Source organism: Flavobacterium maritimum (assembly GCF_040049085.1).
In the GTDB taxonomy this organism is placed as follows: domain Bacteria; phylum Bacteroidota; class Bacteroidia; order Flavobacteriales; family Flavobacteriaceae; genus Flavobacterium; species Flavobacterium maritimum.
The window spans coordinates 57,672-173,014 of record NZ_JBDLZY010000006.1; the positions used below are offsets into that span (position 1 = coordinate 57,672).

The 115,343-nt window shown below is 34.7% G+C and carries 110 protein-coding genes and 2 riboswitches (2 of these 112 cut by a window edge); of the genes, 41 read left to right on the forward strand and 69 right to left on the reverse strand.

Annotated elements, in window-relative coordinates:
• The 6 genes from ABEB23_RS13540 to pyrH all read right to left on the reverse strand — a co-directional run.
• A protein-coding gene (locus ABEB23_RS13540; protein WP_348813143.1) for a DUF5686 family protein crosses the window boundary here: on the reverse strand, positions 1-2,094 show its 5' portion. Its footprint begins 405 nt before the window's first position; the window shows 2,094 of its 2,499 coding nt (coding positions 1-2,094); the start codon lies at positions 2,092-2,094; its stop codon lies beyond the left edge, outside the window.
• Positions 2,095-2,246: 152 nt separating this feature from the next.
• The gene (locus ABEB23_RS13545; RefSeq protein WP_348813144.1) at positions 2,247-3,134 is read right to left on the reverse strand and encodes a DUF8428 domain-containing protein; all 888 of its coding nucleotides are present in this window, start codon (positions 3,132-3,134) and stop codon (positions 2,247-2,249) included.
• Positions 3,135-3,176: 42 nt separating this feature from the next.
• On the reverse strand, positions 3,177-4,433 hold the full coding sequence (locus ABEB23_RS13550; protein WP_348813145.1) for an MDR family MFS transporter: 1,257 nt from the start codon (positions 4,431-4,433) through the stop codon (positions 3,177-3,179).
• Positions 4,434-4,515: 82 nt separating this feature from the next.
• Positions 4,516-5,592: a Ppx/GppA phosphatase family protein gene (locus ABEB23_RS13555; protein ID WP_348813146.1), complete on the reverse strand. Its 1,077-nt coding sequence runs from the start codon at positions 5,590-5,592 to the stop codon at positions 4,516-4,518.
• A 153-nt stretch (positions 5,593-5,745) separates the two neighbouring features.
• A complete protein-coding gene (frr, locus tag ABEB23_RS13560) occupies positions 5,746-6,309 on the reverse strand; it encodes a ribosome recycling factor (RefSeq protein WP_348813147.1) in 564 nt (187 codons plus the stop codon).
• A 70-nt stretch (positions 6,310-6,379) separates the two neighbouring features.
• Positions 6,380-7,087: a UMP kinase gene (gene pyrH, locus ABEB23_RS13565; RefSeq protein WP_348813148.1), complete on the reverse strand. Its 708-nt coding sequence runs from the start codon at positions 7,085-7,087 to the stop codon at positions 6,380-6,382.
• A 213-nt stretch (positions 7,088-7,300) separates the two neighbouring features.
• Here pyrH and ABEB23_RS13570 point away from each other — a divergent pair, with 213 nt between their 5' ends.
• Entirely contained in the window at positions 7,301-7,909 is a 609-nt protein-coding gene (locus ABEB23_RS13570) for a thioredoxin family protein (RefSeq protein ID WP_348813149.1), read from the forward strand.
• Here ABEB23_RS13570 and ABEB23_RS13575 read toward each other — a convergent pair.
• From ABEB23_RS13575 to ABEB23_RS13595, 5 genes are all read right to left on the reverse strand, one after another.
• A complete protein-coding gene (locus tag ABEB23_RS13575) occupies positions 7,878-8,429 on the reverse strand; it encodes a hypothetical protein (RefSeq protein ID WP_348813150.1) in 552 nt (183 codons plus the stop codon). The genes ABEB23_RS13570 and ABEB23_RS13575 overlap by 32 nt on opposite strands.
• A 577-nt stretch (positions 8,430-9,006) precedes the next feature.
• Positions 9,007-9,705 carry a tRNA pseudouridine(55) synthase TruB gene (gene truB, locus ABEB23_RS13580; RefSeq protein WP_348813151.1) on the reverse strand — a complete coding sequence of 233 codons (699 nt, stop codon included), beginning with the start codon at positions 9,703-9,705 and terminating at the stop codon, positions 9,007-9,009.
• A gap of 6 nt (positions 9,706-9,711) precedes the next feature.
• Entirely contained in the window at positions 9,712-10,521 is an 810-nt protein-coding gene (locus tag ABEB23_RS13585; RefSeq protein WP_348813152.1) for an undecaprenyl-diphosphate phosphatase, read from the reverse strand.
• 61 nt (positions 10,522-10,582) lie between these two features.
• The gene (locus ABEB23_RS13590) at positions 10,583-10,825 is read right to left on the reverse strand and encodes a DUF3098 domain-containing protein (RefSeq protein ID WP_348813153.1); all 243 of its coding nucleotides are present in this window, start codon (positions 10,823-10,825) and stop codon (positions 10,583-10,585) included.
• Positions 10,826-10,898: 73 nt separating this feature from the next.
• Entirely contained in the window at positions 10,899-11,774 is an 876-nt protein-coding gene (locus ABEB23_RS13595; protein ID WP_348813154.1) for a cell division protein FtsX, read from the reverse strand.
• 164 nt (positions 11,775-11,938) lie between these two features.
• Here ABEB23_RS13595 and leuS point away from each other — a divergent pair, with 164 nt between their 5' ends.
• From leuS to ABEB23_RS13610, 3 genes are all read left to right on the forward strand, one after another.
• The gene (gene leuS / locus ABEB23_RS13600) at positions 11,939-14,803 is read left to right on the forward strand and encodes a leucine--tRNA ligase (protein WP_348813155.1); all 2,865 of its coding nucleotides are present in this window, start codon (positions 11,939-11,941) and stop codon (positions 14,801-14,803) included.
• 162 nt (positions 14,804-14,965) lie between these two features.
• Positions 14,966-15,151 (forward strand): hypothetical protein, encoded by a 186-nt coding sequence (locus ABEB23_RS13605; protein WP_348813156.1) that lies wholly within the window; start codon positions 14,966-14,968, stop codon positions 15,149-15,151.
• 85 nt (positions 15,152-15,236) lie between these two features.
• Complete coding sequence (locus ABEB23_RS13610; RefSeq protein WP_348813157.1) at positions 15,237-15,926, forward strand: zinc metallopeptidase; 690 nt, start codon at positions 15,237-15,239, stop codon at positions 15,924-15,926.
• Between the two features lie 115 nt (positions 15,927-16,041).
• Here the strand turns inward: ABEB23_RS13610 and ABEB23_RS13615 are convergent, their stop codons facing one another.
• The 3 genes from ABEB23_RS13615 to ABEB23_RS13625 all read right to left on the reverse strand — a co-directional run bounded on the left by ABEB23_RS13615 (position 16,042) and on the right by ABEB23_RS13625 (position 18,177).
• Complete coding sequence (locus tag ABEB23_RS13615) at positions 16,042-16,512, reverse strand: Lrp/AsnC family transcriptional regulator (protein ID WP_348813158.1); 471 nt, start codon at positions 16,510-16,512, stop codon at positions 16,042-16,044.
• Positions 16,513-16,743: 231 nt separating this feature from the next.
• Positions 16,744-17,493, reverse strand: coding sequence for a uroporphyrinogen-III synthase (locus tag ABEB23_RS13620; protein WP_348813159.1), 750 nt, complete (start codon positions 17,491-17,493; stop codon positions 16,744-16,746).
• 12 nt (positions 17,494-17,505) lie between these two features.
• A complete protein-coding gene (locus tag ABEB23_RS13625; RefSeq protein WP_348813160.1) occupies positions 17,506-18,177 on the reverse strand; it encodes a DUF4271 domain-containing protein in 672 nt (223 codons plus the stop codon).
• 104 nt (positions 18,178-18,281) lie between these two features.
• Here ABEB23_RS13625 and ABEB23_RS13630 point away from each other — a divergent pair, with 104 nt between their 5' ends.
• Genes ABEB23_RS13630 through ABEB23_RS13640 form a run of 3 tightly spaced genes read left to right on the forward strand, consistent with a single transcriptional unit; the run spans position 18,282 to position 20,804 of the window.
• Positions 18,282-19,007 (forward strand): polyprenol monophosphomannose synthase, encoded by a 726-nt coding sequence (locus tag ABEB23_RS13630; protein ID WP_348813161.1) that lies wholly within the window; start codon positions 18,282-18,284, stop codon positions 19,005-19,007.
• A 12-nt stretch (positions 19,008-19,019) separates the two neighbouring features.
• Complete coding sequence (locus tag ABEB23_RS13635; RefSeq protein ID WP_348813162.1) at positions 19,020-20,360, forward strand: dihydroorotase; 1,341 nt, start codon at positions 19,020-19,022, stop codon at positions 20,358-20,360.
• A gap of 9 nt (positions 20,361-20,369) precedes the next feature.
• Entirely contained in the window at positions 20,370-20,804 is a 435-nt protein-coding gene (locus ABEB23_RS13640; protein WP_348813163.1) for a DUF4296 domain-containing protein, read from the forward strand.
• Here ABEB23_RS13640 and ABEB23_RS13645 read toward each other — a convergent pair whose 3' ends face one another.
• A complete protein-coding gene (locus ABEB23_RS13645) occupies positions 20,805-21,794 on the reverse strand; it encodes an NAD-dependent epimerase/dehydratase family protein (RefSeq protein WP_348813164.1) in 990 nt (329 codons plus the stop codon).
• Positions 21,795-21,883: 89 nt separating this feature from the next.
• Here ABEB23_RS13645 and tyrS point away from each other — a divergent pair, with 89 nt between their 5' ends.
• The gene (gene tyrS / locus ABEB23_RS13650; protein WP_348813165.1) at positions 21,884-23,176 is read left to right on the forward strand and encodes a tyrosine--tRNA ligase; all 1,293 of its coding nucleotides are present in this window, start codon (positions 21,884-21,886) and stop codon (positions 23,174-23,176) included.
• Positions 23,177-23,261: 85 nt separating this feature from the next.
• Here tyrS and ABEB23_RS13655 read toward each other — a convergent pair whose 3' ends face one another.
• From ABEB23_RS13655 to ABEB23_RS13670, 4 genes are all read right to left on the reverse strand, one after another.
• Entirely contained in the window at positions 23,262-24,608 is a 1,347-nt protein-coding gene (locus ABEB23_RS13655) for a deoxyguanosinetriphosphate triphosphohydrolase (RefSeq protein ID WP_348813166.1), read from the reverse strand.
• A 135-nt stretch (positions 24,609-24,743) separates the two neighbouring features.
• Positions 24,744-25,214: an RDD family protein gene (locus ABEB23_RS13660; protein ID WP_348813167.1), complete on the reverse strand. Its 471-nt coding sequence runs from the start codon at positions 25,212-25,214 to the stop codon at positions 24,744-24,746.
• 228 nt (positions 25,215-25,442) lie between these two features.
• Positions 25,443-25,820 carry a DUF3127 domain-containing protein gene (locus tag ABEB23_RS13665; protein WP_348813168.1) on the reverse strand — a complete coding sequence of 126 codons (378 nt, stop codon included), beginning with the start codon at positions 25,818-25,820 and terminating at the stop codon, positions 25,443-25,445.
• Positions 25,821-25,849: 29 nt separating this feature from the next.
• Positions 25,850-26,728, reverse strand: coding sequence for a flavin reductase family protein (locus ABEB23_RS13670; RefSeq protein ID WP_348813169.1), 879 nt, complete (start codon positions 26,726-26,728; stop codon positions 25,850-25,852).
• Between the two features lie 187 nt (positions 26,729-26,915).
• Here ABEB23_RS13670 and ABEB23_RS13675 point away from each other — a divergent pair, with 187 nt between their 5' ends.
• On the forward strand, positions 26,916-28,064 hold the full coding sequence (locus ABEB23_RS13675) for a sensor histidine kinase (RefSeq protein ID WP_348813170.1): 1,149 nt from the start codon (positions 26,916-26,918) through the stop codon (positions 28,062-28,064).
• Here the strand turns inward: ABEB23_RS13675 and ABEB23_RS13680 are convergent.
• From ABEB23_RS13680 to greA, 3 genes are all read right to left on the reverse strand, one after another.
• Positions 28,061-29,233, reverse strand: coding sequence for a transglutaminase domain-containing protein (locus tag ABEB23_RS13680; RefSeq protein WP_348813171.1), 1,173 nt, complete (start codon positions 29,231-29,233; stop codon positions 28,061-28,063). The two genes, ABEB23_RS13675 and ABEB23_RS13680, sit on opposite strands and share 4 nt — an antisense overlap.
• Positions 29,234-29,310: 77 nt before the next feature.
• Positions 29,311-29,700: an HIT family protein gene (locus tag ABEB23_RS13685; protein WP_348813172.1), complete on the reverse strand. Its 390-nt coding sequence runs from the start codon at positions 29,698-29,700 to the stop codon at positions 29,311-29,313.
• 71 nt (positions 29,701-29,771) lie between these two features.
• Positions 29,772-30,248: a transcription elongation factor GreA gene (greA, locus tag ABEB23_RS13690; RefSeq protein WP_348813173.1), complete on the reverse strand. Its 477-nt coding sequence runs from the start codon at positions 30,246-30,248 to the stop codon at positions 29,772-29,774.
• Positions 30,249-30,410: 162 nt separating this feature from the next.
• Between greA and ABEB23_RS13695 the strand changes: the two genes are divergently transcribed.
• Positions 30,411-30,827 (forward strand): Rieske (2Fe-2S) protein, encoded by a 417-nt coding sequence (locus ABEB23_RS13695; protein WP_348813174.1) that lies wholly within the window; start codon positions 30,411-30,413, stop codon positions 30,825-30,827.
• A 59-nt stretch (positions 30,828-30,886) separates the two neighbouring features.
• Here ABEB23_RS13695 and ABEB23_RS13700 read toward each other — a convergent pair whose 3' ends face one another.
• The 5 genes from ABEB23_RS13700 to ABEB23_RS13720 all read right to left on the reverse strand — a co-directional run bounded on the left by ABEB23_RS13700 (position 30,887) and on the right by ABEB23_RS13720 (position 37,179).
• The gene (locus tag ABEB23_RS13700; protein WP_348813175.1) at positions 30,887-33,052 is read right to left on the reverse strand and encodes a TonB-dependent receptor; all 2,166 of its coding nucleotides are present in this window, start codon (positions 33,050-33,052) and stop codon (positions 30,887-30,889) included.
• A gap of 239 nt (positions 33,053-33,291) precedes the next feature.
• Entirely contained in the window at positions 33,292-33,696 is a 405-nt protein-coding gene (gene arfB / locus ABEB23_RS13705) for an alternative ribosome rescue aminoacyl-tRNA hydrolase ArfB (RefSeq protein ID WP_348813176.1), read from the reverse strand.
• A 22-nt stretch (positions 33,697-33,718) separates the two neighbouring features.
• Positions 33,719-35,845: a DUF4301 family protein gene (locus ABEB23_RS13710; RefSeq protein ID WP_348813177.1), complete on the reverse strand. Its 2,127-nt coding sequence runs from the start codon at positions 35,843-35,845 to the stop codon at positions 33,719-33,721.
• Positions 35,794-36,429 carry a nicotinamide riboside transporter PnuC gene (pnuC, locus tag ABEB23_RS13715; protein ID WP_348813178.1) on the reverse strand — a complete coding sequence of 212 codons (636 nt, stop codon included), beginning with the start codon at positions 36,427-36,429 and terminating at the stop codon, positions 35,794-35,796. The genes ABEB23_RS13710 and pnuC overlap by 52 nt, the downstream gene beginning before the upstream one ends.
• A gap of 30 nt (positions 36,430-36,459) precedes the next feature.
• On the reverse strand, positions 36,460-37,179 hold the full coding sequence (locus ABEB23_RS13720) for a phosphoglycerol geranylgeranyltransferase (protein ID WP_348813179.1): 720 nt from the start codon (positions 37,177-37,179) through the stop codon (positions 36,460-36,462).
• 101 nt (positions 37,180-37,280) lie between these two features.
• Here ABEB23_RS13720 and ABEB23_RS13725 point away from each other — a divergent pair, with 101 nt between their 5' ends.
• Positions 37,281-37,670, forward strand: coding sequence for a group III truncated hemoglobin (locus tag ABEB23_RS13725; RefSeq protein ID WP_348813180.1), 390 nt, complete (start codon positions 37,281-37,283; stop codon positions 37,668-37,670).
• A 57-nt stretch (positions 37,671-37,727) separates the two neighbouring features.
• On the opposite strand, the gene ABEB23_RS13730 is transcribed toward ABEB23_RS13725, so the two are convergent.
• Positions 37,728-38,402: a 4'-phosphopantetheinyl transferase family protein gene (locus ABEB23_RS13730; protein ID WP_348813181.1), complete on the reverse strand. Its 675-nt coding sequence runs from the start codon at positions 38,400-38,402 to the stop codon at positions 37,728-37,730.
• A 231-nt stretch (positions 38,403-38,633) separates the two neighbouring features.
• On the opposite strand from ABEB23_RS13730, the gene ahcY reads away from it, so the two are divergent.
• The 3 genes from ahcY to ABEB23_RS13745 all read left to right on the forward strand — a co-directional run bounded on the left by ahcY (position 38,634) and on the right by ABEB23_RS13745 (position 43,487).
• Entirely contained in the window at positions 38,634-39,950 is a 1,317-nt protein-coding gene (ahcY, locus tag ABEB23_RS13735) for an adenosylhomocysteinase (protein ID WP_348813182.1), read from the forward strand.
• A gap of 336 nt (positions 39,951-40,286) precedes the next feature.
• Positions 40,287-42,623, forward strand: coding sequence for a patatin-like phospholipase family protein (locus tag ABEB23_RS13740; RefSeq protein ID WP_348813183.1), 2,337 nt, complete (start codon positions 40,287-40,289; stop codon positions 42,621-42,623).
• 207 nt (positions 42,624-42,830) lie between these two features.
• Positions 42,831-43,487: a sterol desaturase family protein gene (locus tag ABEB23_RS13745; RefSeq protein WP_348813184.1), complete on the forward strand. Its 657-nt coding sequence runs from the start codon at positions 42,831-42,833 to the stop codon at positions 43,485-43,487.
• A gap of 222 nt (positions 43,488-43,709) precedes the next feature.
• On the opposite strand, the gene rpmA is transcribed toward ABEB23_RS13745, so the two are convergent.
• Together rpmA and rplU are read right to left on the reverse strand one after the other, a co-directional pair.
• Entirely contained in the window at positions 43,710-43,970 is a 261-nt protein-coding gene (rpmA, locus tag ABEB23_RS13750) for a 50S ribosomal protein L27 (RefSeq protein ID WP_025539465.1), read from the reverse strand.
• Positions 43,971-43,993: 23 nt separating this feature from the next.
• Positions 43,994-44,422, reverse strand: coding sequence for a 50S ribosomal protein L21 (rplU, locus tag ABEB23_RS13755; RefSeq protein WP_348813185.1), 429 nt, complete (start codon positions 44,420-44,422; stop codon positions 43,994-43,996).
• Between the two features lie 266 nt (positions 44,423-44,688).
• Here rplU and ABEB23_RS13760 point away from each other — a divergent pair, with 266 nt between their 5' ends.
• Complete coding sequence (locus tag ABEB23_RS13760; RefSeq protein ID WP_348813186.1) at positions 44,689-46,011, forward strand: M16 family metallopeptidase; 1,323 nt, start codon at positions 44,689-44,691, stop codon at positions 46,009-46,011.
• Positions 46,012-46,024: 13 nt separating this feature from the next.
• Positions 46,025-47,440 (forward strand): M16 family metallopeptidase, encoded by a 1,416-nt coding sequence (locus ABEB23_RS13765; RefSeq protein WP_348813187.1) that lies wholly within the window; start codon positions 46,025-46,027, stop codon positions 47,438-47,440.
• Between the two features lie 95 nt (positions 47,441-47,535).
• Here the strand turns inward: ABEB23_RS13765 and ABEB23_RS13770 are convergent, their stop codons facing one another.
• Positions 47,536-48,405: a DMT family transporter gene (locus tag ABEB23_RS13770; RefSeq protein WP_348813188.1), complete on the reverse strand. Its 870-nt coding sequence runs from the start codon at positions 48,403-48,405 to the stop codon at positions 47,536-47,538.
• Positions 48,406-48,511: 106 nt separating this feature from the next.
• Here ABEB23_RS13770 and ABEB23_RS13775 point away from each other — a divergent pair, with 106 nt between their 5' ends.
• The gene (locus tag ABEB23_RS13775) at positions 48,512-48,889 is read left to right on the forward strand and encodes a heavy-metal-associated domain-containing protein (RefSeq protein WP_348813189.1); all 378 of its coding nucleotides are present in this window, start codon (positions 48,512-48,514) and stop codon (positions 48,887-48,889) included.
• 184 nt (positions 48,890-49,073) lie between these two features.
• Here the strand turns inward: ABEB23_RS13775 and gldD are convergent, their stop codons facing one another.
• Genes gldD through mutY form a run of 4 tightly spaced genes read right to left on the reverse strand, consistent with a single transcriptional unit; the run spans position 49,074 to position 52,481 of the window.
• On the reverse strand, positions 49,074-49,637 hold the full coding sequence (gene gldD / locus ABEB23_RS13780; protein ID WP_348813190.1) for a gliding motility lipoprotein GldD: 564 nt from the start codon (positions 49,635-49,637) through the stop codon (positions 49,074-49,076).
• 1 nt (position 49,638) lies between these two features.
• The gene (locus ABEB23_RS13785; protein ID WP_348813191.1) at positions 49,639-50,934 is read right to left on the reverse strand and encodes a gliding motility-associated protein GldE; all 1,296 of its coding nucleotides are present in this window, start codon (positions 50,932-50,934) and stop codon (positions 49,639-49,641) included.
• A gap of 23 nt (positions 50,935-50,957) precedes the next feature.
• Positions 50,958-51,395 (reverse strand): single-stranded DNA-binding protein, encoded by a 438-nt coding sequence (locus ABEB23_RS13790; RefSeq protein ID WP_348813192.1) that lies wholly within the window; start codon positions 51,393-51,395, stop codon positions 50,958-50,960.
• 51 nt (positions 51,396-51,446) lie between these two features.
• Positions 51,447-52,481, reverse strand: coding sequence for an A/G-specific adenine glycosylase (mutY, locus tag ABEB23_RS13795; RefSeq protein ID WP_348813193.1), 1,035 nt, complete (start codon positions 52,479-52,481; stop codon positions 51,447-51,449).
• Between the two features lie 132 nt (positions 52,482-52,613).
• Between mutY and ABEB23_RS13800 the strand changes: the two genes are divergently transcribed.
• Together ABEB23_RS13800 and ABEB23_RS13805 are read left to right on the forward strand one after the other, a co-directional pair.
• On the forward strand, positions 52,614-52,904 hold the full coding sequence (locus tag ABEB23_RS13800; protein WP_039112429.1) for an HU family DNA-binding protein: 291 nt from the start codon (positions 52,614-52,616) through the stop codon (positions 52,902-52,904).
• Between the two features lie 386 nt (positions 52,905-53,290).
• A complete protein-coding gene (locus ABEB23_RS13805; protein ID WP_348813194.1) occupies positions 53,291-54,835 on the forward strand; it encodes an Rne/Rng family ribonuclease in 1,545 nt (514 codons plus the stop codon).
• A gap of 267 nt (positions 54,836-55,102) precedes the next feature.
• Here ABEB23_RS13805 and ABEB23_RS13810 read toward each other — a convergent pair whose 3' ends face one another.
• Both ABEB23_RS13810 and ABEB23_RS13815 read right to left on the reverse strand, forming a co-directional pair.
• Positions 55,103-55,864, reverse strand: coding sequence for an SIMPL domain-containing protein (locus ABEB23_RS13810; RefSeq protein WP_348813195.1), 762 nt, complete (start codon positions 55,862-55,864; stop codon positions 55,103-55,105).
• Between the two features lie 61 nt (positions 55,865-55,925).
• Positions 55,926-56,369 carry a nucleoside deaminase gene (locus tag ABEB23_RS13815; RefSeq protein WP_348813196.1) on the reverse strand — a complete coding sequence of 148 codons (444 nt, stop codon included), beginning with the start codon at positions 56,367-56,369 and terminating at the stop codon, positions 55,926-55,928.
• 38 nt (positions 56,370-56,407) lie between these two features.
• Between ABEB23_RS13815 and ABEB23_RS13820 the strand changes: the two genes are divergently transcribed.
• Positions 56,408-58,225 (forward strand): 1-deoxy-D-xylulose-5-phosphate synthase, encoded by a 1,818-nt coding sequence (locus ABEB23_RS13820; protein ID WP_348813197.1) that lies wholly within the window; start codon positions 56,408-56,410, stop codon positions 58,223-58,225.
• Positions 58,226-58,229: 4 nt separating this feature from the next.
• Complete coding sequence (locus tag ABEB23_RS13825) at positions 58,230-59,201, forward strand: DUF3078 domain-containing protein (protein WP_348813198.1); 972 nt, start codon at positions 58,230-58,232, stop codon at positions 59,199-59,201.
• Between the two features lie 11 nt (positions 59,202-59,212).
• Here the strand turns inward: ABEB23_RS13825 and ABEB23_RS13830 are convergent, their stop codons facing one another.
• From ABEB23_RS13830 to ABEB23_RS13845, 4 genes are all read right to left on the reverse strand, one after another.
• Positions 59,213-60,193, reverse strand: coding sequence for a LuxE/PaaK family acyltransferase (locus ABEB23_RS13830; protein ID WP_348813199.1), 981 nt, complete (start codon positions 60,191-60,193; stop codon positions 59,213-59,215).
• A 142-nt stretch (positions 60,194-60,335) separates the two neighbouring features.
• Positions 60,336-60,674: a T9SS type A sorting domain-containing protein gene (locus ABEB23_RS13835; RefSeq protein ID WP_348813200.1), complete on the reverse strand. Its 339-nt coding sequence runs from the start codon at positions 60,672-60,674 to the stop codon at positions 60,336-60,338.
• 108 nt (positions 60,675-60,782) lie between these two features.
• Complete coding sequence (locus ABEB23_RS13840) at positions 60,783-61,961, reverse strand: beta-helix domain-containing protein (protein ID WP_348813201.1); 1,179 nt, start codon at positions 61,959-61,961, stop codon at positions 60,783-60,785.
• A 180-nt stretch (positions 61,962-62,141) separates the two neighbouring features.
• Positions 62,142-64,892 carry a TonB-dependent receptor gene (locus tag ABEB23_RS13845; protein WP_348813202.1) on the reverse strand — a complete coding sequence of 917 codons (2,751 nt, stop codon included), beginning with the start codon at positions 64,890-64,892 and terminating at the stop codon, positions 62,142-62,144.
• 231 nt (positions 64,893-65,123) lie between these two features.
• Here ABEB23_RS13845 and ABEB23_RS13850 point away from each other — a divergent pair, with 231 nt between their 5' ends.
• From ABEB23_RS13850 to phoU, 8 genes are all read left to right on the forward strand, one after another.
• Entirely contained in the window at positions 65,124-65,807 is a 684-nt protein-coding gene (locus tag ABEB23_RS13850) for a response regulator transcription factor (protein WP_348813203.1), read from the forward strand.
• 68 nt (positions 65,808-65,875) lie between these two features.
• A complete protein-coding gene (locus tag ABEB23_RS13855; protein ID WP_348813204.1) occupies positions 65,876-66,955 on the forward strand; it encodes a sensor histidine kinase in 1,080 nt (359 codons plus the stop codon).
• A 245-nt stretch (positions 66,956-67,200) separates the two neighbouring features.
• Positions 67,201-68,496: a porin gene (locus ABEB23_RS13860; RefSeq protein ID WP_348813205.1), complete on the forward strand. Its 1,296-nt coding sequence runs from the start codon at positions 67,201-67,203 to the stop codon at positions 68,494-68,496.
• Positions 68,497-68,649: 153 nt separating this feature from the next.
• Positions 68,650-69,483 (forward strand): PstS family phosphate ABC transporter substrate-binding protein, encoded by an 834-nt coding sequence (locus ABEB23_RS13865; protein WP_348813206.1) that lies wholly within the window; start codon positions 68,650-68,652, stop codon positions 69,481-69,483.
• 167 nt (positions 69,484-69,650) lie between these two features.
• The gene (gene pstC, locus ABEB23_RS13870; protein ID WP_348813207.1) at positions 69,651-70,886 is read left to right on the forward strand and encodes a phosphate ABC transporter permease subunit PstC; all 1,236 of its coding nucleotides are present in this window, start codon (positions 69,651-69,653) and stop codon (positions 70,884-70,886) included.
• Positions 70,887-70,888: 2 nt separating this feature from the next.
• On the forward strand, positions 70,889-71,833 hold the full coding sequence (pstA, locus tag ABEB23_RS13875) for a phosphate ABC transporter permease PstA (RefSeq protein ID WP_348813208.1): 945 nt from the start codon (positions 70,889-70,891) through the stop codon (positions 71,831-71,833).
• Between the two features lie 27 nt (positions 71,834-71,860).
• Complete coding sequence (gene pstB / locus ABEB23_RS13880; RefSeq protein WP_348813209.1) at positions 71,861-72,619, forward strand: phosphate ABC transporter ATP-binding protein PstB; 759 nt, start codon at positions 71,861-71,863, stop codon at positions 72,617-72,619.
• A 102-nt stretch (positions 72,620-72,721) separates the two neighbouring features.
• A complete protein-coding gene (gene phoU, locus ABEB23_RS13885) occupies positions 72,722-73,396 on the forward strand; it encodes a phosphate signaling complex protein PhoU (RefSeq protein ID WP_348813210.1) in 675 nt (224 codons plus the stop codon).
• Positions 73,397-73,601: 205 nt separating this feature from the next.
• On the opposite strand, the gene ABEB23_RS13890 is transcribed toward phoU, so the two are convergent.
• The 6 genes from ABEB23_RS13890 to ABEB23_RS13915 form a co-directional block, all read right to left on the reverse strand.
• Complete coding sequence (locus ABEB23_RS13890; RefSeq protein WP_348813211.1) at positions 73,602-74,402, reverse strand: DUF2490 domain-containing protein; 801 nt, start codon at positions 74,400-74,402, stop codon at positions 73,602-73,604.
• A gap of 193 nt (positions 74,403-74,595) precedes the next feature.
• Complete coding sequence (locus ABEB23_RS13895) at positions 74,596-75,663, reverse strand: glycosyltransferase (protein ID WP_348813212.1); 1,068 nt, start codon at positions 75,661-75,663, stop codon at positions 74,596-74,598.
• A gap of 176 nt (positions 75,664-75,839) precedes the next feature.
• Positions 75,840-76,430, reverse strand: a complete 591-nt coding sequence (locus ABEB23_RS13900) for a hypothetical protein (protein ID WP_348813213.1) — start codon at positions 76,428-76,430, stop codon at positions 75,840-75,842.
• Positions 76,431-76,514: 84 nt separating this feature from the next.
• Positions 76,515-79,946, reverse strand: coding sequence for a DUF8818 domain-containing protein (locus tag ABEB23_RS13905; protein WP_348813214.1), 3,432 nt, complete (start codon positions 79,944-79,946; stop codon positions 76,515-76,517).
• Between the two features lie 167 nt (positions 79,947-80,113).
• Positions 80,114-81,367: an aspartate kinase gene (locus ABEB23_RS13910; RefSeq protein WP_348813215.1), complete on the reverse strand. Its 1,254-nt coding sequence runs from the start codon at positions 81,365-81,367 to the stop codon at positions 80,114-80,116.
• A gap of 31 nt (positions 81,368-81,398) precedes the next feature.
• The gene (locus ABEB23_RS13915; protein ID WP_348813216.1) at positions 81,399-81,905 is read right to left on the reverse strand and encodes a GNAT family N-acetyltransferase; all 507 of its coding nucleotides are present in this window, start codon (positions 81,903-81,905) and stop codon (positions 81,399-81,401) included.
• A 166-nt stretch (positions 81,906-82,071) separates the two neighbouring features.
• Between ABEB23_RS13915 and fbp the strand changes: the two genes are divergently transcribed.
• Positions 82,072-83,091 (forward strand): class 1 fructose-bisphosphatase, encoded by a 1,020-nt coding sequence (gene fbp, locus ABEB23_RS13920; protein WP_348813217.1) that lies wholly within the window; start codon positions 82,072-82,074, stop codon positions 83,089-83,091.
• Between the two features lie 82 nt (positions 83,092-83,173).
• On the opposite strand, the gene ABEB23_RS13925 is transcribed toward fbp, so the two are convergent.
• Positions 83,174-83,605, reverse strand: coding sequence for a tellurite resistance TerB family protein (locus ABEB23_RS13925; protein ID WP_348813218.1), 432 nt, complete (start codon positions 83,603-83,605; stop codon positions 83,174-83,176).
• Between the two features lie 180 nt (positions 83,606-83,785).
• Here ABEB23_RS13925 and ABEB23_RS13930 point away from each other — a divergent pair, with 180 nt between their 5' ends.
• Genes ABEB23_RS13930 through ABEB23_RS13940 form a run of 3 tightly spaced genes read left to right on the forward strand, consistent with a single transcriptional unit; the run spans position 83,786 to position 86,402 of the window.
• A complete protein-coding gene (locus ABEB23_RS13930) occupies positions 83,786-84,379 on the forward strand; it encodes a HupE/UreJ family protein (protein ID WP_348813219.1) in 594 nt (197 codons plus the stop codon).
• Positions 84,380-84,384: 5 nt separating this feature from the next.
• Complete coding sequence (locus tag ABEB23_RS13935; RefSeq protein ID WP_348813220.1) at positions 84,385-84,816, forward strand: deoxycytidylate deaminase; 432 nt, start codon at positions 84,385-84,387, stop codon at positions 84,814-84,816.
• Complete coding sequence (locus ABEB23_RS13940) at positions 84,816-86,402, forward strand: S41 family peptidase (RefSeq protein WP_348813221.1); 1,587 nt, start codon at positions 84,816-84,818, stop codon at positions 86,400-86,402. Before ABEB23_RS13935 ends, ABEB23_RS13940 begins: the two co-directional genes overlap by 1 nt.
• 28 nt (positions 86,403-86,430) lie before the next feature.
• Here ABEB23_RS13940 and ABEB23_RS13945 read toward each other — a convergent pair whose 3' ends face one another.
• From ABEB23_RS13945 to ABEB23_RS13955, 3 genes are all read right to left on the reverse strand, one after another.
• Positions 86,431-87,036, reverse strand: a complete 606-nt coding sequence (locus ABEB23_RS13945; RefSeq protein WP_348813222.1) for an FAD-dependent oxidoreductase — start codon at positions 87,034-87,036, stop codon at positions 86,431-86,433.
• Positions 87,037-87,038: 2 nt separating this feature from the next.
• On the reverse strand, positions 87,039-87,242 hold the full coding sequence (locus tag ABEB23_RS13950) for a hypothetical protein (RefSeq protein ID WP_348813223.1): 204 nt from the start codon (positions 87,240-87,242) through the stop codon (positions 87,039-87,041).
• A 127-nt stretch (positions 87,243-87,369) separates the two neighbouring features.
• Complete coding sequence (locus ABEB23_RS13955; protein WP_348813224.1) at positions 87,370-87,948, reverse strand: MarC family protein; 579 nt, start codon at positions 87,946-87,948, stop codon at positions 87,370-87,372.
• A 266-nt stretch (positions 87,949-88,214) separates the two neighbouring features.
• Between ABEB23_RS13955 and ABEB23_RS13960 the strand changes: the two genes are divergently transcribed.
• The 4 genes from ABEB23_RS13960 (at position 88,215) to ABEB23_RS13975 (ending at position 93,415) form a co-directional block, all read left to right on the forward strand.
• Positions 88,215-88,784 (forward strand): DUF3109 family protein, encoded by a 570-nt coding sequence (locus ABEB23_RS13960; RefSeq protein WP_348813225.1) that lies wholly within the window; start codon positions 88,215-88,217, stop codon positions 88,782-88,784.
• 342 nt (positions 88,785-89,126) lie between these two features.
• Positions 89,127-90,104, forward strand: a complete 978-nt coding sequence (locus ABEB23_RS13965) for a ribonucleotide-diphosphate reductase subunit beta (protein ID WP_348813226.1) — start codon at positions 89,127-89,129, stop codon at positions 90,102-90,104.
• Positions 90,105-90,354: 250 nt separating this feature from the next.
• Entirely contained in the window at positions 90,355-92,778 is a 2,424-nt protein-coding gene (locus tag ABEB23_RS13970; RefSeq protein WP_348813227.1) for a ribonucleoside-diphosphate reductase subunit alpha, read from the forward strand.
• 133 nt (positions 92,779-92,911) lie between these two features.
• Complete coding sequence (locus tag ABEB23_RS13975) at positions 92,912-93,415, forward strand: RDD family protein (protein WP_348813228.1); 504 nt, start codon at positions 92,912-92,914, stop codon at positions 93,413-93,415.
• 113 nt (positions 93,416-93,528) lie between these two features.
• Here ABEB23_RS13975 and metE read toward each other — a convergent pair whose 3' ends face one another.
• A complete protein-coding gene (gene metE / locus ABEB23_RS13980; protein ID WP_348813229.1) occupies positions 93,529-95,853 on the reverse strand; it encodes a 5-methyltetrahydropteroyltriglutamate--homocysteine S-methyltransferase in 2,325 nt (774 codons plus the stop codon).
• 185 nt (positions 95,854-96,038) lie between these two features.
• A riboswitch (cobalamin riboswitch) is annotated at positions 96,039-96,231 on the reverse strand.
• Positions 96,232-96,495: 264 nt separating this feature from the next.
• Between metE and aat the strand changes: the two genes are divergently transcribed.
• On the forward strand, positions 96,496-97,131 hold the full coding sequence (aat, locus tag ABEB23_RS13985) for a leucyl/phenylalanyl-tRNA--protein transferase (protein WP_348813230.1): 636 nt from the start codon (positions 96,496-96,498) through the stop codon (positions 97,129-97,131).
• Positions 97,132-97,236: 105 nt separating this feature from the next.
• Here the strand turns inward: aat and ABEB23_RS13990 are convergent, their stop codons facing one another.
• The 15 genes from ABEB23_RS13990 to rplM all read right to left on the reverse strand — a co-directional run bounded on the left by ABEB23_RS13990 (position 97,237) and on the right by rplM (position 109,702).
• Entirely contained in the window at positions 97,237-97,947 is a 711-nt protein-coding gene (locus ABEB23_RS13990; protein WP_348813231.1) for a HesA/MoeB/ThiF family protein, read from the reverse strand.
• 19 nt (positions 97,948-97,966) lie between these two features.
• The gene (thiH, locus tag ABEB23_RS13995; RefSeq protein WP_348813232.1) at positions 97,967-99,088 is read right to left on the reverse strand and encodes a 2-iminoacetate synthase ThiH; all 1,122 of its coding nucleotides are present in this window, start codon (positions 99,086-99,088) and stop codon (positions 97,967-97,969) included.
• 135 nt (positions 99,089-99,223) lie between these two features.
• Positions 99,224-100,000, reverse strand: coding sequence for a thiazole synthase (locus ABEB23_RS14000; RefSeq protein WP_348813233.1), 777 nt, complete (start codon positions 99,998-100,000; stop codon positions 99,224-99,226).
• Positions 99,981-100,619 carry a thiamine phosphate synthase gene (locus ABEB23_RS14005; RefSeq protein ID WP_348813234.1) on the reverse strand — a complete coding sequence of 213 codons (639 nt, stop codon included), beginning with the start codon at positions 100,617-100,619 and terminating at the stop codon, positions 99,981-99,983. Before ABEB23_RS14005 ends, ABEB23_RS14000 begins: the two co-directional genes overlap by 20 nt.
• A complete protein-coding gene (locus ABEB23_RS14010) occupies positions 100,612-101,367 on the reverse strand; it encodes a hydroxymethylpyrimidine/phosphomethylpyrimidine kinase (protein ID WP_348813235.1) in 756 nt (251 codons plus the stop codon). The genes ABEB23_RS14005 and ABEB23_RS14010 overlap by 8 nt, the downstream gene beginning before the upstream one ends.
• Positions 101,343-101,969, reverse strand: coding sequence for a thiamine phosphate synthase (locus tag ABEB23_RS14015; RefSeq protein WP_348813236.1), 627 nt, complete (start codon positions 101,967-101,969; stop codon positions 101,343-101,345). Before ABEB23_RS14015 ends, ABEB23_RS14010 begins: the two co-directional genes overlap by 25 nt.
• Before the next feature lies 1 nt (position 101,970).
• Positions 101,971-103,794 (reverse strand): phosphomethylpyrimidine synthase ThiC, encoded by a 1,824-nt coding sequence (gene thiC / locus ABEB23_RS14020; RefSeq protein WP_348813237.1) that lies wholly within the window; start codon positions 103,792-103,794, stop codon positions 101,971-101,973.
• A gap of 226 nt (positions 103,795-104,020) precedes the next feature.
• The gene (thiS, locus tag ABEB23_RS14025; RefSeq protein WP_348813238.1) at positions 104,021-104,227 is read right to left on the reverse strand and encodes a sulfur carrier protein ThiS; all 207 of its coding nucleotides are present in this window, start codon (positions 104,225-104,227) and stop codon (positions 104,021-104,023) included.
• A gap of 85 nt (positions 104,228-104,312) precedes the next feature.
• Positions 104,313-104,410, reverse strand: a riboswitch (TPP riboswitch).
• 112 nt (positions 104,411-104,522) lie between these two features.
• Complete coding sequence (locus ABEB23_RS14030; RefSeq protein WP_348813239.1) at positions 104,523-105,092, reverse strand: DNA-3-methyladenine glycosylase I; 570 nt, start codon at positions 105,090-105,092, stop codon at positions 104,523-104,525.
• The gene (locus tag ABEB23_RS14035) at positions 105,092-105,781 is read right to left on the reverse strand and encodes a hypothetical protein (RefSeq protein ID WP_348813240.1); all 690 of its coding nucleotides are present in this window, start codon (positions 105,779-105,781) and stop codon (positions 105,092-105,094) included. The genes ABEB23_RS14030 and ABEB23_RS14035 overlap by 1 nt, the downstream gene beginning before the upstream one ends.
• Before the next feature lie 150 nt (positions 105,782-105,931).
• Positions 105,932-106,576 (reverse strand): queuosine precursor transporter, encoded by a 645-nt coding sequence (locus tag ABEB23_RS14040; protein WP_348813468.1) that lies wholly within the window; start codon positions 106,574-106,576, stop codon positions 105,932-105,934.
• 181 nt (positions 106,577-106,757) lie between these two features.
• A complete protein-coding gene (gene tsf / locus ABEB23_RS14045) occupies positions 106,758-107,726 on the reverse strand; it encodes a translation elongation factor Ts (protein ID WP_348813241.1) in 969 nt (322 codons plus the stop codon).
• Positions 107,727-107,863: 137 nt separating this feature from the next.
• Positions 107,864-108,631 carry a 30S ribosomal protein S2 gene (gene rpsB, locus ABEB23_RS14050; protein ID WP_348813242.1) on the reverse strand — a complete coding sequence of 256 codons (768 nt, stop codon included), beginning with the start codon at positions 108,629-108,631 and terminating at the stop codon, positions 107,864-107,866.
• Between the two features lie 229 nt (positions 108,632-108,860).
• A complete protein-coding gene (rpsI, locus tag ABEB23_RS14055) occupies positions 108,861-109,247 on the reverse strand; it encodes a 30S ribosomal protein S9 (protein ID WP_229317674.1) in 387 nt (128 codons plus the stop codon).
• Positions 109,247-109,702, reverse strand: a complete 456-nt coding sequence (rplM, locus tag ABEB23_RS14060) for a 50S ribosomal protein L13 (protein WP_348813243.1) — start codon at positions 109,700-109,702, stop codon at positions 109,247-109,249. The genes rpsI and rplM overlap by 1 nt, the downstream gene beginning before the upstream one ends.
• 349 nt (positions 109,703-110,051) lie before the next feature.
• Here rplM and ABEB23_RS14065 point away from each other — a divergent pair, with 349 nt between their 5' ends.
• The gene (locus ABEB23_RS14065; RefSeq protein ID WP_348813244.1) at positions 110,052-111,077 is read left to right on the forward strand and encodes a LacI family DNA-binding transcriptional regulator; all 1,026 of its coding nucleotides are present in this window, start codon (positions 110,052-110,054) and stop codon (positions 111,075-111,077) included.
• A gap of 128 nt (positions 111,078-111,205) precedes the next feature.
• Here ABEB23_RS14065 and ABEB23_RS14070 read toward each other — a convergent pair whose 3' ends face one another.
• The gene (locus tag ABEB23_RS14070; RefSeq protein ID WP_348813245.1) at positions 111,206-111,934 is read right to left on the reverse strand and encodes a LytR/AlgR family response regulator transcription factor; all 729 of its coding nucleotides are present in this window, start codon (positions 111,932-111,934) and stop codon (positions 111,206-111,208) included.
• Positions 111,921-112,994: a sensor histidine kinase gene (locus ABEB23_RS14075; RefSeq protein ID WP_348813246.1), complete on the reverse strand. Its 1,074-nt coding sequence runs from the start codon at positions 112,992-112,994 to the stop codon at positions 111,921-111,923. The genes ABEB23_RS14070 and ABEB23_RS14075 overlap by 14 nt, the downstream gene beginning before the upstream one ends.
• A 209-nt stretch (positions 112,995-113,203) precedes the next feature.
• Between ABEB23_RS14075 and ABEB23_RS14080 the strand changes: the two genes are divergently transcribed.
• On the forward strand, positions 113,204-115,057 hold the full coding sequence (locus ABEB23_RS14080) for an alpha-amylase family glycosyl hydrolase (RefSeq protein WP_348813247.1): 1,854 nt from the start codon (positions 113,204-113,206) through the stop codon (positions 115,055-115,057).
• Between the two features lie 26 nt (positions 115,058-115,083).
• Positions 115,084-115,343, forward strand: the beginning of a protein-coding gene (locus ABEB23_RS14085) for a beta-alanine-activating enzyme beta-propeller domain-containing protein (RefSeq protein WP_348813248.1). Its footprint extends 1,084 nt past the window's final position; the window shows 260 of its 1,344 coding nt (coding positions 1-260); its start codon is at positions 115,084-115,086; the stop codon falls past the right edge of the window.

Here is a 115,343-nt window from a genome sequence, read left to right on the forward strand (position 1 = left end):
GTAGAGATGGGTTAATGGGACATCTCCAATTGCATAACCAGCTTCAAAAAGAAGGCTTGTTTTTTGTCCGTTTAAAAAATTCTTTTCATATTCTGTTCGGAAATCTATTTTACTGAAATCGAAATCGTTTTGCCAGATATTGGGTAATGATTGGGTGTATTGAAGTGTGAATTTAGGGAAACGTTTTTCTACTTCTAGTCGTCCGGTTGGGGTTTGCATGTAATCGCTGAATGGATTCCATCTCAAGGAAATCATTGCGGTTGTCATATTATAGCTGTAGTACAACTTTTCATTTATGTTAAAGGCATAACTAAATTTAGGTTCAACATAAGTCTGAGAAAGTTCAAAAATGCTCTCTGTTTTAGGTATTATTTTGGTTTCTACAAATGTTTTCCAGCTCAAATAATTGTAAAAAGTACTTATGTTTATGGGTCTCGGGTCATAGATTTTAAAAGCTCTTTTGTCAATTGCAAAAACGGTACTTGCAATTTCCCGAACATCGTCGGTATAGGAAACACCAATCCATGAATTGGTAAATTTATCGAGTCGGGTTCCTGCTCCTAGGCTGTATTTATAGGCCTTGTCTCTCGTTCCGTAAGCAGCGTAACCTTCTATTTTGTATTTTTTGGCAAAATTTTCATTGGTAATTCCTCCAACTCCCAATCGGAGTCCTTCGTAATTGTTGTAGCTAATTATTTTACGCAGGTCTAAATCGAAAAATCCCAATGGTAAGTAACCATTTATGACTTTGCGTCCAATACTTATCTTACTTTCAATTCTTTTTTTTATAGAGAGGCTGTCTAAGACCAAATAGGTTTTTTGACTGCGAATATCCAAACTGTCTTTTCTGTATTTGTTCCAAAAGTCTTCTGGTTTGTTGACTGCCTCATCTTTAATTTCGATATAAATAGAGGGTTTTTTTATTTGTAGTGGAATATTGTATTTTAAGTCGAAATTGTTGCTTTCCGAAAGCAAATAAGTGTAGTCAGAAGCTTCTTTTTTTCTTGGTTTGAAATTTTTTTCTACGTCTCCTTCAAATTGAATGGTTCCCCCAAGGATTTTTATATCATCATCATTTTTACCTTTTACAATTTTAAATGTTTTAGTTGAAGGAAACCATATTTTTTCTTCGGGAATATATCTAAAATCGTGAATTCCGCTGATGTCGAGAACGCCTTTGATACGCATAACCGCTTTGGCAATCGCAAAACTCTCTTGGTCGACATAAAGTACACCTTCTAAGCCTGATGCTTTTCTTTTCTTTCTGTTTTTGAAATAAATCATATAGGTATTTCTGCCATCTACAACAACCGAGTCTAGAAGTTTGTAATTATAGTCTTTTAGGGCGTCGGGAGCAAATGGACTATTGTATTTGGTTTCAAAAAGTTCGTAATTATTGTCGTAGATAGAAAAGGACTGCAGGTTGAAGGCGATGATTTCATAGACGGGCTGTTTGAAACCAGCCATTTTTGTTCCTAATATGGTTTCTTTAAGTTGGTTATCACTAAATTGATATTGTGAAACTTTCTCTGTTTGAAACAAATGTTGTTGGCGTACAATTTCTTTGAATTTATAATTGGCGGAATCAATTTTAATAAATTGAGATCCATAAGATTTTTGAACAAAGACAGAATCGATCTTTCCGCTTATCGAGTCAGGATTGGCTGAGACAATTAGTCTATTGTAGGATTTGAATTCAAAACTGTTTAATTTTTTTTGAGGATCATTAGCGTCTTTGGCCTCTATTGTTTTTTTGATAATTGCTAAAGCAGGATTTTCTCTTGAAATGACAATCTCGTTCAAATTATTTGTGTTTTGCAAGAGCAGTACTACATAATAATTTTTGTTGTTTTCAATTCTAACGATAGCTTTTGTGTAGCCAATGTAAGAAACATCAAAAGTGCTTATGTTTTTTTTGGATATAATGCTAAATTTTCCGTCAACATCGGAGATAGTATTAGTCCCATCATCACTGGTTATAGTGGCAAAAGGAAGGGGTTTGTTGGTAGAGGTGTCTTTAACAATTCCGTTTATTTGAAATTGCGCCTGAAGCGAGAATGAAAAAAAGAACATCAGTAAACAGAAGTGCTTCATAAAAAAGACTATTAGGGCTAAACGGATGAAATCACATTTTGTTATGGCAAAAATAAGAATAAAAAAATCCGTTCACCTAAGCGAACGGATTTTTTAATATCTATTGATTTGTTAAAAGTTAATATACTTTTTCAGGTTTCGTGAAGATATGTTTAGTTTAAAGTAAAAGTTGATTTTAGGACTAACTTGGAATCATCAAAAATATTAACATAAAAAAGGCCTTCTTCTAAGTTGCTTACAGGTATTTCACCTTCAACTTTTACGGTTTTATTTTCATATTTTAATTTTAAAGAAGTACTGTAACTTAAGATTTGATTCCCGAATTTCTCAACTTTCTTAGTTCCTAAAACATTGTTTTTACTGTCGATAATTTGAATAAAAAATTCTTTAGTGGTAGATTTAACTAAATCACTTTCAGCAATCATAAAACTGATTTTCAGTAAATCAACTTTGTTCGCATTATTTGTTTCAGTTTCTTTTCCCGAGCTTTTTATTTTAAATGAAGCTGTTTGTAAATCGTAAAAATAGAGTTTTGCTGCGGCCGTAATTTTTTTAACTAATTTTCTGTTGGAAACGGTTAATGTGTCATTCTTTGATTTTTCTTTTTTTAGAACAATTTTGGTGTTATGTAAAATATTGTTGGTGCTGTCTATTTTCTTTTTATATAAATTTATTTCCGCAAGTAGTAATTTGAGTCTGTCATCTATGTCATTTGCACTTTTTTTATAAACCACAATGGTTTTCTCATTAATTCTTTTTTTCTTTAAATCAAGAATGAGTTTTTTTATTTTAACTTGTTCTAGAGTTAATTTTTTTGACAATGATTTGTTTGAAGTTAACACATGGTCTAGGAATAATTGAGATTTTTCTAGGTCATTCAGGATGTTTGATTTTTGCTCTCTAAGCGAAATAATCATGTCTTTTGATCTATCAGACATTTTATAGATATAGTAAAAACTGCCAATTATTGTAAGGGTTAACAAAATAATTACAATCTTTAAACTATTGGTGTTGTGTTTTTGTTCAACTTTTTTTGACATAATTTTAAGCTATTTGTCTAGCAAGTATATATTTTTAGGATATTAATTAAAGTTTGATTGCTGCAAATCTTTTGACATGTTTTCATATTTAATGTTTTTGTCCAATTTATAATATAAAAATATTCCTATTAACCCTATGGCTGCCATTAATAACCAGTTTGAAAAATAACTAAAACTTTCAATAATGCTAAAGCCAACCTTGGGACTTAATATTTGTGCAGCACTAAAACTCATCGCATAAAAGGCCATGTATTTTCCTTCCTGGCCATTAACAGCTCTGGCAAAGGCAAAAGTATTAGAAAATGAAAATAATAATATTTGGCCTAAGGTGATGAAAAAAATGCTAATTACTAATATGAAAATTGATTTTGAAAAAAGTAGAAAAAAGAATCCTAAAGTCATAAATACTGAACCTTGCAATATAATCTTTGTTGTTTCAAAATTCTTTTTTTCCAGAAAACCTATTAAAGGCATTTCAAAAAGAAATATCAATAGCCCATTTAAGGCTAAAAGCAATCCAATGCTCAATTCGCTAAGTTTTAATTTCTCAGAGTTGTACATTGGTATAGTTGTGAATAATTGAAAAAATAAAATGGCAGTCGAAAAACTGGCAAACAAGAAAATGATAAAGTTTTTATCCTGTATTAGATTACTATTACCGACACTTTTAATTTTTTTATTTCTTTGAATTTTCTTCCTGGCCTTATAAATCTTACTCTCGTCGATTAACAGCATGAAAATTGAAATTGCAAATACACAGGTTAAGCCGTCTATCCAGAACAACATATCATAGTTGTCTTTTTGTATTATTAAACCAGCTATAACAGGTCCGGAAACAATACCCAGATTCACTGCTAATCTAACTAAAGTTAATGCTCTTGTCCGGTTTTCTTTGTTGGTGAAGTTCGATACGGCGACATACATGGCAGGTTTATACATATCTGCGATTACTGTGACTAAAAATAAACCGATACATATTTCTGCAAAATCGTACAAAAACATTAAGGAAATAATGCCAAAGCCTGTTAGGAACAGGCTTGACAGCATAACTGTATAAAAACCAAGTCGGTCAGTAAGTTTTCCTCCAACCCAGGCGCCAACCAAAGCGCCAATACCAATGCAAACTAACATCCAGCCTATTTCCGTAAGACTAAAAAACATACTCTCATGCAAATATTTAGTCAAAAAGAGCATAACCATGGCTCCTGCCCGATTGATATAGGTTATTAATGTTAAGACCCATATTTCTCTTGAAAAACCTTTAAAGTTATCAAAGTAGGTGTTTAAATAACTTTTCATTTTATTTAATGTTTAAATCAATAAGGATAGTATTGGGGATATACCATTATTGATAAGTTCAGTTTTCTATCAAATAAAATTATTAGTAGATCTTTTTAACTTTTTTAGATCTGTCTGCTATATAAGAAACCAGCCATGCAATTTGCCCTTCTTTGGCAAAGTATAGTTTTTTATCATTTATTTCTGGTATAGCTTCAAGACAAACTAGAAATATATTACTGGCTGAAATTAGATATTTTTGTGAATATGTTTTTAGTACACGTTCGACATCTTTGTCTGTTTTGGCTAATTCTTCGAATTTTCTAAAGTTGTTTTTTAAAACTGCATCGTAATTAAGAACGTCTTCTAAATTAAATTTGTTAAACGTTTCTTTAGCAGCGCCATAATAGAGTGTGTAAAAAGCCCAAACAGCTCCGCCTGACATGAATACTTTTTCTTTTTCTAAAGCAACCGGACTTGAGCCGTACATGGCGTCTACTTGCTTTCTTAATGTAGGTAAAAACCCAAATGCTTTCTCATTATATTCTGAAATGTCATCTTTTTTAGTTTTTTTATTGATGGCTTCAGTTAATGTTATTGTTCCATAATTAACGCTTAGAGGGAAAAATACAAAAGTATCATTGTTTCTTACATCAATGTATCCACCTTTTGTGTTTCCGCCACCAATATCTAAAACCATAGAATCTTGATAGTCAACAGGGGGAACGCAGCCTTTTAAAAGCATTCTTCCTTCTGTTTGGGCATCAATGAATTCTACGTCCTTGTTTGTTGCTAATTTGATTTTGTCAATTAAATCCTTTGTGTTTTTTGCCATTGCAACTCCAGAGGATCCAACTATGAAAATATTATCTTCGGGTACTTTTATCTCGTTTTTTATTTTGATGTAATTGGACAAGACAACAGTTACTGCCTTTTCAATATCTTCTTGAGCTAAATTACCATCAATTGCTATTCCTTTTGCAATTCCGACATTTTCAGACCAATATGATTTGATATCAAAGCTTCCTCTTTTAATATTGGTAACCTCTATAACAGACATTTTTATTCCTTTACTGCCTATTTCAATTCCGGCAAATATGCCTGAGTCTTGTGCAAGTAAGTGATTTTGAAAAAATAGTAATAGAAAAACCGAAGCAAGTAGTGTTTTTTTAATTTTCATTATTAATAATGGTTAAGTTAATAAATAGATTTGATTCTAAGGGGGTCTCAAATATATTAAATATTATAGTGGATAAAGTTATTTTTGGCGTAAAAAAAATCCGACTTGATTAAATTAACAAGTCGGATTTAGTGTGTTTTTAAACGAAAATTACTATACTTTCATTATTTCGGCATCTTTTTGTACTAGAAGTTCGTCAATCTTTTTGATAAAACTATTGGTTAAGTTTTGTACCTCTTCTTCCGCACTTTTACAAATGTCTTCTGAAGTTCCTTCTTTTTCCAATTTTTTAATATCAGTATTAGCGTCTTTACGAGCATTTCGAATACCAACTTTTGCATCTTCTGCTTCTGCCTTAGCTTGTTTGGCAAGTTCACGTCTTCTTTCTTCTGTCAATGGCGGAACGCTTATGATAACAACATCTCCATTATTCATTGGATTGAAGCCTATATTAGCAATCATAATTGCTTTTTCTATCGCATGAAGCATGTTTTTTTCGAAAGGCTGAAGTGTAATGGTTCTTGCATCAGGAACACTGATTTTTGATACTTGCGAAAGCGGGGTTGCGGATCCGTAATAATCTACAAAAACACTTCCTAACATGGCAGGTGATGCTTTCCCGGCACGGATATTCAAGAATGATTTTTCTAAATGTGCAATAGTACCAGTCATTGATTCTTTGGTACTATCTAATATAAATTCAATTTCTTCAGTCATATTTTTAAGTTTTCAGTCGCAGTCGCAGTTTACAGGTCACATGACTGTGACTATAAACTGTGACACAAGATTATATGTTTACTACAGTTCCTATGTTTTCTCCTGTGCAGATTTTTAATAAATTGCCCACTTTATTCATATCAAAAACAACGATTGGAAGTTTGTTTTCTTGACTTAAAGTGAATGCAGTAGTGTCCATTACGTTTAATCCTTTTTTCAAAACATCATCAAAAGAGATAAAATCGAATTTTACTGCAGAAGCGTTTTTTTCAGGATCCGAATCATATACACCGTCCACGCGAGTTCCTTTCAAGATTACATCGGCATTAATTTCTATACCACGTAAAACGGCAGCTGTGTCTGTTGTGAAATAAGGATTTCCAGTTCCGGCTCCAAAAATTACTATTCTGCCTTTTTCAAGGTGACGATCAGCTCTTCTTTTGATATATGGCTCAGCTATTGATTCCATTTTTAAGGCAGTCTGCAAACGTGTTTTCATGCCTTTGTCTTCAAGCGCACCTTGTAATGCCATTCCGTTAATAACAGTGGCTAACATTCCCATATAATCTCCTTGAACTCTATCCATTCCTGAACTTACTCCCGAAACACCTCTGAAAATATTTCCACCACCTATTACAATGGCTATTTCAACTCCTTTGGCATGAATCTGCTTAATTTCATCGGCATATTCAGCTAATCTTTTCGGGTCAATTCCGTATTGCAAATCGCCCATTAAAGCTTCGCCACTTAATTTCAGAAGAATTCTTTTGTATTTCATGTGTGTTGAGTTATTTGGTGCAAATATAGGGATATTCTAATTTTTTGAAATAGTGTTTTAAAAAATAATTTTACGGTTTTATTTTAAAAATAACTTTGCAAGTTATGCTGTGATTTTTTTTTGAATTTTATTTTCATTAAGTAATAAATGTCACCTTTTGTCTTTTTTTTTAACTCTAATTTTATCCCGTTAAAAAAATAAAATAATAAAAATATGAAAGCCTCAGTTGTCAAAGCCTTATTTAATAGTTACACGTATTCCGAATATAAAAAAGTAGTTTCAGATTTGTTGGAAGTTGGAAAATCAACAGGAATGAGACAATCCGAAGAATTAACCCATTACACTTTGTTGAATGAAACGAGATTGCGTCGATTGGATAAGACGATTAAAATATCAGAAGAGAATGTTTCAAAATTACACGCGTTAAAAAAACAATACATTTGGTTGGTCATTGCTGAGGGTTGGTGCGCTGATGGTGCGCAATCACTTCCTGTTTTTGATAAAATGGCATTAGAAACAGATGGAAAGATTGATCTGAAAATTGTTTTACGGGATGATAATGATGATGTGATGAACGATTTTTTGACAAATGGTGCCAGAGCAATTCCTAAATTGATTGTTATTGATAAGGCAACAGGAAATGTTGTAGGTGATTGGGGGCCAAGGCCTGCAGGAGCGGTGGAACTAATACAAAACTACAAGAAAGAACATGGTGTTGTTGATGAAACGGCTAAAGCCGATTTGCAAATGTGGTATTTTCATGATAAAGGATTGAGTACACAAAACGAAATTATGGAACTGATGCAGGGGCTGGATTCCTAATTGGTTTTGTGAAGTAGGTAAAAGAAATTCCAAAACTTATACTCCAAATTTTTTCTGGGCTGTACAGCGAAAATCCATATTGGGTGAATTCTGTAAACAGCCCTAAACCTTCTATGTCTTCCAGACCCAATCCTATTTTAGTATAATCGCCAGTCAAACTTCCTCTTCCGATGGCAATCGATTTTCCGTAGCCACCCTGAAGAAACAGGAACATTTCCGGGTCGATTTTCGTGCTTAACTTCAGATTTCCAAAGACAGGGACTACAACCAGTTTTTCAGTGGCAATCCAATCAATACCAGTGTTTATTCCAATAGCCAGTCGTTTACTGTAATGTAAGCCGCCTCCAAATTTTACATTTAAACCGTCGGGTAAAAATAAATAGTCTGAGTCGTCGTCACTGTCCCAGGTTCCTCTTAAAGGAGTTGAAAAATTTAATTGCAAATAAGAACTTCTTTTGTTTTGTGCAAAAAAAGTAAAAGCGAAAAATAACGTAAATAAAAAAGTAGCTAAGATTTTCATATACTGATTTTTTAAGTTATCGATATACAGTGGCTATGATTTTATCTTTGATTTTAAAAATTTTAAGTTACGAAAATTTAGTGATTATTATAAATTTGAGGTTAAATTGTCTTCGAGTAAAATAGTGTTCATGCCGTTTTGTAGTGGTATAATTACATGCTAAAGGTTGATGAATCGCGAAGTTTTTTGCTTCAATGTAAAAAGCAGTTATAGTTATAAGTAGCTTTTTGTTAATAAGTTAACTTTATTTTAGCTGTAATTTTAATTTTTTTATGAAAAAAATATGTAATTTAGTGACTGCCAACCAGGTCTATTATTTTGATTTACTTTTTTTATGGGTGTTTAGATATTGTTTAACAATTTTAAAAAAACATCGCTATGAAAAAGCTATTTGAAAGGGTTTATGATTATTTGTCGTTTTTACTATTTGGAGGTGAAAACATAACTCATTATTAAATCATGGCATAGCCAAGTAGACAAAAAGAGTAGAGTATGGATTAAAACATTACTTTAAATTCTAAAAGGAAGACACATCGCAAATTCAATTCTGTATTTGTCATGTGTTTTTGTTTTTTGATTATAATTCAGAGGTTAGGCTTTGTTCAAATAAGGTCACATCCATAGCCTCAGTCACATCATAATCCCCAATTTTTGTTCGGCGTAAAACGGTCAGATGTGAACCGGAATTCATAACGCGTCCAAAATCGTAGGCTAAAGAACGGATATAGGTTCCTTTGCTGCAAACTACTCTGAAATCGATTTCAGGAAGTGCAATTCGGGTAATTTCAAATTCGTGAATGGTTGTTTTTCTGCTTGCAATTTCTACAGTCTCACCTGCACGTGCGTGTTCATACAAGCGAATGCCATCTTTTTTAATAGCCGAAAAAATAGGTGGTTTTTGATCAATCTCACCCAAAAATTGTTTTACCGTTTCGTGAATTAAAGCTTCATCGATATGTGCAGTAGGGAATGTTTGGTCTACTTCAGTTTCTAAATCATAGGAAGGTGTGGTCGCTCCAATAAAAAAGGTTCCTGTGTATTCTTTGGCTTGACCTTGAAGTTCTGTAATTTTTTTTGTGAATTTTCCAGTGCAAACTAACAACAGTCCACTTGCCAAAGGATCTAATGTTCCTGCATGGCCAATTTTTATTTTCTTTAAACCCAGTTTGCTTTTCAACGCCCATTTCATTTTGTTAACCGCCTGAAAAGAGGTCCAATGCAATGGTTTGTCAATTAATAATACCTGTCCGTTTTGGAAATCTTCAGCAGTCTTCAAAGGAAATTATTTTAAGTATGAAAAGTAAATCAGTAAAAAGATTCCCATGATAATCCGGTACCAACCCCAAGGTTTGAAGCCGTATTTTTTAATAATTTCAATGAAGAATTTTATAGCTAAAACCGCAACGATAAAAGCAACAACATTTCCAATCAGGAATAGTTTTATGTTTTCATCTGATTTTAAAATAAGTTCATAACCCTTCATCTGGGATGTTTCATAGGTTTTTAAAAACACAGAATAACAAGTGACTGCCAACATGGTTGGAACGGCCAAAAAGAATGAAAACTCGGCAGCTACGTGACGGGTTAATCCTTGTTGCATGCCGCCAATAATAGATGCTGCCGAACGGCTTGTTCCTGGCATCATGGCTAAACATTGCCAAAATCCGATAGTTACGGCTTTTTTAATCGTGATGTCTTCTTCTTGAACAACAGTTGGGCTTTGAAAACGACTGTCAATAAAAAGTAAAACGACTCCGCCTAAAATTAATACTATTGCTATAGGAATAGGGTTTCCTAAAATAGCTTCGATTTTATCGTCGAATAATTTCCCTAAAACTAAAGCCGGAATTACAGCACAAGCCAGTTTGATGTAAAAGTTGAATTTTGAGAAATCGAAAAATTTCTTCCAGTATAAAGCGACAACGGCTAAAATAGCGCCGAATTGAATAGAAACTTGAAAAAGTTTTACGAAATCATCTTCCTGAATTCCGAAATAAGAACTGGCAAATACCATGTGTCCTGTGGAGGAAACAGGTAAATATTCTGTTAATCCTTCAATTATGGCAATTATAAGAGCTTGTAATATATTCATTTTTGAGAAAGTTTTCAGTTTTCAGTTTTCAGTCTGTTACCAACTGAATACGGAATACTGTTTACTGTTTTTTAGGGTTTTTGAGAATGGCGTAAATAGTAATACCAAAACCAATAAGAACGGTAGTTGGTGCCAAACGAATTCTTCTGAAGTTGAAAATGTCCTCATTGAACACATTTGGGTCTTCGCTTCCTCCTCCTGACATTAAAATGAATCCTAAAGCAATTACTCCAATCCCAATTAATAGGATTTTGTAGTTTATTTTATCGAAAAGAAATTCTTTTTTATCGTCGTTGTTTTTCATTGTTATAGGGTAGTTTTTAAAAGCTGAATCGTGCAAATTCGAATTAACGAATAATCAAATCAACAGATAAATATTAGTATAAATCGTCGGTTCTTAGATTCAGAAAACGTTGCGTGGCAAAATAAGTACTTAACCAGGTAATCAATACACCAATTCCAAAAACACTTATTAAAACGAGAGCAATTAAAAATTTGTCTTCAACAATACCAAGGCTTGGGAAATTAGTTTCAAGATAAATCAGTACTCCGATTAAGGCTAGAATCGCCAATCCGGAACCAATCATGCCGAGTTTGATGCTTCGCATTACAAAAGGCTTTCTGATGAAGGCTTTGGTTGCGCCCACCATTTGCATGGTTTTAATGATAAATCGGTTGGAGTGAATAGATAAACGTAGTGAACTGTTGATTAACAAAACAGCAATGACTGCCAAAAATCCGCTGACAATTAAAATCCACATACTCACTTTTTTGATATTGTCATTCACCAAATTGACTAGCTGTTTGTCGTAAACAATATCTGATATCATGGCATTTTTGCGCAAGCGGGTTTCTATTTTTGTGATACTGTCTCGTTCCACATAATCTGCTTTCAGGTGGATATCAAAGGAATTCTGTAATGGATTCTCACCTAAAAAGGCAACAAAATCTTCTCCAATAATATCAGTATGTTGCTTTGCAGCCTCCTCTTTCGAAACATAAACAGATTTTTTTGCAAAACGGGCAGTTTTTAATTCGGTTCCAAAAGCTTTCAGAATACTATCATTAGCTTCGTTTTTAAAGAATACGGTCATCGCAATATTCTCTTTGAAATCGTCAGCCAGTTTTTTAGAATTTATAATAAAAAGACCCAACATTCCCAACAGAAATAAAACTAAGAATACACTTAGGACTACCGAAAAATAAGATGAAATTAATCTGCGTTTTTGAAATTTATCAAAGGAAGAACTCATAGTTTACTGAAATTATGGGGTAAAAATAATAAAGAATTTCTTTATTTAAAGTTAATAACGTCCAAAGTTTTAACTTTCGTACAATAAACGTAAATTTGCCAACTTTAAATTAAGAGAATAAACCTTAGAAACTCAGTTACTTTGTAGCTTAGAACCTTGATACAATGAAATACAATCCGAACGAAATTGAAGCCAAATGGCAAAAATACTGGGCAGAGCATAAGACTTTTGCTGCCAAAAACGATTCAGACAAACCAAAGCATTATGTGTTGGATATGTTTCCTTATCCTTCTGGGGCGGGCTTGCACGTTGGGCATCCGCTAGGATACATCGCATCGGATGTGTATTCGAGGTACAAAAGACACCAGGGTTTTAATGTGTTACACCCAATGGGGTATGATAGTTTTGGGTTACCGGCAGAGCAATATGCGATTCAGACAGGACAGCGTCCAGAGGATACGACCTCGGTAAATATTGACGGTGGTGTAGACAAAGAAGGAAAAGTGATTGCCGGGTACCGAAAGCAATTAGATAAAATAGGATTTTCATTTGATTGGGATCGTGAAGTGCGTACTTCTAATCCAGATTATTACAAGCATACACAATGGATTTTTATCCAATTGTTTAATTCTTGGTATAATAAAGATTCTGATAAAGCAGAAGATGTTTCGACTTTAATCTCGATTTTTTCAAGGGAAGGAAATGCCAATGTGAATGCAGTTTGTGATGATGCTATTGATGTGTTCACTGCAAATGAATGGAATGCTTTCGCAAAAGAACAACAGGAGAAAATTTTGTTGCAATACCGATTGACGTATTTGGCAGAGACTGAAGTGAACTGGTGTCCTGGATTGGGAACGGTTTTGGCGAATGACGAAATTGTGAATGGAGTTTCCGAACGTGGTGGTTATCCTGTGATTCGTAAAAAAATGACGCAGTGGAGTATGCGAATTTCAGCTTATGCAGAACGTTTGTTGCAAGGTTTGAACGATATTGACTGGAGCGAGAGTATTAAGGAAAGCCAAAGAAACTGGATTGGAAAGTCAGTTGGAGCTATGGTTTCTTTTAAGGTAAAAGATCATCAGGCTAATATAGATGTATTTACCACGCGTCCCGATACTATTTTTGGAGTTACGTTTATGACTTTGGCGCCAGAACACGAATTGGTTGCGCAAATCACGACTGCTGAACAAAAAGAAGCAGTTGAAGCTTATATAGAAAAAACAGCCAAACGTTCCGAAAGAGAACGTATGGCCGATGTAAAAACCATTTCGGGAGTTTTCACGGGAGCTTATGCCGAGCATCCGTTTACCAAAGAACCAATTCCGGTTTGGATTGGGGATTATGTTTTGGCGGGTTATGGAACAGGTGCCGTAATGGCGGTTCCTTGTGGTGACGAAAGAGATTATGCTTTTGCAAATTTCTTCAAAGGTCAAAACGGAATGCAGGAAATTAAAAACATTTTTGCGAATGTGGATATTTCCAAAGAGGCTTTTGGTTCAAAAGACAATGTAGAGATTGCTAATTCAGATTTTCTAAACGGACTGAATTATAAAGAGGCAACCAAAAAGATAATTGAAGAGTTAGAAAAAATAGGTCAAGGAAAAGGGAAAATCAATTACCGTTTGCGTGATGCGGTTTTCTCCCGTCAACGTTATTGGGGGGAGCCTTTCCCAGTGTATTATGTGAATGGCTTACCACAAATGATTGATGCGCAACATTTGCCGATCATCTTGCCGGAAGTAGAAAAGTATTTACCAACCGAAGACGGATTGCCACCATTAGGAAACGCAACGGTTTGGGCTTGGGATAGTGTTCAGTGTTCAGTTGTTAGTACGGAGTTGATAGATAATGTGACTGTTTTTCCATTAGAGTTGAATACGATGCCGGGTTGGGCAGGAAGTTCTTGGTATTGGATGCGTTATATGGATGCACATAACGAGAACGAATTTGCCAGTAAAGAAGCTTTGGCATATTGGGAAAGCGTGGATTTATACATTGGCGGAAGCGAGCATGCTACAGGTCACTTGTTGTATTCTCGTTTTTGGAATAAATTTTTAAAAGACAAAGGTTTTGCACCAACTGAAGAACCATTCAAGAAATTGATTAATCAAGGGATGATTTTGGGGATGAGTGCGTTTGTTTATAGATTGGAGGGGACAAATACTTTTGTTTCAAAAAATAAAATTAACGGACAAAATGTACAGCCTATCCATACTGATGTTTCATTTGTAAATGCTTCGGAAGAATTGGATATTGAGAAATTCAAACAATTCAGGGAAGATTATAAAGATGCAGAATTTATTTGTGAAGAAAACGGTAAATACATAGTTGGCCGCGAAATCGAAAAGATGTCGAAATCCAAATACAATGTTGTAACTCCGGATGATATTTGTAATGAATATGGTGCTGATACCTTGCGCTTGTATGAAATGTTCTTAGGTCCATTGGAACAAGCGAAGCCTTGGAATACGGCTGGAATTTCGGGAGTTTTTGGTTTCTTGAAAAAACTATGTCGTTTGTATTTTGATGAAAACGGTTTGATTGTTACCAATGACGAACCAACGAAAGACAACTTAAAATCATTGCACAAAACTATCAAGAAAGTAGCAGAGGATATTGAGAGCTTCTCTTTCAATACTTCGGTTTCGCAGTTTATGATTTGTGTGAATGAGTTGTCAACGCAAAATTGTCATTCTCGAGCTATACTAGAACCATTAGCGATTGTGATTTCACCTTATGCACCACACATTGCTGAGGAGTTGTGGTCATTGTTAGGAAATAGAGGTTCTATTGCAACGGTGCCTTTTCCAGCTTTAGAAGAAAAACATTTGGTAGAAAGTGATAAGGAATATCCGGTATCTTTCAACGGGAAAATGCGTTTTACTATGGTTTTGCCTTTGGATTTAACCAAAGAACAAATCGAGGAAATCGTAATGAAAGACGAAAGAACCATTAAACAACTAGACGGTAAAACACCAAATAAGGTAATTATTGTTCCGGGGAAGATTATTAATTTGGTGGGGTAATATTTCGATCTCTAGAGATGCATATTGTAAAGATGCGCTGCAGTGCGTCTTTGCTACAAATTTCAATATTAAAAATTCCTAATTCCAATTTTACGATTGGGGTTTGGAATTTTTTTGTAGCAATTTTCGTATATTTGTGGTCAATAGAAAAAATATGAAAATATGAAAAAACACGAAATTCACATTTTGAAGAAAACGGCTGGTTTTTCCAGTATGAAAGAAGAACTGTCAAGAGAAGTTGAAGTTTTCTTGAATACAAAGTCTTCTCAAGGTTATGAAGTAATTAATGTCTCTTTTACGTATTATGAAACATCAGAATTAATAGCCTTTATAACTATATGCAAATAAGGTAAAATGCCAAAATGACATTGTAAATTAATGGTTCAGAATTTGATGGTTCTTTGGAAACAATAAACAAAAACAAATTAAAAATATGGGAATGAGTTATTTGATATTGGCTGGAGCAATTATGCTGTTTAGCTGGTTGGTTAGTTCAAGACTAAAAAGCAAATTTGAACATTATTCTAAATTGCATTTACAAAACGGTATGTCGGGAGCCGAAATCGCCGAAAAAATGCTTGCCGATAACGGAATTCGTGATGTCAGAGTGATCTCCACACCGGGACAGTTAACAGATCATTACAATCCTTTGGATAAAACAGTAAACTTGAGTGAGGCGGTTTATAATCAAAGAAATGCTGCTGCGGCTGCTGTAGCTGCACACGAATGTGGTCACGCTGTACAACATGCTGTTGGTTACGAATGGTTGAATATGCGGTCTAAATTAGTGCCAGTGGTTAATGTGGCGTCACATTACATGCAGTGGATTTTACTTGCGGGTATCTTGATGCTGAAAACGTTTCCGCAACTGTTGTTGGTTGGGATTATTATTTTTGCTGCAACAACTTTGTTTTCGATAATTACTTTGCCGGTAGAATATGATGCGAGTAATCGCGCATTGGCTTGGTTAAAAAATAAAAACATGTTAACCCGTGCAGAATACTCGGGCGCAGAAGATTCTCTTAAATGGGCAGCCAGAACCTATGTAGTAGCGGCTTTGGGGTCTATTGCGACATTATTGTATTATGTTTCCATTTATTTGGGGGGCAGCAGAAGAGAATAGATTGTTAGAAAATTAGATCTTTAGAGAATTATAGAAAAAACCGTCTTGTTATCGTAACGAGACGGTTTCCTTGTTTTAGAAATCTAACAGTCTAATAAATTAATTATCTAAAAATCTAAAGCTGTATCTGTCGGTCGATTTGTTGGTCTAAGGAGATGAAGGTTTCTGTTCTGGAAACGCCTTCAATCGCTTGAATTTTGGTGTTAAGTAAGTGCATTAAATGTTCGTTGTCCCGACAAATAATTTTTATTAGAATGGACCAGTTTCCTGTGGTATAATGACATTCCAAAACTTCCGGAATTTTTTTTAAATCTTTTACTGCCTCCGCATTTCTCGCGGCTTTGTCCAGATAAATTCCAACAAAGGCCATCGTGTTGTATCCTAAAACTTTATGGTTTACTGTGAATTTTGAACCGGAAATTACGCCCGATTGTTCCAGTTTGCGCAATCGCTGGTGAATAGCGGCACCCGATATACCTATTTTATTGGCAATTTGAAGAATTGGTTTTCGGGCATCTTCCATCAGGTAACGTAAAATTTCTTTGTCGATACCATCTATTTCTACTGCAAGGGAATTGATTTTCATAAATTGCTATTTTAAACTAAAAATGGGATATCAGTTGTGAATTAAAATCAAATTTAAGTAAAAATAGAATATTAGAAACTCTAGGAAGGTTTTTATTTCAAAAGTCTCATTTGTTTTTGTTGATAGTTTGTGTTTTTCTGTCTAAAAACAGGTGCCAGTGTTGTAAAAAAAAACCATCTGTTTTGAACAGATGGTTTTCATGATTTATTATAAAAGTAATTTTTTTCTATACTATTTCCCTTTATTTGCTTCTGCAATATATTTCTCTAATGCCATTGTCATAGAAGGCGTTCCAGGGGTTGGAGCCATGATATCGATACGTAATCCGTGTTCTAAAGCTTCTTTTTGTGTTGTGCTTCCAAAAACTGCGATTCTTGTATTGTTTTGTTCAAAATCAGGAAAGTTTTTGAACAATGATTTTATTCCGGTTGGGCTAAAGAAAGCCAAAACATCATAATAAACATCTGCTAAATCAGACAGGTCACTCATGACAGTTTTGTAAAAAACAGCTGGAGTCCAGTCGACTTTTAATGCGTTTAGCGTGATTGGTGCATCGGCATTTAATTGATCTGAAGCAGGTAATAAGAATTTTTCGTCTTTGTATTTTTTAATTAGAGGCGATAAATCAGCAAAATCTTTCGGGCCTACATAAATCTTACGTTTTCTGTATACCACATATTTTTGCAGATAAAAAGCAATAGCTTCTGATTGGCAGAAGTATTTTAATCCTTCAGGAACTTTAAAACGCATTTCATCAGCTACTCTAAAAAAATGATCAACAGCATTTTTACTGGTCAAAATAATCGCAGTGTAATGATTTAGATCGATTTTTTGAAGTCTAATTTCTTTTGCACTAACTCCTTCTACGTGAATAAAAGGTCTGAAATCAATTTTTACTTTGTGCTTTTGTTGCAACTCAAAGTAGGGAGAATTTTCCACTTTAGGCTCGGGCTGTGACACCAAAATTGTTTTCACTTTCATATTTAACAGTTTCTAAGCAATCCCTTTTGTAAACCAATAATACATAAAATAATAGGGGGCTATTTCAAGTGCGCAAAGATATAAAATAAAATAAAACAAGTTACCGAATATTATATTTTGATAATTTTTTATTGATATTAAATATGTTAGTATGTTTAATATCAATACTATAGCGATTATTGAAAACTGAATATTTCTTGAAATTATGTCGTAATTGAACAAAATTATATTGATTGGGAGTATAAATAGCCCAATATAAGTCCGGTATGTGACTTTTTGCAAGTTGAATTGCTCTACAAATTCTTCAATATTGAATGAAGTGGCAATGATCTTTTCTACTAAATATTTTGATAAAATGAAGAAAATAAGAAAGGTAATGATCTGAATATAAAGGATCCAGTCTGTTTTTGAGGCGTAACCAAAAACGCTTAGTGAAAGTTGAATGAAAAACGCTAACGAAATTAATTGAACGAAGAATAATGAAATAGTAAAACCACTTCTAAGGTGACTGCTGTCTCGATATACTTTTATGTATTTGTCTGAAAAAATCAGGTTCATAAAATCGCCAAATCTGTTTTCGAATACCGATTTGGTAAGGGCAATAGTCGCAAATGATAACACAAATAAAAGTGTTACCCAGTCCTTGTTTTCCGTAATTCTGGCGTGAAGTATGTTTTCAATCATAGCGATGCAAAATTACTAATTTTTTGTTTCATTCTTTTTATTATAAATTTATTATGAATCAAATGCTATAAAAAGTTTACTTTTGCGTTGAAATTACTCAAAATATGAACGATTGCATTGTTATAATCCCTACCTATAACGAAATTGAAAACGTCGAAAGCATTATTAGATCAGTGCTTTCACAACACAAACCTTTTCATGTTCTTATTATTGATGATAACTCCCCGGATCATACAGCAGATAAGGTAGTTTTACTTCAATCAGAATTTGAAGGAAGACTATACCTGGAGAAAAGAGCAAAGAAAGCGGGTTTAGGAACGGCTTATGTGCATGGTTTTAAATGGGCATTAGAGCGTAAGTATAATTTTATTTTCGAAATGGATGCGGATTTTTCACACAATCCAAGCGATTTGGAAAAATTATACAATGCCTGTCATTTTGGAGATGCTGATTTAGCTATCGGTTCGCGATACGTTACGGGTGTAAATGTTGTCAATTGGCCTTTGAGTAGGGTGTTAATGTCTTATTTTGCATCGGTTTATGTGCGAATTATTACCGGAATGAAGATTCATGATGCAACAGCAGGTTTTGTTTGTTATAAAAGACAAGTGCTGGAAAGTATCAATTTAGATAAGATTAAATTTGTGGGTTACGCTTTTCAAATTGAAATGAAGTACAGAACCTATTGTAAAAAATTTCAAATTGTTGAGGTTCCTATAATTTTTACAGATAGAACAAAAGGACAATCCAAAATGAGTAATTCTATAATTATAGAAGCTATTTTTGGGGTTATCGCACTTCGATTAAAAAAATTAGTCAATACATTATAAGAAAAAGATACGATGAACAGGATTTTAATTAAGAATGCCAAAATAGTAAATGAAGGAAAGATTTTTGAAGGCGATGTATTAATTGAAGATGATTTAATTGTTGAAATTTCAGAAAGCATAAGCGCAAAATCATCCGAGTGTAAAATTATTGATGCCGAAGGGAACTATTTAATGCCTGGGGCCATTGATGATCAGGTGCATTTTAGAGAGCCGGGTCTGACACATAAGGGTACCATAGAAACAGAGTCAAGAGCTGCAGTTGCGGGTGGGATCACTTCTTTTATAGAACAACCGAACACCGTTCCGAATGCTGTAACGCAAGAAATTTTAGAAGAAAAATATCAAATCGCCTCCAAAAGTTCGTACGCGAATTATTCCTTTATGATGGGAGCGACAAATGATAATTTGGAAGAAGTTCTAAAGACAAATCCGAAGAATGTAGCGGGAATAAAAATATTTTTAGGTTCCTCTACCGGAAATATGTTGGTTGATAATGAAGCTACTCTGGAAAGAATATTCTCCAGTACTCCAATGCTTATTGCGGTGCATTGCGAAGATGAAGCTACTATTAAAAATAATTTACAAAAATACAAAGAAGAGTATGGGGAAGATGTTCCTGTAACGGTTCATCATCTTATCCGAAGTGAGGAGGCATGCTACATCTCTTCTTCAAAAGCGATTGCCCTTGCCAAAAAAACTGGGGCGCGTTTACATATATTCCACCTTTCAACAGCCAAAGAAATGGATTTGTTTACGAACAAAATTCCATTGGAAGAAAAGAAAATTACGGCCGAAGTTTGTATTCATCATTTGTGGTTTACCAATGAAGATTACGCTACTAAAGGCAATTTTATAAAATGGAATCCTGCTGTAAAAACAGCCAATGACCGTAAAGTGCTTTGGGAAGCACTGCTTGATGACCGAATTGATGTGGTTGCTACCGATCATGCTCCCCATACTTTAGAAGAAAAGAAACAGTCGTATCTTAATGCGCCTTCTGGTGGACCTTTAGTGCAACATGCTGTTGTAGCAATGTTTGAAGCGCATCATCAAGGGAAAATCAGTATTGAGAAAATTGTGGAAAAGATGTGTCATAATCCAGCTAAGATTTTTAAAATTGAAAAACGTGGTTTTATTAAAGTGGGTTATTATGCGGATTTGGTTATTGTGAATCCAGGACTGCCGTGGAGCGTGAAGAGAGAGAATATCTTGTCTAAATGCGGGTGGTCGCCATTCGAAGGATTCACTTTTAAGTCGAGAATCACTCATACTTTTGTAAATGGACAATTGGTTTACAGTGCTTTTAAAGTGAAAGATATCCGCGCTGGAAAACGATTATTGTTTGATAGATAAGAGTGAAATATGAAAAAAATAATAACACTTTTAGTGGTTTTGGTTTTTGTAAGTTGTAAAGAGGAAACGGTTCAGGAGCCTAAACGACTTATTGAAAAAAAGGTGATGTTGGATGTGATGTATGATTTGTCGCTTTTGGAAGCTATAAAATATAAAAATCCGACTGTTTTAGATTCTAATAAGATAAATCCAAGGCAATATATTTTTAAAAAATATAAAATTGACAGTTTGCAATTTGCGCAAAGTAATGTGTATTATGCTTCAGATTATGAGGAGTATAAAATTATGTTTGAGGAAATAACCAAACGATTGGATAAAAATAAAAAAGCGGTGGATGCCAAGATTAAGGCCGATAAAAAGAAAAAAAATCCAGCTAAAAAAGGGACGTCTGCACCAGCGAAAAAAGCTGATTCTTTAGAAATAAATCAAAGAAGAAGACTGTAACTATAAAAGGGAAATTTCCTGAATGTATTGTTTAATGTCTGTAAAGTCAGTTTTTAAGGCTGTTTTTACTTTTTCATTTGAATACAGGTTTTTAGAAAAAGAAGCTTTGGCCGTAGCTCGGGTCATTTTTCTTTTTCGCATAAAAACGGTCGATAAAAGCCAATCAATTCTCCAGCAAACTTCCATGAAAAATGGATTGGCATGAAGAGTTGGTTTTTTTGTTTTTAAACTTGTTGCAATTGCATCGATAACTTCCTTGAAAATAATATTGTCTGCAATTAGTGTAAAACGCTCATTGGCTATTTGACTTTTCATTAATTGGAATGCAATTCGGACTACATCGGTCACAGCAACAAAACCAGTTGTTCCCAAAGTATAAAATCGCAATCCGCTAGCGACTTCTGTGAAAATTTTTCCGCTTCCCTGTTCTCTAAAACCTGGTCCAATAATGACTCCGGGGTTTACTATTATTGCATTTAATCCTTCTTGTTGTCCACGCCAAATTTCCATTTCGGCTCCATATTTTGAAATAGCATAGTCGCTATGTGGTTTTTCAGGATTCCACTCGGTTGTTTCTGAAATAATTTTTTCATGCGGGGCGATATCGCCAAGAGCAGCAATAGAGCTGACAAAGCAGAGTTTTTTTATGTTTTTGGCAATACAAAAATTTACAATATTCGCAGTTCCTTCAATATTGGTTTTACGAATTAACTCTTCATCTTTGGGGTCAAAAGAAATTAATGCGGCACAATGGTAAACGTATTCTACATCTTCAAAAGCATTTTCTAATGAGGGTATGTCGGTGATATCGGCCTGAATCCATTGGATATTCTCGAATAATGGCTCCTTTTTGTAAAGAGAAAAAAGTGATTTGGTTTTTTTAATAGCGGATGTATTTCTATAAATAGCACGTACGGTTTCTCCATTTTCAACTAAATGAAGCAATATATGTGCACCAACTAAACCTGTTCCTCCTGTTACTAAAACCATTTTGTAAAGATAAATAGATTGTTCGATTTTTGATGGATAGATTTTCAAATTATGCAATTAAAACTATCTTTGTGGAAATTGATTAAAAGATGAAGAATTTTATTGAAGAAGTGACTTGGAGAGGAATGCTCCACGACGTTATGCCAGGCACAGAAGAACATTTGATGGAGCAAATGCGCGTGGCGTATGTGGGGATTGACCCAACTGCGGATTCATTGCATATAGGACATTTAGTGGGAGTAATGCTGTTGAAGCATTTTCAACTATCAGGACATAAACCATTAGCTTTGGTGGGTGGTGCAACAGGGATGATTGGTGATCCATCCGGGAAATCCAATGAGAGAAATTTATTGGATGAAACAACCTTACGTCACAATCAAGAAGCTATAAAAGGACAATTGTCCCGTTTTTTAGATTTTACATCGGATGCGCCTAATGCCGCGGAGTTAGTGAATAATTATGACTGGATGAAGAATTTTTCCTTTCTTGATTTCATTCGTGACGTTGGTAAACATATTACCGTAAATTATATGATGGCGAAAGATTCTGTGAAGAAACGGTTGTCTTCTGAAGCTGCCGAAGGAATGTCATTCACTGAGTTTACGTATCAACTGGTGCAAGGATATGACTTTTTGCATTTGTATAGAGATAAAAAATGTACACTTCAAATGGGCGGAAGCGACCAATGGGGGAATATTACTACGGGAACAGAGTTAGTACGTAGAATAGCAAGTGGAAAAGCATACGCATTGACTTGTCCGTTAATTACAAAAGCTGATGGAACCAAATTTGGTAAATCTGAGGGTGGAAATATTTGGTTGGATGCAGCAAGAACATCACCTTACAAATTTTACCAATATTGGTTGAATACTTCTGATATTGATGCTGAAAAATACATTAAGATTTTTACTTTCTTATCAAAAGAAGAAATTCAGGATTTAACTGAAAAACATAGAGAAGCACCGCATTTGCGTTTATTGCAAAAACGTTTGGCCGAAGAAATTACTGTAATGGTTCATTCTAAGGAAGATTTAGAAAATGCTATTCAAGCATCGAATATTCTTTTTGGAAATGCGACTGCCGATGATTTGAAACAATTGGATGAAGCTACCTTCTTAGAAGTTTTTGATGGTGTGCCTCAGGCGGAAATTGCAAAAAGCGATATTGAAAATGGAATTGATATTGTGACTGTTTTGAATGAAAAAACAGGGTTTTTTAAGTCAAATGGCGAAGCGAGAAGAGCTTTAACTGCTAATTCTATTTCAGTAAATAGAGAAAAAGTGAAAGAAGATTTTGTGCTTTCTGCCAAAGATCTAATCAACGGGCAGTTTGTTTTGTTACAAAGCGGAAAGAAGAATTATTTTGTTATTCGGGTAAAATAATTTCTCAATCATAAAATTTTATGTTTTTTAATTTAACGAAAAACACAAAATCATAAAAAGTGAAAACCTAATTAGTGTGAGCTAATTAGGTTTTTTTTCTGCCGTTAATAGTGTCATATAATTCTAATGCATTACCGTCAGTCAACATAGATACATAATGACAGATATGAAGTAATCTTTCATATACATTGTCTTTTTCTAAATCATGTTTTTCAGGCAGCATTTTTAAAATCAACTGGTCATAATTAGACGCTTTGCCATTGAATTTATTGTTGAAAGCGGTAATGAATTTATCCAATAAGGTTTGGATAATTTGATATCCTACGATTTCTTTTTCAATGACTTCTCGGCTCTGATAAATATTTTTGACACTAATCTTAATAATGTCATCCATCTGGGCTTTGAATTTACTTTTATCAGTCAAGGCATAAGGGAAATTACCTTTTAAGATATCGGCTTCATTGTCTATGAATACTTTTACGGCATCATTGATTAAACTGCCAATTGCTAGCGCTCTCAGGTAACTGATGCGGTCTTCTTTTGTTGTTAGTGTTTTATATTTGGCGGTGTCAATAGAGTCTTTTACTAATTTTATCAGATATTCAAGAGCAAATTCCTCTTGTACCAAACCCAGATTTATTCCATCTTCGAAATCTATAATTGTGTAGCAAATATCATCGGCAGCTTCAACTAAATAGGCCAAAGGATGTCTTTCGAAACCAATGTCATCACCTGATTTATTGGCAATCATTCCCATGTCGGCAGCTACATCCTGAAAAAAGTCTTTGTCGGTTTGAAAAAAGCCATACTTTTTGTCAGCTATGTTTTTAGTTGGTTTTTTAGGTAGGCTTTCTTTTGGATATTTCATAAAAGCACCTAGTGTTGCATAGGAAATACGCAGTCCGCCTTCGATTCCAGGTCTGCTTGCCGTTAGAACTGAAAAACCATTGGCATTTCCTTCAAAATCGATTAAATCCTGCCATTGTTTTGGAGTTAATTGATCCTTGAATTGTTGGCCGTTTCCGATGGAGAAGTATTCACCAATAGCTTTTTCGCCTGAATGTCCAAAAGGTGGATTCCCAATATCATGAGCTAGGGAAGCAGCGGCCACAATAGCGCCAAAATCGTTCATGTGATAGCCATGAACTTCTTTGAGATGCGGATATTTTTCAATTATTTTTTTTCCAACCAATCGGCCCAGGGAACGGCCAACAACTGATACTTCCAGACTATGGGTCAATCGGGTATGGACGAAATCAGTCTTAGAAAGCGGAATAACCTGGGTTTTATCCTGTAAACTTCTGAAAGCGGAGGAAAAGATGATTCGGTCATAATCGACTTCAAAACCTAAGCGGGTATCGTCTTGTTCTACACGTAATCGTTTGCCTTTGTCGCCTTGTCTTTTTAATGATAAAAGTTGTTCCCAGTTCATGCTTGGATTTTATATTTAGTATTTTGGTTTGATTTATGATTTACAAATGTACAAAGAGAAAGGGGATTTGATGTAAAATAAAAAACAGCCATCAAAATTGACGGCTGTTTTTATTCTGAAATATATTTTTGAATCTTATACCAATCCCTTTTTTTCAACAAAAGGATGTTTTTTTACCACATAAGTTCCTGAAATTTTGTCGTGCCAGCCTCTTGGGACGGTGCCTAAAAAAGTAAAGGCATCAATTGGGATGAGTCTGCAAAAACTGCGAATGAAAATAGTTTTACTGTCGGGTTTTGTTCCTTCTTTTGTCACCACTATTGTTTTTGTGAAATATTTTGCAATAGAGCGGGAGAAATAGGCTTCGGTCATGATATAATAAAAAAGACCAATTATAATCCCAAATAAACTTTGTTCTATTATATTCATTCTTTTAATGTTTTCCGATAGTTCATAGTTGCCGATTATATCAGCAATTAAGACAATGATTGTTCCAATGCTTAGTAGGATAATGTATTGTATGATCAAATCGATGATGAAATTTAAGAAACGTTGGCTATGGGACGCCAGTAAATCATCTGTAACTACGAAGTTTTTATTTTCCATTTTTTTATTGTTTTAGGTTAAAGAACTAAACAATTGGACGCAATGATAACATACTCAAATGTAGTAAATTAATTCTTAAATTACAGATTTTAAGCTTGTTTATTATAGGGTTTTGGATGTGAAAATCTGTAAAACTTCAGGGTTTTAGTTTTACGGATTGGTGTAAAAAAGAAAACCCGATAACTACAGCATAGCATCGGGTTTGTTTATTGTTAGAAAACTTTTTGATTAGAAAGGCAAATCATCCGGTTCGTCTTCGTTAAGATTAGTTGCAGGAGCAAATGCTTCGGCAGCTGGCATAGGAGGAGTTTGAGCAGAAGGAGCTTCCGCTTGAAGTTTTCCAATTCTCCAACCTTGGATAGTGTTGAAATAAACTGTTTCTCCTTGTGGATTTGTCCATTCTCTACCTCTTAAATTGATGTCAATTTTTACGGCTTCTCCCACTTTAAAATTGTCTAACAAGTCACATTTGTCTTGAACAAATTGAACCAAAATATGTTGTGGGTATTGTTCGTCTGTTGTAACAACAACATCTCTTTTTTTGAACCCTGCAGCACCAACGGCTTTAGTTTGGTCAATCATTTTTATTTTCCCTGTAACTTCCATCTTTGTTGTTTTTAATTGTTATTATGATTTTATTTTTTTTGTGCCAAAAGTACTTTCCATGCAGACAGCACATCGTCATTGTCTAGGTATTTTCGTGCTTCCAAATGTACTTTTTCCTGATCATCTGAGCTTAAAACTCCTTTTACGGCAAAATTTTGTTGTACAAATATACTAACTTCTTCCGTTGTAGGCAAGGCTTCGATATTTCCTAACATACCTAAATGATTTCCGTTGAAAACCGGGCTTTCTTTGATGAAATTCGGAATAGCATCCACCCCAATTCCTAAAGTAACTAGTGGTTTCGGAACTTCAAAAAGTCCTTGGTTGGATCTGGAATACCAATTTTGGCCCAATCGGGAAACCAAATCTATTTTATGTTGGTCGATGGCTCCGTTTTCATCTAAAACCGATTCGTCGATGTGAATTTTTAATACTTCACAAATAACTAAATTACCGGCACCTCCTTCGGTTCCCAGAGCAATAATCTCGTTTACTTTGCATTCAAATTGTACCGGTGATTCTTTTACTCGGTATGGTTTTACAAGATCTGAAGGAATAGGTGTTAAACCTGATTTTAGGAATTCATTTACTCCTTCAGCATATTCCGTACTCGCCAGGGAAGTTTGTTGTACAATGTCGTAATTAACCACATTAATGACTACTTCTCGCGTAGCTTCGGCATTGATCAAAGTATGTTTTATGGAATTGTCGCGCACTCTTCTGGCTGGTGAAAAAATCAGAATCGGTGGATTGGCGCTAAATACGTTGAAAAAACTGAAAGGCGATAAATTTGGAATTCCGTCAACGCCAATAGTGCTGGCAAAAGCTATAGGTCTTGGTCCAACCGAACTTTGTAAATAGCCCTGCAATTTTGCAGTTTCAATATTTTTAGGGTCAATACTAATCATACTTTTTTCTTTTCGTCCTAAAATGAGTTTCAGAACGCACAAAAGTAAGCAAATGAATTAAGTTTGAAAAATGGCAACTGTTTTTTAAAATAAAAATATGGAATCGTTTTGCAACAAAAATTTCTTTGCTTGAAAGCTAAAATTTCTTTACAATTATTTCGTTATATTTATAATCAAAATTTAGTTTATGCCTTTTTCAAATCGAAGAAATACAACACGTTGGGTTATTATTTTTGCTTCTTTTCTAATAATTTCATTAATTCTTTGGAACACTTATACTTTTTTTCAAATTTTCAAAAATGAAGAACGTTTGAAAATGAATCTTTGGGCCAATGCGCATAAGACACTGATCAATGCAGGTGAAAACACCGATCTGGAGCTTCCTCTTCAAATTTTCAGTAACAATACTTCCATCCCGATAATTCTTACCGAGAATGACTCGATTATAAATACGAGGAATATTGAACAGGAAATCGTTAAAGACAAAAGTAAATCAAACTCTTTTTTATCTGGGCTAAAAGCTCAAAATGAACCCATCATAATTGAATATGCTCCTGGGAAATTCCAGAAACTATATTATGGGAATTCGGCATTGCTAAATAAGCTAAAGTACTATCCCATCGCTTTGTTGTTGATTATCGTTTTGTTTGGCGGATTGGTTTATAATTTTTACAGAAGTACTAAAATGGCAACCCAAAATAAACTTTGGGCGGGGATGGCAAAAGAGACAGCCCATCAAATAGGTACGCCGCTTTCTTCTCTGATAGGTTGGGTAGAACTCTTGAAAGCTGAGAATATTGATGAATCAATCACTTTAGAAATAGAAAAAGATATCGAACGTTTGCAGACGATAACAGATCGTTTTTCTAAGATAGGATCAGAACCCAAACTGGAAGAAAGGGATATTGTTGAGGAAACTTTGAAAACCTATGATTATCTGAAATCCCGATTTTCCAAACAAGTTGAGTTTACTTTTGAGGCACCAAAATCACCTATTATGGTGTCTTTTAATCCGACTTTACACAGTTGGACAATAGAAAATCTGGTAAAAAATGCTATTGATGCAATGAAAGGCAGGGGGAAAGTTGCTTTAGAAATTGTACAGGAAGGTCATCATGTGACGATTAATGTTTCTGATAATGGAAGCGGAATTCAAAAGAATCAATTCAAAACAATCTTTGAGCCTGGTTTCACAACCAAAAAAAGAGGGTGGGGATTAGGACTTTCTTTAACCAAAAGAATTGTTGAAGAATACCATAAAGGATCTATAAAAGTATTGAATTCCGAGATAGGGAAAGGGACAACGATGCAGGTTAGTCTAAAAAAAGCGAGTTAGTTTATTGGGATTCCAAACCAGGATATTTTCGTGAACATTGATTTTCTGGCAATTTTGGATTTGCTTAAATAGTTTTTTACAAATTGGTCATGTTCTTCTGCCTGTCCCAAAGCCTCGTTAATGGATTTTTTGAGTGCGGTTAAATTGGATGAATTCTCATTCCCAACTGAACCAACAGTGTAAATTGCATCTTGGCATTTGATTAATTTTTCTTTTGGTTTTTCAATCATTTTTTGAATCTCATCGTCTGGTAAAGTGGGTTTGAATTTATTATTTCGGTAATAAATAAAGTCATTCAATAAAATAATAGCTTCGTTATAATCAGCAACGATTGAATTTAGTTTTTCAATATTTGTGTTCTCTCTTAAAGAAATTAACTGTTTCTTTTTGCCTTCAAGGCGTTCTAGAATTAGGGCGTTTTTTATGCCGTTTTTTTGTATTCTTTCAGCGGATTCAAATACTTGGTCAACTACAGTGAAGGAGTTGTATTTAGCAAGTTCTTTTTCAAAATCGAAGTATTTCTTAGATTTGTTTGTCTGAGTTTTGCCATCGTAAAATTCTTGATTTGTAATAGGGTAATTTAAAAATTGCCATAAATAATCAAAAGGAATATGGGAAGAGATCATTTTGTAAGGTTCTACTTTAAAATAGGAATTATTTAATTTTTTGAAAAACTTACCATTACTGACATAACCGGCTCCCCAGGTAGGGTCAAACAAATACCATTTACTGTCTATTTTTGCGGCGCACCAAGCATGAGATAAGGTTGCCACTTTTCCGTTTTGTTTTGTATATCCTTCAATTATATAGGATTGTATTCCGGTTTTATTTGAAAGATCATTAAAAACTTCTGCATAATGAATACAAAGTCCTTTTTTGCTTTTTAATGTTTTTGATATTTTATCTTGAGGTCTTTCAGTATAATCTACCACATTTATATTGGTAATATCATAGGTGATGTTGGATGCCGTCCAATAAAAAACAGCACGAATTTTATCGGGATCCGTTTTAAAATTCGTATTTATGTAATTGGCAATGTCTTCGGTTGAATGAGTGGAGCTGTTTGGTATTGTAGAAATTTGCCTGTCAATCAAAGCATATTCTAATTTAGTCTGACCAAAACTTAAAATGGAGAAGAAGAATATTGAAAGTAAAAAAGTACTTTTCATTTGGAGTTAATTGTTCAAAAAAAAATGAATTTAACGGATGGATATTATTATCGGATCCGTTAAATTCAAGTTGTTTTTTATAAATTATTATGAATGCTTTTTGCTAAAGCTTCAAATTCTTCTTTGGTCATTGAGACCTTATTTTGAAAACGAATTTCATCCATTTCATTTAAAGGAATCAGATGAACATGGGCATGAGGTACTTCAAGCCCGATAACAGCCATTCCTATTCTTTTGCAAGGAACTGTTTTTTCTAAGGCGATGGCGATTTTTTTAGAGAACTGCATCAGGCCTAAATATAAATCGTCTTCAATATCAAAAATTTTATTGATTTCTTGTTTTGGAATGCAAAGTGTATGTCCTTTGGCGTTTGGATTTACATCCAAAAACGCAAAGAAGTTTTCGTCTTCTGCAATTTTGTAACAAGGAATCTCTCCGTTTATGATTTTTGTGAAAATGGAACTCATTTTATCGGTTTTTAAATGGTTAGATTTTTAAATCTTCAGAGTATATTCTGTTTTAGGATAAAAAACAAAAATTAATCTCTAGAAATTTCTAAAATTTCAAATTTCAAAACGCCATTTGGTACTGTGATTTCAGCTACTTCACCCACTGATTTCCCAAGTAGACCTTTCCCGATTGGAGAGGTAACAGAGATTTTTCCTGTTTTTAAGTCTGCTTCGCTTTCGGCTACCAATGTATATTTCATTTCCATTCCATTGGTTTGGTTCTTGATTTTTACATTCGATAAAACCAATACCTTAGAAACGTCTAAATTGCTTTCATCAATTAATCTGGCGTTAGCATGTACTTCTTCCAGTTTGGCAATTCTCATTTCCAGCATTCCTTGTGCTTCTTTGGCAGCATCATATTCGGCATTTTCAGATAAGTCGCCTTTGTCTCTGGCATCCGCTATATCTTGCGATGCTTTGGGACGCATCACGCTTTTTAAATAATCTAATTCTTCTCGTAATTTTTTTAAACCTTCTGCGGTGTAATAAGATACTTTACTCATAACTTCATCGTTTATATAAATAGAAAAAATCCCATCAGGACGGGATTTCTTTCCACAAAGATACTATTATTTTTTTTAGTCTATAAATATATGTTAATCGTAGACAATTCAAATGTAAATAAATTAAATTTGTTTCACTAATTCTTTCACTCTTTTTAAATAATGAAAAAATATCTCTTTCTGTTTCTTATTGGGTCGTTGTTTTTTTCGTGCAGTAACAATGACTTTGACAACACAAATCCTTATATTCCTAATTATACGGTAACCTTAGATATCAATATGAATTTGCCGTCGTATTCCAGTCTGTTATATGTCAGTAATGCAATTTATTATCCGGGTCAGGGTGCAAGGGGAATAATAATTTTTAACACAGGTAGTGGTTATAATGCTTTTGATGCGGCTTGTCCTAATCAGGCTTTGAGTTCGTGTTCAACAATGACAATAAATGGGATTAATGCCATATGTGCTTGCGATAATGCTTCCTACAATTTATTTACGGGTCTGAGTTCGGGAAAAGAATATCCGATGAAACAATATAGGGTTGAGGTTAATGGTAATGTCCTTCGGGTTTATAATTAATAAAAAAAATCCTGATGATTTCAATAATCATCAGGATTTTTTCATTATTCGAAAGGGGTTTAAAACTTCAATGTCAGGCCAGCAAGGAAATTGATACCGGCTTGCGGATAATAATAAGGGTAAACATCCCACATGTATCCGTTAGAAACATATTTTTTGTCAAAAATGTTGTTTACCAATCCAGTTACAATAATTGATTTAAAAACTGATTTTGGTTTGATTTCATAAGCCACATTCAAATCGTTTACAAAATAGTCTGCCAGTTTTGCATCCGGTAATTCGATGTTGTTCATGTATTGTTCTCCAACATACTTTTGTAAAAGTGAAATCTGAAGTTCTTCTGTTGGTTTATAAATAATAATATTTCCTGCAATAATTGATGGAGAGTAGGCAATATCGGTTGTTCCGTAGGTTTCGCCTTCTACATTCAAATCAATATTTTTATTACTGCTTAAAGTAAAGTTAGGTCTAATGATGAATTGCTCCGTAAATGTTATGGTTGCGTCTACTTCCAGTCCCAATCGATAACTTTTTTCGCTATTTGAACGAATCGGATTTCCGACATCGTCCAGTTTTCCGGTTAAAATCAGTTGATCTTTATAAGCCATATAATAGACATTTGAATTCAATTGTACTTTATCTGAAGTAGATCTCCAGCCCAATTCAAAATCATTTAATTTTTCAGGCTTAGCATTTCCGCTTTCGTAATCGGTTCTGTTAGGTTCACGATTAGCTCTTGCATAGGAAAAATATAAGGTGTTTTTGTCGTTGATAGAATAATTCAAACCTGTTTTTGGATTGAAGAAATTAAAAGTATCATTGACTAAACCAGTTTCAAAACTATCGGCTTTGTAATGAACATTTCTAAGTTGTAAATCTCCAAACAAACTAATTTTTTCGCTAACTTGATAATTCGCTTTAGCAAAAATATTTCCGTCGGTTTTGGTTGCGTAATCGTCATAATAATGATCACCAAGCTCAGTTTGAGAAGCATATCGTGCCCAAATTACTTTTCCGAAATGGGCTCCTTCATATTTATTGTATCCTCCTCCAAAGATTACATTCAGCTTTTCAGCTGTGTAATTGGCGGAAAATGTGGTTCCATAGAAATCATTATCCAACCATTTTTGACGAACTAAATCGGTGGTGTTTATTGTGGTTCCATCAATAACTATTGGTGTTAAACCGTAATCAGTAAAATCAGCATCTTCTTTGTAATTTTCATAATATCCTTTTCCTTTGGTGTAATGAAAAGCCAGATTTGTACTCCAGTTAGTTGATAATTTTTCATTCCAATGCAATTGGGAATGATCTTGCTGGTAATTATCAGTTTCATTGTCATAGAAACGAGTTTGACCAAATTCGTCTGTAAATATACCGGCCGAATTAAAAGTTCTGTCTGTTTTTAATGTTTCGGCATCGATTCCATTCCAAGATTGGTAGGTTTTTTCATTTCCTCCAAAAACCAATGCTTTGATCAGCGTTGTTTTTCCAACATAAGTACCCTGAAGAAAATAAGATTTTAAATCAGAACTCGCTCTGTCAATGTAACCGTCTGTTTTTACGGCAGATAATCGTCCTGCAATTTCAAAATGGTTGTTCATTAAACCGGTGCTGAATTTTACCGTGTGTTTATGAGTGTTGAAGCTTCCAAAAGAATTCGAAATTTCCCCTGTTCCTTTTTCAGCATAAGAATCAGTTAATAGGTTTAAACTGGCTCCAAAAGCACCAGCTCCATTAGTAGAACTTCCTACTCCTCGCTGTAATTGCAAACTTTCAACTGAAGAAGCAAAATCAGGCATGTTTACCCAATAGGTTCCGTGGCTTTCGGAATCATTATAGGGAATTCCGTTGATGGTCACATTTACTCTGGTTGCATCGCTGCCTCGAACACGAATTCCGGTGTAACCTACTCCGTTTCCTGCATCAGAAGTGGTGACAACAGAGGGCATGTAGTTCATTAAAATAGGAATGTCTTGTCCTAAATTACGGTATTTAAGTTCTTTTTTGTCTAAATTACTGAAACTAACCGGTGTTTTTGAAGTGACACGAACTGCTGAAACTAAGACTTCGTCGAGTAGGTTTACTTTGGTTGAATCCTTCTCTTGGGCAAAAGAAAAAAGAGAAAAGAAAATAGAAAATATAAAAATAAAAAAAGGCTTGTGGTTTTCTGACTTTGAACCTTTGTAACTTAGTACTTCAGTACCTTTAAAAATAGTATTCATCCGTAAAAAAGATTACGAATAAAAGGGGGAATTATTCTGTTGTTAAATTAATAAATGATTGTTTCCTACAGCAAAAAATAGTGTGCACGCTATTTTTGCCTTTTCCGTAAACAGCATTACCTGTTCCCGTTCTTTGGGTATAATCTCAGCTCGTAATTTAGAGCACCCCTTTGAGACGGGACAAAAGTAGTTTTTTTTGTCTAAAGTTTAAAGTTTTAGAAAACAAAAGTAAAACTAGCCTAATCGTATTTGGGTTTTTGTCGTGATTTTTTAATATCAGATAGACTCTTTTTGTCTTTTATTCGTTTGCGGATCACTGATTTGGGAATTTTGGTTGGTTTTCTTTCTTTGGGAACTACTAACGCTTTCTTGATGAGCTCAAAAAAACGTTTGGTTACAATTTCCTTGTTTTTGAGCTGGCTTCGATCTTCGTCGCAATTCAGAATTAAAACCAAATCGGTCGTTAATCTTGTGGCTAGATTTATTTCCAACAATTTTTTCTCTTCGGCTGACAGTGCTTGGGAATTTTTCAAATCAAATGTCAGAACAACTTTTGAGGAAACTTTGTTCACGTTTTGACCACCGGCACCACTGCTTCGAACAGCTTTGTACTGTAGCTCTGAAATTATTGTTTGAGTTTCCATTGGGCTTAATTTTTCAGAAGTGTTATTGTGGCTGGTGCGCAGATTTTAATAAATCATTTACGGTTTTAACTGGATTAAAAGTTATCAATGGGACCTGAACAAATACAGTTAGCCATTTTTCCATAGCTCCGTTCCATAGTCCAGGCAATTCGTATGCTTTTATTTTTTTATCCAGTATGGTTTTCTCTACTATAAAGCCACTATTGTGATCAACAAATTGTGTCAGGTCAAATTTCTCGTTTTTATAATTTTTTATGCCGCAAACTAAATCGACCGGATTGAAATGCGTAGCGCTCTCCAGAATTTTCTGTTGATGTGTATTTGTTAAATCTACCTGAGAGCTTTCTACAATTTGTAACGAAAGGTTTCCTTTTTCATCTCTTACCCAGAATGGTCCACCTCCTGGTTCTCCTTCATTTTTTACCATTCCGCAAACACGAATAGGTTTGTTTAAAGCCTCTTTTATTTTTGCTATTTTATTTTCGAATGAAAAAGCATGAAAATCATCACTTATTTTGGTGTTTAGTTTCTCTTTCAAAAACAAAATGATTTCGTCAATATTTTCCTGTTCTATTTTATGGGTTTCAATCTCATTTAAATAGGTGAATATTTGTTGCTGTAATTCTATCAGAATACCGGCCAGGCCTTTCTTATACAATGCTATTTTTTCAAGGTTGTTTTGAATAACATTGTCAATGTTTTTTATAAAAATAATATCAGCATCCAGATTGTTTAAATTTTCTATCAAGGCACCATGGCCACCAGGTCTGAAAGCTAATTCTCCTTCTGTGCTTCTAAACGGACTATTATCCGGATTTACAGCGATACTATCGGTCTTTTTATTTTGAAAGGAGTAACTAACATCTATTGTTGTGCCAGATTGTTTTTCAATGGAAGCTTTAAAAGTGTCTACGATGTTTTCAAATTGGCTTTGATGTGTTTCGGAAATCGTAAAATGCAAATGGGAATGGCTGTTCGAACTGGCATAATAGGCAGATTCAAACAAATGTTCTTCCAAAGCAGTCGCAATATGGTTTTCGTATTTATGGAAAGGAAGTACGGCTTTGGGTTTGTTGGCAAAATCAAAGTAATTACTTCCTAAAAGCAATTTGATGAAATAGTAGTTTTTATAATCTCGGGGCAAAGAGTCGAAGTCAGGAAATATTTCTCGTAACTTGGTATCTACAGCCTCAAAAAATGGAAATTTTTCTAAACCAATAATAAAAATAGACAGCTCGCTTTCTTTTTTTCTATTGATGTAGGCGTTTATACTTTCCTTTTTCTTGTCGAATTCATTTAAGAAAACGGTTAGAAACTTAAACATTCGGGTTGCTGCTCCCGAAGCCGGAACGAATTTTTTGATCTTAAAATTCGATTTGTTTGCATCATAAAAAGAGGCTTTCTCTTGGAAATCAGTTTTAGATAATTCTAAAATGCCTTCAGATAACGTGGCTGGGCTGACTAAAATATTTTTAGAAACCCCATTTTGGAAAAATTTTATTTGTTTTTGAATGTTTTCTAATGGAATTCCATGCTCGTGAATTTGTAAAAAATCAAGAGAAGAAAATCCCATCTGCAATGCTATTGTCAAATCTTCAATGATTGCAACTGCTTTTTTTAATCTTGTTTCTTTATTGCCAGAAATGGTTATGAAAGGTTTTCTGTTGTCAATTAAGGACTGTTTGAAAACTTCAAAAACGGTTTCTCTTCCGTCAGGACTGTCTCTTAAGCCATCGTCCTCCCACGGCACGTCTATGTCTGTTAAGAAAAATAAGTCGTATTGGTGGGCACGGGCTGCTTTGTCTAATAATGAATCACAGAAGTTGTAATACAATTCAGAAAAAACCTTTGTTACCAATAAATTAGTGTCGCAAAAAAGATATTTATTAGCGATTTGAGCACTTTCATTCTCTAATTTGGTTTGTCCGTAAGCTATAGGAAGCATATCGTTTATGTCGCAAATGCCGAGGCCGTTATCCAATTTTTCTTGTAGATAATCGCGCGCAAATTCAGGAACCCAAACCGTTTTGTAGTAGTCAGCCAGTTGGGTTGCTAATGTGGTTTTTCCAGTAGATTCTGGGCCAAATATGGCAATTTTTATAATTGGTGAGGCTCCAAGTTTTGAGAGCTGTTTAAGATTTTCTTCCATTCTAAATAGCCAAAAACGGCGATAATTGTAAATATTAGATACTGAAAACTTGTAAAGGTATATCCTTTTGCAAAATATAGTGGAATGGAAATGATGTCTCCAATAATCCAAAAAATCCAATTCTCAATTTTTCTTTTAGCCATGAGCCACATGCCTACAAAAAAGATTCCTGTAATGAATGTGTCGACATAGGCAGACCAAGAGGTAAATTTATCAAAATACTGATAAACTAGAACCACAGAGGTGATTGTAAATATAAAAATTATTACGGCAATTTTTTTCTCTTTATAAGAACTTTCTGCAATCGGAAATTCTACGGTATCTCCTTTTTTTCTGGTCCAATGATACCATCCGTAAATGCTCATTATAAAATAGTATCCGTTGATTATCATATCGCCTAAAAGGCCCCATTTCCAGAGTAAATATACATAAATCGATGTATTTATAATTCCGGTTGGAAATACCAAAATGTTATCTTTTTTGGCGAACCAGACGCTAAGTAAGCCAAAAATAACTGCCGTAATTTCTAAAAATATCTCGAAAGGCGGGTAGTCATTATATTGTGAAAATAAATATTCTATCATTTTTTGAGTTAAAGTTATGCGGCAAGAAACTTAAGTATTAAAAAAATTGTTGTCCTTTTCAAAAGCGGTGCCAATTATTACTAAATCAGCTCCGGAATCATAGGCGTTTTGAATGCCTTGTAAATCTATAATTCCCCCGCCAATTAGTAAAGGGATTTCAATATTTTTTGAGACTTTTTTTATCATTTGTAGAGGAACAGCTTGTTTTGCACCGCTCCCTGCTTCCAGATAAATTAATTTATTGCCAAGCATCTCGCCAGCTTGTGCAGTTGCCAGGACTAAATCAGTATTATTTCGGTCTAATGGTTTGGTTTTACTGATCCTTTCTACCGCGGTTTCGGTGCCGCTTTCTATAAGGAGGTAACCCGTTGAAATGATTTCGAGCTGGGTTTGTTTTAAAATGGGAGCTGCCTTTACCTGATGTTCAATTAAATAGTCTGGGTTTCGGCCTGAAAGTAATGACAGAAATAAAATCGCATCAGCTTCATTTGAGATTTGAGAAGGATTTCCTGGGAATAAAACTATTGGTAAAAGACATTCTTGTTTAATCGCAATAATTAATTCGTTAATTATATTGTTTTCTACATGGCTTCCGCCAATGAAGATGTGGGTGGCTGGTGATTGATTGATTTTTGAGATTAATTCAGCGATATTTTCCAGAACTATTTTATCCGGATCTAATAATATTGCCAATAATTTTTTGTTTTCCAATTTGGCTTGGAGTAATTGACTGTATATCTTTTGCTTCATAGTGAGCGTAAAAATAAAAGTTTTTTGACGGTTATGAACTATTTTGAATCAATTCTATGATTAATTCTACGATTTGGTTTTGGTTTCTGTAATTTTATGGTATGAAAAAAACAATTGAAAACCGGGAAGATATAAGTTTGCTTGTCCATTCTTTTTATGCAAAAATTAGAGCAGACAAAGAAATTGGTTTCTTTTTTAATGACACAATACAAAATTGGGATGAGCATCTGGAAAAGCTGACGGATTTTTGGGAGACTAATTTATTTGCAGTACGAAAGTACGATGGAAACCCAATTGCTGCTCATAATGAAGTTGACAAGCGTTTTGGTCATCGGATTTCACCTAAGGAATTTGGTATTTGGCTGAATTTATGGTTTGAAACTTTAGACGAACTTTTTGAAGGGGAAAATGTAGCTATTCTAAAGAGAAGAGCTAGGAAGATGAGTACTTTTCTGTATATGAATATTTTTGAAAATCGGCAAAAAGAATAATTCTGGTTAGGTCAACTGCTAAGGGTTAAGAACTTTAGTTAGAAAGAATACTGAAAGCTAATTTTCAAACGCATAAACAAGAGTGAAATAGTTTTTGCCCTGCTCACTATCGTTGGAGTCTATTTCTTTAAAATATATTTTAAAGTCCTTTACCAAGCCGTCAAAGTGAAGTTCAGCAATTGCTTGTGCGTCGTCTATTTCGAAAGGATTGACTTTTATGTGATCTTTAAAACTGATTCCTTTTTCATTTCTAATTTTAAAAATAGCTTCTTTGGCACCCCATTTTACCGTTAATTTCTTGATGTAATCTTGATGTCCAAAACTTTTTAAACGATTTAATTCTTTTTCGTTTATAAATTTATCGGCGATACGAATGATTTTGTCTCTTTGGAGTTCGATGTCGATGCCTACAGTTTCATCACTGATTATAATCGCTGAAAAATTATGTGAATGGGTTATAGAAATGTGTTTGTCTCCGTTAAGATGTGGTTTGCCATACTGATCGTAGGACAAATCCCAATCAGTATAACCCGCTTCCTGAAGTAATTTACGAACGCTGAGAAAAGCGCGTTGGTGCATTTCGGATTTCATTCCGTTAAGCCGAATCGTATTGGTGTCGTTTAAAACCACTTGTCCGAATAATTCCTCGAAGGTTTCGGTGATTTTCCAAACGAGGATTTGGGAAGTAGTTGCTGCCTTTCGCGAGAGATTTATGGTCTTGTAAAGTGGCATTTTGTTATGTTTTTTGATTTTTTAGCCCCGGTAGCAGCGGCATCCTTTTTTCTCGCTTTTTTGCGGGGAAAAAGATATAGCGAATAACGGGATTAGCTCCAGAAAAAAATTATTTAGTTAATGTTCAAAAGATTAGCAAATTAAACAATTCATAAATCTTTTCGAAAATAGTTAAATTCAAAAAGTTATTACGTAAATTTGCAAAAATTTTACAATACAAATATACTATAAATGAGTACTACAACTATGCCTTTTGTGGCTTACAAAGTTAAAGACATTTCTCTAGCGGCTTGGGGAAGAAAAGAAATTGAATTAGCAGAAGCTGAAATGCCAGGTTTAATGGCGCTTCGTGCTGAATACAAAGATGAACAACCACTTGCTGGTGCTCGTATTGCAGGATGTTTGCACATGACTATTCAAACTGCAGTATTGATCGAAACTTTGATCGCTCTTGGTGCTGAGGTGACTTGGAGTTCTTGTAATATTTTCTCTACTCAAGATCAGGCTGCTGCTGCAATTGCTGCTGCAGGAATTCAAGTTTATGCTTGGAAAGGTTTGAACGAAGTTGATTTTGATTGGTGTATTGAGCAAACATTATTCTTTGGTGAAGACAGAAAACCATTGAACATGATTCTTGATGACGGTGGAGATTTGACTAATATGGTTATTGATCGTTACCCAGAATTGGTTGCTGGAATTAAAGGATTGTCTGAAGAAACTACAACTGGTGTTCATAGATTATATGAAAGGGTAAAAGCTGGAACATTACCGATGCCTGCTATCAATGTAAATGACTCAGTTACGAAATCGAAATTTGACAATAAATACGGTTGTAAAGAAAGTGCTGTTGATGCGGTTCGTCGTGCTACTGATATCATGTTGGCAGGAAAAAGAGTAATCGTTTGTGGATACGGTGATGTTGGAAAAGGGACTGCTGCTTCTTTCAGAGGTGCTGGTTCTATTGTTACTGTTACTGAAATTGATCCAATTTGTGCTTTACAAGCTGCAATGGATGGTTTTGAAGTTAAAAAATTAAACACAGTTGTTGGTAATGCTGATATCATCATCACTACAACAGGAAATAAAGATATTGTTTTGGGAAGCCATTTCGAACAAATGAAAGACAAAACTATCGTTTGTAACATTGGGCATTTTGATAACGAAATTGACATGGCTTGGTTGAATAAAAACCACGGTGCTTCAAAAATCGAAATCAAACCACAAGTTGATAAATATACTATTGCTGGAAAAGACATCATCATTTTGGCTGAAGGTCGTTTAGTAAACCTAGGTTGTGCTACAGGTCACCCAAGTTTTGTAATGAGTAACTCATTTACGAATCAAACTTTGGCTCAAATCGAATTGTGGAAAAACAGCGCGGCATACAACAATGACGTGTATATGTTACCAAAACATTTAGATGAAAAAGTTGCCATGTTACACTTAGCTAAATTAGGCGTTGAATTGGAAACATTACGTGATGATCAGGCAGCTTACATTGGAGTTGAAGTTCAAGGTCCTTTCAAACCAGAATACTACAGATACTAATCTGAAATTAGATTTTTAGATTATTGGATTTTTAGAACCCTTGCAGTGATGTGAGGGTTTTTTTTTGGAGTGATCCTGTTGATCTGTTAAGCAATTATCTCATTGAAATAGCCTTGTTGTAATTTGAGGGGTCTCAACAGAGTTAAGAAGTTGATGTTGTTATGTGAATTTTTCGTTTTAACTTTTAATTTGTAGCTGTTGGACTAATTATATTTCTTATTTTTAATGTGAATTTTTATACCTCTTCTTATGAAACGGTCATGAAGGTGTCAAATTATAAAAAGTGAATTTTTGCTGAATTGTGAATTAAATTTAATTGATTTAAACAGATATCCAATGATGTTAGCTCCGAAAACAACTATTTATTTTTTTATTCTCTTCTTTTTTTTAGTAGTTCCTCAAATGAATTTTGCACAGGAAAAAAAGCCTAAAGTGGTTTTGGTTTTAAGCGGAGGTGGAGCAAAAGGAATTGCGCATATTCCGCTTTTGCAAGCTTTAGATTCGTTAAAAATAGTGCCAGACCTTATTGTCGGAAATAGTATGGGTAGTGTGGTTGGTGGTTTGTATGCAATGGGGTATTCGGGAGACAGCATTGCGAATATTGCATTAAATGCAGACTGGGATGAACTTCTTGGAGGGAGTATTTCTCTAACTAGTGTCAGTGCTGAAGAAAAAAGCGAATTTGATCGTTATTTGATTGGTTTAAATTTGGCTGAAGGTAAGCCAATGGTCAGTTCTTCTTTGCTGAATGATCAAAGTTTGAGAGAGTTTTTATCCTCTTTGACTTATCCGGTTTATAATATAAATAATTTTGATAAACTTTCAATACCCTACAGAGCAATAGCGACTGATATAGTAAATGGTAAAGAGATTATTCTGAGTAGTGGTTCGTTAAATGTCGCCATGCGGGCGAGTATGTCGATTCCCGGTGTTTTTCAACCTGTTCCGTATGAAAAAACATTGTTGGTGGATGGAGGAGTGCTTAACAATTTTCCGACGGATGTCGCTCAAAATATGGGGGCCGATATTATTATAGGAAGTGATGTTGGTGGTGGTATGGCGCCAATTGAAAGATTGAATAATATTGGAACCATTCTTTTTCAGACAGGAATGCTTGCCAGCAATATAAAAAATCCGGAAAATCAAAAGCGTTGTGATATTTTGTTTGACCACATACCTAATTTAACCTATTCAACCAGTGATTTCAAAAAGGGTAGAGAAATATACAGGGAGGGTAAAATAGCAACCGCACAAAATTTAGATATGTTAGTTGCTTTGGCAGAGAAATTAAAGGGCTATAGTCAAAGGACTCATAAACTACCGGAAGTAAAAAATGAATTTGTTGTTGATACTATTGTTTTCAAAGGTGTAAGTGATGCGAACCTTGACCTTGTCAAAGCCAGAACTAATATCAAGCCTCATGAAGCGCATACTACAGTAGAATTAATTAATGGTGTTAACAGGGCTATAGGGACCAATTTGTTTAGTCAGATAACCTATAATCCTTTTATTACCGACGAAGGTAAATTAGGTGTTCAATTTAATGGATTTGAATATTCAAAAAACCAGGTAAAGGGATCGTTGCATTATGATACTTATAGGGGAGTTGGGCTTATTCTTAATTATACGGGCAGAAATATTTTGGGTGATGCTTCTCGTTTTCTTGTAAGTATTGATGCAGCCGAACAACCTAGATTTCGTGTACAGTACCAGAAAATTTTTGGAAAAGAAAGAACGTGGTGGTGGAGATCGGAAGTCTATGGCGAGAGATTAGTACAAGAGGTGTTTGTAGATGGCGATCTTGTAGATAATATGAGATACCGTTCTTTTCAGTTTGATAATCAAATAAACAAAAATTTAAATTCTTTAAAAAGTTATGTCGGTATCGGTCTAAACTATCAATACACTAATCTAAAGCCTAAAAACAATCCTGAGTTTAATGAAAATATATATTTGTTGAATAGTTATTACTTCAATAATATAGAGTTAAATGGTCAATATTTATACAATAGTATGAATGAAGGTTTTTATGCTACAAGTGGAACTTATTTTCAGGCAAACATTAGTAGGTCGTTGCTGCATGAAGTTGACTTTATGTATTCTGATGAATCGCTTGCGCCTGTTAAAGGGGCTACTAATGGTTTTACTAAATTTGGTTTGAATATTGAAAAGAGATTTCCTTTTGACAAGAAAATTATAGGGATTATTGATGCTGCGGCGTGTTTTATTTTTGAAGATAAACGGGATTCTGATGATATCTCCTTTACGGAATTTGGCTATGCTGCCAAATATTTTTTAGGAGGGAATTTATTAAATCCGAGTAATAATAGTTCTGTTTTTGCAGGCTTGCATGATGATGAGTTGAACTTAAATCAATTTATGAAACTTAGTCTTAGTGTGCAAACGAATCCTATCGACAAATTATATCTAACGCCTCATTTCAATATTGCTTCCATTGGGTTTAATGATTTTGACGACTATATAAAAGATGCTTTTTCTCCAGATGGGAACTGGCAGAAGCGAATTGAAACCAGTCTTTTGATGTCTGGAGGGGCAACAGTTTCTTATAAAACCTTTTTAGGTCCTGTCAATTTTGATACATCCTGGGTAAATGACATTAATAAAGTCAGAGTGTTTTTTAGCGTCGGAATGATGTTTAATCCGTCTAAGTAGAATAATTACTTTGGAGCTTATTTAAAGCTTGTAAAAGCTGATTGGAGAGGGTGATTGGTGGTTTGAAATAGCTGCTGAAGGAAAATGAAAATAGCGGATAGTAAAAATGGCAGAAACTTCCACTTGGAGGGTTGATTTATTTTTTCTAATTTTATTTTATACAATTGATAAGTGCATTTTAAAAATTAATCATTAAAGCAGTTAAGTATGGATCGTAAAAACATTCAAAATTCTGGACAAGCTCGGTTATTTGAAAATAAGTATTTAGAGATGCTTACTAAAACGGATCCTTTGATTATTTGGGGAGTATATATTCCAATCTTAGCATATGTCTTGTATAAAGCCCATGTTGCATTTCTTTTGCCTGTAAGTACAATTATTTTGTTGTTTGTGTCAGGAATGTTGTATTGGACTTTGTTTGAGTATCTAGCACATCGATTTGTTTTTCATTGGATTAGTGATAATATAAAGGTTAAAAAAATAGCCTATGTTCTACATGGGAATCATCATGAATTTCCTCGTGACAGACAGCGTTTGTTTATGCCACTGGTGCCTAGTTTACTGTTGTCGACTTCGCTTTTTGGAATTCATTATTTATTTTTATGGGATTATAATTGGGCTTTCTTTCCGGGTTTTATTTTTGGTTATCTATTGTATGCTTCTACGCATTATGCCATCCATGCCTTTGAGCCTCCTTTTGATTTCATGAAGCCCTTATGGAGAAATCATCAAATGCATCATTATAGAAATGAGCATCTCGGTTTTGGTGTAAGTAATACTTTTTGGGATAAAGTTTTTCAGACTACTTTTGATTTAAAAAAACACAAAGAGGATCCTGAGAAGGCAAAAGAATTAAAATTTTAATAACCGGCCTAAGTAAAGCAGATGTGGAATCTGTGTAGAACGCCAAAGCTTAATTATAAAACTGCAGCCAAAATAAAGCTGCGGTTTTTTTATGCCTTTAAATTAAATAAATATAAAGCTTAGCTTGATTTTCGGTTGGGAAAGTACACTGTGTGATTTATATAGTAAACAAAAAACCCGCTTCTTGCGAAACGGGTTTTGTAATAATATAAGTCGTACAGATTATGCTTCGAATGGAAGGATAGAAACGTATGATTTATTATCTCTTTTCTTTTGGAACTTAACAACTCCATCAACTTTTGCATGTAAAGTGTGATCTTTACTGATGTAAACGTTTTCACCTGGATTATGTTTAGAACCTCTTTGTCTTACGATGATGTTCCCAGCAATAGCAGCTTGACCACCAAAAATCTTAACACCTAAACGTTTTGATTCTGATTCTCTACCATTCTTAGAACTACCGACACCTTTCTTGTGAGCCATGACGTATTAGTTTTATTTTGTTATTATTCTTGAGTATCTTCTTTTTTAGCTTTTGGAGCTTTTTTTACTTTAGGAGCTGGCGCTTCTTCTGTAGTTGCTTCAACTGCTGCTTTTTTTGGAGCTGCTTTTTTAGCTGTTCCAGATGCAGTAATACCTTCAATTACAATTTGAGTAAGATATTGTCTGTGACCATTTCTCTTTTTGTATCCTTTTCTTCTTTTCTTTTTGAAAATGATAACTTTGTCTCCTTTTAAGTGTTGTAACACTTTAGCTTCTACTGAAGCACCTTCTATAGCTGGGGCGCCTAAAGTTACATTTCCATTATCATCTAATAAAAGAACTTTGTCAAAAGAAACTTTTGAACCTTCTTCATTAGCCAAACGGTGAACATAAACCTTTAAGTCTTTGCTTACTTTGAACTGTTGCCCTGCTATCTCTACGATTGCATACATACTGAATTGTTTTAATAATTTTTAAGGTTGCAAATATACAATTAAATATTTATCCTGCAATCCCTTATGTGAAAAAATACTTTAGCTGTTTTTTTGTTTGTTTTTCAGTGTGTTATCTTTTCTTAAAATCGTGTTTATCAGGTCTAAATTTGTTAAAATTAACCGAAAATTTTAAACATCAGATAATCATGATTAAAAAGAAGGTATTTTTGGAGTATAAATATTTTTCGTTTTTATCTATTGCAAATAGAAATTTATTAATCCGTATGAAAAAATTAATGATGATGTTAAGTACTGCGTTTATGCTGGGAGGGGTTGCTTCGGCTCAAAAAATTGCTTTCGAAGAATATGATTTAGATAATGGCTTACATGTTATATTGCATAACGATCCATCGGCGCCCGTAGTTGTTACTTCTGTAATGTATCATGTGGGTTCCAAAGATGAAACACCGGACAGGACGGGATTTGCCCATTTCTTTGAACATCTCCTGTTCGAAGGGACTGAAAATATCAAAAGAGGTGAATGGATGAAGATCGTTACATCGAATGGTGGCATAAACAACGCCAACACTTCTGACGATCGTACTTATTATTACGAAGTGTTTCCCTCCAATAATTTAGAATTAGCACTTTGGATGGAATCCGAAAGACTAATGCATCCGGTGATTAACGAAATAGGAGTGGAAACCCAAAACGGAGTTATCAAAGAAGAAAAAAGAAGCCGTTATGACAATCAGGCTTATGGAAATATTCTTCCGGTAGTCAAAGAAAATATGTTTAAGAATCATCCTTATCGATGGTCCACTATTGGTTCCATGGAACATTTGGATGCGGCTACTTTGGCAGAGTTTCAGGCTTTTAATGCAAAGTTCTATGTTCCCAATAATGCGGTGTTGGTTGTGGCTGGTGATTTTGAGAAGAATAAAGCAAAAGAGTGGATTCAGAAATATTTTGGTCCTATAGAAAAAGGAATGCCGCTGAAAAAGCAATCTTTCGTTGAAGAACCTATAACACAAACCATCAAAGCGAGCTACGAAGATCCAAATATTCAAATACCAATGGTTGTAGCTTCTTACAGGACGCCTTCGATGAAAACAAGAGATGCCAGAGTCTTGGATTTAATCTCATCTTATTTAAGTGACGGAAAAAGTTCTAAATTATATAAGAAAATAGTTGATGATAAAAAAATGGCTTTTCAAATAGACGCAGTTGGTTTTAGCCAGGAGGATTATGGTATGTACATATTGTATGGATTGCCAATGGATGGCTTTACTTCTGCAGATTTGATAAAAGAAGTTGACGAGGAAATTGTGAAAATTCAGACTGAATTGATTTCTGAGAAAGATTTTCAAAAATTAAAAAATACGTTTGACAATCGTTTTGTAAATAAGAATGCCAATTTAGAAGGAATTGCAGAAAATTTAGCTACTTATTATTTGCTTTATGGGGATATCGATTTGATTAATACTGAAATTGATCTTTTGAATTCTATTACACGTGAAGAGATAAGAGAGGTGGCCAAAAAATATTTGAATCCTAATCAAAGACTTATTTTAGATTATGTTCCTGTGGCAACCCCAGGAAATTAAGACATTTTCAATTATGAAAAAAACAATTATTCTAGTATTCATTTTGTTCGTAACAGGAATTATGCAGGCACAAAACCGTCCCCAACCCAAACCTGGAGCTTCTCCAGTCGTAAATATAAAAAAACCGCAAACCTTTGTTTTAGAAAATGGTTTGAAGGTTATGATTGTTGAAAATCATAAATTACCCAGAGTAACTTTTAATCTGGCCTTAGATAATGCGCCTTTTCCGGAAGGAAATAAAAAAGGAGTTGATGAATTATGCAATAACATGATCGGTAACGGAAATGTGAAAATTGCTAAAGATGCCTTTAATGAAGAGATTGATTTTTTGGGAGCCAATATTAACTTTAGTTCACAAGGTGCTTATGCCAGTTCGCTTTCTAAATATTCAGGAAGAATTTTAGAGCTCATGGCTTATGGAGCTTTGCATCCAAAATTCACTCAGGAAGAGTTTGATAAAGAAAAAGCTAAATTGCTGGAAGGGCTTAAGGCTCAGGAGAAAAATGTTCCTGCAATTGCGAACAGAGTGGTCGATGCGCTTGCTTTTGGTAAAAATCATCCTTCAGGTGAATATGTGACGGAAGAAACGCTTAAAAATGTCAGTCTTGCGGATGTGGAAGCTAATTATAAAAATTATTTTGTACCTGAAAATGCATATTTAGTGATTATAGGTGATATTAAGTATAAGGACGTAAGACCTATCGTTGAAAATTTGTTTGGATCTTGGAAAAAAAGAAGTGCTCCAAAATTAACGTATCCAAATCCACAAAATGCGCCATTTACCCAGGTTAATTTTGTTGATGTTCCCAATGCCGTGCAATCTGAAATTTCATTAGTCAATACCTTGAATTTAAAGATGAGTGATGCTGATTTTTTTCCGGCAGTTATTGCGACGTATATACTTGGAGGAGATTACAGCAGTTATCTGAACATGAATTTAAGAGAAAAACACGGTTGGACATACGGAGCCAATGCGGTCATCGGTTCCGGTAAATATGTGACGAAATTGAGGTCGGCTTCCGCGGTTAAAAGTGCTGTTACTGATAGTGCCGTGGTAGAATTTATCAAAGAGATTAAAAAAATTAGAACCGAGAAAGTATCTGTAGAATTACTTAATGATGTCAAAGCTGGTTATATTGGACGATTCGTAATGCAAGTCGAAAAACCGCAAGCTATAGCGCGATATGCTTTAAATATAGAAACCGAAGATCTTCCGGCAGATTTTTATGAAAATTATATCAAAACGATTAATGCGGTAACACCAGAAGATGTGCTTCGAGCTGCCAATAAATATTTTCTTTTAGACAATACAAGGATTATTATTGCCGGTAAAGGTTCGGAAGTTATTCCTGGATTGGAAAAACTAAAAATCCCGATGTTTTATTTCGATAATTACGGGAATCCGGTAGAAAAGCCAATTTATAAGTAAGTAATAAATACTCTATAAACAAATAAAGACTGTCTTTTTGGGCAGTCTTTTTTTTTGTTAGGTAAATAATTGAAGCCTATTATATCTTCGTCTATTTACGGCTTCTTAGCAGATAGATAAACTCCAACTAATATGATGAATGCTCCAATAAACTGAATGGGTGTGAGCATTTCGTTGTCTAATAATCCCCAAAAGAAAGCAACTACAGGAATTAGATAGGTTACTGAAGTGGCGAATACCGGAGAGGACATTTGAATTAATTTAAAGAATAGAATGTTGGCAATTCCAGTTCCTACAACGCCCAAAATCATGATGAAAAATACCGATTGCTGTACTTCTTTGAGATGCACTGTGTCGAAAAATCCTGAGAAAAATAAAATAAGTGATGCCGGAAAAAGCAGCACCAAAAAATTACCGGTAGTGATGCTCAGTGGGGTCAAATCGTGCAGGTGTTTTTTGATGAGGTTCACATTGGTTGCATAACAGATGGAAGCAATTAATACCAAAATAGCATAATAATAATTTTGTTCCGGATGATGGATGGCGCCATTCAAAATCAATAAAGCGCTTCCGATTAAACCAATCAGAACTCCAAAAATCTGATTTCTTCTGAAACTCAATCCAAAAAATAGACCTCCCAAAATTAAGGTGTTTAATGGGGTTAGCGAGTTTAAGATGGAACTTACGGAACTGTCGATTTGGGTTTGGGCAATAGCAAAAAGGTAGGCAGGAATAAATGTCCCGAACATGGATGTCAATGCAATGAATTTCCATTGGTGGCGAGGAATTTTTGCCAGTGTTTTAAAGCCAATCAGTAATAAAAAAAAGGCCGCAAATATAATTCGTAAAGAGCCTAATTGAAAAGCAGTGAGTCCTATTAATCCTTTTTTTATCAATATAAATGAACTTCCCCAGACTAAGGAAAGAATTACCAGATACACCCATTTCAATTGTTTTGAAAACATAAATCGTATTTTGCGCCAAAATTGTAATTATTTTATGAATTTACAGACCTTTTTTTAATTAATTTTGCTTTGCTTTAAAAAATGAATTAATTTAAATCAAAACATAATGAATTTCACAAAATCAATAGCAGCCTTAGCGATAGCAAGTCTTTTGTTTGTAGGTTGTAAAGAAAAAACGGAAGAAACTGTAGTGAAGTCTGAAACAGAAGTTGCTACGCCAAAAGTAGAAAAGAAAATTGCCGCTGAGAATGTTCAAAAAGCCAGTTTTAAGATAGAAGGAATGACTTGTGCTATGGGTTGTGCCAAAACTATTGAAGAAGAATTGTCTGGATTGGAAGGTGTTCAGGAAGCAAAAGTTGACTTTGATAAAAAATCAGCTACAGTGACTTTTGATAAAACGGTTCAAACACCAGAAAAACTGACTGAGGTGGTTCAGGCTACAGGAGATGGTAAAACATACAAGGTTAAAGATATGAAGTCATAAATTGACTTTTAGATTTTTTATTAAAAAAGTATTCTTTTAACGAGAATGCTTTTTTTTTTTTGACCATACAAGAGATTGAAGTTCATTTTTATAAAGCTCAGAATCTGATTCAGAGGATTTATCGAGATCAAATATCTTATTATAATTAGATTGTTTTTAATATTTCAATAAATTTCTGGTCTGGTTATTTCCAGTTTAAAGTTTCCATCAATCGCTGCATGTCATTTTTAATATAACTGGCAGCCGGCATAATGGAGTCGTAATTGGGTTTTGCATAGAAATAAACCGATCCGGTAATAAAATGTTTGGTGCTGTCAGTCACGTAAAATTGCGAATTAGTGGCTGCGTTTCCGTCTACCTGATAGAACATACCGTAGACTTTTTTGTTGGGATTCAAATATGGCTGCTCTAATATATCATCCGCTTTTATTACGTGTTCATAGGTTAATTTTTGAGCGTCACGCAATAAAGTATTGATGTTGTTATTGACCGGTTTGTAAGTCAGGTAAATAGTGGCTTTCATTTTTGGATATGAAATAGCAAACCCGCAATCTTGCTCTCCTTTGATAATCGCTTCTGAATTCATCTCAAAAGTAAACGGACATTCGTTTTTGAAATTTACATATTTAGCCTCTGGATAATCCAATCTTAAACGACTTGATGGTTTGGGTAAAACATCATCTTTACAGCTGAAAACTGAAAATAATACTATGAAAAGTATAGTAGTGGTAAGGTTTTTTGTAGGCATTTTATTCTATTGTTACTTTTATTTGTTTGATTCTTTTTTTGTCAACTGTCTCTATTGTAAAGAGGCAATTCTCAAAAATGATTTTCTGATCTTTTTTCGGGAAATTACCTAGAATTTCGAGAATAAATCCTGCTAATGTTTCAGCTTCGCCTTTTTTAAGGTCAAATAGCTCTTCATCTACAGTTATAACCCTGTAGAAATCTTTGAGGTTTATTTTGGCCTCAAAAAGATAATTCTTATTGTCGATTTTAGTGTAGTTTAGTTGTTCTCCATCAAATTCATCACTAATGTCGCCCACGATTTCCTCGATGACATCTTCAAGGGAAACCAAACCAGAAGTTCCTCCGTACTCATCGACAACTATGGCCAAATGACTTTTCATGTTTTGAAAATCTTTAAGGAGGTTGTCCAGTTTTTTATTCTCCGGAACAAAAAATGGAGTCCTGATCAACGGTTTCCAATCAAAATCATTGGTGTTAATATGAGGAAGTAAATCCTTTACAAACAAAACACCTTCTATCTGGTCAATATTGTCCCGGTACACCGGAATTCTGGAGAAGCCCTTTTCAATAATTTTTGGACAGATTATATCAAATGGTTCGTCTATTTCTAGGGCAAAGATATCAATTCTTGGGCTCATCACCTGTTTGGTGTCTGTATTTCCAAAAGAAACAATCCCTTCCAAAATTTTTTGCTCCTCGTATGAGGTTTCATCCGAGTCGGTCAGTTCTAAGGCTTGTGATAATTGATCGACTGAAAAGTTCGTTTTTTGTTTTCCCAGTTTGTTGTGAAAATAGATTGTGGCTGCCCGCATAGGTAAACTTACCGGTGAAAGTATTTTGTCAAGAAACGCTATCGGATAGGCAATTTGTCGGGCGAATTTTATATTGTTTCGGCTGGCATATACTTTGGGAAGTACCTCGCCAAATAACAAAATCAAAAAGGTAACTACAATAACTTCCAGCATGAATTTTAAAATAGGGGAAGTTACCTCTGCAAATAATTCTTTGCCAACAAAGGAGAATAAAATGACCACTCCTATATTTATGAAATTGTTGGCGACAAGAAGAGTGGCTAATAATTTTTTTGGTTTTTCTAAAAGATCAGCAATGATTTTTCCTTTTGAATCATTTTCCTGAATGGTTTCGTCTATGTCTTTTTGTGATAAAGAGAAAAACGCTATTTCTGCACCTGAAACTAATGCGGAACAAAACAGCAGGGCAAATATTCCGATAAAACCAAATACTATTGTAGTATCTAAAGTGTGTGCTAAATTTATACTGGGCTCTGGGTCCAAATTAAAAGAGATTAGTTAAACAATTAGAACGGCAAGTCATTGATAGGTAAGTCGTTATTTTGTGGTTCAAAGGTAGTGTTTTTTGATGATTCCGAATTAGTCTGTTTGTTGTTTTCAGAATCCTTCTTTGTTGATAAAAAAGTAAATTCGGTGACTTGAATTTCGGAGGTGTGTTTTGTAGTGCCGTCTTCCCCTTGCCATTGGCGAGATTTTATTCGGCCTTCGATGTATATTTTATCACCTTTTGAAAGATGTTTTTCGCAAATTTCGGCGGCTTTATTTCGTACTACTAAGTTGTGCCACTCTGTAGAGGTTATTTTTTCATTGGTCGTTTTGTTGATGTATATCTCGTGAGTAGCCAGTTGAAATCTTCCTATGCAATTCCCTCCGTCAAAATAGTGCATCTTGACATCGTCACCAAGATAACCTATAAGCATAACTTTATTTAATGTTCCGTTCATTGTTTTAGAGTGGTATTTAAATCAAAGATACATTTTTTTGGAAACACAAATTTAATTCGTTTCAATAAAATTGTGAATCACGATTGGGAAGGGAAAGGTTTTTAAGGTGGCAGAGTCAACGCCGTTTTCAATTGTTCCTTTAATAGTTACTTTCCAAAATTTAATGTGTAAATGTTGATGTGATAATTTATGAATAATGCTTTTTTCGTTGAGTAGACCTATGCTAAGGATGTTGTTCTTTTTGAAAAAATCATCTTGTATGTTTTTGGAGACAAAATCAAAATCTTTTGTTTCATTAGTTTCGATTAAAGGAAACTCGTATAGATTGTGCCAAATTCCTTTATCGGTTCTTTTCTGGATTAATGTATTGTTGTGGTCATCAGAAACAACCAGATAATTGAAAAAACGATTTCTTACTTTTAACTTTTTCGACTTTACAGGTAATTGGTCGACTTTGTTTTTTTGTAAAGCGGCACAACTTTCGTTAAAAATACAGATGCTGCAATTTGGGTTTTTTGGAACGCATTGCAAAGCGCCGAACTCCATAATGGCCTGATTGAAAATAGCGGGATTGTCTTTGGGGATTAATTCGAGAGCCAGGGTAGCGAATTCTTTTTTGGCGGAAGCCTGCGCGATATCGGTTTCAATGTCGAAATAACGAGAAAGAACCCGAAATACATTTCCATCAACCACCGGAACTACTTCATTGTAAGAAAAAGAGGCGATTGCGGCGGCGGTATATTCTCCAATTCCTTTTAGTTTTAATAATTCTTTATAGGTGGCAGGGAAATTTCCTGATAATTCATAAGCGACATGCTGGGCCGTTTTGTGTAAATTACGAGCACGGGAATAATAGCCCAAACCTTGCCATAGTTTTAAGACTTGTTCTTCACTGGCATTGGCCAAATCGAAAACGGTTGGGAAGGAGCTCGTAAAGGAAAGAAAATAAGGTGTTCCCTGCGCTACTCGAGTCTGTTGAAGCATGATTTCAGAGAGCCAAATCGGGTACGGATCGGTGGTATTTCGCCATGGTAAATCGCGTTTATTTTGTAAATACCATTTTATCAACAGGTTAGAAAAGATCATTATTAATTATTTGTTCGCAAAAGTAAAAGTTTATGTAATTAAAATTTAATGAATTAGCTTGAATTATTGTTTTTTTAATTCATATATTTGCAAACTCAAAAAAATAGTACAACAATATAAATAGGAAAGAAAATGACGAAAGCAGATATCGTAGCGAAGATTTCAGAAAAATTAGGTCTTGAAAAAGGAGATGTTCAAGCAACTGTGGAGACCTTTATGAATGAAGTAAAAACTTCATTAGAAACTGGAGACAATGTATATTTAAGAGGCTTTGGAAGCTTTATCGTGAAAACTAGAGCTGAAAAAACAGGAAGAAATATTTCCAAAAACACAACAATCAAAATTCCAGCACACAACATTCCTGCATTCAAACCAGCAAAAGTTTTTGTAGAAGGAGTGAAAATAAACAACGAAGCAAAATAATACTATTAATTAATCATAAAATCTACAAGATATGCCAAGTGGTAAAAAAAGAAAGAGACATAAGGTAGCAACGCACAAACGCAAAAAAAGAGCGAGAGCTAACCGTCACAAAAAGAAAAAGTAGTTTTAAACTACTTTTTTCTTTTTAACCGTTCATTGAAATCGAAAATTAGTAATCAGTATTCAGTTCTTAGTATTCAGTTAACTCCGAATCTAACACTGCAAACTGCCAGCTGATTTTCACCGGGTTCAATACCTGTTAAAATATTGTTTAATCCATCCTTACAATTCAGTTATGAGTTATAAGTTATGAGTTATGAGTTGTAAAAACTGAAAACTGAAAACTGAAAACTGAAAACTAAAAAGTTCGGATAAAAATTTACAGTGTGAATAAAGAATTAATCATCCGATCTAGTTCTGAAGCCGTAGATTTTGCCTTATTAAAAGATGGAAAACTAATTGAATTACACAAAGAAGAAGAAAAAAGCAACTTTCAAGTAGGTGATATTTTTATCGCCAAAATACGAAAACCTGTTGCCGGATTAAATGCTGCTTTTGTAAATGTAGGCTTCGAAAAAGATGCTTTTTTACATTATCACGATTTAGGTCCTAATTTATCTTCCCAACTGAAATTCATAAAACTTGTAAGCGCAGGTAAATTAAAAGATTTCTCCCTAAAAACCTTTCAGTTTGAAAAAGAAATAGACAAGGATGGTACTATTACTGATGTATTAAGTGCCAATCAATCTGTTTTAGTACAAGTCGTCAAAGAGCCTATATCGACCAAGGGTCCAAGAATTAGCGCTGAGCTTTCTCTTGCCGGAAGATTTATAGTTTTGGTTCCTTTTTCTGATCGTGTTTCTATTTCTCAAAAAATAGAAGACAAAAAAGAAAAGGATCGTTTGAAACGATTAGTACAATCCATCAAGCCAAAAGGATTTGGTGTTATTGTTCGCACAGTAGCCGAAGGCAAAAATACAGCCGAATTAGAAAAAGATTTGCAGAACCTGCTCAGCAGATGGACTGCAATGTGTAAAAAATTACCAACTGCTCATCATCCGTCCAAAGTATTGGGAGAGCTCAACAGAGCTTCATCCATATTGAGAGACGTGTTTAATGATACCTTTAGCGGTATTCAAATAGATGATGAAGAGTTGTACAACCAAACGAAGGATTATCTGCAAGAAATTGCACCATCCAAACAATCCATTGTTAAGTTTTATCAATCAAAAGACACACCTATTTTTGAGAAATACAACATAGAGAGACAAATCAAAACCTCCTTTGGGAAAACGGTTTCCATGAGTAAAGGGGCATATCTTATTATCGAACATACTGAAGCATTGCATGTTATAGACGTGAATAGCGGAAATCGTTCAAATAAGGCCACTAATCAGGAAGATACCGCCATGGAAGTGAATATGATCGCTGCCGCCGAAATAGCAAGACAATTGCGTCTTCGTGATATGGGTGGTATTATCGTAATCGATTTTATCGATATGTCAAATCCCGAAAATCGTAAAGTCTTGTTCGACTTCTTGAGAGAAGAAATGAGCGATGATAAAGCGAAACACAAAATCTTACCTCCAAGCAAATTTGGATTAGTTCAAATTACCAGACAAAGAGTAAGACCAGAAGTAAATATTAAAACTAGAGAAGAAGATCCAAACAATGAGCATGGCGAAATTGAAGCGCCAATACTGATCATTGATAAAATTGCTTCCGATTTAGAAAGAGTTTTAAAAGCCCACAATGAAGTTGTTCTTAATGTACATCCATTTGTGGCTGCATACCTTACCAAAGGTTTTCCATCAATACGTTCAAAGTGGTTCTTTGAACATAAAAAATGGGTGAAAATCATACCTCGTGACGCTTACACGTATTTAGAATATCATTTCTATGATAAAAAAGAAAATGCTATTATAGAATAGATTCAGAATAAAATAAAACCGCCTTTCGTGAGATTGGCGGTTTTTTTATGTCTTTTTTTTAGGAGCTTTTTCCAGCTGTTCGTTGCAAACGAAGTTCACTGAACTCCTACGAAAATAAATATTAAGTGAAGTAATCTTTTCTTTTTTAAAGAAAAAAAGAAAAGGATTTTCACTACAAACGAAGTTTACTGAACTCCTATGGAAAATAAATATTAAGTGAAGTAATCTGGGCTAGGACATTCGTTTTCAATAGAGACTTATAGTTTATTAATCCAACTCATATTCCAGTCGAACCGTTATTCTTGCTGTTTTGTTTTTGCTCTCGGTATCATTAATTCCACCATAACTATCCTCTTCTGTGGAGCCTTGTCCCGTTATCTGAAAAACGCCCATGCTGGCAGTCTTTAGTTTTCCAATGGCCCCATTTGCGGTATTCACAATTTTATTAGCGCGTTCACTGGCATCTTTGGTAGCTTTTTCTATTAAACTTTGTTTTAAAGTAGGCAAACCGGAATAGGTGTATTGCATAGAATTAGAAGTTAGCTCAATTCCGGAATTAATTAATTCCGAAGTTTTACTGGAAACTGATTCTATCCGTTTCATCAAATCAGGATTTTTCTTGGCTATAAATACAATAGACTGTGTGGCTTGATATCCGTCAAATATTTGTTCGTATTTTTTGTCGTATTGGTTCTCGGAATTTTCGATGGTAATTTGGCGGTATTTTTTTTGAAAATTTACTGCGCCGAAACTAAATTCTGAAGGCTTAAACCCCTTGTTTATAAAAAAAGCTGAAACTATTTTCTGGTCGGATATGATTTTATTGTAGGCTTCTTTGATATCCATGTTAGCAGCGGTGAAACTGCCGGACCATAAAATTTCATCTGATACAAAATCCTTTGTTCCTAGACCGATTACCGATATCGAATCCAGGTTTTTATTTCTGTTTTGAAAAGAATTACCCAATATCCAAGCCGTAATAATTATCGCAAGAGAAATAATTATTGATGATTTCAATTTGTCTTCCATAAAATTAAGAATTAGTTTTATGTAGTAAATGTAAGTAATTTTTTATACTGAACTCGAAATATTATTTCCTTCTCGCTGCAAAAAAACGTTTCATTAAGTCCGATGCTTCCTCTGCCAAAACTCCTCGAACAACGGTAGTTTTTGGGTGTAATTGTGTCCCCATTTTTGTAAAGCCCCGATTTTCATCACTGGCGCCAAAAACGATTTTCGAAATTTGGCTCCAATACAAAGCGCCGGCACACATCTGGCAAGGTTCTAAAGTAACATAAAGAGTACAGCCTATCAAATATTTTCCACCCAGAAAGTTTGCTGCAGCAGTTATCGTCTGCATTTCGGCATGTGCAGTAACATCATTCAGCATTTCGGTTAAATTATGACCTCTGGCGATGACCTTATTATCTATGACGATAACGGCTCCAACAGGAATTTCACCTTTATCAAAAGCTATTTCAGCTTCCTGTAAGGCCTTTTTCATAAAGTATTCGTCGGTGAAAGGATTTATCATAGTTACAAAAATAAGAATTCAATTCGTACATTTGCTTTATGTTAAATAATTTACTTTCAAACATAAATTCTCCAACCGATTTAAGGCAGCTCGATGAAGTACAACTTCCTCAAGTTGCTCAGGAATTACGTAATTTTATTATTGACATTGTTTCGGTGAAAGAAGGGCATCTTGGAGCCAGTTTGGGAGTTGTAGAACTGACTATTGCTTTGCATTATGTGTTCAATACCCCTGATGATTTATTGATTTGGGATGTCGGACATCAAGCTTACGGACATAAAATTTTGACAGGAAGAAGGGAAAATTTTCATACCAATCGTCAATGGAATGGAGTGTCCGGTTTTCCCAAACGAAGTGAGAGTGTTTATGATGCTTTTGGCGTAGGCCATTCTTCCACTTCTATTTCGGCAGCTTTAGGAATGGCGATTGCCTCAAACTTAAAAGGAGATTTCGATAAGCAGCACATTGCTGTCATTGGAGACGCTTCCATTGCATCAGGGATGGCTTTTGAAGGCTTGAATCACGCCGGAGTTACCGATGCTAATTTATTGGTTATTCTCAATGATAATGCAATCGGGATTGATCCGAGTGTCGGTGCTTTGAAAAAGTATCTCACTGCGGTAAAAGATGGGAAAAATTCCAGAAAAAATAATATGATTAAGTCCTTGAATTTTGATTATTCAGGGCCAATAGACGGACATGATATTTTTGCGGTAATCAAGGAATTGAAACGTCTGCAAAAAGTAAAAGGACCTAAATTTCTTCATGTTATGACTACCAAAGGAAAGGGATTGCAGCAGGCAGAAGAAAATCAGGTGCAATACCACGCGCCGGGAAGGTTTGATGCGGCCACTGGTGAATTACTTCCAAAATCGGAAGAAAATTTACCACCAAAATACCAAGACGTTTTTGGATTGACGGTATTGGATTTAGCTAAGAAAAATGAAAAAATAGTGGGTATTACACCTGCGATGCCTTCAGGAAGTTCTCTCAAATTTATGATGGATGCGCTTCCAGAACGCGCTTTTGATGTTGGAATCGCCGAGCAACATGCTGTTACATTGGCGGCTGGAATGGTTACCCAAGGGATGATTGTTTATTGCAATATTTATTCAACATTCTTACAGCGGGCTTATGATCAGGTGATTCATGATGTGGCATTACAGAATTTACCAGTAATTTTTTGTTTGGATCGTGCGGGATTAGTTGGTGAAGACGGAGCTACACATCACGGCGTTTTTGATTTAGCTTATTTGCGATGCATTCCCAATATGATTGTGTATGCGCCAATGAATGAGCTTGCTTTGCAAAATATTTTATTTACTGCCCAATTGGGTTTGGATCATCCTATCGCGATACGCTATCCGCGAGGTCGAGGGATATTTACAGATTGGAAGACCAAAAGTTTCGGGTGTTACGAAAAAATGGAAATAGGTCAAGCTAATTGTCTGAAAAATGGAACTAAGGTGGCTGTTTTGTCTAATGGAACTATTGGTAATAATGTTGCTTTGGCTCTAGAGAACATCAATAATCCAACAGCAATTGCACATTACGATTTTGCTTTTGTAAAGCCTCTGGATGAAAAGTTACTTCATATCATTTTTTCCGAATTTGAAAGTGTAATCACCATTGAAGATGGAGTGGTTACAGGAGGTTTTGGAAGTGCGATTCTTGAATTCGCAGCTGCTAACCATTATGATTTAAAAATAAAATTACTGGGCATACCTGATGAATTTATTGAACACGGAACTGTAGCTCAGTTACAACAATATTGTGAAATCGACGTTAAAAGTTTAGAAACCTTTTTTAGAACGATTGAAAATAATTATTTTGCAGTCCCGAAAAACAAAAATTAACCGAATGAAGTTATTCCGCTCTACAATTTTATTTATACTGCTTTCCTATTCCATCAGTAATTTTGCTCAGGTTTTTATACAAACAAAATTGCCAGATACCTTGTCGAAATCGCCAGATACCTTGTCAAATTGGACAAAGAAAAATACTTTAGGATTTGATATTTCCGAAATCGCTTTTGTCAACTGGAGTGCCGGTGGAACGAGTTCTGTTTCGGGGCTTTTTAAAGGGGATTTTTCCAGAGTTTATGCTAAAGGTAACCGCAAGTGGGTGAATCAGTTGATTGTTCGTTACGGTTTAAATAAACAGGATGGAATTGAGATGAGGAAAACCGATGATGCTTTACAGTTTGATTCTACGTTTGGTTATAGACAGGATACAATCACGAGTTGGTATCATTCGGCAAAGTTCAATTTTAATACACAATTTACCAACGGGTATTCCTATCCAAACACTGAACTTGCTATTTCAAGGCCATTTGCGCCAGCCTATTTTTTTATGGGGGTTGGAGCCGAAAATGCCAAAAAAGATAAGTCTAGAGTGTTTTATATTTCGCCGTTCACGTGGAAGACTACCTTGGTTTTAGATCAAAGATTAGCTAATCAAGGGGCTTTTGGTGTTAAAAAGGCTGTATATGATATAGATGGTAACTTGATTTTAGAGGGTGAAAAATCAAAAATGGAGCTTGGTTTCTTGTTAACCGGTTTTTATAAAACGGAAATAGCTAAGAATATCAATTTCGTTAATAAGCTGAGTTTGTACTCGGATTATATCAATCAATTTGGGAATGTCGATGTTGATTATGATGTATTGTTTGATTTGGTGGTTAATCAATATGTGAAAGCAAATGTTGGAGCCAGACTTATTTACGATGATGATATAAAAGCGAAGGAAGAAGTTGATGGAGAACAAGTCATTGTTGGTCCAAAAGCGCAGTTAAAACAAGTTTTGGGAGTGGGAATCGTCTATGCTTTTTAAAAATAAAATTTTTAGACGACCATTAAGTTACAACCCCTAATATCAGAATTATCAAAACGTCCTAATACTTCAAAAGAAGTGTTGGGATTTTTTTTGCCTAAGTCCTGAGTGGCTATAAAAGAACAGGAGTTGATGTTGGCCAAATCTATTACGTTAATTCCGCCTGTTTTACCTTCTTTTACATAGGTTAGTGCATCTTCGGTATCTCGAACAAGTATTTGCATCCAGGAAGGGCATTCAAATACGCCTTCGCCTAGAGAATAGGCCTGTGAAAGTAATTCGGTCATGCCGTACTCAGAATGAATGGCCGAAACGCCAAAGCCATTGCAAAGTTGCTCATGTAATTCTTCACGAATCATTTCTTTTCGTTTACCTTTCATACCTCCGGTTTCCATTATAATGGTATTTTGTAACTGAAAAGTCTGTTTTTCAATTAAATCCAATAAAGCGTAAGTAACCCCAATTAGAATTACATTTTGACCGGATTGGTCTAAATCGATTAGTTTTTTGATAAGTTCATCATGATTGTGGAGGTAAAACCCACTTTCGGAATGCTGAGACAGTCGAATTAAATCTTCGGCCATATAAATTAAGGAGGAACCTTCTCTTTCAAGATAAGACGGGAGCAAAGCCAGTACTACATAATCTTCAATATTACCGTAAAACTGGGAAAATCCTTTGCGGTAACTTTCTTCATAAATAGAAACGTCAGTCACTAAATGTTTGCTGGTAGTCATTCCGGTTGTTCCACTGCTTGTAAATGTTGCTTCAACGGGGTTTGAATTGGAAACGACAGAATGGCTTTTGAAAAATTGAATGGGTAAAAACGGAATCTGATAAATTGATTTTACCTTTTGGACATCCGTTTTTAGAAAATTGCAAAATTCCTGATACACGGCGTTATTCTCATATTGAAAACGAAACACTTTTAAAGCTATTTTTTCAAATTGCTTTTGATTGGTAATGGTAAATATATCGTTTGCTGTAATCAAGAATTATTTTTTTACAAAAGTAATTAAAAATTAAATGGAATAGAAGCAGTTCAAGAATAGAGAAATCGAATGAAGTCCTAATGAAAACAGAAATAAAAAAAGCTCCAAGTTATTTGGAGCTTCTAGATTCTTTGATAATTGCTTATCGTATGATTAGTTTTCTGGTGGAGGATGCTTCTTCTTCTTTAATTTTTATGATGTATACACCAGGTGAAAGATTGGAAACATTTAGTTCTTTTGAGCTTAATTCGGTTTGAAGTACTTTTTTACCTAAGACATCAAAAATTTGGATTTCTTTATCTAAATCATTTTTTGATGTAATGTATACTTTACCATTACTCACAGGGTTCGGGTACAAGCTCAGACCTTCTATTGAAGAGGTCTCTTGTAGTTTTGGCTGTTGCTTAACTTCCTGAGCCGAAAGGCTTAGAGAAAAGAAGAAAACCAGTAAGATTGTAATATAAGAGTAGTTTTTTATCATTAGCTTCGATTTGGAATAGTAAAGATAAACAAAAAAATTAAAGTTAATCCAAAAAAAAAGAGACTGTTTTTTATAACAGTCTCTTTTTGATGTTTTTAGCTGGTTTTATTATAGACCTACTGACCATCCTGAAGACCAAGTTGGAGCAGCAACACCATTTCCGGCACCAGTTGCTGTAGCTAATTCTGTAGCAACTGCAGATACATCAGCAGAAGTTCCGTCAGTTTTCTTTCCTTTGGTTTTTGTTGCGATAGCTATATAGTTAACATTGGTAACTTTTAAAGATGTTCCAACACCTGCGATAGTTTCGTCATGTTCTACATCGATTCCAGTTTTCCAGTCGCTTAGAACAACATTAGAGAAAATAGCTTTTGTTCCTCTTCTCATTTTCAAACCTTGGTTTTCTGTGTAAATTGTTGCGTCAGCTGCACTTCCTGCACCAATTAAAGTAATGTTTGTGATTGATGGATTAGATATTGGAGTATTTGCAAAACCTAATTCAAAGTTGTCTGCTTCAATTCCTCTGTTTCCTTTTCCGAAAGATAATTTACCATACCAGTTAGTATTTGTTCCCATCCATCCTTCTGTCCAGTCAAATTGATCATCTTCGTTACCAAAAGATATTAGGTTCGAAGTGTTCACTGATCCTCCGAAGAATTCAAATCCGTCATCAGCACCATGGTAAGCTTCTACGTATTCGAAAGTAGTTCCTGAACCAACAGCAAATAATGAAACACCATTGAATTCTTTTTCACTGTTGTATGCTGCACCAGCATATTCAATTCTTAAGTATCTGATAGAACCAGAATTGTCATTAGCTATAGTTCCTCCGTAAGTTAAGTCGGCAACTTCAGATTGTGCAGTACTTGTTCCACCAGTTACTCGGTTTATTGGAGCTTTACCACAAATTACTAAACCTCCCCAGTCTCCAGCTTTTTTAGTTGTTAATCCGCTTGTCATTACAACAGGATTAGAGCTGGTTCCGTTTACGTTTAATTTTCCTCCTTGGGCAATAGCAATATAAGAAGCTGTTCCTCCAGTTCCTTCAATTTTTGTTCCTGCAGGGATGGTTAAAGTTGCACCAGCATTTACTTGTAATTTTCCAGTCAATTTATATGTTGTTCCCGCAGAAAGAACAACTTCTCCGTCATTTATGATTCCAGTAAAGTTGTTAGGATCAACAACAAATGTTGATGATGGAGTGTCTGTGCTGTCACTTGAACAGCTTGTAAAGAATGATGCAGATAAAGCAAGAATTCCGAATAATTGTAAGAATGATTTTTTCATGATTTTAATAGTTTTTTGTACTTGATTTTGTTATTGCAAATATTGGTTGATTTATTTTTTTTGAGGTTAAGCGATTGTGAATGTTAGTTTAAATAAACTTTAGACTATTGTTATCTTAATGTTTCTAATATTAACAAAGTATGCGCAAAAAAAGAGGGCAGTGATAACTGCCCTCTTTTTTTAAAATTGATAATTTAAGTTAAGACTAAACGTAAGTCCCTTTTTGTAGGATAAGACATTAATGTCCTCCGTTTTGTTTTTTTGAACTCTGTCGATGGTTGGGTCCAGTATATTTTTGACTACAAAATCAAGACCCAGGTTTTTGTTTAATTTAGATTTAGCTATAAAATCTAATGAGCCAAAGGCTTTGTCAACTAAATTACCTCTGTCGTTAGTACCTATTGCATAGACTCTGTCGGAGAAGTAAGTATAAGCTAAAGTAGTGTTCAAATTACTTTCTTTGTTATTCCATTCGTTGAATAAGGATATGTCAGCATTTAGTAATAAGTCAGAAGCACCGGTAAACTTACTTTCGTTGTTGGTGAATACTACATTATAATCTGTTTCAGCAATGACTTTTTCCGTACTTAAATCTTGGTTGCTATATAAATAAGAAGCGTTTATTCCTGCTGAAAGTTTTTTGGCGTTATTCTCATCGATATTAAAAAGTAATTTTCTGTATTCTATTTCTGCTCCTCCAACATAACCGAAATCACCTGTGTTAATGAATGAAATATCATTGGTTGATGATGCGATAGTAACTTCATTCATAGGATTTTGAATGTATTTTCCAAAAGCGGTTACTGATAATAATTCTTCGCTTTTTGGAAACATCTCCCATTTCAAATCAAGATTGTAATCATCGGAAGCATATAAATTTGGGTTACCAACTTTTACCTCAGTTACGTCTTCATATACAAATAAAGCTCTTTCTTTGAATTGAGGTAGGGTGTAGGTTTTGCTGAAGCCAAAACGTAGATTTTGCTTTTCGTTCAACTCGTATTTCATCGTTAAACTTGGTAAAAAGGCAACTTTATCTAATTCATTTTTTCCTCCGCTAGGATCAAGTTGTGTGTTCCATTCTACATTTTGAAATACATATTCTCCTCTTAAACCAAGAACTCCTGAAAGTTTATCCCATTTGTATTCTGTATTCAAAAAACCACCATTTATGAATTGTTCACCGTTATAAGTCTGTGGTTTCAACGCATTAGAAACTTGAGAATTTCCTCTGAAAGTTGTAATCTCGAAATAACCGTTATCAAGGTTTTGTTGGTTGTAAAATAAATCCAAATTATTTGGGTCAACTATAGTATTAGTAAAACCTTGGTTGGCTTTGAAATTAAATTGTGTTGCCTCAAAGTCTCTGGTTTTAAACCTTCCGTTATACCCTGCGGTAAATTTACCTTTGTATTCCCCTTCTCCAGTTTTGCTGAATTTGTAATCAAAAGCTAAATTAGCTGCTGTTTCGTCTTCAGATAATTTTTGAAAGTATCTGTGGTTATCCGGAGCGGATATGCTTGATAAAACGTATCCATTTGGTTCTTTTCTCAAAATATTTTGAGTTCGGTCAGGCATATCACCATCAATTGTATTGGCAGAAAGTCCCCAATTGAATTTTGAACGATCATTAAATTTATGCTCACCTAATAATTGATTAATCCACAAACTGTTTTTTTCATATTTGTTCCTGCGAATAAAACCGTTTCCATCATTGGCAATATCAACTATATATCCAGAATATTCTTCTTTGCTTAATGTTGAGTTGTTTATAAAAACAGTATTGAAGTTGATCTTGTTTTTGCTGTTTATCTTGTAACCAATGTTAGTCATTGCAGTAAAATTGGTATTGTAGCTATCAAGAGAATAGGTGTCGAAATCTTTGTTTATAACACCATTTCCGTTTACACTCCCTTTAGCAGAACCATCCTTTCTGGATGTGTAGTCATTTCCAAAAGAAACAGTTGCAAAAAGGTTTAATTTGCTTTCTCCTCCTAAATTAAAAGATTCCCCACCTGAAAGAGCTATAGAACTTCCTATTGGGCCTTTGCTGTCAAGTTGCAAAGTGTTGTAGTTGTACTGTGTTAATGGATTGCTTGGGATTGATGAGGTGCTGAATCCTGAACTGTTAATGTTGTCTTGTAATGAAAAATTATTTTTACTAACAGCATTGGTATTTACTTCAGATCCGATATCAATTCTAAAATATCCATTTCCTTTGTAGTCTTTGGATACGATATCAACATTTCCACCTGCAAAATCACCGTACAATCTGCTGTTGTATACTTTGTCAATAGAAACATATTCCAAAATATCTGTTGAAAAAATATCAAGATTCATGTTTTTCTTTTCAGGGTCATTGGAAGGAATTGGCAAACCATTCATAGTAGTTGAATTGTAACGGTCTCCTAATCCTCTTACGAAGATGTTACCTGAACCTTCTTGTTTGGTGATACCTGTTGTTTTAGTAACCGCTGTAGCCACATCACTAACTCCTTTTCTGGATAGTTCTTGGGCTCCGATAGTTTGTTTGATTTCAACAGCATTTTTTTGGTCCAATAACAAAACAGTTTCCTTTTGTCTGTTAACGTTTGCTTTTACCACAACATCTTCCAGTTTGTAACTTCCTGATCCTAATGTTTTGTTTATTGTTAGGGTTTCATTTGCTTTTACCGTTACCGGGGTTTCTATAGATTCATAACCTACAAAGCTAAATTGTATAATGTAATCTCCAGGGACAACTGCAATCGCATACTTTCCGTCTAAGTCGGTGTTAACTCCTGCTTTAGTTCCTTTTATCAAAACGTTAGCAAAGGGAAGTGGCATGTTGTTGGAGTCTTTGTCACTTAAAGTTCCTGAAATAGTTCCTTTGTTTTGCGAGAATCCTAATACACAAATGAATAATGTAATAATTAGAAATTTTAATTTCATTTTTTTTGTCTTGTTTAATTTTTGCAAATTAAGGACGGCTTTGTAAAGTTCAAGTTACCGTGAGATTATGTTTTTGTACAGTATATATTACCAAATTGTTACCATATTAAATTACGGTTAACAGGTGTTTTGAGTGCTGTTTTATCAGTATATTTACCATCGCAAACGAAAATCAGGACATATTTTAACGAAATAATATGTAATGATATAAATATAAATTTTTGCTGTTTTATGAAAAAAAAAGACATTAAAATCCTGTTGGTAGATGATGAACCGGATATTTTAGAAATTGTTGGTTACAACCTTACTCAAGAAGGATATAAAATTGTTACTGCGGTAAATGGAAAAGAAGCAGTGGCTGTTGCCAAAAAAGAAATGCCAGACCTAATTATAATGGATGTAATGATGCCGGAGATGGATGGAATGGAAGCTTGTGAGAATATCCGAAAAATTCCTGAACTTAATAATGTAATCATTACCTTCCTGACGGCAAGAAGTGAAGATTATTCTCAGGTAGCTGGTTTTGATGCCGGTGCCGATGATTATATTACGAAACCAATCAAGCCAAAATTATTGGTTAGTAAAGTAAAAGCATTATTACGCCGATTAAAAGAACAAGAGAAAAATAGCGAAACACTTAATGTAGGCGGAATCGAAATTAATCGCGAAGAATACAAAATTGTAAAAGACAATATAGAAATCGCTTTACCAAGAAAAGAATTTGAATTGTTTTATTTATTAGCTTCTAAACCCGGAAAAGTGTTCAAGAGGGATGAGATTTTAGATAAAGTATGGGGAAATGAGGTTATTGTCGGCGGTAGGACTATAGATGTACATATTAGAAAACTCCGTGAAAAAATTGGTGAAGATCTTTTTAAAACCATTAAAGGGGTTGGGTATAAATTTGAAGTGTAATTAAGATGGTTCTTTTTATAAAAAAGGATTCAAATTGATTTAATAAAGAATATTGTAGTTAGTTGTAAATGAAAATTAATTTTAAGAAAACCTATAAGTTTGCTATAAAGTCTTCTTTATTCATTAGTCTTTTTGCTAGTGGATTTGTAATGCTAATGGCGTTATTTTTCTTTGGATCTAAGGGGAATAACGTGTTGTTATTTGGTATTATATGTCTTATCGTTATTTATTTATTTTCTTTTTTGGTTCTGCAGTATCGGGTGGAACGGTTTATTTATAGACGAGTAAAAAAGATATACGATGATGTTTCATTATTGGAGTCCAGTTCATTCATAAATCAGCCTATAACTACGGATATGGAAACGCTGACTCGTGAAGTTAAGAAGTTTGCTACTGATAAAAAGCTCGAAATTGAAATGCTTCAGGTTCGGGAGGAATACCGTAGAGAATTTCTTGGAAACGTTTCCCATGAATTGAAAACTCCTTTATTTACCGTACAAGGTTATTTGTCCACCTTAGTGGATGGAGCGATGGACGATAAAACGGTTCGTAAAAAATATCTGAAACGTGCCGAAAAAGGAGTGGAGCGTTTAATATACATAGTTGAAGATTTGGATATGATTACCAAATTAGAATCTGGAGATCTGAATTTAGATTTTTCTGATTTTGACATAGTGGAGTTGATTCAGAGTGTTTTTGATTTATTGGAAATGAAAGCCGATAAAAAGAAAATCAAAATGACCTTTGAGAATGAGTACTTACAACCCATTTTGGTTCGAGGAGACAAAGATAAAATACAACAGGTTGTTCAAAATTTAATTGTCAATTCTATTAAGTATGGAAAAGAAGGTGGAGAAACGGAAGTTGCAATAGTTAATTTGACGAATAAAAAAGTGTTGGTTCGTGTTACGGACAATGGAGAAGGAATAGAGAAGCAAAATATTTCAAGAATTTTTGAACGTTTTTACAGAGTTGATAAAAGTGGCTCGCGTTCAGAAGGAGGTTCCGGATTAGGATTGGCAATTGTGAAGCATATCATAGAAGCCCATAAAGAAAAAATTTATGTGGAGAGTGAATTTGGTATTGGTTCGGAGTTTTCCTTTACAATAGAAAAGGCCAAGAAGAAGCAACAATCGAAAAAGAATTAATTAAAGTTCGATTTTTTAAAGTCTTTAAGGATATTTCTATCTGAATCTCCAAAGGGAATAGAGATGAAATATTAATTAATTAAATGTAAGTTTATTATTAAATAAAAAGTAAAACCTTAAATTTAAAATCTTTGTAACCAGTAGGTTAATTGCGGAATGACATTAATTTATCATCAACATAATATTATGTTAACATTAGCTTAACATAGCAGTATCACCTTTGCAAAAAAATTAATCATAAGAAAATGAAAAAAATTTTATTTGCAAGTTTGGTTATGCTATCATGTGTGGCTAATGCGCAAGATGTAAAGAAAGATGAAATTGCAAAAGAAGTCGTTCGTGTAATGGATTCTGTGAATAAAGCAAAGGCCGCTGAAGAAAAAAGCAAGCCCAAAAAAGAGCATTGGTACGATAATATAGGAATTAGAGGTTATGTACAAGTAAGATACAATGGGTTGTTTTCAACAAATGATAAAGTGTCTTGTGAGCAATGTGATAAATCTTGGGGAACTACTTCAACAGCTGCTGATGCGGAATCTAATAATGGTCTTTTCATAAGACGTGCCCGAATTGTTTTCTCGGGACAAATTCATCCAAACGTATATTTTTATATTCAACCAGACTTTGCAAGTTCTCCTTCAACCGGTATCAATAATTTTGCTCAAATTAGAGATGCTTATTTTGATTTGTCATTTGATAAAGAGAGAGAATACAGAGTTAGAGTTGGTCAAAGTAAAGTGCCTTTTGGTTTTGAAAATTTACAATCCAGCCAAAACCGTTTGACTTTGGATCGAAATGATGGTTTGAATAGTGCCGTTGCTAACGAACGTGATTTGGGGATTTACTTTATGTGGGCTCCAAGTGAGATTAGAGAGCGTTTTGCAATGCTTGTAAAAGAGGGATACAAAGGTTCTGGAGATTATGGTGTATTTGCGTTTGGAGCTTATAACGGACAAACAGCGAATAAATCAGAGGCAAATAGAAATTTGCATGTTGTGGCAAGAGCATCTTATCCTTTTGTTATAGGAAGCCAAATTATCGAACCAGGTATTCAGGCTTACACTGGGAAATGGGCATTTACAACTGAACTTTTGCCAGGAGTGACTACGCCTTTGAATAAGCAGTATGTAGATGATCAAAGAGTAGCAGCAACTTTTGTTCTTTATCCTAAACCATTTGGAATCCAAACAGAATATAACATCGGTAAAGGGCCACGTTACGATAAAATGACAAATTCTGTGGATGTGTCTGATTTAGAAGGTGGATATGTTACTTTAAATTACAAATGGGATTTGCCGAAACACCAATATATTTATCCTTTTGCTAAGTTTCAATATTATGATGGCGGAAAGAAATTTGAAAAAGATGCCAGAAGTTATATAGTAAGAGACTACGAGTTGGGAATAGAATGGCAACCAATCAAAGCATTTGAATTAGTTGCAGAATGGGTTATTGCCGACAGAACATTCGAGGACAGCGCACTTCCTGATAACAGACAAAGAGGGAATTTGCTAAGATTACAAGCTCAATTTAATTTTTAATTGCAAATAATATAAGAAAACCTCCAGTGACGGTTTTCTTATTGTAAAACTATTGTAAAAACAAACTAAAGAATAAAGATTGAATAATACTGGCTTAACACGCAGTTAACGTGAGGCCTCTAATTTTGTCGAATATTTAAATTAACTTTAAAAATGAATAAAACTAAAATAAAAATAGCAGCGATAGTATTAGTTGTAATGACTATTGGGTATTCGTTTACTTCTTTAAGTAAAATAACGATTAAAGGTTCAGATACTATGGTGATTTTATCACAACAGTGGGCTGAAGCGTATATGAAGAAACATCCTGGGACTACGATTCAGGTAACTGGTGGTGGATCTGGAGTTGGTATTGCAGCATTAATTAATGGTTCTACAGATATTGCTAATTCAAGCCGTCCTATAAAACCTGCTGAATTAGAAAAAATTAAAGCGAAATACAATAAAAATGGAATTGAAATCGCTTGTGCCAAAGACGGTTTATCAGTTTTCTTAAACAAAGGAAATACTGTTTCTGAATTGACAATACAACAGTTAGGAGACATTTTCTCTGGAAAAATTACTAACTGGAAACAAGTAGGAGGAGCAGATGCAAAAATCCAATTGTATGGTAGAGAGAGCAGCTCAGGAACTTTTGAGTTTTTTAAAGAACATGTAGTGAAAACTGATTTTTCTCCAGCATGTCAAACCTTACCTGGAACAGCTGCGATTGTAAATGCAGTTAAAAAAGACAAGTACAGCATCGGATATGGTGGTGCAGCTTATGCTGAAGGGGTAAAAGATTGTAAAGTGAAGAAAGATGCTAAAAGCAAAGGTGTTTTGCCAACAGCAGCGACGATAAAAAACAAAACATATCCAATTTCAAGATATTTGTATATGTATTTAAAATCTAAGCCAACAGGTGAAACAAAAGCTTTTATTGATTGGATCTTGAGTCCGGAAGGGCAGAAAATGATTGAAACAGTAGGTTATTTTCCTGTAAAATAAAAAGTAAAAAAATCCCTCTCTTTTATTATAGAGGGATTTTTTTTAAAGAATTATGAAATCGCCATCAGTAACAATTTTGCGAAAGCAAATGCAATCAGATAAAAAGCGATAACATATATGATCACTCATAAATGAAATTTACATATATGAATTCTTAAATCAATTAAATGAATTCTTCACTTCCAAATAAACAAACTTTTACCAAAGAGAGTTTGAAAAAACAGTTCAGACTCTCTGAGTTTCTGGCTGAGAAAGTTATTTCTTCTGTAGCATTTTTATCGATAGCTATTATTTTTCTGATATTTATTTTTGTTTTCAAAGAGTCGTTACCACTATTCAGTTTTAGTGAAAAAACGAAAGAAAAAACCGAAATACAAACAAGTACTGGAACAAAAGTAGAAAGTTATGGAGCCGAAACTTCAGTTGAAGAAAGCCAACCAGAAACCTATGGCGCCCCGGCGGAAGATCTAGAACCTGAAAGTTACGGAACACAGACCGAAGATTTAAACCCTGCTGGGAATGAAACAGAATCTGCGGAACCAGAAACGTATGGGACCGTAACCGAGGACTTGAATCCCGACTCTTCGGTGAATCAAGAAGTTGTAATCGATGAAAAAGTAACTGGGAACAAAGAAGGAGCTGATAAAACCTGGAGTACTTTTTTCTCTACCGAATGGGTTCCTGTGTCGGATAATCCTCGTTTTGGTTTGCTGGCCTTACTTATCGGGACTTTAAAGGTTACTGTCATTGCTATGCTGATTGCAGGACCTTTGGCTATATTAGCAGCTGTTTATACTTCCTGTTTTGCCTCCAATAGAAGAAAAGAAATCATAAAGCCGATAATTGAGATGTTGGCAGCATTCCCATCGGTGGTAATTGGATTTTTTGCCATGATGGTTTTGGCAACTTTTTTTCAGGATATTTTTGGTTATGATTCTCGATTGAATGCTTTTATAGGTGGTGTAGCAATGGCATTGGCAGCAATTCCAATTATTTATACTATCTCAGAAGATGCCTTATCGGCAGTACCGAAAACATATACCGAGGCCAGTTTGGCTTTGGGAGCGAGTAAAGCACAAACAGCATTTTCTGTGATTTTGCCTGCTGCGACACCTGGGATTTTTGCCGCAATATTATTAGGTATAGGCAGGGTTTTTGGCGAAACGATGATTGCATTGATGGCAACTGGAAATGCAGCGTTGTTATCGGCCAATCCATTCGAAAGTGTACGAACTTTTGCTGCGACAATTGGTTCTGAAATGGCTGAAACTGTTTTTGGAGAAACTCATTATAGTGTGTTGTTTTTCATTGGGTCTTTGCTTTTCATTTTCTCATTTATATTAAATGCAGTGGCAGAATTTTATGTTAAAGGAAAATTAATTAAGAAATTCCAAGGTAAATAAACATGGAAAAAACAATTAGTATATCGGAAAACCCTTTTTCTAAGTCGAATAATAAAGGGGTGGATATAAAAGAAAAAGCAGTTGTGGGATTGACGCAGATTGCTGTTATTTTGATTATTGCCATTTTGTTTGTGATCTTAGGTATTATTATTTACCAGGGGCGTGAGAAATTTTCTTGGGAATTTATAAGTTCTTTCCCCACTGACGGGATGACCAAAGGAGGAATTTTTCCTGCTTTGATTGGTACTTTTATATTGGTTATTGTGATGTCGATAGCTGCGGTTCCTTTTGGAACTATAACAGCTATTTACTTAACGGAATATGCCAAGGAAAATTCAAAATTTGCAGCAGCGGTTCGATTTTCAATCAGAACATTGGCAGTAGTGCCTTCTATTATTTTTGGTCTTTTTGGTCTTGGGTTCTTTATTCAATTTGTCGGGACAGGAATGGATTCAGCTTTCAATGATGGTGAATTGCATTGGGGACAGCCTAATATTCTCTGGGCAAGTTTAACAATGGCATTATTGACACTTCCGGTGATTATTGTTTCTGTTGAAGAAGCATTAAAAACAATTCCACGTGAGTTGCGTGAAGCCAGCTTAGCATTGGGGGCAACCAAGTGGCAAACAATTAGGAAAGTTGTTTTCCCGGGTTCAGTTTCCGGAATTATGACAGGTACAATCCTTGCCGTAAGTAGAGGAGCCGGTGAGGTTGCTCCAATATTATTTACAGGAGCGGCTTATTATTTAGCTACTTTGCCTAAATCCTTAAGTGATCAATTTATGAATTTGGGATACCATGTTTATATTATGTCCACACAATCTTCGGATGTGGAAAAAACAATGCCAATTCAGTTTGCAACCACATTAGTATTGTTAATCCTTACATTGTCATTAAATTTAGTAGCAGTAGTCATCAGATCAAGAATTAGAAGAAAAGCAAAATAATATTATTTTAGACGTAACAATAATAAAATGAGAGATATAAAAATAGATGTTAAGGATTTGTCTTTGTATTATGGAGAGAAAAAGGCCTTAAAGGAAATATCAATGCAAATTCCGGCTAACAAAGTAACAGCTTTGATTGGTCCTTCCGGTTGTGGGAAATCTACTTTTTTGAGATGTATTAACAGAATGAATGATTTGATTCCAAGTGTGAAAATTACAGGTAATATGCTTGTGGAAGGAGTTGATATTTACAGCAAAGACGTAGATGTAGTGAATATCAGAAAAAAAATCGGAATGGTTTTTCAAAAATCAAATCCTTTTCCGAAATCTATCTATGAGAATATTGCTTACGGTCCGAGAATTAATGGGATTAATGACAAAACACAGTTAAACGAAATAGTTGAAACCTCTTTGAAACAAGCTGCTATTTGGGATGAATTGAAAGACAGATTGGATGATTCTGCGTTAGGCTTATCAGGTGGACAACAGCAACGTTTGTGTATTGCACGAACTTTGGCGGTAAGCCCGGACATTATTTTGATGGATGAACCTGCCAGTGCTTTGGACCCGATTTCTACTTCTAAAATCGAAGAATTAGTTCATGTTTTAAAAGAGCAATACACGATTATAATTGTGACGCATAATATGCAACAAGCCGCAAGAACAAGTGATCATACGGCGTTTTTTTATATGGGTGAATTGATTGAAATGGGAAAAACAAATAGTATTTTTACCAAGCCAGAGAAAAAGCAAACTGAGGATTATATCACAGGTAGATTTGGATAGTTGTTTAATTGTATTATTGTTTGATAGTTTAATCGCTTCAATTTGATTATACTTTTGAACTCTACAGGTTAAACGTTAAACTTTTAAACTAAAAATTATAGGATGACACACTTTGAAATAGAATTGGAAAAATTAAATAATGTAATTGTAAAAATAGGAAAACTTGCTGAGGTTCAGGTAAGTGAATCTGTAAATGCATTGCTTTCTGAACCTGTTGCTGAAGGAAAAGAAGTGAAGAAAACAGAACAAAAAATTGACAAATTAGACGTGAAAATCGATGAAATTTGTCAAAGTATTTTTGCTTTACAACAGCCTGTAGCATCTGATTTGCGTTTTATCATGTCGGCTATGCAAATTAGCAATGAGATTGAGCGCATAGGAGATTTGTCGATTAGTATCATCAAGAAAACCAAAAGTATTAAAGACAAGCATGATTTGATTGCTAAATTTAATATAGCGGAATTGGCAAGACAAGTTGAGTTGGTCAATGTGAAAACAAATGAGTGTTTTTTATCACGTGATGAAAGTACAATCGGTGAAATATTTGTTTTGAATAAAAACATCAAGAATAAGTGTGATGATGCTATCCACGATATTATAAACGAAATGAAAACAAACTCTAAAGTAGTTGTGTCAGGTACCAATTTGGTGATCGTTTTGAAACATTTGGAAAGAATTTCAGAGCACTGCACCAATATTGCTGAGTATGTTTATTTTATGGTAAATGCCAAAATCATTAAACACGAAAAGTTTGAAGATAAAAAGACAGGAGAATAAAGTCTTAAAAAAAATAGTTGAATCGGGACAGAATTAAATCTGTCCCGATTTTTTTTGCTATAGTTTTTTTGTAGGTACTATTAATGAGCTAATTTGAATTAAAAAAGTGATTGTGAATTCTTTTATTTTGATAAATTATATCTTTGTCAATTTTTTCTTTCTTAGTAGCGGAAAAAGAATTTGGATTGTAACTTTTATATAGCTGCTAGTAAGTTGGAATGATTCCATTTTTTTTCCTCAGAACAGAAATCAAATCATTAAATATTATGGTTGTTGAAATGGAATTATACATCTTGTCATTTGTATTTCGAGGCAGGTATTCATTCATATAAGTAAGTTCAAATTGAAAAGCATCCGAAAAAGAATACCCAAGTCCCAGAGTTAACCGATTGCGATCAAAAGCATCTTCTCCGGTTGTAGATCCGTTAGTCTTAAAAACAACTTCTTCAGACGAAATACTGTATAACGATCCCTTGCCAAATTTGACTATAGAAATTGGATATATTAATTTTACCATTTCCCTAAAACGAAATACAACTTCTAAACTGGCATTTGACTGTTCTAAAATTCGATCTTCAATTCGAATCCTATTGGTTAATACATAGTCTTTTTTGATAAAGTAATAAATGGCTTGAGCAGCAAATCGTATTTCAGATGATTTTTTTTGAGTAATCTCAGGCACATCCCGATTGTATAGATAAGCTACAAAGCCTGAGAGCTTCCACTTTTTGAGAGTGTAATAATGCATCCAGAGCCGACCTGATATTTGGGAGCTTTTATAAAAAGGATTGGTTTCATTAATTCCGCTTGTATAGGCATGGGCTAAATTAAATTCGATTGCTGTTTTGGTACCAATTACTCTGTTAAATTGGTATTCATTTGTAAATTGATTTTCTTTCTCTGTTTGCGCAGTAGATTGGAAGCCTAAAAAAAGCAGAAAAAAGAGATGGATTCTAGTGCCATAATTTATTTTAAAAAAAAGAAAACCCATTTTTTTGTAAGCCATAATGTAGTCTTGTTTTTTATAGAAATAAAATAGTCTTTGAGAGGACTTAATAAAGATTTTTAAATTCTGATTATCAGTGTCTACATTGCTTTTGTTAATCTAAAGCTTCCGTTTTTTGATGTCAGAACTAATCTTTTCTATACAAACAAATATACCAATCTTTTCAATGTTTTTTCTGAACAATAAGCAGTTTTTATTTTTCAAAAATCTGAAATAAATCTGCCCAATCAACGGTGTTTTCTACTAGTGGTAATCCTTTGTACTTTTTGATTTCTGAAATAGCTTCCATTTTAAAATCATCTTGTTGAGCATAAGGAACCAATCCTTCTTCTGCTAGTTTTTTGGCTAGATAATCTTGTTCATACTGCCCAGGAGTTGGTATAAAAAAGGCCTTTTTTTCCAGTTTTACCAAGTCCATTATTGTTGTGTAACCAGAACGGCACAATATTTTTTCGCTTTCGTTAAAAGTTTGTTCCAGTTGGCGTGTATTCATGAAGTTATAATAAGTAACGTGGTCTATTTGTTCTTTTACTTGTTTTTTTTCAACAATTCCCTTGATGAAAACTACTTTTCCTTCAAATTTTAAAACCTCTTTTTTTAATTTTTCTTCAAGTAATCCCCGTTGAGGTTCAGGACCAGAAAGTATAATCATTAAATCGTAGACTATTGAAGTTTCTTTTTTATGAATACGGCTTAATGGGCCGATATATCTGATCTTAAAATCTGCATTTTTTAGATGTCCCAATTTGCCGGTTAAATTAGACTTGCCCTCTAAATCCGGAACCCAGCATTCCTGATACTTTTTTATAATATTTTGGTGAAGGATACTCGTAATCCAAGTGGTATTCCCTGTTAGAACATTTAATTGATGTGTGACAAATACTGAAGGGACTTTTTTGCTGATCACCCCCAACCGATTGTCGGAAATGATTCCTTCGATTTTATATTTTTTGATCCATTTTTTTATTATTTTTTTTTCTTCCCAAATGGCTTCGATCATTTTTGGACAGTTTTTCAGCAATTTCCATTTGAAATTCTTGCCGTTTTTGGCATATTCAATTTGGTAGGAGGGTAATTCTAATGTTTTAATATAAGGAAATTCTTTTTTTAATAATTCTAAAGCAATTCCGTCGGATGCGATGATAGGAATGTAATTGTTTTCCTGTAATGCTTTAATGATTGGAATGCAACGGGTAGCATGCCCTAAACCCCAATTTAAGGGAGCAATCAAAATAGTTTTATTGTTAGAATTCAAATCCATGTGGCGATATATAGGTTCGTTATTTAAATTTGAAAATTACTCAATGAAGTGGGGTTTTGTATTTCTAAGATATTACCAAACTATTAATTTATTACGGTAAATGTAGTCTACTATTTAGTAAATAAAAAAGGCTGTTCATTTTTGAACAGCCTCTTTCGTATCATTAATGGATGTTATTAATCCTGAAGATAGGTTTTGTTTCCATTTTTATTAATGTAATACCTTCCTCCTTTAGGCCCGGTATATACTTTTTTACCGTTGTATTCTCCTGTTACTTTGTCGGCGACTTTTGGTGCTTTTTCATTAGTTTCTTTTATTTTCAAAGGCTTTTTACTTTCTTCTTTAATCTTGGCGTCAGCCTTGTTAACAGAAGATTTGGTTTTTCCTTTTACGGATTCTTCTTTTACTTTAGCGTCGATTTTATTAGTTGTTGTTTTTAGATTTTTTTCATTTTTTGAATCTGCTTTTGCTTTAGCGGATTCCTCTTTTATTTTAGCATCTGCTTTATTAGTTGTTGTTTTTAGATTTTTTTCATTTTTTGAATCTGCTTTGGCTTTAGTGGATTCCTCTTTTATTTTAGCATCTGCTTTATTAGTTGTTGTTTTTAGATTTTTTTCGTTTTTTGTTTCCACTTTTTCTTTAGAAGATTTTACTTCTTTAGTTACTTTTTCAGTTTCAGCCTTTGTTTTTTTCTTAGTGGTTGTTTCTTGCGCGTAAAAGCTATTTGAAAAAACAAAAAGAAAGCAAAATAATAGTAAATTTTTCATAACAGTCTGATTTTAAAATTGGAATAATAAAAATAGTAAATTAAGGATTACAAATTATTTTTTTAGAGTACTATTTTTAGGCTTTTAAAAATACGCCCTCAATTGCACACTTCCCGTATGGATGGTTTTACTGGATTCACTTTTTCGACCCTGATAATTGAAGTTTATATCCAGGAATTGAGTCAGGTTTTTTTGTAAAAGGAATCTCCAAGTGAAGTTTTGACCTGTTTGTAATCCTTCGAGCATTTGAAATCCTACAGAAGAAAATTCATTTCCTGTAAACTTATTTTGATAAAAGGAAATCTCTCCATTGAGAGTGATTTTTTTCTCTCCTGCATAAGAGAATGAAGTTCCTAATCGGTTTTGAAGTAATGTTTCAAAATTTCCAATTTGATTTTCTTTGTTTTGTAATTCATAAAAAACATCCCAACTGGTGTTTTTCGAAAATAAGTAACTGATTTTTGGAGCCAATTGGTAACCATTGATTTCATAATTTTTCTCGGGGAAATTTTCTGATTTAATCGTTGTTTGGATACTTTTGGCAAAAAATCCAAACAGCCAGCTCTTCTTGTATAAATGTGCATATTGCAATTGATGGGAGGCATTTTTGGCTTCTTGGGATCCTGTGGAAAGTAAGTTTTTGGAATTATTTTGAAGATAGTTATAGGTGACCGAATGATTCTGCTTCCCTCGGTTGTAAAACAAACTGTTTCTGATGCTGGAATTCAACCCTAATATGTTTTCCTGCGACGAAGTAAAAGGATTTAATTCGAAATTGTTGCCGTCACTTTCGGTTTTTCGATCAATAATAAAAGACGTCTGATTATAGAAATACGAAAGTGTTTTTTTAAAGCCGGTTTCGTTTTGCCATTGATTGGGGTTTAGCGCAAGTGACTGAGAAAATTTATTTTGATGTGTTTTGATGTAAATTCGGTTGGGTAAAAACACTCTTATATATTTGGCCTGATCAATAAAAGGAGCAACTTCAAATTCCTGTAATTCCTGAATACTATTACCGTTATAATCATTCCATGTGTAGACACCCTGTCCTGCGGGAACTTCAAGATAGGTGAATTCCTGTTGGGGTATGGTTCCTGAATTTGTTTCATAAACGGTTGCGCTTTGAATCAATTGATTAAAAAAACGGTCGTTGTATACAATTCTGGAATTCAATGAGGATTCTTTCTTAATAGCAACATCAACAAAATTCAAGGTTCTGTAATTAATAAAAACTGACAGATCGCTTTTCTTTGTTTGTAATACCTTTGATTTCAGAATATAAGTTTGAGATGAATTTACGCGCTCTATTAATCCGTTTTGTAAACTGTCATTGACTCTGTTTAAGTAACCTAATTCTACAAAAACTTTGGTACTGTCGCCCCGCCCTGTGAAAAATCCAACTTCGGAAAATCGTTGACTGATTGCCGAAAATTGATTGGTAGTTTTGTCTTTTTCTTGGTTGTCTTCTATCCTTAGACTGCTTCCAATCCAATTTTTACTAAAATGATAGCGTATTTGGGATTGATTTCTTAAGAATTTTGAAGTTGAAGTATTGCTCTCACTTTTTAAGAAACTTCCCTGACTTTGAATCGTCCAGTCTTTCAATTTAAATATCCCGTCGATGGTGTGTCTGTTTCCGGAAAAGCTCTCAGAGAAATCCAGTTTTTCAAATTGATAGGTCAGAAAGCCTTTATTTGGAGTATTCGTTTTTGGATTTAAATCAAAATTTAATCCCGAAACCAAAAAACTTTGATTCCCGGAGAAGGAACTGTTTAGATTCCAATCTCGGTTGAATTCTATGCTATAAAGTCGTTCAACAGAAGCAAAATTTTCCTGTACAAATTGATAATTAGCAAAAGCATCGATATTCCATTTTTTTGAATAAAGACGCTGTTTTGCATTTATTTTTCCCGCTAAACCTTTGTTGTTGCTGTCGTCTATCGAAGAAAATAAATTTTTGTCGTTGTTACTGACACCTAATTCAAAATCAACAGCTGTCTTTTCGGTAGGTTTGAATTTTCCTAAAAAAGTGGCGACCTGTATTTTTGTTGGGGCTACTAATTTTATTAGCGGTTCATAATCTCCTTGTGGAATGTCGTTTGTAGGTTCGATGTATTCGTAAATTCGTCCTATAGTCGCAGTATTTGCTAAAATGTAATTCCCTTTATTAGCGCCTACCTGACTAAATTGAACATTGAATAGTTGGTCTTCAGGATTATTCGAGTATTCGAAAACTTCAATATTGTTTACCGTTATTTTTTTATATAACACTTTATTGTCAGAGTACGAATCTTCATATGCAGATGGAGAAATCATTAAGTCAGGATTGTCTCCTGCATTTGTTAATATTTGTGCTTGATCTTCGGACAGGTTTTGTTGCAATGGTTGGTTTTTTATATCATTTTCGGAATATAAATAGCCACTAAAGCTCCATTTTTTGCTTTCATGCGTGGCTCCTGTATAGGTGACAAATCGGGTGTAATTTTGATCCGAATATTGGTATTCTATCGAGATTCGCATTTCAGAAGTTATGGTGAAAAGAGGAGTGAAAATAATTTCTCCGGCATTATAATCAATAATATAATCATGGTTCTCTCCTCGCTTCAATAAAATTCCGTTTACATAAACGCGTTCCGATCCGGAAATTACCAAAACATATAACTCACCGTTTTGTCCTTTTAATTTGTAGGGACCCTGATTGCCTTCCTGACCCGTAAAATCACTTTTAGCGTATTGTCCCTTTACCAAGGCGACTGATGCAAAAACATTGGTACTGTTGTTTTCTGTTCCAAAGTCAAAATTGGTTGATAGCCCTTGCACTTTCTTGTTGAAATTCAGGAATTGAGTTTTTTTATTTTCGAGGAAAACATCCCCAGCACGAATATTCCAGTCGTCGCTGAAGACTTCCATAAATATATTATCGAATTGATCTAGTTTTTGCGAATAGCCGCCATCCTGCAAAGGGATATTATTGTCCTGTATGGAGGCACGTAAACTCACTTTTTCCGAAATTTTTCCGGTGATTTGTAAATCTAGATTGGAGTTTAAAACGGTATTTTGATTATTCCCGACAGTAACACCACGGGTGATGCTTCCTGAAGTATTTAATCCGTCAAATGGTACGTTTTGTTTGGGTGTGTCTTCGTGAACCTGATACAAATTTTCAGTCGAAGCCTTATTACTCACGACACGGCTTGGATCGTAAATATGGTATTCTTTTGTCAAATAATCCGGGAGTTTTAAATAATAGACAGTTATAGAATCAGATTCTAGAATGGTGTTCTCTTTGAGTAGTAAGGTCCCTTTTTGGAAATTTATTTTGTAGAAGGAAGTATCAATAGGATTGTTATGGGCGTCCAGCAATTTGAAAAAATCAGAATTGATGCTATTGTTTTCGAGGTGAATGGTGTCTTTTGAATGTGGAATTTTTTTGGTTTGGTATAACGTATTGTTTTCCTGCGCCTGTAGCCCAGAAATGTACCCGATTACTATCCAAAAAAGTAATTTTTTCAACATAAATGTTATAACTCGAAAGTTCCAAAAGTAGTATTTATAATCGGAAAATCGGTTGAAGTGTGTTTTTGGTTTTGGAACTCGAAAGTTCTTTTTTGTTTTTGAAGCCATAAAAAAAAGGAAGCCAAAATTATTGACTCCCTTCCTTTCAAATTAACAATTATTATAACTTATTCTTTAGTCACTACTTGCATTGTTTCACGACTCACTTGCTTCAATAAAACTATTTTGTTTTGCTCAACAGTTTGTGCGGCATTTTCATTGAAATGTCTGATTGTATATAAAGTTACATTTTCATCAAATTCAACTTTGAATTTCTTAGAAAGAATAGCATTCAATTCATTGAAGTTGTCAAATTTATCTTCAACACAAACAGAAAAACTGATAGCTGAATTCTGGATCAAGTTAACTTTTATTTTAAATTGATGAAATAAAGCAAAGATTTCACTGATGTTCTCTTCCATGATAAAAGAAAAGTCAATTGAAGAAAGAGAGATCAATAATTGATTTCTTTTTACAATAAAACACGGTAAATAAGGCTCTAAATCAACTCCTTTTGAAACACTGGTTCCTTTTAACAACGGATTGATAAATGATTTTACGTACAAAGGGATTTCCTTTTTTTGTAACGGCTGTAAGGTTTTTGGGTGAATTACAGTCGCACCATAAAAAGCCAATTCGATAGCTTCGCGGTAGGAAATCTGATTTAATAAACTGGCATTTTCAAAATAACGTGGATCAGCATTCATTACTCCTGGGACATCTTTCCAGATCGTAACACTTTCTGCATTTAAGCAATAAGCAAAAATAGCGGCGGTATAATCAGAACCTTCACGTCCTAAGGTAGTGGTGAAATTATTTTCGTCAGAACCCAGGAACCCCTGAGTAATATTTAATATTTTACCCTTTACGTTTTTGGCGATATTTTTCTGGGTCAAATCCCAGTCTACTTCAGCATCTCTGTAATTGGCATTGGTTTTTATAAAATTACGTACATCCAGCCACTGGGTTTTTATTCCCATGAAATTCATAAAGTGGCTTAATATGGTTGTTGAAATTAATTCACCATAACTGACAATCTGATCGTATACAAAATTGTAATTTGGTGATTTGTTGTGCGCTAAGAAATATTCCAAATCAGAGAATAGAGTGTTTACAGCGGCAAAAACTTCATTTTTTTCATCCTCAAACAGATCCAATAAAATTTGATTGTGGTATTTTTTTACTTCTTGTACAGAAGAATTTAATTCGGCGGATTTCTCAAAATAGTTCTTTATAACTAATTCCAGTGCATTGGTGGTTTTTCCCATTGCAGAAACCACTAATAAGACATCCTCATAACCCACTTTTTGTAAAACGTCATATACGTTTTTAATCCCATCGGCATCTTTTACAGAAGCACCGCCAAATTTGAATACTCTCATATTTTTTTGAAAAATGTTTTTTTTAATCTATTTATTTTAATTTGTTATCAACGAAATAGTTGATCGCATCTTCACTCATTTGTGCCACGCGCCAATCATCTAGTACTACAGCGCCTGATTTTTCATAAAATTCGATTGCCGGTGTGTTCCAATCAAGAACATTCCATTCAATTCTTCTCACTTTATCTTTTTGGCCTTGTTTGATGATTTCAGAATATAAGGCATAACCCACTCCTGTTCCTCTCATTTTATCTTTTACCACTAAATCTTCTAGATGGATAGTCTTTCCTTTCCAGGTTGAAAATCTATAGTAGTACAAAGCAATACCAACAATTTCCTTTGACTGTATACTTTCGCTCGGGTCATTGTCAACTTCGGCTACAAAAACATGAAACAGAGGATTAGGGCCAAAACCATCTCGAACTAAGTCTTCAACAGTTATAAGGACAGCATCCGGTTCTTTTTCGAAATCTGCCAATTCTTTAATAAGACCTAAGACAGCTTCCATGTCTTCCGGATTTCCTCTTCTGATATTCATAATTTTATTTTTAATGATTTAGTGTTGCTAAAGTACTATTTACAGCATAAAAAAACCACTTTAAATAGCAAATATACAATACTGATAAACTAAATAAATAGTATTGAATTTGTTTTCACAAAAAAACCGATATTTGTGACTTCAAAACAACTACAACGATTTCGTAATGGAAGAACGCAACAAAACATTAGGTGAATTTATCATCGAAAATCAAAATGCCTTTCAATATTCGTCAGGCGAATTATCCCGGATTATCAACTCCATTCGATTGGCTGCGAAAGTGGTCAATTATAAAGTAAATAAAGCGGGTTTAGTAGACATAGTTGGTGCAGCCGGGGAACAAAATATTCAAGGTGAGGATCAGCAAAAATTAGATGTTTACGCAAATGAAATTTTTATTCAAACCCTAATTAATCGTGAAATAGTATGCGGAATTGCCTCCGAGGAAAATGACGATTTTATCACAGTGCAGGGTTCAGATAACAGCCATAATAACAAATATGTGGTTTTAATGGATCCGTTGGATGGTTCATCTAATATCGATGTCAATGTTTCTGTGGGAACGATTTTTTCTGTTTTCAGAAGAATAACACCAATAGGAACACCGGTGACTCTTGAGGATTTTTTACAGCCCGGAATCAATCAAGTGGCTGCCGGATATGTAATTTATGGTACTTCTACGATGTTGGTTTATACGACTGGTCACGGTGTAAACGGATTTACTCTAAATCCTGCCATCGGAACTTTTTATTTATCGCATCCAAAAATGAAATTTCCTCAAGACGGAGTTATTTATTCGATTAATGAAGGAAATTATGTCCATTTTCCGCAAGGTGTAAAAGATTATATCAAATATTGCCAGTTGGAGGAAGGGGACAGACCATATACATCACGTTACATCGGAAGTTTAGTGTCCGATTTTCATCGTAATATGATTAAAGGAGGGATTTACTTGTATCCAACAAGTTCAAAAGCGCCTAAAGGGAAATTGCGATTATTGTATGAGTGCAATCCTATGGCGTTTATTGCAGAACAAGCCGGAGGAAAAGCTTCTGATGGATTTAATAGAATAATGGAAATTCAACCAACAGAATTACATGAAAGAGTTCCGTTCTTTTGCGGAAGCTTTAACATGGTTGAAAAGGCTGAAGAATTTATGCATAAAGCTAAATTAAGTAAGTATTAAAATCAAAAAGGCTTCCACAATTGTGGAAGCCTTTTTTAGTTTTTTAGTTTTTTAGTTTTTTAGTTTTGAAAAAGTGAATGCTTTATTTGTACATGTTTTTCATTTCATAAATAAAAGTATCTAAATCTACTTTTTTATCGACCAAAGTCAGTGCTTTGTGAACAATATAACTTGCATTACTTGGAGTGAAACCCAATGCAACGGCAAATTTGGTTAACAGGTGTTCTTGCTTGTCTCCCAGTTGATGATCCCTGTGTACAATTCGCGACAAAGTGTACAAGGCTTCTAGCCTTTCAATGTATAGGTACGGTGGGTTGATAGGATATTTTGTAGGATCTTTTAAAATCTCCTCGTATTCCTCTTTCGAAATTTCAAGGTCAATGGCTAATTTGTCCAAGAACTTTCTTTCTTCCTCTGAAATGTGCCCATTGGCGTAAGCCACATTGACAACTGCGGAAAATTTCCCTCTGTTTCTTTGGTTGAATTCGCTGCTGAATAAGTCTGAAAATGGCATAATAGTTAGTTTTATATAACATAAAGATAATTATTTTTTGATAATTGGTCTCAATTTTCCTCCTAAATTTTGTTGAAAGGGAGTCATTTTTAACAAATGATTTGTTCTGTTCAAAATCATCATTTTCAAAATTAATCGTAAGTTTACGACCCCATAATCAATTTAATTAATTAGCGTTCTATGTCAGAATTTTGGATTTACTTTCAAATAGGATTAAAACATGTGTTAGATATTCATGCCTATGATCATGTGTTGTTTTTAATAGCATTAGCTGTTCCGTTTTCATTTAGTGATTGGAAAAGAATAGTGCTTTTGGTAACTCTTTTTACGGTTGGTCATACCATGGCGTTGTTGCTTTCAGTATACGGTATTGTGGCTATCAAAGTAAATGTTGTTGAGTTGTTGATTCCAATAACCATATTAATAACGGCCTTGTTTAATCTTTTTAATGCAGGGAAGTCAAGTAAAAAAGAAAGTATCAATTTAATCTTTTTTGTCACCTTGTTCTTTGGGATTATCCATGGATTAGGGTTTTCAAATTATTTTAAAACAATTCTTGGAGGCAGTGCTAATTCAAAGTTAATACCCTTGGCAGAATTTGCGTTAGGGATTGAAGCTGCTCAAATTGTGGTGGTGTTTGTGGTTTTGGTATTGTCGTATATTGTGCAAACCGTTTTTAGATTTTCTAAACGGGATTGGACTTTGGTTATGTCTTCCTTTATTATAGGGGTGGTTTTACCAATGATTATAGAAAGTGAAATTTGGAACAGATAAAAAAAATGAACGAAAATAAAATAAATAAATACGATAAAGCTTATCTTAGAATTGCGAAAGAATGGAGTCTTTTATCCTATTGTAAACGCAAACAGGTGGGTGCTATTATTGTTAGGGATCGCATGATAATTTCAGATGGTTATAACGGCACACCGTCCGGTTTTGAGAATTGCTGTGAGGATGAAGAGGGATTAACACGTTGGGACGTTTTGCATGCTGAGGCAAATGCTATTTTGAAAGTAGCTAAATCTACGCAGTCCTGCGAAGGGGCGACTTTGTATATTACCCTTTCGCCTTGTAAAGAATGCAGTAAATTAATTCATCAGTCAGGAATAAAAAGAGTGGTTTATCATAATGGGTACCGTGATGATTCGGGAATCCAGTTTTTAATTAAAGCGGGTGTGGAAGTAGCTCACATTCCAGTATTAGAAGAATAATGAAGTTTAATGCGAAATATTTGCCTATTGTTATCGGAGTCTCACTGGCTGTGGGGATGCTTCTTGGCGGACTATTGAATTTTCCCGATCAGGATCAATTTTTCGCAAAAAACAATTCCAAAACGAAACTCAATAAGCTCATTGATTTTATTGATAAGGAATATGTAGACGATGTAAATACGGATTCTATTGTAAACCTTACGGTAGATAATATTTTAGCAAAATTAGATCCGCATTCTGTTTATATTCCGCCTAGCGAGCAAGCAGAAGTTGTTGAGAATATGAAAGGAAATTTTGTGGGGATTGGTGTGAATTTCTACATGTACAAAGACTCGGTTGCAGTCATAAAGCCAGTTGATAACGGCCCTTCGGCAAAAGCGGGAATAAAAGCGGGTGACCGAATTTTGTATGCTGATAAAACTAAATTATTTGGACGCAAATTGCCTAATGACACTCTGTTCTCTAAATTAAAGGGGGCTGTTGGTTCTGAGATAGAAGTGACAGTTTATAGAAAATCGGAAGGTAAAAAATTGAAAATAAAAATAAAGAGAGATGTTATTCCTCTAAAAAGTGTGGATGCAACCTTGCTCTTGAATACAACAACTGGTTATATAAAAATAAATCGTTTTGCCGAAACTACTTATGAGGAATTCAAAAAAGGTCTTGATAAGTTAAAAAAGCAAGGGGCGAAATCACTTGTTATTGATGTTCGGGATAATGGTGGAGGTTATATGGAAGAGGCAATCGAGATTGCGGATGAATTGCTGAAAGACAAACAATTGATTGTTTTTACAAAAAACAAAAACGGAAATATAGACAAAACATTTGCTACCGAAAAAGGTAGTTTTGAAAATGGAAATGTATTTGTGTTAATTAATGAAAACAGTGCTTCTGCCAGTGAAATTCTTGCCGGAGCGATTCAGGATAATGATAGGGGAACAATTGTGGGACGTCGTTCTTTTGGTAAAGGGCTGGTGCAGCGTGAAATGGATTTTCAGGATGGTTCTGCAGTTCGATTGACGATTGCCAGATATTACACGCCAACGGGGCGTTCTATTCAAAAACCATATTCAAAAGGTAATGAAAGCTATTTTAAAGAATCAGATTCCCGTTTTGCAAATGGTGAATTGTATGAAAAGGACAGTATAAAAGTAACGGACACTTTAAAGTTTAAAACCAAGAAAGGAAAGATTGTTTACGGTGGCGGTGGAATTGTTCCGGATGTTTTTGTTCCGCTCGAAGTGGAACATGGTAACGAAAGCACTGCTTACATCTTGCAATCAGGGGTTGTAGGTCATTTTGTGTTCGAACAATTAGACAAAAACAGAGAGGCTTTTAAAGGATTGAGTTTTGGTCAATTTACTGCAAAAATGAATGCGACTGATCAGTATTTCAATGCGTTTCAAAAATACATTTTTGAGAACGGATTAGATTTGAAATTCAAGACAAGCAAGTCGTTGGTAAAGTGTTATCTAGCTGCGGAATTTGCCCGACAATTGTATGGTGAAAACTACTATTATGAAATTATAGTAAAAGACGATGCGATGATAAAAACTGTGTTGGGAAAAGTATCCAATTCTAAATAGTACCAGTGGTTTTAGAATTTGAAGAATCTTATCGGATACTATCGTGAGCATGAGTTTGTACCCCGCCATTCCATAATGTAAGAATATCGGTTGCAACGGCAGCGCCACTTCCTGCGGCGATAGCCAGTTGGCTTCTCCATCCCGCCAGTGTTCCTATTACATAAATGCTTTCAGTGACTTTATGGTCGTTATTTCGCAATTGAATACGTTGTTTTTCGGGTAAAGATTTTTGATGAGGTTCTACAAATTGCATCAAACCTTCGATAGCAAAAGTATTTGCGGAGCCAATTCCTACCACAATATTTTTAGTGGTGTAAGAGTTTTTAGTGGTGGTTACCGTGAATTCCGGGTATTCGCCTTCGATTCGTAATACTTTTTCGTTTGGAATTTGTGTGATGTGAGGGTATGTGTCAGATAAATGCGAGATGCTTTCTGCTAATAAATCAGAGCCTAATGTGCCTGGAGCAATTCCATAGGCATTGTTAAATAACGCTTCCTGAAGTGAGGAAGTTTTTTGATGGGTGAAAATGCCCACTTTTTTATCTTTTGCAAAGGATTTGTTTTTTGCCGAACCCAATACGAGTGCGCAAGACATTCCTGAAACGCCTCCTCCAATTATCAGAACATCAAACATTATTATAGTTCGTCGTTCATTTTTTCTTCTATCTTTTTAGAAAGTCTAAAAATCAAAAGAATTAAAACGGCACAGAAAGAAGCTGCGATTCCAATAAAAGCAACTGCGCTGTCTCCTTGAAATGGATTTTTGAAGTCAAGCAGGGTAATGTTGAATACAATTAACGCCAATGCTAGAACAACCAAAACGCTAGTAAAGATTTTCATAATATGATTATTTTTTGTTTTTTATTATAAAAAGAATAGTTCAGGAAATCAGTCAACATATAAGGTGTTTTCGAAAATCGGAACTACTTTATAAAGAACATCGGGGGTAAATTTATGAAAATTTATTTTAGACGAACAAACCTTTAACATTAGCTGCGAATAATTTAACAGCAATAGCAAGGAGTACAACGCCAAATGCCTTACGGATAACGCCAAGACCGTTCTCTCCCAGCATCTTTTCCAGCTTAGAAGATGACTTTAAAACGATATAGACCAAAATGATATTCAGGATAATCGCAATAACGATATTTATAGTATGAAATTGGGAACGCAAAGAAAGTAAAGTAGTCATTGTCCCGGCTCCTGCAATAAGTGGGAAGGCAAGTGGGACAATAGAAGCCGAATTGGCTTCTTCGTCACGGTAAAGACGGATTCCTAAAATCATTTCCAATGCCAGAAAGAACAATACAAAGGAACCAGCCACGGCAAAAGAATGAACATCAATACCAATTAAGCTTAAGAATTGTTCACCGATAAACAGGAAAACAATCATAATGATACCAGCTACGACAGAAGCTTTTTCGGATTCGATGTGGCCATGTTTTGCTCTTAAATCAACAATGATGGGAATAGTTCCGACAATATCAATTACAGCAAAAAGAACCATTCCAACGGTGATTATTTCTCTAAAGTCTATTTCTAACATACCTTTTTTTATTGCAAAGGTAAACTTTTTGTTACATTTTTATGTAGAATAGGTGTAAGATGTGATATATTGAGATTGTTTCTGTGATTTTCGAATTTGAATTTATTTGGTATGGTTTTTTTGTATGTTATTTATTACTAGTTTTTTATATTTTTTTTAAAGTGTTTTTTGAGCTTTTTAAGTAGGGGGTAATATCCTTTTGTTATGTGAAGTAGTATCAAACACTTTGATTATCTTTGCACTTTATAATCACAGTACTTTATATAATGTTTCAATTAGGAAAAACCATAGTTTCAGAGGATATACTCGAAAAAGAATTTGTTTGTAATTTATCCGCTTGTAAAGGCGCTTGTTGTATTGATGGTGATGCAGGGGCTCCTTTAAATGAAGAGGAAACTAAAATTTTAGAGGCGATTTATCCTAAAGTGAAGCCTTTTCTGCGTAAAGAAGGTATTGCTGCTATCGAAGCACAAGGAACCTGGGTAAAAGGTACAGATGGAGATCTCGAAACGCCACTGATAGATAATAAAGATTGTGCTTACGTAATTTTTGACGGTAAAACCGCACTTTGTGGGATTGAACAAGCATACAATCAAGGAATCGTTGACTGGAAAAAACCTGTTTCCTGTCATTTGTACCCAATTAGAGTAAAAGACTTTACCGAATTTGTTGCTGTTAATTATGATAAATGGGACATTTGCGATGATGCTTGTTCTTTAGGTAAAGAACTCGAAGTGCCTGTGTATAAATTTGTCAAGGAAGCTTTGATTAGAAAGTTTGGTGAAGACTGGTATGCAGAGCTCGAAAAAGTGGCTCAGGAAATGAAGCAACGCTAACTCAAAGAACGGTAAATAATTCGCATATTTTCGGAGCTATTATCGGTTGATTTAAATCAAAAAAAATGGGAAAGAGGAACAAAAAAATATTTCAATTAAAATGAAATTTTACTTGTTTCTTATTTCTGAAATCCTATATTTTACGGTGCTTTGAACGTTTTTTTAATTTTTTAAAATATTGATTTTCAGTTTTTTAAAAAAATGTATGAAAAATATTTAAAACAGGGGCTTTGTTAAAAACTAGAGCGGATTGTGAATAAGTTTGACTTTTATTAACCGCAATATTTCGCAATCTTTGTAACTCTGAAAAAGCATAAAAATTCAAAAAAAATAAAAAGCATAATGACGCAAGTTGAACCAATTTTACAAGAAAACAAAAACCGTTTCGTTATTTTTCCTATAAAACATCATGATATCTGGGAATGGTATAAAAAAATGGAAGCCAGTTTCTGGACTGCTGAGGAAATTGATTTGTCTCAGGATTTAAATGATTGGAACAATAAATTGAATGATGACGAGAAATATTTCATCAAACATATTCTTGCTTTTTTTGCAGCTTCAGATGGAATTGTAAATGAAAATCTTGCTGAAAATTTTGTAAATGAAGTGCAGTATGCTGAAGCTAAATTCTTTTATGGTTTTCAAATCATGATGGAAAATATTCACAGTGAAACGTATTCGCTTTTGATCGATACTTACGTAAAAGATGAAGCTGAAAAAGATGAATTGTTTAATGCTTTAGACGTTTTTCCGGCTATTAGAAAAAAAGCGGATTGGGCATTGAAGTGGATTGAATCAGATTCTTTTGCAGAAAGATTGATTGCTTTTGCAGCGGTAGAAGGTATTTTCTTTTCAGGTGCTTTCTGTTCTATTTATTGGTTGAAAAAACGTGGATTGATGCCAGGTTTGACATTTTCTAATGAATTGATTTCACGTGACGAAGGTGTTCATTGTGATTTTGCAGTGCATTTGCATAACCACCACTTGGTGAATAAAGTGCCAAAAGAAAGAATTAGAGAAATTATTGTTGACGCTTTAAATATAGAAAGAGAATTTATTACAGAATCACTTCCTGTGAGTTTGATTGGGATGAATGCAGTATTAATGACTCAATATTTAGAATTTGTTGCTGACAGATTGTTAGTAGAATTAGGTTGTGACAGAGAATACAATACCACAAATCCATTTGACTTTATGGATATGATTTCACTTCAGGGAAAAACAAATTTCTTTGAAAAAAAAGTTGCAGAATATCAAAAATCCGGAGTGATGAATACGGATGGTGACGCTCAGAAAATATCTTTCGACGCCGATTTTTGATTTTAAATAAGGTTATAAACCTTTCTGGGGTTAAACTCAGATAAAGAAAATTTTCATTAAAGCCCAAATTAATATATAGGTTAATACCACTCTGGTAGTTATCAGAAGCAGCCTTATTTTTTTGTGTGTGAATCTGAATTGAGGAATCATACACGAAAAGGTAGAAGCGAACAGCGGTATTAGTCACAAAGAAACATTCACTGTTATGAATTCCTACGTTCGTAACTAATAACTTATAATTCGAAATTGTATGTATGTAGTAAAAAGAGATGGTCATAAAGAACCAGTAATGTTTGACAAGATTACCGACAGAATTAAAAAATTATGTTACGGCTTGAACGAATTGGTGGATCCCGTTAAAGTAGCGATGCGTGTTATTGAAGGTTTGTATGATGGCGTTTCGACATCTGAACTGGATAATCTTGCTGCCGAAACTGCTGCCTCAATGACTATTGCTCATCCAGATTATGCGCAATTGGCCGCCCGTATTGCGATTTCTAATTTGCATAAAAACACCAATAAATCATTCTCGGAAACGATGAATGAAATGTTTCATTATATTAATCCAAGAAACGGTCAGGAAGCACCTTTGCTTTCTGAAGAAGTGCATAAAGTGATTATGGATAATGCGGAATACTTGAATTCGCATATTATTTATAATCGTGATTTTAATTATGATTATTTTGGTTTCAAAACATTGGAACGTTCTTATTTGCTAAAAATAAACGGAAAGATTGTTGAGAGACCACAACATATGTTGATGCGTGTTTCTGTTGGAATTCACTTAGATGATTTGGCATCTGTGATTGAAACGTATGACTTAATGTCAAAAAAGTTCTTTACACATGCTACTCCAACTTTATTTAATGCAGGGACACCAAAAGCACAAATGTCTTCTTGTTTCCTTTTGGCGATGCAGGATGACAGTATTGATGGTATTTATGATACCTTGAAACAAACAGCAAAAATCTCGCAATCAGCGGGAGGAATTGGTCTTTCTATTCACAATGTAAGAGCTACCGGTTCTTATATTCGTGGGACAAATGGAACTTCTAATGGAATTGTTCCAATGTTGCGTGTGTTCAATGATACGGCACGTTATGTAGATCAAGGTGGAGGAAAACGTAAAGGTAGTTTTGCGATTTATATCGAAACTTGGCATGCTGATATTTTTGAGTTTTTGGACTTAAAAAAGAATACCGGAAAAGAAGAAATGCGTGCGAGAGACTTATTCTTTGCTATGTGGACTTCTGATTTATTCATGAAGCGTGTTCAGGAAGACAGTTATTGGACTTTGATGTGTCCTAACGAATGTCCTGGATTATACGATGTGTACGGTGAAGAATTTGAGGCCTTGTATACTAGTTATGAGAAACAAGGAAAAGGTAGAAAAACAATCAAAGCACATGAATTGTGGGAGAAAATTCTGGAATCGCAAATAGAAACCGGAACACCATACATGTTGTATAAAGATGCAGCCAACAGAAAATCTAATCAGAAAAATTTAGGTACTCTTCGTTCATCGAATTTATGTACTGAGATTATGGAGTTTACCTCCAAAGATGAAATTGCGGTTTGTAACCTAGCTTCACTTTCATTACCAATGTTTGTTGAAAATAAAAAATTCAATCACGAATTGTTGTTTACTGTTACCAAACGTGTAACCAGAAACCTGAATAAAGTGATTGACAGGAATTATTATCCGGTAAAAGAAGCCGAAAATTCTAATATGCGTCATAGGCCAGTTGGTCTTGGGGTACAAGGATTAGCCGATGCTTTTATTATGTTGCGCATGCCTTTTACAAGTGACGAGGCTAAAAAATTAAATCAAGAGATTTTCGAAACCTTATATTTTGCAGCCGTTACCGCTTCTATGGAAATGGCTAAAGAAGAAGGTCCGTATTCTACTTTCAAAGGTTCACCAATATCTCAAGGAGAATTCCAATACAATTTATGGGGACTGAAAGATGAGGAATTGTCAGGACGTTGGGACTGGGCTTCATTGAGAAAAGAAGTAATGGAGCACGGAGTAAGAAACTCATTATTGGTGGCGCCTATGCCAACAGCTTCTACTTCTCAAATTTTGGGTAACAACGAAGCTTTTGAACCTTACACGTCAAATATCTATACAAGAAGAGTGCTTTCTGGTGAATTTATTGTGGTGAACAAGCATTTATTACACGATTTAGTGGAACGTGGTTTATGGAACGAAACCTTGAAACAAGAATTAATGAGAAACAACGGTTCTGTTCAAGATTTAAACATTCCACAAGATTTAAAAGAACTGTATAAAACCGTTTGGGAAATGTCGATGAAAGACATTATCGATATGTCCCGTCAACGTGGTTATTTTGTTGATCAATCACAATCATTGAACTTGTTTATGCAAAATGCCAATTATTCAAAACTGACATCAATGCATTTTTATGCATGGCAATCAGGCTTGAAAACAGGAATGTATTATTTGAGAACAAAAGCTGCGGTTGATGCAATTAAGTTTACATTAAACAACGATAAAAAAGTGGAGCCAGTTGAAATTAAAGAGGCGCCAGTTGCTGTAGCGGTAGAAGCAATCGTAGAACCAGCGGTAGAAATGACTGCTGAGGAATATAGAGCGATGATCGAATTAGCTAAAAACGCAGGACCGGATGAATGTGAAATGTGTGGTTCTTAAAAAGTTTTAGAGTAATAATTTATAATAGAAACAGCCGTCATTTTTGATGGCTGTTTTTTTTTATAGATTCAATTTAAAAGTGTACCTTAATCGCTACAAAAAATATAAATTTAAAAACAATTATTAGTAGCGTATGGAAGCACGAGAATTTAGAATTACAGATGAAGTATTGGCGACACAAGGACAAAGATTTTTAAATTATGTAATTGATTTAATAGTTCAATATCTAATAATTTTTGTTCTGGGATTTATTTTCACTATACTTTCTTTGCTGACAGGCTATACAGGGATAATGGACTGGATAGGTTCAATGGGAGATTTGGAAGGTTATGTGGTTTTCTTTTTCGTAGTGATTTTATATTATACTTTGTTCGAAAGCTTGTGCTCAAGGACTATTGGAAAATACATAACAAAAACTATTGTGGTTAATGAGGATGGCTCAAAACCAGACAGCCAGATTATCTTAAAACGTACCTTATGCCGTCTAATTCCTTTTGACGGTCTTTCTTTTTTAGGGTCAGGTAGGGGTTGGCATGATAGTATTTCAGATACTTATGTAGTTGATAAAGGATTATTGGATGAAAAGATGCAACTGCTTTCTGCCTTTGAAGAAATTGGTAAGGATTCTGAAATTTAAATAAAAGCAATTTACGTATTGATTTTTGTAATGTTTCTTAGTTTTTATAAAAACAAAACCTAGTATATCAAAGATTTACTAGGTTTTTCCAAAAAAAAATAAACAAACTAAAACTAAATAAGGGTAATGTTTTCCACAGCGACTCTCATCTCTTGTGCAGCTGCTACCATTTCAATTAGCGCTTTTTTAGTTTCATCCCAATGGCGTGTTTTTAAACCACAATCTGGATTGACCCAAAGCTGGTCAGCAGGAATTACCGCCGAAGCTTTTTCTAATAATTGTACCATTTCCTTGCTGCTGGGTACACGAGGCGAATGAATATCATATACTCCGGGTCCTATTTCATTTGGATAATTAAAGTTGGCAAACGCATCCAATAATTCCATTTGCGAACGGGAACATTCTATTGTAATGACATCAGCATCCATATCTGCGATATTCTGAATGATATCATTGAATTCGCTATAACACATGTGTGTATGAATTTGGGTATCATCTTTTACACCGCTTGCCGAAATTCTAAAAGCTTTTACGGCCCAATCCAGATAATTTGCCCACTCTTCTTTCCGTAAAGGCAGTCCTTCTCTAATGGCCGGTTCATCAATTTGAATAATCTTGATTCCTGCATTTTCTAAGTCAATTACTTCATCTCTGATGGCTAATGCAATTTGGGTACAGGTTTCAGAACGTGCTTGGTCATTACGTACAAATGACCACTGTAAGATTGTTACAGGTCCGGTTAGCATTCCTTTTACCCATTTTGAAGTCAAGGATTGTGCGTAAGAAGACCATTTTACAGTCATTGGTTTTGGTCTTGAAACATCACCGTAAATAACGGGAGGTTTTACGCAACGACTACCATAACTTTGTACCCAACCGTTTTTGGTGAAGGCAAATCCGTCTAATTGCTCTCCGAAATATTCCACCATGTCATTGCGTTCAAATTCTCCGTGAACTAATACATCCAGGCCGGTTTCTTCCTGAAAACGGATAGTTTCTTCGGTTTCTTTTTGAAGCAAATCATTATATGCCGCGGCTGTCAGTTCTCCTTTTTTAAATTTGGCTCTCCAACTGCGGACTTCGTTTGTTTGCGGGAAAGAACCAATAGTTGTGGTTGGAAATAATGGAAGGTTCAATACATCGATTTGTTTTTTTCTACGAACAGCAAATGAATTTTTTCTTTGATCATCTGCAGCAGTAATCTTGGCGACACGACTTTTTACCTTTTCATTATGTATCAAAGGAGATGTTTTTCTGTTTTCGTTGGCAACAGCATTTTCTTGGAAACGGATGGAGTTATTAACGTCGGTTTCGTTCGCGGCAAAATAGTGGAGTAACTGTACTTCTTCTAGTTTTTGTTTGGCAAAAGCCATCCATTGTTTGATTTCTGGAGTTAGAGTAGTAGTATTTGTTTCTAATTCTAAATCACAAGGGCTGTGAATCAAAGAACAGGAAGGAGCAACAAGGACTCTATTTTGACCAAGTGCATCGGTTGCTTTTTTGATAATGGCTAATGAGTTTTTGAAATCATTTTTCCAAATATTTCTGCCATCCACAACCCCAAGGGAGAGATAAACACTTTCTGATAATTGACCAGATTCTAAAATGTCATCTAATTGCGAGGGACAACGCACCAGATCTAAATGCAAAGTATGAACGGGTAGTGCCAATACTGTTGCAAGATTTTCTCCAAAACAATCAAAGTAATTGGCAAGGATTATTTTGATGTTAGGAAAGCGTTTGTTGATTTCGTTGTACACATAAGTGATGGCGTTTCGTTCTTTAGTGCTTAGGTTTAATGCTAAAAATGGTTCGTCAAACTGAACCCATTCTACATTTTGAGCTTCCAGTTTTTCTAAAATTTCAAAATAAACAGGAAGTAGTTTTTCGATAAGGTCTATACGGTGAAAGCCTTCTTCTTTTTCTTTACCGAGAAGTAAATAGGAAACGGGACCAATAAGTACGGGTTTTGTTTTGATTCCTAAGTCGTTGGCTTCTATGAACTCATCAATTATCTTTTCAGAAAACAATATAAAAGCTTGTTTTTTGGTAAACTCAGGTACTATATAATGATAGTTGGTGTCAAACCATTTTGTCATTTCCATGGCAACGACATCTTGTCCGTCTTTTTGGGCTCCTCTGGCCATTGCAAAATACAAATCGGTTGTATTATTCGTTTTTCCCAATTCGTGATAGCGTTCCGGAATGGCACCTAATGTAAGCGATAAGTCCAAAACCTGATCATAAAACGAAAAGTCATTGGAAGGGATTAAATCAATTCCGGACTCGGCCTGTAGTTGCCAGTTTTGTTTACGGATGGATTTTCCAGTTTCTAAAAGTTCATCGACCGAAATCTTTCCGGCCCAGTAAGACTCGCAAGCCTTTTTGAGTTCTCTGTTGCTACCAATGCGCGGGTAGCCAAGATTGTTTGTTAGCATTTTTTTGCTTTTTAAATGATGAATAGATCAGTTAAAAGCTCTTGATGCATTTCAAATGCCAGCAAAAATAAAAGAGTAGAAAGGGGGATACGTTGCAAAAGAGAAATGCACAACAAAATATAAAGTAAATATTTGTCGTGTTTAGAACGCACCATACCTGACTATTGCTTCAAATCGCGAAAGCATTGTCAATTCGATAAAAGGCAGGTCTCCTGACTTGTAACATTTTTACCATCCTTCCCATTCGGTTAAACGAACAGTGGATCTTATTTCAGATAAAAACTTTTTGTGTTACTTACAGTTGCGCGACAGTTCGTGATTTACACACGATTCCCTATTAATCTACAGTTAAGTAAAACCCTTATCGGTTGATGAAGAAATAAATTAAGAACTTAAATTCGGTACAAAAGTATTACAAAAAAGCTAAAGTTTAAATTGTTAAATGTACTGATTTGTTATTTTAATCGATTTTAGGCTTTTTCTTTTCGATTGAAAGAGGATGTCTTTTTGAATGTAAGTTGGTGCTTTTTCCTTTGAAATACTGTTCTCAGGCTGAAAATAATTCTCTATTTTTACTTCATAAAAAAATTGAACAGATGTTTTTAGTAATTAGCAGAAACGTTTTTTCATATTGACTATTTAATGTATTACTTATCTAAAACACTATTTTTCCCTCCTGTTTCCGAAGCTGATTCTGATGGAATTCTTGCTGTTGGAGGGGATTTGTCACCCGAGCGTTTGCAACTAGCTTATAAAAGCGGTATTTTTCCTTGGTTTGAAGAAGATGATCCGATACTTTGGTGGTCTCCTAATCCCAGAATGGTATTGTTCCTGGATGAATTGATTGTTTCGAAAAGTATGCGGAACATTCTAAATCGCAATATTTTTAAAGTGACCTTCAACCAGAATTTCAGGGATGTTATTTCGAATTGTCAAAACATAAAACGTGACGGTCAAAATGGAACTTGGATTACCAATGATATGATTGAGGCTTATTGCAAATTACATGAATTGGGTACAGCCAAATCAGTTGAAGTTTGGCAGGATGATGAATTGGTTGGTGGATTATATGGGATAGATTTGGGTCATATTTTTTGTGGCGAAAGTATGTTTTCTAAAGTTTCGAATGCTTCCAAAGTGGCTTTTATCGCTTTGGTCAAGCAGTTAAAAGCAGCCAATTATAAACTATTGGACTGTCAGGTCTATAATCCGCATCTCGAAAGTTTGGGCTGTAGAGAAATTGACAGGGAAGATTTTATGAAGATATTGAGTGAATAATATTCAGCTTTCAGTCGCGGTTTTTCAGTCTGAAAACTATTGATAAATCAAAAATATCCGTAGCTGATTTTACTTTTAACTGTGACTGGAAACGGAATGCTTTTCTTAAAATTTCAACTTTCTAAAACTCCAGTCCAATGTATTAAAAAGTATCAGTTCATTTTCTAATGAAGGTAAATCCAGTATCAATTTCATAGTTTCATGCGCCATCATAGAACCAATAATTCCTGGTAGTGTTCCCAGAACGCCGTTTAAGTTGCAATTAGGAACGTCTTTTGGATTTGGTGGTTCCGGAAACAAATCTCGTAGATTTTTAGTTCCATTATGGTTGAAAACTGCCAGCTGTCCCTCAAATTTCAAAATACTGCCGTAAATCAATGATTTTCCCAAGGTCACACAAGTATCATTTACCAAATAACGGGTGGCAAAATTGTCTGAACCGTCTACAATCACATCAAAATTTCGGATGATCTGCAATGCGTTTTCAGCCGTTAATTTTTCTTCAAAAGCAATTATTGTAATCAATGGATTCAGTGTTTCTAAAACCGATTTCGCCGTACTTGCTTTGGCTTGGCCAACTTGATTTTCAGTATATAAAATTTGACGGTGTAAGTTGTGTAATTCAATTTTGTCAAAGTCGACAATTCCAATAGTTCCGATTCCGGCTGTCGCTAGGTACTGTAAAATGGGGCAGCCTAAACCACCAGCGCCAATGACTAAAACTTTTGCTTTTTTGATTTTTTCCTGACCCAAATCACCTATTTCGGGTAACATCATCTGACGGTTGTAACGCAAGAAATCCTGAATAATACTCATGTTTTTTGTTGTCTAAAAATTAATCAATAGTTGTGTAACTTCTGTCCCAGTCCTTCCAAACGGCTTCGTATCCTTTGCTTGAAATAATGGCTGCAATCTCAGAAGCGGAACGCTCATCACTGATTTCAAATTGTTCTAGGGATTGTGGATCAACCACATATCCGCCTGGATTGGTCTTGGAACCGGCACTCATACTGGTAATTCCCAACGGGATAATGTTGTCTCGGAATTTTTCATTCTCTCGGGTGGACATCGAAATTTCCAAATCTTCATTCCACAAACGATAGGCGCAGATGAGTTGTGCCAAGTCTTTGTCATCCATAATGAAGTTTGGTTTAATTACCCCTTCTGCAGGGCGCAACCTTGGAAAAGAGACGGTATATTTTGTTTGCCAATAGGTTTTCTGTAAGTAATCTAAATGTAAGGCATTGAAAAAACTGTCGGTACGCCAATCTTCTAATCCTAGTAACACACCTAAACCAATTTTATGAATTCCTGCTGTTCCAACTCGATCCGGTGTTTCTAATCGAAAATCGAAATTGGATTTTTTGCCTTTGGTATGGTATTTTTTGTATACATCGCGATGATAGGTTTCCTGATACACCAAAACGGAATAGACACCTGCCGAGTGCAATAGCTCGTATTCTTCCGTCGAGAGGGGTTGCACTTCAACCGAAATAGTCGAAAAATTATTTTTTATTTGAGCGATAGCTTTTAAAAAATAATGAATATTCACGCTGTAATTGGCTTCACCTGTTACTAATAAAACATGATCGTAGCCCGCTTTTTTCAGGGCTTCGACTTCTAATGTGATTTCGCTTTCGGTCAGTGTTTTTCGTTTGATTTTATTGTCTAAACTAAAACCGCAGTAGGTGCATATGTTCTGGCATTCGTTACTTAGATACAAAGGCGCATACATCTGGATAGTTTTGCCAAATCGTTTTTTGGTTAATTCATTGCTTATTTGGGCCATTTGCTCTAAATAGGGTTGGGCAGCCGGCGAAATCAATGTCAAAAAATCATCAAGATTGCGTTTGGTTTTTGCTAATGCATATTCAACTTCTTGTGCTGAAGTCTGGTATATTTTGGATTGAATGGTATCCCAGTCGTATTGTTCGAAAATTGATTTAAATGTGCTCATTTTTTTATTTTTTTAACCGCAAGGTTCGCAAAGGTTTACGCAAGATTCGCGAAGTTTGATTTTAGTGTTTTGGCGCAAAAGCCACAAAGCTTTGCGAACTTTGCGCGTTCTTTATGTTTTTGGCGGTTAAGTAAGCTATTCATACAAAAATGCCGTCAATGGGCTTGAAGCTACAGCTTGTTTGTATTGTTGTCCTAGTTTTGCTTCAAATGCTTTTCGCCCTGCAATTACAGCTTCCTTAAATGCTTCAGCCATCAATTTTGGATTTCCTGCAACAGCAATGGCGGTATTGACTAAAACAGCATCAGCTCCGAGTTCCATCGCTTTTGCGGCATCGGAAGGGGAACCAATTCCAGCGTCAATAATTACCGGAACTTTACTTTGCTCAATAATGATTTCCAGGAAATCTATGGTTTTTAATCCTTTGTTACTGCCAATTGGAGAACCCAAAGGCATCACTGCCGATGTTCCAGCGTCTTCCAAACGTTTGCATAAAACAGGGTCGGCATGGATATAAGGCAAAACGATAAATCCCAACTTAGCCAGTTCTTCGGTGGCTTTTAAGGTTTCTATAGCATCCGGCATCAGGTATTTTGGATCAGGATGAATTTCGAGTTTAAGCCAATTGGTTTGTAATGCTTCTCGCGCTAATTGAGCTGCAAAAATCGCTTCTTTGGCATTTCGTGCTCCAGAAGTATTAGGTAATAAATTAATTTTCGGATGTTGAAGATGTGATAAAATAGCATCGGTTTCGGTTTCTAAATCTACCCGTTTTAGTGCAACAGTAACTAATTCGCTTTCCGATGCTAAAATAGCTTCTTCCATTTGCTGGTTGGAACCAAATTTTCCTGTTCCTAAAAATAAGCGGGAACCAAAGGTTTTGTCTCCTATTTTAAACAATGACGTTGCCATATAATTTTTCGTTAAGTTGTGTGATGAGTTTGTTTTTTTGGTTGCTTTTGGTAATGATACCTGAAACAGCAATGCCATGAATGCCTGTTTCCATTAGTGCATCTACATCTTCTAATGTAATTCCTCCAATGGCATAAATAGGTGTTTCAATTTGCGAATGCTTCATTTGCGTTATGATGGAATGGTAACTTTCAAGCCCAAGTATTGGACTTAATTTTTTTTTGGTTTCTGTATGTTGAAATGGTCCCAGGCCGATATAATCGCATCCATTGGTTGTTTGATGGATGATATCTTCAAAAGTATTTGCTGTAGCTCCTATGATTTTGGTTTTGCCTAAAATTGCTCGTGCTTCAGCAACACTCATATCCGAAAGTCCCAAATGAACTCCGTCAGCTACAATTTGTTGTGCCAAATGCACGTCGTCATTGATGATGAAATTGGCAAGATATTCTTCGCATAAAAATTTTACGGCTTCCGCCAAAACAAATATCTTTTTAGGTTTTTGATTCTTGAATCGCATTTGTATCCAATCGCATCCATTGTCCAGCGCTTGGTGGATATTGAACAATTGTTCTTCGACGCTGTCTCCTTGAGATATATATTGTAGTTTATTATTCATGATGAAATCCTAGTTTTGTCTGATTGGTTAATAAGTAATTTTCGGTGTATGTTTTAGCATTTGAACATGCTGTTTTAAGGTCTTGTCCTAATGCGAGACTTGCGGTTATGGCAGAAGATAATACACAACCTGATCCATGTTTTTCGAAAACCGAAGTTTGGTTTGGGTCGAGCCGTAGGATGGATTTTTCTGTAAATAAATGATCTACGCCAGGTTCCTCCGGATTGTGGCCACCCTTAAGTAAAACGGAACAATAGTTTGATAATTCTTGAGCAATTGAATGATGATTTTTTTCTGTTGAAGAGAATTGTAAAATCTCATTGTAATTGGGCGTAATTAAATCAATGGATTGTAGAGTTTCTATCAAAAGTGATTGATTGTTGATGTTTATAAAATCAAATTTGGTTGAAGATTTTAAAACCGTATCCCAGACAATTTTTGTCTTTGGAGAAAGTTTTTTTACCGTGAAAATTATTTCTTTCAAATAATCTAATGATGGTACAATTCCAATTTTTACGGCTTTGATAGTATAGTTTGTAAACAATTGATTCAATGATTTCAAAACAAAAGGTAGGTCCGTCCAATGCATTTCGAAGAACTCGTTTTCGGTTTGAATAGTGTTTCCAGTATTAACAGCAAAACCATAGGCGCAGTGTTGCTCGAATGTCTTCACATCTGCCAAAACGCCTGCGCCTCCTGTTGGATCGAAACCGGCAATGCTTATTACGAAGGGTCGATTTTGCGACATAGTTTGAAGTTTTCTATGGGGTTGTTGGTATTCCAAATGGCGCCTAAAAGAGCTACATCATCAAAACCGGTTTTTAATGCATGGACTGTGTTTTTTGAATCCATTCCGCCTAAAGCTATGAGTTGGGTCGTATAATTGGTTCTCTTCTTGATGTCTTCGAGCAAATTTGTTTTTGAGGAATAATTTTCCTTAGATATACTTGGATAAACTGGACTCAAAAAAGCATAGCCAAAAGCATTGTCCAAAGCATCAAAATCTTCAATAGTATGAACGGACGTCGATAAATGAAGCCCTTTTTTAACCATTTTTTGAAGTGCCTTTTTTGTTGGTCTGGTTAGTTTTGCTACTGGATTTAGAATTGCTATTCTTTCTTTTTCTGTAAAATGAATACGATTAATTCTAAATTCGTCTGCTAAGTGATGATGACTATGTAAAACCAAATTTTGTCTAAAATCCGATTTTATTTCCGATAAGAAAGCTTTCATTTCTGCTGATGAGAAAGCAGGTTTCCGAATATGAAGCAACCCCAATCCATTCTCAAAAAGAGAATGAATGGTGTCGATTTCATTTATTATCGGAATTGGATTTGTGATTACAATCATTTTAGATGTAAATTTCTTTTCCACTTTCTACAAATTCTTCTGATTTGGCTGCCATGCCTTTCTCCGCTTCTGCGACGTCACGAATTTCCTGAGAGATTTTCATCGAACAGAATTTCGGTCCGCACATCGAACAGAAGTGGGCTACTTTCGCACCGTCTGCCGGAAGTGTTTCATCGTGAAATTCTCGAGCTGTATCCGGGTCTAATGATAAATTGAATTGGTCTTCCCAACGGAATTCGAATCGGGCTTTGCTTAAGGCGTTATCGCGGTATTGAGCGCCTGGATGTCCTTTGGCAAGGTCGGCAGCATGTGCCGATATCTTATAGGTGATAACGCCATCTTTTACATCTTTTTTGTTAGGCAATCCCAAGTGTTCTTTTGGAGTCACATAGCACAACATGGCACAACCGTACCAGCCAATCATTGCAGCACCAATCGCGGAAGTGATGTGATCATAACCTGGAGCAATATCTGTTGTTAATGGTCCTAAAGTATAAAATGGGGCTTCATCACAATGTTCTAATTGTTTTTCCATGTTTTCTTTAATCATGTGCATTGGAACGTGACCGGGTCCTTCAATGAATACCTGAACGTCGTGTTTCCATGCAATTTTTGTTAGCTCACCCAGTGTTTCTAATTCGGCAAATTGAGCGGCATCATTTGCATCAGCAATCGAGCCAGGGCGTAGGCCATCGCCTAGTGAAAAAGCGACATCATATTGTTTCATGATTTCGCAAATTTCCTCAAAATGGGTGTACAGGAAATTTTCTTTGTGGTGAAACAAACACCATTTTGCCATAATGGAACCGCCACGGGAAACTATTCCGGTAACACGTTCGGCGGTCAAATGAATGTATCGCAATAAAACACCTGCATGAATGGTAAAGTATGATACACCTTGTTCGGCCTGTTCAATTAAGGTGTCACGATATACTTCCCAGGTTAAATTTTCGGCAATACCATTTACTTTTTCCAGGGCCTGGTAAATAGGTACAGTTCCAATTGGCACAGGAGAATTTCTAATGATCCATTCTCTGGTTTCATGAATGTTCTTTCCGGTGGATAAATCCATTATCGTATCTGCGCCCCAACGACAGGCCCATACTGCTTTTTCAACTTCTTCCTCGATGCTTGAGGTTACGGCACTATTACCGATGTTGGCATTGATTTTTACCAAGAAGTTACGTCCTACGATCATCGGTTCGCTTTCGGGATGGTTGATGTTGTTTGGGATAATCGCTCGGCCAGAGGCAACTTCGCTACGTACAAACTCAGGGGTTATTTTGGATTTGGGTGTGTTGGCTCCAAAACTGTTTCCTGGATGTTGGCATTGCATGGCTTTGGTTTGCTCGTTCAGTTGTTCGATGCGTTGGTTTTCACGAATGGCAATATATTCCATTTCGGGAGTGATGATTCCTTGTTTTGCGTAGTACAATTGGGACACATTGGCTCCTTTTTTGGCGCGCATGGGTTTATGAAGATATTCAAAACGCAAGTGATTCAGTTTTTCGTCGTTTAGACGTTCTTTGCCATAGTCAGAAGTGATTTCCGTTAATTCTTCAACATCACTTCGATCCAGAATCCATTGTTCACGAAGGCGTGGCAATCCTTTGCGGATATCAATTTCGATATTTGGGTCCGTGTAAGGACCTGAAGTATCATAAACGGTTATGGGTGGGTTTTTTTCTATTCGTCCATTGCTTAGTTTAGTGTCGTGTAATGCAATTTCACGCATGGCTACTTTTATGGGATGAATTTCTCCTTCTACATAGATTTTCGTGGAGTTTGGAAAGGGAGTTCTGGATATTTTTTCTTCCTGATTCATGTTTTTGTTGGTTTTGTCTGTGGCAGATGAAACTGCCGGGGTTGATTTTTATAATGAATGTTGTTGATAGTCGTGACTGCTAGGGATAGAAGTGCAAAGCCCGTAAAGTGGAAAACCAAGTAAAACAAGGAGTAGTGAAGCGACCGTAAGCAAGCTTTGACTAAGACTATGTTTTATGGGTTTGCAACTGCGGACTTGAAACAGATAGCCCGCTGGAGCAGCTCAATTAACCGCCTTGTGTTGCGGAAATAATTAAGATGTCGTCAGTTTCTTTGATAGTATGGGAATTCCAAAGAGATTTTGGAATAACAGTATTGTTGATGGCTAGGGCAATTCCGTTTTGTTTAGCTGGAATTTCCAAGTCAAGTAGTTCCTGAACAGTAAGACTGTCAGTTGTAAAATGTTTCGTTTGATTGTTGATTTTAAGCTCCATTCCTTATAAAATTTAATTTATTATAAAGATTCACTGCGGTGAATCTCTACTTTAGGAATGGCTACAACAGCACATGAAAGTGCGCGGAAGTCATCTTACTTTTCCCTACGCTAGTATGAACTAGATCAGGTTCAGAGGGTAAAATCTCAGCCTACAAAATTGTAGACACCCCTAAAGTGTGAAGCAAATGTAAGTAAAAAAGTTTAATAGTTTAAAAGTTTAAAGTTTAATAGTTTAGACTTTTAAAGGTTTTTTGTTGGATTTTTGTGAACTGAATACTGCGACTGAAAGCTTGTTACTGATTACTTTTTTTCCAGCAATCTTCTACGTGATCGTTAACCATCCCGGTGGCCTGCATGTGAGCATAGACTACGGTTGATCCCACGAACTTGAAGCCTCGTTTTTTTAAATCTTTGCTGATGGCGTCTGAAAGTGGAGTTGTGGCAGGAACTTCTTTTAAAGTCTTTGGGTTGTTTATAATTGGTTTTCCTTCTGTAAAATGCCAAATATAGTCGCTGAAACTTCCAAATTCTTCCTGTATTTTCATAAAAGCTATGGCATTCGAAACAGCTGCCCTAATCTTTAGTTGGTTTCGAATGATTCCGGAATCCAGAAGTAGTTCCTGAATTTTGTCTTCGGGATAGAGTGCTATTTTTTTATAGTCAAAATCATCAAAAGCAAGTCTGAAATTTTCGCGTTTTCGTAGAATGGTAATCCAGCTGAGACCAGCCTGAAAGGTTTCCAGGATTAAAAATTCAAATAGTTTTTGGTCTTCATAAACGGGTACACCCCATTCTTCATCATGGTATTTTTGATATAAAGGATCTGTTCCGCACCAAGCGCATCGTGTAAGTTCTGTTTTCATTATTTTCTAATTTCCCAATGGTAGCCTTTTACTGAAGGGATGTATGCAGAACCATTTTTTAAGATTAAGTTGTTGTAGATTTTATTGTTGTATTTGATGCCTATTGCATCTCCTGAAGTATACATGTTATTGTCGCGAAATTCTACCTTTAATGTAGCGTCTTCAAATTCTGCATCAGATACCTTTTCAACCATCCAGGTTGATTTCCATTTGAAGGCAAGTTCGTTTTCGGAAACTTTAACAATGCTTTTAATTAGTTTAACTCCCTCTTCAGGCATATTGTATTCTTTAATGAGCTGTTCATTAGTAATTGTTTGCCCCACTTTAGATTTAGTCAAGAGTTTTTTAAAATTCAAGAAAGTTATGTCATATTTGATTTCTGGCTTTTTTGCTGGGCTAGTATTTAATATTATGGCTTTACCAGTAACTTGTGGTTCTTTATTAATGATAACGTTATTCTTTTTGATTTTTGGCTTGCTGTTTTTTGTTTGTTTAATCTCGGAAACGGTATTGGTAGTAATGGTTTCTGATTTTGGGGTATTGCTTTTAACTGGAATTGAGCGATTAGTTTTAACAACAGTTGCCTGACTGGTCTTTGTGCCTGTGTCAGTTTCTTTTTCATTGTTTTTTCCGCAGGTTGTAAAAAGAAGTAATATGGTAATTATAATAATAGTTTTGTAATGTTTCATGTTTGTTCAGAGAGAGTTAGTATTTATTAGTCGTTCGTTGAATTAGCTGATTAAAACTAATTTGAGTTTGCTAAAAAAAACAATATTCTTCGTTTCACTTGAAAATTACAATAACTTTTTTAAAACTGCAATAGTATTGATTTATCTTTTTTATTCTTCGAGATATTTTTTTATCAGATGATGTCCCAAATAAATTAATGGGGTTAGTAAGATGGCAACTCCTAATTTAAAAGTATAACCTGTTAGTGCAGAACTGATAAAAGTATCAAAGTTGATTTTTCCGGGTAACCAAAAAGCAATTCCCAAAACTATGAAGGAGTCAAATAATTGCGAAATAATTGTCGATCCGGTTGTTCTGAGCCAAATTTTGGTATCACCTGTTCGGTTTTTAAAAAACCAAAATACCGTGACATCTATTAGCTGGGAAACCAAAAATGCGGTAATACTTCCAACGATAATCCACATGCTTTGTCCAAAAACGGCGAAAAACTGGTCGTCGCTAACTGGACTGATTCCTTTTGCTGCGGGAATGTTGATGGCTAATAATAATATCAAAAAGGAGTAAGCGATTAGGGCTGCAGTGATAAAGGATAATTTCCTGACTCCTTTTTCGCCAAAATATTCATTGATTAAGTCGGTTGTAAGAAAAACGATGGGCCAGGGTATGATTCCCATGCTCATAACGAAAGGTCCCATTTGAATTAATTTTCCGCCAATGAGTTCAGCGACAATAGCATTAGAAATAAATATGCCCGCGAGGATTACAAAGACTAACTCTTTCTTGGTTTTAAACATACGAAAATGATTATTTTTCAAATTTAGTATTTTAAATTGAGATACGGGTTTTTTAGAAAATTGAACAGTTGTTAATTGTTTATAAAGAAAAATCCCATTCGTCGAAACGAATGGGACTTTATATTTGGTTTAGAAAAGCTCTAAAGTAAATAGAGATTTCTAGAAACATGTTTAGAATGGATTATCCTAAAGTAACTCTTTTGAAACCTGTAATTTCAACATTGAATCCTTTAACGTAATCGCCGACTTTTTTACTGTCATCTTTGATGAAGTTTTGATCTAATAAGGCTTTCTCTTGATCTAAAGTAGTGTTGTCAGAGATGAAACGTTGAACTTTTCCTGGAATAATTTTATCCCAAATTTGTTCTGGCTTACCTTCCGCTTTTAATTCAGCTTTAGCATCTTCTTCAGCTTGTTTGATAACTTCTTCAGTTAATTGAGAGAAGGAAATATATTTAGGAACATTTTTTAAAGTTTTTCCTAAACGTTTTGCCTCTTCATTTTCTTTTTCGATTATAGCAATACGAGCAGCAAGTTCAGAAGCAACGAAAGATGGGTCAAAATCTTTGTAAGATAATGTATCAGCTCCCATAGAAGCAACTTGCATAGAGATGTCTTTAGTTAAAACGTCAGCATTAGCAATTGGCGCAGAAATTGCAGTTAATGCAGCAATTTTGTTAACGTGAACATAAGATCCAACAAAAGCACCTTCTAAAATTTCAAAACCACCGATTTCGATTTTTTCACCAATAACTCCAGTTTGCTCGATTAATTTTTCAGCAACAGTAATTCCGTTGAAATCTGAAGCTAAGAATTCTTCTTTAGAAGAGAAATTGATAGCTCTTTCTACTAATTCTTTAGCTAAAGTTACGAAAGCCTCATTTTTACCTACGAAATCAGTTTCGCAGTTTAAAGTAATGATAGCTCCTTTAGTTTTGTCTGCATTGATAAAAGAAACAGCAGCTCCTTCAGAAGACTCACGGTCAGAACGGTTAGCAGCAACTTTTTGTCCTTTTTCTCTAAGGTTCTGAATAGCTTTATCGAAATCTCCTTCAGCTTCAATTAAAGCTTTTTTACAGTCCATCATTCCGGCACCTGTAGTTTGTCTTAATTTATTTACGTCTGCAGCCGTTATAGTTATAGTTGACATAATGTTTTTTTATTTAAGGTTAAAAGTAAAAATTCCAATCTCTAAATCCTAAATTCCAATTTTAATAAATTATCAACTTGTTGTTTCTAATTTTTTATGGAATTTGGAATTTAAAATTTGGAATTTTAAAATTTGATTTATTCTTCAGTTGCAGGAGCTACTTCAGCTTCAGCAGCAGGAGCTGCTTCAATAGGAGCTTCAGTTTCTTTTTCAGATCCTCTATCAGAAAGACCTTCAACGATTGCAGCAGTAACTAAAGTTAAAATTTTATCGATTGATTTAGAAGCATCATCATTTGCAGGAATAACGTATTCAACCTCTCTTGGGTCAGAATTTGTGTCAACCATTGCGAAAACTGGAATGTTTAATTTTTGAGCTTCTTTTATTGCGATGTGTTCTGCTTTGATATCAACTACGAACAATGCTGCAGGAAGTCTAGACATGTCTGCGATTGAACCTAAGTTTTTCTCTAATTTAGCACGAAGACGATCAACTTGTAAACGCTCTTTTTTAGAAAGAGTCATGAATGTACCATCTTTCTTCATTTTATCAATAGTAGCCATTTTTTTAACAGCTTTACGGATAGTTACGAAGTTAGTTAGCATTCCACCAGGCCATCTTTCAGTGATGTAAGGCATGTTTGCAGCTTTTGCTTTATCAGCAACGATGTCTTTTGCTTGTTTTTTGGTAGCAACGAATAATATTTTTCTACCTGATGCAGCGATTTTTTTCAAAGCTTCATTAGCTTCTTCAATTTTTGCTGCAGTTTTATATAGGTTGATAATGTGAATACCATTACGCTCCATATATATGTAAGGAGCCATGTTTGGATCCCATTTTCTAGTCATGTGTCCGAAGTGAACACCTGCTTCTAGTAATTCTTTTACTTCTACTTTGTTTGCCATTTTTGTACTAGTTTACGTTCTGTTGATTAGCAATGTGTTTTGGTTTTAAGCTTTAAGCAATATGCTTTAGGCTCGAAACTTCCGACTTTAAGACTTTCGACTTTAAGACTTTCAACCCATTTAGATGCTAAACTATTTCCTACCTCAGTAGGAGAGCAACAACAACTGTGATTTTAAATTCAATAATAAATGAACGATGTCTTGTCCCATTTGAACAAGACAGGTAATATTAACGTTTAGAGAATTGGAATCTCTTACGAGCTTTCTTCTGACCGAATTTTTTACGTTCAACCATTCTTGGATCTCTTGTTAATAAACCTTCTGGTTTTAAGATAGCTCTGTTTTCAGCATTTACTTCACACATAACACGTGCTAATGCCATTCTTACAGCTTCTGCTTGACCAGTTGAACCACCTCCGTAAACGTTTACTTTTACGTCAAAATTGTTAGCGTTCTCTGTCATAGACATTGGTTGTAACACTTTGTACTGTAAAGTTGCAGTTGGAAAGTAAGTTGCGAATTCTTTTTTGTTTACAGTGATTACTCCTGTTCCTTCAGAAACATAAACACGTGCAACAGCGGTTTTTCTTCTACCGATTTTGTGAATAACTCCCATTACTTAAGATCGTTTAGGTTAACAGTTCTAGGTTTTTGAGCTCCTTGTTTGTGCTCTGGTCCTACAACAACATTTAAATTTCTAAAAAGCTCAGCTCCTAATTTGTTTTTAGGTAACATCCCTTTAATCGCTTTTTCTACTAATAATGCAGGGTTTTTTGCTTGCAATACTTTAGCAGATAAAGTTCTTTGACCTCCTGGGTAACCAGTGTGACGGATGTATGTTTTTTCATCCAATTTGTTACCTGTAAGGTTGATTTTTTCTGAGTTGATAACAATTACGTTATCTCCACAGTCCACGTGCGGTGTGTAACTTGGCTTGTACTTACCTCTTAAAATCATAGCGACTTTTGAAGCAAGACGACCTAAGTTATGACCGTCAGCATCTACAACAATCCATTCTTTTGTAGAATTGGCTTTTGTTGCCGAAATAGTCTTGTAGCTTAATGCGTTCACAATAATATATTTTAATTAAACATTCCATACCCAATAAAGGGGTTGCAAAAGTACAATTAATTATTTTAAATACAAATACCTTAAAAGATTATTTTTTTTATGTTTCTGAGCTGATTATCAAATGTATATTTGGTTAAAATAGGATTACCTCTCTTTTTGAATTGCAGTTACTTTAAGTTTTGCACTATTTGTTTTACTTTTGCAATCAAATTATTTGTATATTACACACTTTTCTGTATCAAAATGGCGTTACAAATGAATATTTTTCATGTATAGCGTAAAATCAAGAAATTTTTTTTATCTTTTCTACGTTTTTCTACGACCATAAAAAGACAATAAATACCAACTTATGAAAGCTAAAGCAACTCTTAAACAAATTGCAAAAGAACTTAATGTTTCCGTTTCCACTGTTTCAAAAGCACTTAATGACAGTCCTGAAATCAGTGAACAAACCAAAATAAAAATCAAGGAATACGCTAAACTTAAAAATTACAAACCTAATATAATAGGTCTGAACCTTAAAAATCGAAAAACTAAGACGATTGGTGTAATCATTCCTAATATTCTTAATTCTTTTTTTGCAAAAGTATTTAGTGGTATAGAAAAAGTTGCTGATTCAAAAGGATATAATGTGATTACCTGTATTTCTAATGAATCTTTGGAAAAGGAGATCAATACAATGGAGATGCTGAGTAACGGTACCATTGATGGTTTTATTTTGTCTATTTCAGAAGAAGCTCAAAAAGAACATGAATACAATCACTTTAAAGACATCATAAACGACGGTACACCAATTGTGATGTTTGACAGGATTGCCGATGATGTAGAATGCGACAAGGTAGTGGTGGATGATTTTGATTCGGCTCTAAATGCTACGCAACATTTGATAGATTTAGGATGTAAAAATATTGCCCTGGTTTCGTCTGTGGATAATTTGAGTGTGGGTAAATTAAGAGCAGATGGGTATTTAAAAGCTTTGGAAATTAATAAAATCCCTGTAAATGAAAATATAATTCTCAGAACCGATTCTGAAGATGACTTAAAGGAAAAAATTGAGTACATTTTGGATCATAACAAAGTAGACGGAATTTTTGCGTTAGAAGAAAATGATTCTGTTGCTGCGCTAAGAATTGGGTTGAAAAAGGGATATAGAATACCGGAAGATATTTCTATTATTGGTTTTGCTGATGGAATTCTTGCATCAAGAAGATTGTCTCCGAGTTTAACCACCGTTAGTCAACACGGTATTGAAATTGGTGAAGAAGCTGCCAAACTTCTTATTGACAGATTAGAACATAAAGAGGAGAATAAGCCTTATGAAACTATTGTGATAAAAACAATATTGAAAGAACGAGAGTCTACTCGAAAGTTATAGAAACAAAAAAATCCATTCAGTTTTGAATGGATTTTTTTTGTAAAAATTATTACGTCTTCTTTTTTCCATCCCCCTATTTCATGTTGAATCTTTAAGTAGTATAGCATAGCAGTTGCTGCAGAAGCAATTTATTTCTTTACAAACGATTGCAAAGAATTAATTGTTGCTGCGCTATAAAGTCTGCCAATAGGTAAAACCTTGTTTTTAATAGTGACTGATCGGCTATTGAATTGGCTGACTTTTTTTAAGGTTATTAAGAACGATCGATGGATTCTGCAAAAGAAACCTTCGGGTAATTTCTCGATCATCTCACTGATGGACTGGTGTGTTTTAAAACTGTCGGTTCCGGTATGGATGATCAGATAGTTGCCTTGTGATTCAAAATAGTCAATTTCGTCCAGATACAATTTGAGTGTTTTTCTTTCGCACTTGACAAATATAAAAGGACGTTCGGTTTCTGCTAGCGTCAATTGTTCAAATTCCTGATTTGTTTTCTGAATTTTGCAGTATTTATGTATCGCTTTTGAAAAGCGTTCCAACGAAATGGGCTTCAGTAAATAATCAATCGCTTCTAATTCGAATCCTTCTACGGCATGTTGCGGATTAGCAGTCGTAAAAATGATTCCGATATCCTTCGGTAACGATTTTGCAAATTCAATTCCCGATTTTCCGGGTAAATTAATGTCCAAAAAGAGCAAATCTATTTTTTGGGTTTTCAAAAGGTTCAAAGCATTGTTTGTACTCATGAATTTTCCTTTTAAATCTAAAAAATCAAATTTAGCAATATGCATTTCCAGTAATATGGATGCCGGAAGTTCATCTTCTATAATGATACAATTGATTCTAGTGGGTGTCATTTATTTTTATTTTTAAGGAAACGAAAAACGAATCTTCTTCATTTTTGATAGTCAAAATATGTCGATCTGGGTAGAGTAATTCCAATCTTCTTTTTACATTATTGATTCCGACTCCGCTGTATGTGTTTTCAATTTCAGTATTTTTAATAAAATCAGGCGGTAAACTATTTTCAATTTTAATCACCAGCCATTCTTCAGAGGCAGTAATAGAAATGGTAATCCATGCTTGTGAATTGGCGTCATCTAAACAATATTTAAAACTGTTTTCAATAAATGGAAGGATCAAGAAAGGCTCGATAACCTGATTTTCCATAATTCCATTGGTACTGAAGCTAAGTTCGAGTCGGTTGTCAAATCGTAATTGTTGTAACGAAATGTAGTTTTTTAGATATTCAATTTCTTTTTCCAAAGGAATGTATTTGGTGTTTACCTCATAAACTGAATACCGAAGAAAATCTGAAATTTTAAGAACAATGTCCGCAGAATCATCTGATTTACTTAGGATTTTAGAGTACAAACTATTGAGTACATTAAATAAAAAATGAGGATGAAACTGATTTCGTAATGAAAATAATTCGGCTTGCAGCTTCTCGGACAGAATCGATTGCACTCTGTTTTTTTCTTCAGCAAGGTAATAGACAAGTTTTATCGCCAAAGGGATAGTGACAACAAATTGTAATTTAATCACATTATACAGGTAAACTGGAGCCGATAACAAGGGTTCACTTTTCCATTCGGTTAAATAGTAAGCAATAATAATGTAGTTGTCAATTAACCGCTGAATGAAGGCGAAGAAAAGGATTGAAAACAGGCAGGTAAGAATGAAAAGCCACTTATTTTTCTTCTTGAAGAATAAACGAGGCATAGCTACTTCAACAATTAGTAAAACAAATAATATTTTGGGAAGTACACTATAACATTCATTGGATAGTGCTCTCCAAAAATCGGCTGTTGGTAAACCTTGAATTAAACTGAACAACAAGATGTATCCCAACCAATAGCATACATACATTTTTATTTTTTGGGATGTAGTTCCGGAATACATAGTTGAATTATTCATTGCCAAATTCTCTTTTCTGAAATGTAAAGCTAAGTGTTTTGTTTTATAATCAAAATCGATCTGGTACAGAAAACACTTTTTCTGATTTAGATGACATCAGAGTTCAAATGGTTGTTTACAATACAAATCAGGTTGTTTAAATAAGTGACTTTCTGATAATCGAAAAGTGAAATATCTTTCGCAAACTATTTAAAACTTAAATAACTACTATGAAAAAATCAGCTTTAATTTTAATGCTATTATTTGGTTTTTCTTTGGCAACGCAAGCCAAAAATACCGAAGTATATCCCACAAACTGGTGGACAGGTATGAAGACTAATTCAATCCAATTACTGATTCGAAGTACCGATGATTCTTTTACAACGGATAAAGTTAGTATTAACTACCCAGGAATAACTGTAGTCGGCACTCATTCATTTCCAAATAAAAAATATATAGCAGTGGACATTGTCATTGCGTCAGAGGCAGTAGCCGGAGATGTGATTATCGAACTGAATCAAAAAGGAGGAAAGCAAAAAATAAAATGGCCCCTGTATAATCGTAGATCGGGTAACGGAACCCAATATGCTCAAGGAGTGACTTCAAGTGATTTTATCGATTTAATTATGGTGGATCGTTTCAGTAATGGCGATGCGACAAATGATCAGGTGAAAGGAATGAGAGATCAATCCCTTAACAGAAAAGAGATGTATGATCGCCATGGAGGTGATTTGCAGGGTGTAATCAATAATCTGGATTATATTCAAGGACTTGGTGTTACCACATTATGGTTTACACCAATCATGGAAAATGATATGGAGAAAAGAACAGAACACGGATATGCCATTACGAATCATTATAAAATTGATAAGAGATATGGAGGAGACGCTTTTTACGAGAAGTTGAGTGATCAATTACATAAAAGAGGTATGAAGCTTATTTTTGATGCCGTTTACAATCATATTGGCTCTTTTCATTTTTTAGAATTGGATCCACCTGCGAATGATTGGGTACATCGTTGGCCGACATATACCCAAACCAATTACAGAGAGATTCCTTTGTTTGACCCTTACGGCACAAAATCGGATAAAAAGCGAATGAGTGATGGTTGGTTTGATAAGATAATGCCAGACATCAATCAAGACAATCCATTTATGGCTAATTTTATTATTCAAAATTGTATCTGGCATATTGAAAAGTTTGGTATTGACGGAGTTCGTCTGGATACCTATACCTATAATGATTTGGATTTTGCGAATCGATGCAATAAAGCCATTATGGATGAATTCCCAAAGATTACCATTTTTGGTGAAATCATGGTTCATGGTGTGGCCAATCAGGCGTATTTTGAACAAAACAATATGGATGCTAGTTTCAAAAGTAACTTGCCATCAGTGGTAGATTTTCAAAGCTTGTATTACGGAATTATTCCTGCTTTGACAGAGCCTTTTGGGTGGAAAGAAGGGGTTAACAGGTTGTATTATACGTTAAGCAGTGATTTTTTAAGTAAGAACCCGATGCAAAAAGTATTGCTGTTAGACAATCATGACGAGCCACGTTTTTTCTCATTAGTAGGGGAGAATGTCGAAAAGCAAAAAATGGGATTTCAATGGCTGTTGACCTGTAGAGGGATTCCGCAACTGTATTATGGTTCAGAAGTTTTAATGAAAGGATTCAAAGCTCCTGATGGACTGGTTCGCGCCGATTTTCCTGGTGGCTGGAAAGAAGATGCTAAAAATGCATTTACCGGAAAAGGAATGACAGACGATGAAAAATCTACACAGGATTTAGTTCGCAAACTGGCCAATTTCAGAAAAAATGCTTCGGCACTTAAAACGGGAAAAATGATGCATTATGTTCCTGTTGATGGTTTGTATGTTTATTTCAGATACGATGAAAACCAAACCATAATGTGTGTTATGAATACTAGTAATTCGGAAAAAGAAATTGACTTTCAAAAGTATGATGAAAGAACAGCTGGTTTTACTGCTGCGAAAAATATTATTTCTCAGGAAGAATTGAGTACTTTGAATAAAACAACAATTCCGGCTATGAAAATGTGGGTGTTGGAGCTGAAAAAATAGTTAATTTGTTTTAAAAATAAAATAGTATGAAAGGACCATATTTAGTAATAGTATTAATGATTTTTTTAGCGCTCAATAGTTCTACTGTTTTTGGACAACACGAAAAAAAGTCTACTGTCAGTACATTTGAAAATCGTGTCTTTAAAGGTGAAAAATATAAACCTTTAGGAGGACTGAAATGGGTTTTCAAAACAGGCGGTAAAATTTTTTCCTCACCAATCGTAAATGACGGAACGGTGTATATAGGAAGTGAGGATGGGAATCTTTATGCTATTGATGAAAAGAC

Bases quoted from the DNA above. Each gene is read 5' to 3' on its own strand.
- rpmA (WP_025539465.1), bottom strand. From the start codon at position 43,970: ATGGCTCACAAGAAAGGTGTCGGTAGTTCTAAGAATGGTAGAGAATCA.
- ABEB23_RS13765 (WP_348813187.1), top strand. From the start codon at position 46,025: ATGAAAAAAACAATTATTCTAGTATTCATTTTGTTCGTAACAGGAATT.
- ABEB23_RS14000 (WP_348813233.1), bottom strand. From the start codon at position 100,000: ATGGCAACGTCATTGTTTAAAATAGGAGACAAAACCTTTGGTTCCCGC.
- ABEB23_RS13955 (WP_348813224.1), bottom strand. From the start codon at position 87,948: ATGTTAGAAATAGACTTTAGAGAAATAATCACCGTTGGAATGGTTCTT.
- thiC (WP_348813237.1), bottom strand. From the start codon at position 103,794: ATGAATCAGGAAGAAAAAATATCCAGAACTCCCTTTCCAAACTCCACG.
- ABEB23_RS13720 (WP_348813179.1), bottom strand. From the start codon at position 37,179: ATGAAGCAAAAGATATACAGTCAATTACTCCAAGCCAAATTGGAAAAC.
- ABEB23_RS13695 (WP_348813174.1), top strand. From the start codon at position 30,411: ATGAAAAAATATCTCTTTCTGTTTCTTATTGGGTCGTTGTTTTTTTCG.
- ABEB23_RS13570 (WP_348813149.1), top strand. From the start codon at position 7,301: ATGAAAGCCTCAGTTGTCAAAGCCTTATTTAATAGTTACACGTATTCC.
- ABEB23_RS14070 (WP_348813245.1), bottom strand. From the start codon at position 111,934: ATGACACCCACTAGAATCAATTGTATCATTATAGAAGATGAACTTCCG.
- ABEB23_RS14015 (WP_348813236.1), bottom strand. From the start codon at position 101,969: ATGATTGTAATCACAAATCCAATTCCGATAATAAATGAAATCGACACC.
- ABEB23_RS13835 (WP_348813200.1), bottom strand. From the start codon at position 60,674: ATGATAAAAAACTACTCTTATATTACAATCTTACTGGTTTTCTTCTTT.
- mutY (WP_348813193.1), bottom strand. From the start codon at position 52,481: ATGATCTTTTCTAACCTGTTGATAAAATGGTATTTACAAAATAAACGC.
- ABEB23_RS13800 (WP_039112429.1), top strand. From the start codon at position 52,614: ATGACGAAAGCAGATATCGTAGCGAAGATTTCAGAAAAATTAGGTCTT.
- ABEB23_RS13935 (WP_348813220.1), top strand. From the start codon at position 84,385: ATGAACGAAAATAAAATAAATAAATACGATAAAGCTTATCTTAGAATT.
- ABEB23_RS13625 (WP_348813160.1), bottom strand. From the start codon at position 18,177: ATGATTGAAAACATACTTCACGCCAGAATTACGGAAAACAAGGACTGG.
- frr (WP_348813147.1), bottom strand. From the start codon at position 6,309: ATGACTGAAGAAATTGAATTTATATTAGATAGTACCAAAGAATCAATG.
- ABEB23_RS13670 (WP_348813169.1), bottom strand. From the start codon at position 26,728: ATGATTAGTATTGACCCTAAAAATATTGAAACTGCAAAATTGCAGGGC.
- fbp (WP_348813217.1), top strand. From the start codon at position 82,072: ATGGAAGAACGCAACAAAACATTAGGTGAATTTATCATCGAAAATCAA.
- ABEB23_RS13675 (WP_348813170.1), top strand. From the start codon at position 26,916: ATGCCTTTTTCAAATCGAAGAAATACAACACGTTGGGTTATTATTTTT.
- ABEB23_RS13710 (WP_348813177.1), bottom strand. From the start codon at position 35,845: ATGGAAGAAAATCTTAAACAGCTCTCAAAACTTGGAGCCTCACCAATT.
- pstA (WP_348813208.1), top strand. From the start codon at position 70,889: ATGGAAAAAACAATTAGTATATCGGAAAACCCTTTTTCTAAGTCGAAT.
- ABEB23_RS13635 (WP_348813162.1), top strand. From the start codon at position 19,020: ATGAACAGGATTTTAATTAAGAATGCCAAAATAGTAAATGAAGGAAAG.
- ABEB23_RS13930 (WP_348813219.1), top strand. From the start codon at position 83,786: ATGTCAGAATTTTGGATTTACTTTCAAATAGGATTAAAACATGTGTTA.
- ABEB23_RS13630 (WP_348813161.1), top strand. From the start codon at position 18,282: ATGAACGATTGCATTGTTATAATCCCTACCTATAACGAAATTGAAAAC.
- ABEB23_RS13895 (WP_348813212.1), bottom strand. From the start codon at position 75,663: ATGGATTTGAATTCTAACAATAAAACTATTTTGATTGCTCCCTTAAAT.
- ABEB23_RS14040 (WP_348813468.1), bottom strand. From the start codon at position 106,576: ATGTTTAAAACCAAGAAAGAGTTAGTCTTTGTAATCCTCGCGGGCATA.
- ABEB23_RS13620 (WP_348813159.1), bottom strand. From the start codon at position 17,493: ATGAAAGTGAAAACAATTTTGGTGTCACAGCCCGAGCCTAAAGTGGAA.
- ABEB23_RS13655 (WP_348813166.1), bottom strand. From the start codon at position 24,608: ATGAACTGGGAACAACTTTTATCATTAAAAAGACAAGGCGACAAAGGC.
- ABEB23_RS13915 (WP_348813216.1), bottom strand. From the start codon at position 81,905: ATGAATATCAGAAGAGGAAATCCGGAAGACATGGAAGCTGTCTTAGGT.
- ABEB23_RS13970 (WP_348813227.1), top strand. From the start codon at position 90,355: ATGTATGTAGTAAAAAGAGATGGTCATAAAGAACCAGTAATGTTTGAC.
- thiH (WP_348813232.1), bottom strand. From the start codon at position 99,088: ATGAGCACATTTAAATCAATTTTCGAACAATACGACTGGGATACCATT.
- ABEB23_RS13900 (WP_348813213.1), bottom strand. From the start codon at position 76,430: ATGAAAAATTTACTATTATTTTGCTTTCTTTTTGTTTTTTCAAATAGC.
- ABEB23_RS13790 (WP_348813192.1), bottom strand. From the start codon at position 51,395: ATGAACGGAACATTAAATAAAGTTATGCTTATAGGTTATCTTGGTGAC.
- ABEB23_RS13545 (WP_348813144.1), bottom strand. From the start codon at position 3,134: ATGTCAAAAAAAGTTGAACAAAAACACAACACCAATAGTTTAAAGATT.
- ABEB23_RS13860 (WP_348813205.1), top strand. From the start codon at position 67,201: ATGAAAAAAATTTTATTTGCAAGTTTGGTTATGCTATCATGTGTGGCT.
- ABEB23_RS13960 (WP_348813225.1), top strand. From the start codon at position 88,215: ATGTTTCAATTAGGAAAAACCATAGTTTCAGAGGATATACTCGAAAAA.
- ABEB23_RS13910 (WP_348813215.1), bottom strand. From the start codon at position 81,367: ATGAGAGTATTCAAATTTGGCGGTGCTTCTGTAAAAGATGCCGATGGG.
- ABEB23_RS13595 (WP_348813154.1), bottom strand. From the start codon at position 11,774: ATGAGTTCTTCCTTTGATAAATTTCAAAAACGCAGATTAATTTCATCT.
- gldD (WP_348813190.1), bottom strand. From the start codon at position 49,637: ATGCCTACAAAAAACCTTACCACTACTATACTTTTCATAGTATTATTT.
- ABEB23_RS13865 (WP_348813206.1), top strand. From the start codon at position 68,650: ATGAATAAAACTAAAATAAAAATAGCAGCGATAGTATTAGTTGTAATG.
- greA (WP_348813173.1), bottom strand. From the start codon at position 30,248: ATGAGTAAAGTATCTTATTACACCGCAGAAGGTTTAAAAAAATTACGA.
- ABEB23_RS13950 (WP_348813223.1), bottom strand. From the start codon at position 87,242: ATGAAAATCTTTACTAGCGTTTTGGTTGTTCTAGCATTGGCGTTAATT.
- ABEB23_RS13585 (WP_348813152.1), bottom strand. From the start codon at position 10,521: ATGAATATATTACAAGCTCTTATAATTGCCATAATTGAAGGATTAACA.
- ABEB23_RS13940 (WP_348813221.1), top strand. From the start codon at position 84,816: ATGAAGTTTAATGCGAAATATTTGCCTATTGTTATCGGAGTCTCACTG.
- thiS (WP_348813238.1), bottom strand. From the start codon at position 104,227: ATGGAGCTTAAAATCAACAATCAAACGAAACATTTTACAACTGACAGT.
- ABEB23_RS13905 (WP_348813214.1), bottom strand. From the start codon at position 79,946: ATGTTGAAAAAATTACTTTTTTGGATAGTAATCGGGTACATTTCTGGG.
- ABEB23_RS13965 (WP_348813226.1), top strand. From the start codon at position 89,127: ATGACGCAAGTTGAACCAATTTTACAAGAAAACAAAAACCGTTTCGTT.
- pyrH (WP_348813148.1), bottom strand. From the start codon at position 7,087: ATGAAATACAAAAGAATTCTTCTGAAATTAAGTGGCGAAGCTTTAATG.
- ABEB23_RS13615 (WP_348813158.1), bottom strand. From the start codon at position 16,512: ATGAAAATCAATTCCCTTGCAGTAGAAATAGATGGTATCGACAAAGAA.
- rpsI (WP_229317674.1), bottom strand. From the start codon at position 109,247: ATGGGAGTTATTCACAAAATCGGTAGAAGAAAAACCGCTGTTGCACGT.
- ABEB23_RS13760 (WP_348813186.1), top strand. From the start codon at position 44,689: ATGAAAAAATTAATGATGATGTTAAGTACTGCGTTTATGCTGGGAGGG.
- rplU (WP_348813185.1), bottom strand. From the start codon at position 44,422: ATGTATGCAATCGTAGAGATAGCAGGGCAACAGTTCAAAGTAAGCAAA.
- ABEB23_RS13815 (WP_348813196.1), bottom strand. From the start codon at position 56,369: ATGATAAATCCTTTCACCGACGAATACTTTATGAAAAAGGCCTTACAG.
- leuS (WP_348813155.1), top strand. From the start codon at position 11,939: ATGAAATACAATCCGAACGAAATTGAAGCCAAATGGCAAAAATACTGG.
- ABEB23_RS13770 (WP_348813188.1), bottom strand. From the start codon at position 48,405: ATGTTTTCAAAACAATTGAAATGGGTGTATCTGGTAATTCTTTCCTTA.
- ABEB23_RS13575 (WP_348813150.1), bottom strand. From the start codon at position 8,429: ATGAAAATCTTAGCTACTTTTTTATTTACGTTATTTTTCGCTTTTACT.
- ABEB23_RS13590 (WP_348813153.1), bottom strand. From the start codon at position 10,825: ATGAAAAACAACGACGATAAAAAAGAATTTCTTTTCGATAAAATAAAC.
- ABEB23_RS13640 (WP_348813163.1), top strand. From the start codon at position 20,370: ATGAAAAAAATAATAACACTTTTAGTGGTTTTGGTTTTTGTAAGTTGT.
- ABEB23_RS13680 (WP_348813171.1), bottom strand. From the start codon at position 29,233: ATGAAAAGTACTTTTTTACTTTCAATATTCTTCTTCTCCATTTTAAGT.
- pstC (WP_348813207.1), top strand. From the start codon at position 69,651: ATGAATTCTTCACTTCCAAATAAACAAACTTTTACCAAAGAGAGTTTG.
- pstB (WP_348813209.1), top strand. From the start codon at position 71,861: ATGAGAGATATAAAAATAGATGTTAAGGATTTGTCTTTGTATTATGGA.
- ABEB23_RS13745 (WP_348813184.1), top strand. From the start codon at position 42,831: ATGGATCGTAAAAACATTCAAAATTCTGGACAAGCTCGGTTATTTGAA.
- ABEB23_RS13610 (WP_348813157.1), top strand. From the start codon at position 15,237: ATGGGAATGAGTTATTTGATATTGGCTGGAGCAATTATGCTGTTTAGC.
- metE (WP_348813229.1), bottom strand. From the start codon at position 95,853: ATGCTAACAAACAATCTTGGCTACCCGCGCATTGGTAGCAACAGAGAA.
- ABEB23_RS13890 (WP_348813211.1), bottom strand. From the start codon at position 74,402: ATGGCTTACAAAAAAATGGGTTTTCTTTTTTTTAAAATAAATTATGGC.
- ABEB23_RS14010 (WP_348813235.1), bottom strand. From the start codon at position 101,367: ATGTCGCAAAATCGACCCTTCGTAATAAGCATTGCCGGTTTCGATCCA.
- ABEB23_RS13775 (WP_348813189.1), top strand. From the start codon at position 48,512: ATGAATTTCACAAAATCAATAGCAGCCTTAGCGATAGCAAGTCTTTTG.
- ABEB23_RS14080 (WP_348813247.1), top strand. From the start codon at position 113,204: ATGAAAAAATCAGCTTTAATTTTAATGCTATTATTTGGTTTTTCTTTG.
- aat (WP_348813230.1), top strand. From the start codon at position 96,496: ATGTATTACTTATCTAAAACACTATTTTTCCCTCCTGTTTCCGAAGCT.
- ABEB23_RS13820 (WP_348813197.1), top strand. From the start codon at position 56,408: ATGTTAAATAATTTACTTTCAAACATAAATTCTCCAACCGATTTAAGG.
- ABEB23_RS13645 (WP_348813164.1), bottom strand. From the start codon at position 21,794: ATGGTTTTAGTAACAGGAGGAACAGGTTTAGTTGGTGCACATATATTG.
- ABEB23_RS14030 (WP_348813239.1), bottom strand. From the start codon at position 105,092: ATGAAAACAGAACTTACACGATGCGCTTGGTGCGGAACAGATCCTTTA.
- tyrS (WP_348813165.1), top strand. From the start codon at position 21,884: ATGAAGAATTTTATTGAAGAAGTGACTTGGAGAGGAATGCTCCACGAC.
- ABEB23_RS13990 (WP_348813231.1), bottom strand. From the start codon at position 97,947: ATGAGTATTATTCAGGATTTCTTGCGTTACAACCGTCAGATGATGTTA.
- arfB (WP_348813176.1), bottom strand. From the start codon at position 33,696: ATGGAAACTCAAACAATAATTTCAGAGCTACAGTACAAAGCTGTTCGA.
- ABEB23_RS13840 (WP_348813201.1), bottom strand. From the start codon at position 61,961: ATGAAAAAATCATTCTTACAATTATTCGGAATTCTTGCTTTATCTGCA.
- ABEB23_RS13845 (WP_348813202.1), bottom strand. From the start codon at position 64,892: ATGAAATTAAAATTTCTAATTATTACATTATTCATTTGTGTATTAGGA.
- ABEB23_RS13555 (WP_348813146.1), bottom strand. From the start codon at position 5,592: ATGAAAATTAAAAAAACACTACTTGCTTCGGTTTTTCTATTACTATTT.
- rpsB (WP_348813242.1), bottom strand. From the start codon at position 108,631: ATGGCAAACAAAGTAGAAGTAAAAGAATTACTAGAAGCAGGTGTTCAC.
- ABEB23_RS13945 (WP_348813222.1), bottom strand. From the start codon at position 87,036: ATGTTTGATGTTCTGATAATTGGAGGAGGCGTTTCAGGAATGTCTTGC.
- ABEB23_RS13550 (WP_348813145.1), bottom strand. From the start codon at position 4,433: ATGAAAAGTTATTTAAACACCTACTTTGATAACTTTAAAGGTTTTTCA.
- ABEB23_RS13725 (WP_348813180.1), top strand. From the start codon at position 37,281: ATGAAAAAAACAATTGAAAACCGGGAAGATATAAGTTTGCTTGTCCAT.
- ABEB23_RS14005 (WP_348813234.1), bottom strand. From the start codon at position 100,619: ATGAATAATAAACTACAATATATATCTCAAGGAGACAGCGTCGAAGAA.
- ahcY (WP_348813182.1), top strand. From the start codon at position 38,634: ATGAGTACTACAACTATGCCTTTTGTGGCTTACAAAGTTAAAGACATT.
- ABEB23_RS13975 (WP_348813228.1), top strand. From the start codon at position 92,912: ATGGAAGCACGAGAATTTAGAATTACAGATGAAGTATTGGCGACACAA.
- ABEB23_RS13825 (WP_348813198.1), top strand. From the start codon at position 58,230: ATGAAGTTATTCCGCTCTACAATTTTATTTATACTGCTTTCCTATTCC.
- ABEB23_RS13925 (WP_348813218.1), bottom strand. From the start codon at position 83,605: ATGCCATTTTCAGACTTATTCAGCAGCGAATTCAACCAAAGAAACAGA.
- phoU (WP_348813210.1), top strand. From the start codon at position 72,722: ATGACACACTTTGAAATAGAATTGGAAAAATTAAATAATGTAATTGTA.
- ABEB23_RS13660 (WP_348813167.1), bottom strand. From the start codon at position 25,214: ATGGAAAATAAAAACTTCGTAGTTACAGATGATTTACTGGCGTCCCAT.
- ABEB23_RS13740 (WP_348813183.1), top strand. From the start codon at position 40,287: ATGATGTTAGCTCCGAAAACAACTATTTATTTTTTTATTCTCTTCTTT.
- ABEB23_RS14075 (WP_348813246.1), bottom strand. From the start codon at position 112,994: ATGAATAATTCAACTATGTATTCCGGAACTACATCCCAAAAAATAAAA.
- ABEB23_RS13730 (WP_348813181.1), bottom strand. From the start codon at position 38,402: ATGCCACTTTACAAGACCATAAATCTCTCGCGAAAGGCAGCAACTACT.
- ABEB23_RS13850 (WP_348813203.1), top strand. From the start codon at position 65,124: ATGAAAAAAAAAGACATTAAAATCCTGTTGGTAGATGATGAACCGGAT.
- ABEB23_RS14035 (WP_348813240.1), bottom strand. From the start codon at position 105,781: ATGAAACATTACAAAACTATTATTATAATTACCATATTACTTCTTTTT.
- ABEB23_RS13700 (WP_348813175.1), bottom strand. From the start codon at position 33,052: ATGAATACTATTTTTAAAGGTACTGAAGTACTAAGTTACAAAGGTTCA.
- ABEB23_RS13685 (WP_348813172.1), bottom strand. From the start codon at position 29,700: ATGAGTTCCATTTTCACAAAAATCATAAACGGAGAGATTCCTTGTTAC.
- ABEB23_RS13810 (WP_348813195.1), bottom strand. From the start codon at position 55,864: ATGGAAGACAAATTGAAATCATCAATAATTATTTCTCTTGCGATAATT.
- pnuC (WP_348813178.1), bottom strand. From the start codon at position 36,429: ATGATAGAATATTTATTTTCACAATATAATGACTACCCGCCTTTCGAG.
- ABEB23_RS13855 (WP_348813204.1), top strand. From the start codon at position 65,876: ATGAAAATTAATTTTAAGAAAACCTATAAGTTTGCTATAAAGTCTTCT.
- ABEB23_RS13665 (WP_348813168.1), bottom strand. From the start codon at position 25,820: ATGGAAGTTACAGGGAAAATAAAAATGATTGACCAAACTAAAGCCGTT.
- ABEB23_RS14065 (WP_348813244.1), top strand. From the start codon at position 110,052: ATGAAAGCTAAAGCAACTCTTAAACAAATTGCAAAAGAACTTAATGTT.
- tsf (WP_348813241.1), bottom strand. From the start codon at position 107,726: ATGTCAACTATAACTATAACGGCTGCAGACGTAAATAAATTAAGACAA.
- ABEB23_RS13605 (WP_348813156.1), top strand. From the start codon at position 14,966: ATGAAAAAACACGAAATTCACATTTTGAAGAAAACGGCTGGTTTTTCC.